General features: G+C 60.2%; 74 protein-coding genes, 2 tRNA genes and 29 pseudogenes (2 of these 105 running past the window's edge). 66 read left to right on the top strand and 39 right to left on the bottom strand.

The window, feature by feature from the left end; translation table 11 throughout:
- From AAFG50_RS37345 to AAFG50_RS37330, 4 genes are all read right to left on the bottom strand, one after another.
- A protein-coding gene (locus tag AAFG50_RS37345) for an AAA family ATPase (RefSeq protein ID WP_202557266.1) crosses the window boundary here: on the bottom strand, positions 1-1,960 show its 5' portion. The gene continues 461 nt to the left of window position 1, outside the view; only the first 1,960 of its 2,421 coding nucleotides appear in the window; its start codon is at positions 1,958-1,960; its stop codon lies beyond the left edge, outside the window.
- A 12-nt stretch (positions 1,961-1,972) separates the two neighbouring features.
- A complete protein-coding gene (locus AAFG50_RS37340) occupies positions 1,973-2,542 on the bottom strand; it encodes a hypothetical protein (protein WP_011084410.1) in 570 nt (189 codons plus the stop codon).
- Positions 2,539-4,251, bottom strand: a complete 1,713-nt coding sequence (locus AAFG50_RS37335) for an SIR2 family protein (RefSeq protein WP_014498099.1) — start codon at positions 4,249-4,251, stop codon at positions 2,539-2,541. Before AAFG50_RS37335 ends, AAFG50_RS37340 begins: the two co-directional genes overlap by 4 nt.
- 873 nt (positions 4,252-5,124) lie before the next feature.
- Positions 5,125-5,200, bottom strand: a tRNA-Ile gene (locus tag AAFG50_RS37330).
- A gap of 647 nt (positions 5,201-5,847) precedes the next feature.
- On the opposite strand from AAFG50_RS37330, the gene AAFG50_RS37325 reads away from it, so the two are divergent.
- The 16 genes and pseudogenes from AAFG50_RS37325 to AAFG50_RS37250 all read left to right on the top strand — a co-directional run bounded on the left by AAFG50_RS37325 (position 5,848) and on the right by AAFG50_RS37250 (position 29,462).
- Positions 5,848-7,215, top strand: a complete 1,368-nt coding sequence (locus AAFG50_RS37325; RefSeq protein WP_011084416.1) for an NtaA/DmoA family FMN-dependent monooxygenase — start codon at positions 5,848-5,850, stop codon at positions 7,213-7,215.
- Between the two features lie 32 nt (positions 7,216-7,247).
- Positions 7,248-8,936, top strand: coding sequence for an ABC transporter substrate-binding protein (locus AAFG50_RS37320; protein WP_011084417.1), 1,689 nt, complete (start codon positions 7,248-7,250; stop codon positions 8,934-8,936).
- Entirely contained in the window at positions 8,933-9,895 is a 963-nt protein-coding gene (locus tag AAFG50_RS37315; RefSeq protein ID WP_011084418.1) for an ABC transporter permease, read from the top strand. The genes AAFG50_RS37320 and AAFG50_RS37315 overlap by 4 nt, the downstream gene beginning before the upstream one ends.
- Positions 9,892-10,773 carry an ABC transporter permease gene (locus AAFG50_RS37310; RefSeq protein ID WP_011084419.1) on the top strand — a complete coding sequence of 294 codons (882 nt, stop codon included), beginning with the start codon at positions 9,892-9,894 and terminating at the stop codon, positions 10,771-10,773. The genes AAFG50_RS37315 and AAFG50_RS37310 overlap by 4 nt, the downstream gene beginning before the upstream one ends.
- Positions 10,770-12,497, top strand: coding sequence for an ABC transporter ATP-binding protein (locus tag AAFG50_RS37305; RefSeq protein ID WP_014498066.1), 1,728 nt, complete (start codon positions 10,770-10,772; stop codon positions 12,495-12,497). The genes AAFG50_RS37310 and AAFG50_RS37305 overlap by 4 nt, the downstream gene beginning before the upstream one ends.
- 288 nt (positions 12,498-12,785) lie before the next feature.
- Positions 12,786-12,968 carry a hypothetical protein gene (locus AAFG50_RS37300; RefSeq protein WP_014498065.1) on the top strand — a complete coding sequence of 61 codons (183 nt, stop codon included), beginning with the start codon at positions 12,786-12,788 and terminating at the stop codon, positions 12,966-12,968.
- Positions 12,969-13,592: 624 nt separating this feature from the next.
- Positions 13,593-13,723, top strand: a pseudogene (locus AAFG50_RS37295) (ArdC-like ssDNA-binding domain-containing protein); the annotation flags it as partial.
- Positions 13,720-13,869 (top strand): annotated as a pseudogene (locus AAFG50_RS37290) (TrbI/VirB10 family protein); the annotation flags it as partial. The pseudogenes AAFG50_RS37295 and AAFG50_RS37290, both read left to right, overlap by 4 nt.
- An 821-nt stretch (positions 13,870-14,690) precedes the next feature.
- Positions 14,691-15,527, top strand: coding sequence for a HAMP domain-containing protein (locus AAFG50_RS37285; protein WP_014498064.1), 837 nt, complete (start codon positions 14,691-14,693; stop codon positions 15,525-15,527).
- On the top strand, positions 15,511-16,377 hold the full coding sequence (locus tag AAFG50_RS37280) for a PAS-domain containing protein (RefSeq protein ID WP_028175396.1): 867 nt from the start codon (positions 15,511-15,513) through the stop codon (positions 16,375-16,377). Before AAFG50_RS37285 ends, AAFG50_RS37280 begins: the two co-directional genes overlap by 17 nt.
- Positions 16,378-17,447: 1,070 nt before the next feature.
- Positions 17,448-18,410 carry a zincin-like metallopeptidase domain-containing protein gene (locus tag AAFG50_RS37275; RefSeq protein ID WP_014498063.1) on the top strand — a complete coding sequence of 321 codons (963 nt, stop codon included), beginning with the start codon at positions 17,448-17,450 and terminating at the stop codon, positions 18,408-18,410.
- A gap of 105 nt (positions 18,411-18,515) precedes the next feature.
- Positions 18,516-20,630, top strand: a pseudogene (locus AAFG50_RS37270) (ParB/RepB/Spo0J family partition protein).
- Positions 20,631-20,814: 184 nt separating this feature from the next.
- A pseudogene (locus tag AAFG50_RS37265) lies at positions 20,815-22,086 on the top strand (SAM-dependent methyltransferase); the annotation flags it as partial.
- A 2,043-nt stretch (positions 22,087-24,129) separates the two neighbouring features.
- Positions 24,130-25,016, top strand: a pseudogene (panB, locus tag AAFG50_RS37260) (3-methyl-2-oxobutanoate hydroxymethyltransferase).
- A pseudogene (gene panC / locus AAFG50_RS37255) lies at positions 24,970-25,835 on the top strand (pantoate--beta-alanine ligase). The pseudogenes panB and panC overlap by 47 nt, the downstream one beginning before the upstream one ends.
- A gap of 510 nt (positions 25,836-26,345) precedes the next feature.
- The gene (locus AAFG50_RS37250; protein ID WP_011084444.1) at positions 26,346-29,462 is read left to right on the top strand and encodes an efflux RND transporter permease subunit; all 3,117 of its coding nucleotides are present in this window, start codon (positions 26,346-26,348) and stop codon (positions 29,460-29,462) included.
- A 274-nt stretch (positions 29,463-29,736) separates the two neighbouring features.
- On the opposite strand, the gene AAFG50_RS37245 is transcribed toward AAFG50_RS37250, so the two are convergent.
- Positions 29,737-30,744, bottom strand: a complete 1,008-nt coding sequence (locus tag AAFG50_RS37245) for a GDP-L-fucose synthase (RefSeq protein ID WP_011084445.1) — start codon at positions 30,742-30,744, stop codon at positions 29,737-29,739.
- Positions 30,716-31,801 carry a GDP-mannose 4,6-dehydratase gene (gene gmd, locus AAFG50_RS37240; protein WP_342714088.1) on the bottom strand — a complete coding sequence of 362 codons (1,086 nt, stop codon included), beginning with the start codon at positions 31,799-31,801 and terminating at the stop codon, positions 30,716-30,718. The genes AAFG50_RS37245 and gmd overlap by 29 nt, the downstream gene beginning before the upstream one ends.
- 1,332 nt (positions 31,802-33,133) lie before the next feature.
- On the opposite strand from gmd, the gene glmS reads away from it, so the two are divergent.
- Positions 33,134-34,960: a glutamine--fructose-6-phosphate transaminase (isomerizing) gene (glmS, locus tag AAFG50_RS37235; RefSeq protein ID WP_011084447.1), complete on the top strand. Its 1,827-nt coding sequence runs from the start codon at positions 33,134-33,136 to the stop codon at positions 34,958-34,960.
- Positions 34,961-35,280: 320 nt separating this feature from the next.
- Here the strand turns inward: glmS and AAFG50_RS37230 are convergent, their stop codons facing one another.
- Positions 35,281-35,514 (bottom strand): cold shock domain-containing protein, encoded by a 234-nt coding sequence (locus AAFG50_RS37230; RefSeq protein ID WP_018647867.1) that lies wholly within the window; start codon positions 35,512-35,514, stop codon positions 35,281-35,283.
- A gap of 839 nt (positions 35,515-36,353) precedes the next feature.
- Positions 36,354-36,710, bottom strand: coding sequence for a hypothetical protein (locus tag AAFG50_RS37225; RefSeq protein ID WP_014498051.1), 357 nt, complete (start codon positions 36,708-36,710; stop codon positions 36,354-36,356).
- A gap of 376 nt (positions 36,711-37,086) precedes the next feature.
- Between AAFG50_RS37225 and AAFG50_RS37220 the strand changes: the two genes are divergently transcribed.
- On the top strand, positions 37,087-37,497 hold the full coding sequence (locus tag AAFG50_RS37220) for a tyrosine-type recombinase/integrase (RefSeq protein WP_011084450.1): 411 nt from the start codon (positions 37,087-37,089) through the stop codon (positions 37,495-37,497).
- Between the two features lie 17 nt (positions 37,498-37,514).
- Here AAFG50_RS37220 and AAFG50_RS37215 read toward each other — a convergent pair whose 3' ends face one another.
- Positions 37,515-37,832, bottom strand: coding sequence for a hypothetical protein (locus AAFG50_RS37215; protein WP_011084451.1), 318 nt, complete (start codon positions 37,830-37,832; stop codon positions 37,515-37,517).
- A gap of 453 nt (positions 37,833-38,285) precedes the next feature.
- Here AAFG50_RS37215 and AAFG50_RS37210 point away from each other — a divergent pair, with 453 nt between their 5' ends.
- From AAFG50_RS37210 to AAFG50_RS37200, 3 genes and pseudogenes are all read left to right on the top strand, one after another.
- Positions 38,286-38,585, top strand: a complete 300-nt coding sequence (locus AAFG50_RS37210) for a type II toxin-antitoxin system RelE/ParE family toxin (protein WP_231166595.1) — start codon at positions 38,286-38,288, stop codon at positions 38,583-38,585.
- Between the two features lie 51 nt (positions 38,586-38,636).
- Positions 38,637-38,942: pseudogene (locus AAFG50_RS37205) on the top strand (HigA family addiction module antitoxin).
- Positions 38,943-39,531: 589 nt separating this feature from the next.
- Positions 39,532-39,747 carry a hypothetical protein gene (locus AAFG50_RS37200; RefSeq protein ID WP_018647863.1) on the top strand — a complete coding sequence of 72 codons (216 nt, stop codon included), beginning with the start codon at positions 39,532-39,534 and terminating at the stop codon, positions 39,745-39,747.
- Positions 39,748-40,701: 954 nt separating this feature from the next.
- Here AAFG50_RS37200 and AAFG50_RS37195 read toward each other — a convergent pair.
- Positions 40,702-40,896, bottom strand: a pseudogene (locus AAFG50_RS37195) (transposase); the annotation flags it as partial.
- Positions 40,897-41,404: 508 nt separating this feature from the next.
- Between AAFG50_RS37195 and AAFG50_RS37190 the strand changes: the two are divergent.
- Entirely contained in the window at positions 41,405-41,893 is a 489-nt protein-coding gene (locus tag AAFG50_RS37190; protein WP_026312792.1) for a hypothetical protein, read from the top strand.
- 88 nt (positions 41,894-41,981) lie between these two features.
- Positions 41,982-42,603: pseudogene (locus AAFG50_RS37185) on the top strand (IS66 family transposase); the annotation flags it as partial.
- 30 nt (positions 42,604-42,633) lie between these two features.
- Here the strand turns inward: AAFG50_RS37185 and istB (AAFG50_RS37180) are convergent.
- The 3 genes and pseudogenes from istB (AAFG50_RS37180) to AAFG50_RS37170 form a co-directional block, all read right to left on the bottom strand.
- Positions 42,634-43,338: an IS21-like element ISFK1 family helper ATPase IstB gene (gene istB / locus AAFG50_RS37180; protein ID WP_038952402.1), complete on the bottom strand. Its 705-nt coding sequence runs from the start codon at positions 43,336-43,338 to the stop codon at positions 42,634-42,636.
- 8 nt (positions 43,339-43,346) lie between these two features.
- Positions 43,347-44,723 (bottom strand): annotated as a pseudogene (gene istA, locus AAFG50_RS37175) (IS21-like element ISFK1 family transposase); the annotation flags it as partial.
- 128 nt (positions 44,724-44,851) lie between these two features.
- On the bottom strand, positions 44,852-45,640 hold the full coding sequence (locus AAFG50_RS37170) for a hypothetical protein (RefSeq protein WP_231166594.1): 789 nt from the start codon (positions 45,638-45,640) through the stop codon (positions 44,852-44,854).
- A gap of 322 nt (positions 45,641-45,962) precedes the next feature.
- Here AAFG50_RS37170 and AAFG50_RS37165 point away from each other — a divergent pair, with 322 nt between their 5' ends.
- The gene (locus tag AAFG50_RS37165) at positions 45,963-46,685 is read left to right on the top strand and encodes an EAL domain-containing protein (protein WP_231166593.1); all 723 of its coding nucleotides are present in this window, start codon (positions 45,963-45,965) and stop codon (positions 46,683-46,685) included.
- A gap of 336 nt (positions 46,686-47,021) precedes the next feature.
- Here the strand turns inward: AAFG50_RS37165 and AAFG50_RS37160 are convergent, their stop codons facing one another.
- Positions 47,022-47,213 (bottom strand): hypothetical protein, encoded by a 192-nt coding sequence (locus tag AAFG50_RS37160; RefSeq protein ID WP_014498042.1) that lies wholly within the window; start codon positions 47,211-47,213, stop codon positions 47,022-47,024.
- A gap of 411 nt (positions 47,214-47,624) precedes the next feature.
- Between AAFG50_RS37160 and AAFG50_RS37155 the strand changes: the two are divergent.
- Both AAFG50_RS37155 and ltrA read left to right on the top strand, forming a co-directional pair.
- Positions 47,625-48,403, top strand: a pseudogene (locus AAFG50_RS37155) (IS5-like element ISBj2 family transposase).
- 540 nt (positions 48,404-48,943) lie between these two features.
- A complete protein-coding gene (gene ltrA, locus AAFG50_RS37150) occupies positions 48,944-50,266 on the top strand; it encodes a group II intron reverse transcriptase/maturase (RefSeq protein ID WP_342714084.1) in 1,323 nt (440 codons plus the stop codon).
- Between the two features lie 98 nt (positions 50,267-50,364).
- Here the strand turns inward: ltrA and AAFG50_RS37145 are convergent, their stop codons facing one another.
- On the bottom strand, positions 50,365-51,714 hold the full coding sequence (locus AAFG50_RS37145) for an IS701-like element ISBj6 family transposase (protein WP_038951335.1): 1,350 nt from the start codon (positions 51,712-51,714) through the stop codon (positions 50,365-50,367).
- Between the two features lie 899 nt (positions 51,715-52,613).
- Between AAFG50_RS37145 and AAFG50_RS37140 the strand changes: the two genes are divergently transcribed.
- Entirely contained in the window at positions 52,614-54,152 is a 1,539-nt protein-coding gene (locus AAFG50_RS37140) for a DUF1521 domain-containing protein (protein WP_014498039.1), read from the top strand.
- Between the two features lie 714 nt (positions 54,153-54,866).
- Here AAFG50_RS37140 and AAFG50_RS37135 read toward each other — a convergent pair.
- Positions 54,867-55,070, bottom strand: coding sequence for a hypothetical protein (locus AAFG50_RS37135; RefSeq protein ID WP_011084467.1), 204 nt, complete (start codon positions 55,068-55,070; stop codon positions 54,867-54,869).
- A gap of 628 nt (positions 55,071-55,698) precedes the next feature.
- A pseudogene (locus AAFG50_RS37130) lies at positions 55,699-55,920 on the bottom strand (hypothetical protein); the annotation flags it as partial.
- A 419-nt stretch (positions 55,921-56,339) separates the two neighbouring features.
- Here AAFG50_RS37130 and AAFG50_RS37125 point away from each other — a divergent pair.
- From AAFG50_RS37125 to AAFG50_RS37105, 5 genes and pseudogenes are all read left to right on the top strand, one after another.
- Positions 56,340-57,146 (top strand): annotated as a pseudogene (locus AAFG50_RS37125) (IS6 family transposase).
- 288 nt (positions 57,147-57,434) lie between these two features.
- Positions 57,435-58,241, top strand: a complete 807-nt coding sequence (locus AAFG50_RS37120) for a hypothetical protein (protein ID WP_011084471.1) — start codon at positions 57,435-57,437, stop codon at positions 58,239-58,241.
- Positions 58,242-58,319: 78 nt separating this feature from the next.
- A pseudogene (locus tag AAFG50_RS37115) lies at positions 58,320-58,498 on the top strand (IS21 family transposase); the annotation flags it as partial.
- A 66-nt stretch (positions 58,499-58,564) separates the two neighbouring features.
- A complete protein-coding gene (locus tag AAFG50_RS37110; protein ID WP_011084472.1) occupies positions 58,565-59,560 on the top strand; it encodes an IS110 family transposase in 996 nt (331 codons plus the stop codon).
- Between the two features lie 385 nt (positions 59,561-59,945).
- Positions 59,946-60,146 (top strand): hypothetical protein, encoded by a 201-nt coding sequence (locus AAFG50_RS37105; RefSeq protein WP_035668701.1) that lies wholly within the window; start codon positions 59,946-59,948, stop codon positions 60,144-60,146.
- Positions 60,147-60,205: 59 nt separating this feature from the next.
- On the opposite strand, the gene AAFG50_RS37100 is transcribed toward AAFG50_RS37105, so the two are convergent.
- On the bottom strand, positions 60,206-60,403 hold the full coding sequence (locus AAFG50_RS37100) for a hypothetical protein (protein ID WP_018648883.1): 198 nt from the start codon (positions 60,401-60,403) through the stop codon (positions 60,206-60,208).
- A gap of 262 nt (positions 60,404-60,665) precedes the next feature.
- Here AAFG50_RS37100 and AAFG50_RS37095 point away from each other — a divergent pair, with 262 nt between their 5' ends.
- Together AAFG50_RS37095 and AAFG50_RS37090 are read left to right on the top strand one after the other, a co-directional pair.
- Entirely contained in the window at positions 60,666-61,331 is a 666-nt protein-coding gene (locus AAFG50_RS37095; protein WP_028176059.1) for a hypothetical protein, read from the top strand.
- Entirely contained in the window at positions 61,331-62,083 is a 753-nt protein-coding gene (locus AAFG50_RS37090) for a hypothetical protein (RefSeq protein ID WP_020608182.1), read from the top strand. The genes AAFG50_RS37095 and AAFG50_RS37090 overlap by 1 nt, the downstream gene beginning before the upstream one ends.
- Before the next feature lie 401 nt (positions 62,084-62,484).
- On the opposite strand, the gene AAFG50_RS37085 is transcribed toward AAFG50_RS37090, so the two are convergent.
- On the bottom strand, positions 62,485-62,931 hold the full coding sequence (locus tag AAFG50_RS37085) for a hypothetical protein (RefSeq protein ID WP_018648886.1): 447 nt from the start codon (positions 62,929-62,931) through the stop codon (positions 62,485-62,487).
- 103 nt (positions 62,932-63,034) lie between these two features.
- On the opposite strand from AAFG50_RS37085, the pseudogene AAFG50_RS37080 reads away from it, so the two are divergent.
- The 6 genes and pseudogenes from AAFG50_RS37080 to AAFG50_RS37055 all read left to right on the top strand — a co-directional run.
- Positions 63,035-63,642 (top strand): annotated as a pseudogene (locus AAFG50_RS37080) (IS5-like element ISBj2 family transposase); the annotation flags it as partial.
- 426 nt (positions 63,643-64,068) lie between these two features.
- A complete protein-coding gene (locus tag AAFG50_RS37075) occupies positions 64,069-64,896 on the top strand; it encodes a Wadjet anti-phage system protein JetA family protein (protein ID WP_011084477.1) in 828 nt (275 codons plus the stop codon).
- Positions 64,820-65,485, top strand: a complete 666-nt coding sequence (locus AAFG50_RS37070; RefSeq protein WP_026312801.1) for a Wadjet anti-phage system protein JetA family protein — start codon at positions 64,820-64,822, stop codon at positions 65,483-65,485. The genes AAFG50_RS37075 and AAFG50_RS37070 overlap by 77 nt, the downstream gene beginning before the upstream one ends.
- On the top strand, positions 65,475-66,116 hold the full coding sequence (locus AAFG50_RS37065; protein ID WP_011084479.1) for a DUF4194 domain-containing protein: 642 nt from the start codon (positions 65,475-65,477) through the stop codon (positions 66,114-66,116). The genes AAFG50_RS37070 and AAFG50_RS37065 overlap by 11 nt, the downstream gene beginning before the upstream one ends.
- A complete protein-coding gene (locus AAFG50_RS37060; protein ID WP_018647893.1) occupies positions 66,113-69,613 on the top strand; it encodes an SbcC/MukB-like Walker B domain-containing protein in 3,501 nt (1,166 codons plus the stop codon). Before AAFG50_RS37065 ends, AAFG50_RS37060 begins: the two co-directional genes overlap by 4 nt.
- On the top strand, positions 69,610-70,815 hold the full coding sequence (locus AAFG50_RS37055) for a Wadjet anti-phage system protein JetD domain-containing protein (RefSeq protein ID WP_018647894.1): 1,206 nt from the start codon (positions 69,610-69,612) through the stop codon (positions 70,813-70,815). The genes AAFG50_RS37060 and AAFG50_RS37055 overlap by 4 nt, the downstream gene beginning before the upstream one ends.
- Here AAFG50_RS37055 and AAFG50_RS37050 read toward each other — a convergent pair.
- On the bottom strand, positions 70,802-71,677 hold the full coding sequence (locus AAFG50_RS37050) for an ImmA/IrrE family metallo-endopeptidase (protein ID WP_011084482.1): 876 nt from the start codon (positions 71,675-71,677) through the stop codon (positions 70,802-70,804). The two genes, AAFG50_RS37055 and AAFG50_RS37050, sit on opposite strands and share 14 nt — an antisense overlap.
- A gap of 2 nt (positions 71,678-71,679) precedes the next feature.
- A complete protein-coding gene (locus AAFG50_RS37045) occupies positions 71,680-71,997 on the bottom strand; it encodes a helix-turn-helix transcriptional regulator (protein ID WP_035668232.1) in 318 nt (105 codons plus the stop codon).
- Positions 71,998-72,150: 153 nt separating this feature from the next.
- Between AAFG50_RS37045 and AAFG50_RS37040 the strand changes: the two genes are divergently transcribed.
- From AAFG50_RS37040 to AAFG50_RS37025, 4 genes are read left to right on the top strand one after another with little or no spacing between them, the layout of a single operon-like run.
- Positions 72,151-73,287 carry an adenylate/guanylate cyclase domain-containing protein gene (locus AAFG50_RS37040; RefSeq protein WP_011084484.1) on the top strand — a complete coding sequence of 379 codons (1,137 nt, stop codon included), beginning with the start codon at positions 72,151-72,153 and terminating at the stop codon, positions 73,285-73,287.
- A complete protein-coding gene (locus AAFG50_RS37035) occupies positions 73,274-74,755 on the top strand; it encodes an adenylate/guanylate cyclase domain-containing protein (RefSeq protein WP_011084485.1) in 1,482 nt (493 codons plus the stop codon). Before AAFG50_RS37040 ends, AAFG50_RS37035 begins: the two co-directional genes overlap by 14 nt.
- A gap of 12 nt (positions 74,756-74,767) precedes the next feature.
- A complete protein-coding gene (locus AAFG50_RS37030) occupies positions 74,768-75,529 on the top strand; it encodes an E2 domain-containing protein (RefSeq protein ID WP_011084486.1) in 762 nt (253 codons plus the stop codon).
- On the top strand, positions 75,526-76,704 hold the full coding sequence (locus tag AAFG50_RS37025) for a DUF1488 domain-containing protein (protein WP_018647899.1): 1,179 nt from the start codon (positions 75,526-75,528) through the stop codon (positions 76,702-76,704). Before AAFG50_RS37030 ends, AAFG50_RS37025 begins: the two co-directional genes overlap by 4 nt.
- Positions 76,705-76,987: 283 nt before the next feature.
- On the opposite strand, the gene AAFG50_RS37020 is transcribed toward AAFG50_RS37025, so the two are convergent.
- Positions 76,988-77,063, bottom strand: a tRNA-Ile gene (locus AAFG50_RS37020).
- A gap of 524 nt (positions 77,064-77,587) precedes the next feature.
- Between AAFG50_RS37020 and AAFG50_RS37015 the strand changes: the two genes are divergently transcribed.
- Positions 77,588-77,749, top strand: a complete 162-nt coding sequence (locus tag AAFG50_RS37015) for a hypothetical protein (RefSeq protein WP_162131541.1) — start codon at positions 77,588-77,590, stop codon at positions 77,747-77,749.
- A 115-nt stretch (positions 77,750-77,864) separates the two neighbouring features.
- Here the strand turns inward: AAFG50_RS37015 and AAFG50_RS37010 are convergent.
- Positions 77,865-78,624, bottom strand: a pseudogene (locus AAFG50_RS37010) (IS6 family transposase).
- Positions 78,625-78,867: 243 nt separating this feature from the next.
- On the opposite strand from AAFG50_RS37010, the gene AAFG50_RS37005 reads away from it, so the two are divergent.
- Together AAFG50_RS37005 and AAFG50_RS37000 are read left to right on the top strand one after the other, a co-directional pair.
- On the top strand, positions 78,868-80,730 hold the full coding sequence (locus tag AAFG50_RS37005; RefSeq protein WP_011084490.1) for an NEL-type E3 ubiquitin ligase domain-containing protein: 1,863 nt from the start codon (positions 78,868-78,870) through the stop codon (positions 80,728-80,730).
- A gap of 149 nt (positions 80,731-80,879) precedes the next feature.
- Positions 80,880-81,092: pseudogene (locus AAFG50_RS37000) on the top strand (IS110 family transposase); the annotation flags it as partial.
- Positions 81,093-81,094: 2 nt separating this feature from the next.
- On the opposite strand, the pseudogene AAFG50_RS36995 reads toward AAFG50_RS37000, so the two are convergent.
- Positions 81,095-81,362: pseudogene (locus AAFG50_RS36995) on the bottom strand (IS3 family transposase); the annotation flags it as partial.
- A gap of 26 nt (positions 81,363-81,388) precedes the next feature.
- Here AAFG50_RS36995 and AAFG50_RS36990 point away from each other — a divergent pair.
- From AAFG50_RS36990 to AAFG50_RS36970, 5 genes and pseudogenes are all read left to right on the top strand, one after another.
- Positions 81,389-81,904 carry an ABC transporter permease subunit gene (locus AAFG50_RS36990; RefSeq protein WP_028176066.1) on the top strand — a complete coding sequence of 172 codons (516 nt, stop codon included), beginning with the start codon at positions 81,389-81,391 and terminating at the stop codon, positions 81,902-81,904.
- Positions 81,901-82,563 carry an amino acid ABC transporter permease gene (locus AAFG50_RS36985; protein WP_011084494.1) on the top strand — a complete coding sequence of 221 codons (663 nt, stop codon included), beginning with the start codon at positions 81,901-81,903 and terminating at the stop codon, positions 82,561-82,563. The genes AAFG50_RS36990 and AAFG50_RS36985 overlap by 4 nt, the downstream gene beginning before the upstream one ends.
- Before the next feature lie 143 nt (positions 82,564-82,706).
- A pseudogene (locus AAFG50_RS36980) lies at positions 82,707-83,485 on the top strand (IS5-like element ISBj2 family transposase).
- Positions 83,486-83,574: 89 nt separating this feature from the next.
- Positions 83,575-83,961, top strand: a pseudogene (locus tag AAFG50_RS36975) (TrbI/VirB10 family protein); the annotation flags it as partial.
- The gene (locus AAFG50_RS36970) at positions 83,958-84,248 is read left to right on the top strand and encodes a DUF2274 domain-containing protein (protein WP_011084496.1); all 291 of its coding nucleotides are present in this window, start codon (positions 83,958-83,960) and stop codon (positions 84,246-84,248) included. The pseudogene AAFG50_RS36975 and the gene AAFG50_RS36970, both read left to right, overlap by 4 nt.
- Here the strand turns inward: AAFG50_RS36970 and AAFG50_RS36965 are convergent.
- Entirely contained in the window at positions 84,245-84,559 is a 315-nt protein-coding gene (locus AAFG50_RS36965) for a hypothetical protein (protein ID WP_011084497.1), read from the bottom strand. The two genes, AAFG50_RS36970 and AAFG50_RS36965, sit on opposite strands and share 4 nt — an antisense overlap.
- Before the next feature lie 7 nt (positions 84,560-84,566).
- A pseudogene (locus AAFG50_RS36960) lies at positions 84,567-85,320 on the bottom strand (IS6 family transposase).
- A 174-nt stretch (positions 85,321-85,494) separates the two neighbouring features.
- On the opposite strand from AAFG50_RS36960, the gene AAFG50_RS36955 reads away from it, so the two are divergent.
- The 3 genes and pseudogenes from AAFG50_RS36955 to rfbC form a co-directional block, all read left to right on the top strand.
- A complete protein-coding gene (locus AAFG50_RS36955; protein ID WP_014498007.1) occupies positions 85,495-85,683 on the top strand; it encodes a hypothetical protein in 189 nt (62 codons plus the stop codon).
- Positions 85,684-86,008: 325 nt separating this feature from the next.
- Positions 86,009-87,388 (top strand): aspartate aminotransferase family protein, encoded by a 1,380-nt coding sequence (locus tag AAFG50_RS36950; protein ID WP_035668747.1) that lies wholly within the window; start codon positions 86,009-86,011, stop codon positions 87,386-87,388.
- Positions 87,389-87,443: 55 nt separating this feature from the next.
- Positions 87,444-87,781 (top strand): annotated as a pseudogene (gene rfbC / locus AAFG50_RS36945) (dTDP-4-dehydrorhamnose 3,5-epimerase); the annotation flags it as partial.
- A gap of 331 nt (positions 87,782-88,112) precedes the next feature.
- Here the strand turns inward: rfbC and AAFG50_RS36940 are convergent.
- Complete coding sequence (locus tag AAFG50_RS36940; RefSeq protein ID WP_011084500.1) at positions 88,113-88,616, bottom strand: type II toxin-antitoxin system YhaV family toxin; 504 nt, start codon at positions 88,614-88,616, stop codon at positions 88,113-88,115.
- On the bottom strand, positions 88,613-88,954 hold the full coding sequence (locus AAFG50_RS36935; RefSeq protein WP_026312989.1) for a type II toxin-antitoxin system PrlF family antitoxin: 342 nt from the start codon (positions 88,952-88,954) through the stop codon (positions 88,613-88,615). Before AAFG50_RS36935 ends, AAFG50_RS36940 begins: the two co-directional genes overlap by 4 nt.
- Positions 88,955-89,254: 300 nt before the next feature.
- Between AAFG50_RS36935 and AAFG50_RS36930 the strand changes: the two are divergent.
- The 7 genes and pseudogenes from AAFG50_RS36930 to istB (AAFG50_RS36900) form a co-directional block, all read left to right on the top strand.
- Positions 89,255-89,661 (top strand): annotated as a pseudogene (locus AAFG50_RS36930) (transposase); the annotation flags it as partial.
- 104 nt (positions 89,662-89,765) lie between these two features.
- Positions 89,766-90,878, top strand: a pseudogene (gene istA / locus AAFG50_RS36925) (IS21-like element ISFK1 family transposase); the annotation flags it as partial.
- A 159-nt stretch (positions 90,879-91,037) separates the two neighbouring features.
- Positions 91,038-92,587 (top strand): annotated as a pseudogene (gene istA, locus AAFG50_RS36920) (IS21-like element ISBj11 family transposase).
- Entirely contained in the window at positions 92,584-93,393 is an 810-nt protein-coding gene (istB, locus tag AAFG50_RS36915) for an IS21-like element ISBj11 family helper ATPase IstB (protein WP_014497900.1), read from the top strand. The pseudogene istA (AAFG50_RS36920) and the gene istB (AAFG50_RS36915) overlap by 4 nt, the downstream one beginning before the upstream one ends.
- Before the next feature lie 150 nt (positions 93,394-93,543).
- Positions 93,544-95,055 carry an ISNCY-like element ISBj12 family transposase gene (locus AAFG50_RS36910; protein WP_011084703.1) on the top strand — a complete coding sequence of 504 codons (1,512 nt, stop codon included), beginning with the start codon at positions 93,544-93,546 and terminating at the stop codon, positions 95,053-95,055.
- A 170-nt stretch (positions 95,056-95,225) separates the two neighbouring features.
- Positions 95,226-95,495: pseudogene (locus tag AAFG50_RS36905) on the top strand (IS21 family transposase); the annotation flags it as partial.
- A gap of 8 nt (positions 95,496-95,503) precedes the next feature.
- Positions 95,504-96,208, top strand: a complete 705-nt coding sequence (istB, locus tag AAFG50_RS36900) for an IS21-like element ISFK1 family helper ATPase IstB (RefSeq protein ID WP_038952402.1) — start codon at positions 95,504-95,506, stop codon at positions 96,206-96,208.
- Between the two features lie 30 nt (positions 96,209-96,238).
- Here the strand turns inward: istB (AAFG50_RS36900) and AAFG50_RS36895 are convergent, their stop codons facing one another.
- The 4 genes and pseudogenes from AAFG50_RS36895 to AAFG50_RS36880 all read right to left on the bottom strand — a co-directional run.
- On the bottom strand, positions 96,239-96,817 hold the full coding sequence (locus AAFG50_RS36895) for a hypothetical protein (RefSeq protein WP_011084521.1): 579 nt from the start codon (positions 96,815-96,817) through the stop codon (positions 96,239-96,241).
- Positions 96,818-97,274: 457 nt separating this feature from the next.
- Positions 97,275-101,492: a Ulp1 family isopeptidase gene (locus AAFG50_RS36890; protein WP_342714087.1), complete on the bottom strand. Its 4,218-nt coding sequence runs from the start codon at positions 101,490-101,492 to the stop codon at positions 97,275-97,277.
- A 272-nt stretch (positions 101,493-101,764) separates the two neighbouring features.
- Entirely contained in the window at positions 101,765-104,017 is a 2,253-nt protein-coding gene (locus AAFG50_RS36885; RefSeq protein ID WP_011084516.1) for a hypothetical protein, read from the bottom strand.
- A gap of 170 nt (positions 104,018-104,187) precedes the next feature.
- Positions 104,188-104,541: pseudogene (locus AAFG50_RS36880) on the bottom strand (DDE-type integrase/transposase/recombinase); the annotation flags it as partial.
- 60 nt (positions 104,542-104,601) lie between these two features.
- Between AAFG50_RS36880 and AAFG50_RS36875 the strand changes: the two are divergent.
- Positions 104,602-106,233: a recombinase family protein gene (locus AAFG50_RS36875; RefSeq protein ID WP_014497996.1), complete on the top strand. Its 1,632-nt coding sequence runs from the start codon at positions 104,602-104,604 to the stop codon at positions 106,231-106,233.
- 47 nt (positions 106,234-106,280) lie between these two features.
- On the opposite strand, the gene AAFG50_RS36870 is transcribed toward AAFG50_RS36875, so the two are convergent.
- Complete coding sequence (locus AAFG50_RS36870) at positions 106,281-107,345, bottom strand: IS630-like element ISRj1 family transposase (protein ID WP_011084514.1); 1,065 nt, start codon at positions 107,343-107,345, stop codon at positions 106,281-106,283.
- Between the two features lie 270 nt (positions 107,346-107,615).
- Between AAFG50_RS36870 and AAFG50_RS36865 the strand changes: the two are divergent.
- Positions 107,616-108,617, top strand: a pseudogene (locus AAFG50_RS36865) (type IV secretory system conjugative DNA transfer family protein); the annotation flags it as partial.
- 213 nt (positions 108,618-108,830) lie between these two features.
- Here AAFG50_RS36865 and AAFG50_RS36860 read toward each other — a convergent pair.
- From AAFG50_RS36860 to AAFG50_RS36850, 3 genes are read right to left on the bottom strand one after another with little or no spacing between them, the layout of a single operon-like run.
- Positions 108,831-110,378 (bottom strand): IS66 family transposase, encoded by a 1,548-nt coding sequence (locus AAFG50_RS36860; RefSeq protein WP_039156384.1) that lies wholly within the window; start codon positions 110,376-110,378, stop codon positions 108,831-108,833.
- Positions 110,379-110,431: 53 nt separating this feature from the next.
- Positions 110,432-110,788, bottom strand: a complete 357-nt coding sequence (tnpB, locus tag AAFG50_RS36855; RefSeq protein WP_011090953.1) for an IS66 family insertion sequence element accessory protein TnpB — start codon at positions 110,786-110,788, stop codon at positions 110,432-110,434.
- Positions 110,785-111,183 (bottom strand): transposase, encoded by a 399-nt coding sequence (locus AAFG50_RS36850; protein ID WP_231166592.1) that lies wholly within the window; start codon positions 111,181-111,183, stop codon positions 110,785-110,787. Before AAFG50_RS36850 ends, tnpB begins: the two co-directional genes overlap by 4 nt.
- Positions 111,184-111,339: 156 nt before the next feature.
- On the opposite strand from AAFG50_RS36850, the gene AAFG50_RS36845 reads away from it, so the two are divergent.
- Positions 111,340-111,684: a hypothetical protein gene (locus AAFG50_RS36845; protein WP_011084509.1), complete on the top strand. Its 345-nt coding sequence runs from the start codon at positions 111,340-111,342 to the stop codon at positions 111,682-111,684.
- Between the two features lie 524 nt (positions 111,685-112,208).
- On the opposite strand, the gene AAFG50_RS36840 is transcribed toward AAFG50_RS36845, so the two are convergent.
- Positions 112,209-112,430: a hypothetical protein gene (locus tag AAFG50_RS36840; RefSeq protein WP_014497999.1), complete on the bottom strand. Its 222-nt coding sequence runs from the start codon at positions 112,428-112,430 to the stop codon at positions 112,209-112,211.
- A gap of 569 nt (positions 112,431-112,999) precedes the next feature.
- Between AAFG50_RS36840 and AAFG50_RS36835 the strand changes: the two genes are divergently transcribed.
- Positions 113,000-113,257, top strand: a complete 258-nt coding sequence (locus AAFG50_RS36835) for a WGR domain-containing protein (RefSeq protein WP_011084508.1) — start codon at positions 113,000-113,002, stop codon at positions 113,255-113,257.
- A gap of 50 nt (positions 113,258-113,307) precedes the next feature.
- Here AAFG50_RS36835 and AAFG50_RS36830 read toward each other — a convergent pair.
- Positions 113,308-113,629 (bottom strand): annotated as a pseudogene (locus AAFG50_RS36830) (DDE-type integrase/transposase/recombinase); the annotation flags it as partial.
- A 362-nt stretch (positions 113,630-113,991) separates the two neighbouring features.
- A protein-coding gene (locus tag AAFG50_RS36825) for a Ulp1 family isopeptidase (protein WP_166466028.1) crosses the window boundary here: on the bottom strand, positions 113,992-115,343 show its end. The gene runs 3,784 nt beyond the window's last position; only the last 1,352 of its 5,136 coding nucleotides appear in the window; its start codon lies off the right edge, out of view; it ends in the stop codon at positions 113,992-113,994.

The raw sequence follows: 115,343 nt of genomic DNA, 5'->3' as shown, positions 1-115,343 counted from the left end.
CCGGCGCAAGCCGAATAAAGAGGTCGCGCCACACAGCATTGAGCTCCTTGTTAAATACGCGCCGCGCCTCGTCTGCTCGTACCGCTTGCGCTTGGGCCAAGAGCCCCTTTGCTACGGCAATTCGGCGCTCCGACTCCTGCCGTAGCGCTGTCGTGCGCCGTTCGTCCTCGAACGCTGTCGCCAGGTCGATTGTGGCGTTATCGAGCTCGCGCTGATTTACTTCCAACTTGTCAAGCAGCCGCAGAGCTCGGTCACCCTGATCGCCCGACTTCGCTTCTTGTGCTGAACGATATTGAACCTGCGTGAGTATCTCATCGACAATCTCTTCTAATGGAACATCTGCAGGAAACGGCTGAAGTGACAACCGTTGCCCATAGGAGACGAGCTCCGCCCTCAACCCCGAGATCGAGGAGATCCGGCTTCTTAAAACGGAAAGTCGCTCCGCCGCCTGCTTTGCTTCCTCCCAGAGGCGCCCGCCGTTGCTTGCAGCATCTGCAAGACTATCGAGCGCATTCATCCACTCCGTCAGATCCGCCAATTCAAGTAAGATCGCATCGCGCCTATCATTGGGCAGGCGGCGAGCGAACAGATCCGCTTCTTGCCGCTGTGTCGCTACGACAGCCGCTGCGGTCGTTGCGCGGTCCCTCACCAACGCCTCGACGCGCCCTGCCACCGCCACCAACCGAGCAACTTCCTCGGATACATGAGAAGCTAGTTGTTCTTCGGAGATTTCAGCAAAATTACGAGAGCAGACGGGACATATCTCGTTCTCAATATGAGAGGAAATCGTCGCGAGCGCTTCCGCGAGCGCACGATTTGCACCTCCAGCATCTGCAAGCTGCTCATCGATGAGCTTCAGGCGCCCTTGCCCCTGTTGCACCGACACCTGCGCGCCCGACAACGAGCGAATGATCTCATCGTCGTTAGTCAAAGCCGTTTGAGCGCGACTTAGAGCAGAGCTGACAATTGCCAACGCTTTGGCGTGCGCCGTTGCTGGGCTGACGTCCACAGACACAACATCGGTGAACTTCTTCTGTATGCTTCGCAGCAGCACCTCGAGTTGTTGACCAGCGACGCTGCGCCAACGCGCAAATGCGTCTCGCGTAGCACTGCTCACCTGCTCTGCCGCAATCCGCTCTCCCTCCTCTTCCGACGTGCTGGCCTCAAGTAGCTGAGCCTTCGCCGCCGCAAGGTCTCGTCGAATTCGCGCCAAATCGGCGAGCTTCGTCTCACGCTCCTCGATATCGCTCTTGACGACGGCTCGTAACGCTTCGATGTCAATTGGACCGTCAGCAACAAACTGAGGCCCAAGCAATTCACGGAGATCATTCTCGGTCTTGATCATCTCGTCGCGGCAAGCTTGTTCGATCTCTGTCGCCTCGTCGACGCCCCGCTCCAGCATTGGAGCATCGGCTCGAGCCGCCCAAAAATGCGGCGCGCTTTCCCTGAAACGCCGCACGTCACCAGCGGCATGCAACCCGTCAATGAGGGAATCCAACGCGTCCAATCCGAGCATTTCCTTGACAAACCGAGTGAGAGGCGATGCCGTGTCTCGGTTGTCTTGGTGTTCGTAGATCTCCAACAGGCGCCCTAGAGTGACCTGCGCGAGATAGCATCTTTCAAGGTAGAATCGCGATTGGTCTCCATCCAAAAGCGCGGATCCGACGATCGCTTGTCCGTTGATCTCCAGAGACGCCTCTGTCTTTGATCCAACGCCTTCAGCCTGGATCGATACGCGTCCCAATCCATTCTTGGCCAGCTTGTGCGGCAAGTATGCCATGTAGTCGCGATCGAGGCGTGCGAGCGATGGCACACTGCCGGTTAATGCCAGTTCGATTGACGAAAGCAGGCTCGTCTTGCCGGTACCGTTCGGCCCATGAATAAGCACTGCCGGCGCATCAAGCGAGACCCCGGCTGGCCCGCGGATGCTGCGAAAATCCTCGACCTTTAGAAATTTCAAGCGCGGCGCCACCTATGGCTCCTTTTCAGACAAGAGATCTTCGAGGAAGGGAGCGTCGATCGCGTCTGCCAAATGCGACGCCACCCTCAGCACGCCCGCAGACGCAATTTCGACGAGCTCGAGCGCAAGCGGATCGTCAAAGCCTTCTAGAAGTTTCGCGCGGATCGCGATTGCCCTATCTTCGCTCGCCTTTGGCAAGGTCAACGGCAGCAGTACAGCCAGCCAATTGAACAAGTCCTGTTCGCCGGCTGTCTCTCCCACCGCTAGCACGCGCGCATGGCGAGCCAGTGCGGACAGCGTCGACGATTCCGGCCGCGGCCCAACGACAATAAGCGTCAACGGCCGACGCGAGCCCATCATATCGAGGGCGCGGCCAGCTCCCTCGACGACCTGCTGCAATCGCGCGGGTGTTTGGGCGAGTGAATCTCCGACCACGATAAGATCCGGGATCGGCGGTTCACCCACGAAGGCCGCAGCCGCGTCTATCTCAATTCCACCAATTTTCAAGGGCGTAGGGACGCGCTTGAAGTGCGCCGCTTCAAGCACGCTTGCGACGCGCTCGACGGGAATCGTCGTAGTCATACAGCGATCTCCGCTCGAAGATTCTTCAAAATCTCGTCAAGACTGTTGGAAGCGCCAGACAATCTGGACAAGCTGATCTCCCGCCGCCTCCTTCGCAAAGTCCGACCAGGTGGTGAGGTCGGGTGTCGGGCAGCACGCGCAGGCGCCTCATGGCTATGCAAGATAATAGTATCACTATCCTCTGCCGCGTATCCACCGGCAATCAGTCGGCTCGCCGATTGATTGTTTGCTGCGAAGAAGACTTCTGCAGAGCGCACCGCGCCGGCGAGCCGCAGCGCCCCACCCCCGGGATCGCTCAGGCCGCTCACCCTGCATTCCCAGAATCCCTCCGTCGCTGCGAGTGCCACGAGGGCAATCCCCAGTGCAAGCTCTTGAATCCCCGAACTGGAAAATCCGGGCTCGTGTAGCGATTTCGGGACGCTCGACATCGAGAGCGGACTATACAGCCCAGCGGCCGCATTGATTCGCCGGCCATCCCGAAAAAAGTTCATAGCGCGTCCCGCGAGCGAGAGCGCAGTCACCATGAACTGCTCGTACTGGTCCGGCAAGGCAGTTGCCGCAACCCCATTACGCAAGGTTCTCAACGCCGATCGCAACCGAGACTTCTCCGCGGCCGTCAACCCGGATGCTGATCCTTCAAGGAATGTTTCGAGCTTCGAGCAGACGACATGTAGCCAGAGGGCTGGCAGCAATGATCGACTGTAGGCCCGGAGCAAGGCCGACTTTTCGATTTCCTCGGACTTCGCAACATAGTCTGTCTTATAGAAATTCTGCAGAAGACTGAGCTGATCAGCCCCGACGGAATTTTCTGAAAGAACAACCGCGGGAGGATGAGTTGGGAACGATGCCGGCAGACTCTGCTGCGCGACGACAAAGATGTTTTGAATATTCGTGTCCTGCGCGGACAGCCCCAGCATCAATGTTGATTTTGAAATCGCAAGATCCAGGAGTTTGCCGGCTATGACCTTGTTTTCTGCCTTGTCAGCCCAGCCGTGGATCTGCGAGGCGCGACCAACGATGCGCTCTCGGTATCGCGCCTCGTCCTCGCCTCCGAGGACGGCGCAGCCATGAAATTTGTAGAACCTGGCCCTTGCGCTACTGTCCCTGACGTCCTCGGGTAAAATCCGGACCTGAAGCAACCCCACCGGAGAGCCTGCGATTGCGACAATTGCTTTTTCGATGAGCGCGTCCCAATTGGCGCTAGCAACATCAGATGCGACGCCCTCTGCAATTAAGGCTGCCAAACCGAAATGTTCCGGGCCAGGCGTAATTGAAGGGTCGCCGTAGCGTTCAACGACCTTTACCGCGTCCCAGACAAGATAGTCTGGCAATTCTCCCTGCGGATGCTGGTCTAGCATTCGTGAATAAGCGCCGGTCAAATTCTTCTTGATCCGGCCGAAGATCTTCCAGTCTGTTGCCGACTTGGCGTAGTCAATCTCCTTCCAATCCTCGGGCGAAAGGATCAAGTTAAGAATGCGGTCTAGGCTCCGGCGAAACTTGCAGGCGGCGTTCGTAGAATCAATCCGAATGCGCAAATGCTCGAGCACTTCACCAGCGACGCCCTCAAGACCGGGAAGCTTTCCAAGCGAGACGCCCGCACCGAGCCAAATCGCGTATTGATCATGCGCGATCCCGGCCGCAAACTCAGCGAAATCACCATCCAACAGAGCAAGGGTTTCGACGATCGTTATATCCAGGGCCGTCGGCACGGTCAGATATCCATGTCTCGTGGTCGAGCAAACGCGCATTCCATCATCACCGCTAGATCTCTCCCTCCCGTGCCTGCTTCGTTCATTCGACTACCGCATCAGCTTGGCAACTTACCTCCTTGTTAGCAAACCTTTTTGTCCTTTGAAACTGATCCGGAATTGGCTCCTTGTAACGGCCGACGATTCATCGAGACCTTCGAACCAAACCAGCCAGTGCCCGAGCAGCGCGGACGATAAAAGCGGATCGATCTGAGAACATTTACTCCGCCGAACAATCGTCAATATCTTCCAAAATTGTGCTGCTATTCAGAGAAGCGTCAGACGTCGACGCATTCGTTAATGTTCGGAAGCGACGATTGCCTGGTTCGAGACTCTGAACGCGAGCTTCCATGTTGAAAAGTGATTCGGTCAGGTCGGTATCTAGATTGTCATCAGCACTGCAGAGGCAGGGCCTGAACCGCCTTCGTATTTCACGCAGTCGTAATGAAAACTTGGTCAAATTTGGTCGGGGGACGATCGTAGGTGACTCGCCCGCCGCCCGGCACTGCGTCTCTTTGGCCGTCGCAGCGGTCCTGACTGATGAGGTTCAAGCACAAATTCGATGCGGGTCTATAGGTATGTCTTTCGGTACGGGAAAATGGGCGTTGAATTTCTGAGGTTCATACGTTTCTTGATCAGCTTCTCCGTCGGAGCACCATCCAACCGATGAGTGAACGACGAATACATCCAAGATCAACCAAGTCGGTCCGGCGCCATCAGGTGGATTGCAGTGTGCGAACCCGCGTGCGAACGAAAAGTGCACGTATCTGGTGCGGTTTCTGGTGCGGTCGTCGCGCTGAGGGCAGCGGAGAGCAAGCAAATTATTGATATTCTTGGTGGGCCCGGCAGGACTCGAACCTGCAACCAGACCGTTATGAGCGGCCGGCTCTAACCATTGAGCTACAGGCCCCGCCGCTGAAAGGCGACCGCGCGGCGGCGCCGGGATCGTCTACAGGTTGGCCGGCATTCCGGCAATCCCATATCGCTTCAAGCGAAATAGGGACTAGCTCGCAGTCGGCATTCAGCTTTGCAGGTCAAAGCTCGCGAGCCGCCGACCGGTCGAGGATCCTGATCCCGCGTTGCGTATTGTCGCCGTCGGACGCAGAATTCCTGAATCGAAAGCCCGAAAACAAAGAACTTCGACTTTGGCTCTACCGCGGCGAGCCGAAACAGTAGCGCGCGCTCAATCGGTCAGGGAACAGGCGCTCGTAGGCGGCAACACACGAGGTGCAACCCTGCGATGGCGCTTGAATTCGGCGTCCGGGAGCTCGTTTTTGTAGCGCATTCGTGTCCACGCGACTCTGAGTTGGTCGCTGCGTCGGTCCGTCGATGTGATGCAAACCAGATAGATGGGGCTTCTCAGTCACGGAGTTTATCGTTCCGCGCCATGAGGCATTCCCAACAGAAATTAATTATCTGGCGGCACGAATTGAAACAGGCATTCTTATTTTTCCTCCGCGGTTGACGCTGGTCGGCTACTCTACAATGTTGGAGTGCCATGACGCGTTCATGGCTACCGAAAATTGAGAAGAGTGCGATGCCGTTTTTGACCTTTCGGTGCACCTCTACACGAACCGCATGTGCCGCGTGATGACGTCAGTGCTTGAACGTGAGCTTCACCTTGGCTTGAACCTGCATGGCGCTGGGGGACATACCGCAGCGTGGCGGTGGCCCGGAAATTCTCCCGGCGCATTTTACGATATTGAGCATTACGTACGAGCCGCGAAGCACGCCGAGCGTGGAAAGCTCGACGCGGTTTTCCTCGCCGACACGCCAGCGCTCGATCCAGCAATCGACAAACACCCGCCGCTCAACGGCATCGAGCCGACGATTACACTTGCCAGCATTGCCCGAGAAACAAAATTTGTCGGCCTGATCGGCTCGGCATCCACCACCTACAACGAGCCATATAACCTCGCGCGCCGATTCCAGTCGCTTGACGTTGTCAGTGGCGGCCGTGCGGCCTGGAACGCAGTTACGACGTCCAATGTCTATACGGCCAGGAGCTTTGGCGGCGACGAGCTGTCACGTGATGACCGCTATCGCCGCGCCGAAGAATTTGTGGAGGCGGTGCGAACCCTTTGGCATGGCTGGGGAGAAGGCGCTATTATCCTGGATCAGGCCGCGGGGCGGTTTGGTGATCCGAGCAGGCTGCGGACGACGAGGCATGCCGGCGAGTTCTTCGACATCAGCGGGCCACTGACACATCCCGGCTCAAGACAGGGGCAGCCGGTTATTTTCCAGGCCGGCGGATCGGATCAAGGGCTTCAGTTCGCGGCCCGAAGCGCCGATGCCGTGTTCTCATCGACAGGCGATTTGGAAATCGCCCTGCGCGAGGCCGATCGCCTCAGGTCGTTTGCTTCTCAACATGGACGACGGGCGCCCCTTGTGCTGCCGGGTATCGTCACGTTCGTCGGCGGAACCGAAGAGGAAGCAATCAAGCGCAAGGCGGAGCTTGACGATCTAATCAACTTTGACGTTGCCCTTGATGCGCTGGCCAGTCGTTTCGGCTTTCCTGCCGAAAGGCTGAAGATCAACGAGCCAATCGACCTCAGCTTACTGCCGGGACATGCGGACGCTGCTTTTTCCATTGGCCAGCATCGCACTGTGGAAGCTCTCGTGCGCTCCGGCAAAACAGTCCGCCAGATCATCGTAGAGGCGCCTGCTTACGGGCACCGAGTGCTGGTCGGATCGCCGGAACAGATTGCCGCATGCTTCGAAGAGTGGTTCCGGGCTGGCGCAATCGACGGGTTCAACGTCATACCTGATGTTCTGTCCGACGGTACGCCTGCGTTCGTCGATCACGTTGTTCCCGTTCTTCAGCGGCGCGGCTTGTTCCGCTCGGATTATCGCGGCGAAACGCTGCGCGAGCACCTCGGCATCCCACTGCAGGGCGAGCGCACCGACCAGGTCTCCGCCGCCTGAGTGCTTCTCCTTTATCACATTCGGAGCTTATCATGTCCAAGCCGGCTGCCGCTCATGCGGCGTTTCTTCTCAAAAGTCTGAATCGTCGTGTGAAGTCTCGCGCCGCAGTCATCGCCATCGCGATGTCTGGCCTTTCGATTGCGGATCCGGTGCACGCGGAGGGCGCTTCGGCTGGCAAGCCGCAATCGGGTGGGACTATCCGGTACGGACACTTCCAGGAGCCGCCGTGCCTCTATGGTGGTTGGGTGCAGCAGTGGTACCTTCAGCGTCAATTCAGCGACAATCTGGTCGCCAGGGCTGAAGACGGAAGGATCCTGCCTTGGCTTGCGACCGCCTGGACCATCTCGGATGACCGCAAAACTTACACCTTCCAGATCAAGCCCGATGTCAAATTCACGGACGGGACGTCTCTGGACGCCCAGGCGGTCGTCGATAATATCAATGGATGGCTGAGCGACAGTCCGGAGCTCGAGAACCCCACAGCCGGTCCTTATCTCAGGGGCATCTTCGAGTCCGCGGCGGTTGCCGACCCGCTGACGTTCAAAATCACGTTGAAGACGCCGTTCGAGCCGCTGCTGAATGTCTTTGCGCAGTCCTCGCAAGGCATCTTGTCGCCGACGGCGCTTAAGCGTGGCAAGGCCGTGAACTGCGAAAGCCCAGTTGGTTCGGGTCCGTTCATCGTAGAGAAATGGAACCGCGGCAGGAACGTCATATTCCGTCGAAACCCAAACTATAATTCGGCGCCGGCCACTGCCAAGCATCAAGGCCCAGCCTATGTCGAAGGAATTGAGTGGCGTTTTCTCGCTGACCCCACGATACGCTACGGCTCACTTCTGACCGGCGAATCCGACGTTGTCTATCATATCCCTGCCGTCAACTGGCAGGATGCCAATTCCCGGTTCAAGATCGTGCGCCACCTCACGGGTGGAACGCCGCTTCGGCTTGCGTTGTTCTCCGAGAGACCGCCGTTCGACGACGTGCGTGTCCGGCAGGCTTTTGCTTACGCCTCGGACCGACGTGCTGCCGTGCAAGCGGCGTTTCTTGGCTCACTGCCCTATGAGGGCAATTTCGCTTTGAGCCAAAGCTCGCCGGAATATGTCAGCGAGCTCTCAAAATCCTATTCCTATGACATCGAGAAGGCGAACAAGCTGCTCGATGAGGCTGGCTGGGCGGAGCGCGATGCAAACGGCATTCGCAGCAAGAACGGCAAAGCGCTGATCATACGCATCACCTACACCAATGCCTTTTCGCCTCCCGACGGCGATCAGGTCCTGCAGATCATCCAGCAGCAAGCGAAGGCCGCAGGGTTCGACGTGCGGCTCCAGCCGACCAACCAGGCTGATTTCTGGGCAGGAAAGAATCTTGGTCCAAATGACTATGAGGTCGTTCCACTGTATTGGGTTGCGCCTGGCGCCGAGATCTATCGTATTTCGTACAAGCCTGACCTGAATGGTGTCCGCAATCCCTTCAATCCATCCCGCTATCAGGATCTGCCCCTGTGGGACATCATTCAGAAGGCTGAACAGGCTGGTGACAAGGCGCAACGCACCGCGCTTTATCAGCAGGCGGAACGGCGGATTATCGAGAACGCGCCGTCCCTGAGCTACACGGTTTTGGACGTCACCCTCGCTTTAGCCGATAATGTGAAAGACATCTGGCTCGACAGCGGGTCGGTGGGCGAGCCCGTTTTCTCGGACGCATATTTCACCGACAAGAAATGAATGCGGTGAAGACGATAGGCCATCAAAGCCTTTGGCTAGCGCGCCGGCTCTTGTCCGGCCTGATCGTGGTTTGGGCCGCGGCGACATTCACCTTCTTTGTGCAGTTTCTGATGCCCGGGGAACGCGCCCAGATCATCTTCAATGCAAATAGCGGAAACGTGGGAGAGATTCCTCGGGACCAGCTACTCGCCATCAATGCCAAATATGGCTTCGATCAACCCGTCTTCGTGCAATACGGAAAGTATGTAAGGGATGTGATGCACGGAGACCTTGGGCAGTCCTACGTCCAATATCAACCTGTCACAGACCTGATTGCGCGCCAGATCGGACCAACGATTGCGCTCGCTTTTGCCGCCATGTTGACCGCCTGGATCATCACCATCACGACCACGGTTCTTTTCGCCGGGCGTAACAACATATGGTCCAAGGCGCTAGGCGGGTTTCAGGTCTTCCTGGCAACCCTGCCGCCCTATTGGCTGGCGACAATCCTGCTGGTCGTTTTCGCGATCCAGCTTCGCTTGTTTCCTGTCGTGGGCGGCAACACCCTCATGGGCCTCGTTCTGCCTACGATGGCCCTGGCCTTGGAAATCTACGGCTTCCTTGGTCAAGCGGTCTTGAGCGGATTCACGCGGGTTCTTGATCAGCCTTTCATCACCTCATCGAGAATGCGCGGCACAGGTGATCTCAGCCTCCGTCTACGTCACGCTTTGCGCCATGCGGCCTTGCCGGGGATCACCCTTTCCGGCTGGATCATAGGCAAGCTGCTGTCGGGCGCCGTATTGATTGAAGCGGTCTTCGGCCGTCAGGGGCTCGGCGGCGTCCTTGTCGCAGCATCGTCCACACGCGATGTCCCGGTCGTGTCAGGGGTGATCCTGGTTTCAGCTGCGCTGTTTGTCGCCGCCAGCTTGATCGTGGATCTCACGATACAACTCGTCGACCCGAGGATGAAAGAGGCATGAGTTTCGCCAATGGCTCCCCGGGACATACAAAAGCGTTCATCACTGCAAGAGTGCTGACGGGCGCCCGTATGTTTCCGGTTCCGGTCTATATCGCGACTGTCTTCACGGCCTTCTTCCTCATCGCGGCGATTGCGCCGAAACTGCTTCAGACGCATGATCCGTTGGCGCTGAGCTTGATGTCACCTCTCAGGGCCCCTTCATTGACGCATTGGCTGGGGACGGACCAGTCCGGACGGGATCTCTATTCCCGCATCGTGGCGGGGACAGGTCAGTCTCTCTCCATTGGGCTGGGTGCGACTGCGCTCAGCCTTGCCATCGCGCTCATACTCGGCGTGACGGCGGGCCTGTCTGGCGGCTGGATCGACAACGTGCTCAGCCGGCTCTTCGACGCCCTGTTCGCTCTCCCCACTCTGTTCCTTGCGCTTCTCTTCGTTTCGTTGTTGGGCACCTCGGTCTCGACACTGATTATCGCGGTCGGCCTTGGAACATCGCCAGGATATGCACGCATGGTGAGGGTGCAGGTTCTGAGGGTCAAAGCTACTGGTTATGTTGAGGCGGCAAAGGCGTTAGGCCACTCGCCCAGGGGCATCCTGTTCAAGCATATCCTCCCCAACGCAATCAGCCCGCTTGCGACAATGTTCACGCTCGGTATCGGGCAAGCCATCATTTGGGCATCCGGCCTTTCGTTTCTCGGCTTGGGAGTTGCGCCCCCGTCATCGGAATGGGGCGCACTGCTCAATGCCGGGCGCAACTACGTAATCTATGCATGGTGGCTCGAGGTCATGCCCGGGATCGCCATCGCTACCTTCGCGCTCTCAGTGACTGTCATCGGCCAGTACGTGCAGCAACGCCTGGAAGGAAGGATCGAGCTTCCATGAACGTGACCTATCCCGCAGCTTCCTTCCGGCAAAATGCCACAAAGCCCCCGGCTAGCGACCCGTTGCTCACCGTACAAAACCTCAACGTTTCCTTCGGGCCGGCGCATTCGCGGCGAGCTGTGGTCAAGGGGGTCTCTTTCAGGGTTGAGGAAGGCCGGTGCGTCGCGATCGTCGGTGAATCGGGATCAGGCAAAAGCGTTACGGCCCGGACGCTGGTTGGTCTGACCGGGGCGCGATCTCATGTCCAAGCTGACCGCCTGACTTTTCAGGGGAAGAATATCGATCGACTCGGTGACAGGGAATGGAGAGCCTTGCGCGGCAAGCGCATTGGCTTTGTGTTACAGGACGCGCTGGTGTCGCTCGATCCGCTGAGACCGGTTGGCAAGGAGATCGGTGAAGCACTAAGTGTTCACCGTGCAATCAGGACACGCGCAGACTTGACGGAACGGGTAGTTGAGCTTCTGAATCTCGTGGGCGTGCCCGAGCCGGCGGTCAAGGCGCGGCAGCTTCCACATGAGCTTTCAGGCGGGCAACGGCAAAGAGCCTTGATTGCGACGGCAATCGCACTCGATCCAGCTCTTTTGATCGCAGATGAGCCCACGACGGCGCTGGACGTTACGATCCAGGCGCAAATCCTGGATCTGCTCAGCGAAACCCGCCAACGCGGCAAGGCCATGATTCTCATCAGCCACAATCTTGCCGTGGTATCGCAGATGGCCGACGAGGTTATTGTGATGCGACACGGCGAAATCGTCGAGCATGGCTCATCAGAACAGATTTTTGGTGACCCGAGACATGATTACACGCGGGGCCTCCTCAAGGCGATCCCATCCGTCCGGTCACGCGGGAGCCGTCTTTCGTCCTCGACGGCGCCGCGCTTCATCTCGGCTGAAGGAGAGACCAGAGCGCTGACCCAGTCGAATATGGCACAGCGTTGTAGTCCCCTGCTTGAGGCGGAACGGCTCGTCAAGCGCTTTCGCGGACCGGATGGCAAGCTGCGTACCGTCGTCAATGACGTCTCGTTTCGCCTCGGCCATGGAGAGACGCTAGGCATCGTCGGCGAGTCAGGGTCTGGGAAGACGACCGTGGCACGCATGGCGCTCGCGCTCGAAAGGCCGGACCAAGGAGAGGTGACACTCGAGGGTTCGCCGTGGACTGCAGCGACTGAGAAAGAGCGCCGCCAGCGGCGATCGGATATCTCGGTCATCTACCAGGACCCACTAAGTTCATTCGATCCGCGTTGGACCATCGAGCGTGTCATTGATGATGCCTTGGCCAGACGTAGCGGAAATCCCCTCGACAGAGCCAGTCGACAATCGGAGGTCAGCGAGCTGCTTGATCTCGTGGGTCTGTCACCAAACTTCAGGACCGGGCGTCCACTGGAACTGTCGGGCGGTCAACGCCAACGGGTTGCGATCGCGCGCGCAATTGCTCCGCGCCCCAAGATCATCGTGTGTGACGAGCCGGTCGCGGCACTTGACGTATCCATTCAGGCGCAAATTCTCGATCTGCTTGGAGATCTCAAGTCGCATTTGCGTGTCAGCTATCTATTCATCTCGCATGATCTCGGCGTCGTGCACCACCTCAGCGACCGCGTTCTTGTCATGCACCATGGCGTGGCCGTCGAAGCCGGTGGAGCGGACGACGTATTTTTACGGCCTTGGCAACCCTATACGAGGAAGCTGGTCGCGGCCGTTCCACAATTGCACTTCCAGGCGGCATAAATTTCAGAGGCCAGCCGCACATGTCGGCTCAGCGGGAGGGTGACTGCGCGGGCCAGTGCTGTGGAAGGCAGGAATGTCGGGCCGTGTCCATGCAGCATCCGCGCTGGCTGAAACCCCGTCCCCCTGTTCGGACCATGCAAATGCCCGTCCTCGAAGGGCTCCACTGCGAGACGTCAATCCACAAGATGCGACGACCGATCAGCGCACCGGGTCAGGTGGGTCTGGCGTCGTTTGGGCGACTCACGTTACCCATCATTCCCGACCACATCACTGCACAATGGGAATGAAATGTTTGCAGCAACCCGTGAACTGCCGGCCTCTGGTTACGCACTTGAAGTGGATGGCCGACTCAAGGCCGAATTTGCAACCAGAGACGGCGCCAGGGCAGGCGGAGAAGAACTCAAGAAGCGCTTTCCCATGCTTCAGATCAGGATCTATGACGCGCAGACGCAAGCGCGCGAGGACATCTAGATCCGCGGACTGGCGGATTTTTCCGATTCGCGTGTGCGGCTTCCGCCGCACCGGGCTCTCGTGGACCGAGCTGCCTTGCGTCTCGGCCGCCGTGCGGCGTCGATCCCTCGCGCTAGGAGATGCGGAGCTCCCCGCCGGGGGCACTCGGGAAAGGGGCTCGCCTCTCGGCGATCGCTATCACTGCCCCGTTCCCGGGTGCCGCTATTGAACCGGTCTCGTCGCTGCACTCGGACCCGCGTGCCCCTTCGGGTCGCTATGCTCACGCTCTCCGGGTGCCATTTTGCCTTGAGGCGATGCGCCCTTGGCGCACGCCTGGTAGGTTTGGGCCCCAAGGCACCTAAAGGCCAAGTCCCGAAGAATGAAATAGAAGGCCGAGCGCGTCGCAGATTTTGCATTCTGTCATCTGTGTGCGTGCAGCGCGCTCGCTAACCGAACCACGCGGCCGCTTGGTCAAGTGGCGTCGCTTCCGTCCGAAGAGGCTGAGAATAAGAGTTTTGGCCGGGTTTGCCGTGACGGGTCACAGGCCGCGAGAGAGGCTCGCGGCGCCCGCCGCGGAGATCCGCGATGCCCAGACACTATCTTCGGGCGTGCACTGGCGAGGACCAGACAAGCCTTTAAGGCAAAATCACCACAAAATTATCGGCGAGCTTGAAGCCGGCCACGTGCCGTGGGTGCAGTCTTGGGGGAGCCCAGAGGCGACGGCGTGCTTGGCCATGCCGAGAAGCGCCACGACTGGCCGTCAACATAGCGGCCTCAGGGAGCAAGGCTCATCGGCGGGTACCACAGCCAGGTCGCTTTTGGCCAGTCGCGCGTTCTGCTGGACTGGACGAGGCTGATCATGCCGAACGGACGTTCAATCGTCTTGGAGCGGCAGCCCGGCAAGGATGCAGCAGGCTATTCTGAACACAGCAGACTGTTCGAACCCATCGGAACCGCGGCATTGATACCGCACATGCTGGCTGGCGCAGTCGAAAACGGTCGGTGCGAGTACGAAGTGGTCAACGCAGAGCCGGTCGGGCCCGGGAAACCCCTGGCGTTGATTCGGAAAGCTCAAGCTGAGCAAGCGTCAAGATGAGCGGTGGCCAACGGGCCCGCGCGGAGCGCAGACCTGTTGACAGGGGCTATGGAGCCCCAGTTTGCCTTCGCCTTCACATTCGAAGGAACGAGCACACCGTCGACGCGAGGTGAAATTGCCTCCTGGTCGGAACTACCCGAGAGAGACAAGGTCGCGATTGGCGCCCTCAGTGCCGCGCAAAGAGCTCGCCGAGCGTTGCCTTGCGTCGACCAGGGAATCCTACGCGCTATTCATGCAAATCCTCGGAAAGAACGCGTTTTTCCAGCGTGATTGTCTGATAGTTCACCACCTTATCTCTCAGTCGTTGCCTGTCCCGCGCCATCGCGGCTGCTCTTTCAGGTGACGTCGCCCACTTGCGCGCCTCAGCAGGCCGGCCACTTGCAAGCGGACCAGCAGCCGTTATCGCGCGCCGTTGGAGTGCCTTGTGCGTTCAGGCCATCATCCCTGCCTACGCCGGCTGCCCTTAGACTTTGATCGCGGGGGCGACATATCAACCGGTGCAGCCGCAGCGCAGCCTCCTCAGACCGTTTCGCGAAGAGATGCTCTGGCGCGTGGGACCTTCGAAAGATAAACCGAGGCGAGGCCGTGAAGTCTCCGCTAGCCCTGCGGGACCAATTCTCTGCCATTCTAGACCGGATAGGTGCATCATGAACGCAGTGACGGTGGGCTTTGGGGCGCAGACCGCGACCACGACGCTGCAAAGGTTTGTCCGCTTTGTGCGCGGCTCCGGTAGCCTGAGCGTGGCCGACAAAGTCTATTCCATCGCCGGATTTTTGACGATCGTCACAATGTTTCTGTTGGTGATGTCGGTCCAATGCGTGCGCCTGCAGACGAACTATCGGCACATGCAGATCGATTCGGCGTCGGCTGCCGTCAATATCGGGCGCGTCAACGCCCTGATCTACGCGATCGTGATGGAGTCGCGCGGGATCTACATGTCCACCGAACCGGCGAAAGTAAAGCAATTCGCGGACGAGTTGGTCAAGTGCAGCGGCGAGCTCACGGCGGTGATGATGCGCTGGGGGCAGACTGTCCATCCCGACGATCTCGAGCAATTCGAGGCGTTCAAACAGCGAGTGATGCAGTTCATCGACTTTCGGCTGGAACTGGTGCGGCGGGGGCTCGAGATCAGTCCGGCCGCGGCTCGTGAATGGGACGATAACCAGGCCAATCGCACCGTGCGCAGCAAGCTCAATGCTGACCTCGAGGCACTGCAGCGATCCTACGATAAGCGAGCCCGCGAAGCCGACCAGCTTGCTGACGAGAACCGCTATGCGGCCTGGTACCTGTTCATGCTTGGACTCGCGGCGCTGGTCCTTGCCGCGATCAACGTCCTCGTCATGCGCGACTCCGTGGTCGGGCGGCTCTCCGATATCGCGCAAGCAACCGACCGGATCGCCGCAGGAGACATCAAGAGCGAGGTGCCGCATCTGATGCGGCACGACGAGATCGGGCATCTGGCCCAACATGCAGCACTTCCGTGATGCCATGCAAAAGATTCCAGAGCTGGAGCAGCTCGAGTTCAACACGGCGCAGCAACGCGACGCCGCTATAACCCAGCGCGACCAGTTCAACGACAAGTACCAGGCCAAGAAGTGGCAGTTATCGGCGGCGATCAACAGCATGCCGCAAGGCCTCATCATGCTTGACGGCAGGGCCAATGTCGTCGCGATGAACAATAACTATCGGCGGATCTACAATCTGCCAGAGACGATCAGGGCTGGCTCTACGCTGGAGAAAATCCTGCAGCATCGTATCAAGAGCGGGCTCTTCAGCGACGACATCGCGAAACATCTCGCGGCGATTGTCGATCGAATCGCCCGGCGCGAGCCGACCGCCTATGAGATCGCGCTAAATGACGGCCGCACCATCAATATCTACGAGCGTCCGATGGATGGCGGCGGGTGGGTGTCCGTGCATGAGGACGTCACCGACCTGCGACATGGCCAGCGGATGTTGGAGAGGACTGAGCGTCTGCTGGCCACCATTGTCGAGAACGTTCACGAAGGCATCATCGCCAAGGACGCGCGCACCTTGCGTTACCTCTTCGTCAACAAGGCGGCGGAGAAGATGATCGGCATGTCGCGGGCCGAAATCGTCGGCAGGACCGCGCGCGAATTGTTCTCCCCGGAGGCGGCCGACTTGATCGAACGGCGCGACCGGCAGTTGCTTGCCCAGAAGCAACAGTTCGAACCCATTGTCGATACTATCGACAGCCCCGTTCGCGGACGGCGTGTGATCTGTGCGCGACGGCTGCAGATTGGCGGCGCCGGAGAGCAGCCGCACACCTTCGTGACTATGGTCGAGATGGGAGCGGATCGCGAACGTCAATAGGGCGATCACACGTCGCCCCTCCTGAGTCGACCGCGCCGGAACTGGACTCGCGGGTACAGTGGGATGCTGCTACCCCGAGGAGGTATCCGGCGAAAAACGCCGGCATTGTATGCATCTGCGCAGGATTTTGTCTCTCCAGCGCTGCTCATTGCATCATTCGAGATCAAAACCTGGCTACAGTCGCCGATTAATCGGGCGACGCAACGCGATCGAGCGTATCGCTTCGCCACGAGGGCGCACAAAGAGCCGAGCTCGTGCGCCCGGTGCCCGAAAATGCAGCCACATTTAGCAGAAACGGTGCCGCTCTTTACGTGCGGGCACGATGTTGCCGCACGAGCGTCCGCCAAAGGAGGCGAAAATGCAGAATAGCTCTCATAGCTCCGAAAACCGAGGGTGCTGTGCGGTGTGTGGTGGAAGGTTCGGGCTGATCCGCCATTACTGGTGGCGAACGGCCCTTTGCTCCAGGAAATGCGTCGATCGCTTCAACGCCCGGCGGGAGGCAGACCAGAAGTGGCTGCGCCGGCTGTTGGCGGCTCCTGCAGAATGCGAGACAAGCCCGAACGGAGCGCATTGCGTGCCATGCACACAGCAACCAGTTGCTTAACTGCAGGAAGCTGCGGTGGACTTCCGAAATGAACGACCAAAGTCCATCAGCGATGCGAGAGTTGCAGGGGCTCCGGCTCATGCCTGCGTTTCTTCGGATAAACGATGCAGCCCTGCATTGTGTGGTTGAGCTGACCGAGCATCTCGCGCTAGGCTTTGGAGCTCCTCGCCGGGGGCACTCGGGAAAGGGGCTCGCCTGCGGCGATCGCTATCACTGCCCCGTTCCCGGGTGCCGCTATTGAACCGGTCTCGTCGCCGCACTCGGTCTCGCGTGCCGCCTTCGGCGTCGCTATGCTCACGCTCCTGCGGGTGCCATCTCTCGAAGGCGATGCGCCCCTGGCGCACGCCTGATCAGGCCTGCAGCCTGGCAGATTGCGAAGAGTCTGAGAGTAAGAGTGCAGGCTGGGTTTTCGTGACGGGTTAGAAGCTGCGAGAGAGGCTCGCGGCGCCCGTCGCGGAGAACCGCGATGTCAAATCCTACTGTTCGCGCGCGCGCCGGCCAGGACCGGGCGAACCTCTATAACGAAATTACCGACAAGATCATTGTCGAGCTTGAGGCCGGACGCGTCCCCTGGGTTCAGCCGTGGGGTACGGCCGCGGCGAAAGCGCCGTTGGCCATCCCGAAAAATGCTTCGACCGATCGGTCCTACAGCGGGATCAACGTCCTTCTGCTCTGGGGAAGCACGATCGAGCATGGTTACAGCGGTCAAAGCTGGCTCACGTTTCGGCAGGCGCTGTCGCTTGGAGGCTATGTGCGCAAGGGGGAGCGTGGCACCGCGGTGGTCTACGCCGACCGTTTCGTGCCGCGCGATGAGAAACAGCGCGCCGCCGAGACCGGCGACGAAGCGCAGGCCATTCCATTTCTCAAGCGATTTACCGTTTTCAACACGGACCAATGCGACGGACTCCCCGGCGAGATCGCGACCGCGGCTCCGCCACCGCCGCCAGGTCTGATCGAGCCTACCGTGGAAACTTTGATCAGGGCCACCGGGATCACATTTCGGATTGGTGGCGATCGCGCATTCTACGCGCCGGCCGAAGACTTCGTGCAGGTCCCGCCGCCGCAGGCCTATTTCGAGCCGATCAATTGGCACCGCACCGCGCTGCATGAACTCGGCCACGCGACCGGACATCGCTCGCGCCTCAACCGCGATCTTAGCGGATCCTATGGCACCAAGAAATATGCCTTCGAAGAACTGGTCGCCGAGTTGAGCTCCGCGTTCAGCTGCGCGTCGCTCGGGATCGTCCCGACCGTGCGCCATGCCGACTATATTGGCTCCTGGCTCGAAGTCCTGCGCGAAGACAATCGGGCTATCGTGCGTGCCGCCTCACAGGCGAGCAAGGCCGCGGACTATTTGCTCGGCTTCATTCCCGAGCCCATTGAGCACGCGTCGCTGGATTCGGCTGTTGCCGATCACGAGACGGCTTGATGCTTGGCCTCCTGTCGCCGCGCAAGAGTGAGAGGAGGGGGCGCTATTCGCGACGGGTTGGAAGCCGAGAGAGAGTCTCACGGCCGCCCGTCGTGGAGAGCCAAAATGACGAAAGCCGTACAAAAGATCACGCTGTCGCCTTCAAGGGACATCCCCTTCAACAAGCTCGTGCTCAGCCAATCGAACGTTCGCCGCGTCAAGGCCGGCGTTTCGATCGAGCAGCTAGCCGAGAGCATCGCGCAGCGTACGCTTCTGCAAAGTCTAAGTGTCCGGGCCGTCGTTGATCCTGATGGCAACGAGACCGGCATGTTCGAGGTACCAGCGGGAGGCAGGCGCTATCGCGCTCTCGAGCTCCTGGTGAAACAAAAGCGGATGTCGAGGACGCAGGCGGTGCCGTGCGTCGTTCGCGAAGGGGGCCTTGCCGAGGACGATTCGATGGCGGAGAACGATGAGCGGGTCGGCCTGCATCCGCTTGATCAGTTTCGGGCCTTCCAGACGCTCCGCGATCTCGGCATGAGCGAGGAAGACATTGCCGCGCGCCATTTCGTGAACCCTGCGATCGTCAAGCAGCGCCTGCGCCTGGCGTCGGTCTCGCCGAAGTTGCATGACGTCTATGCCGAAGACGGCATGACGCTCGAGCAGCTCATGGCGTTCTCAGTTACTGCGGATCACGCCCGCCAGGAGCAAGTCTGGGAGAACCTCAGCCGTTCCGGTTATGACGAGCCATACCAGATCCGCCGCATGCTCACCGAGAACACAGTGCGCGGGTCCGATCGCCGGGCGCAATTCGTGGGCCTCGACGCCTATCAGCAGGCGGGTGGCGGCGTTCTGCGGGATCTGTTCGAGCACGACGACGGCGGTTGGCTTCAGGATATCGTGTTGCTCGACCGCCTCGTGATCGAAAACTCAAAGCCGAAGCTGAGACGATTGCTGCCGAGGGCTGGAAGTGGATCTCAGTCGCCGTAGAGTTCTCCTACGGTCACACACAAGGCCTCCGGAAAATCGAAGGAAAATCTGTCGATCTCTCGCCTGGGGAGCGGGCCACCATCGATGCCCTGAACACCGAGCAAGCCAAGCTTGAAACCGAATACCAGGATGCCGACGAATTGCCCGAAGAAGTCGATCAGCGCCTCGGCGAAATCGAGTCGGCGCTGGCGGCGTTCGAGAACCGGCCGATGCTTTACGATCCGGCGGAGATCGCCCGGGCTGGTGTCTTCATCAGCATCGATTCCGAAGGACGGCTCTGCGTGTATCGTGGTTACGTCCGGCCTGAGGACGAAGTGCCGGCAACCGATCCTGATATCGCGCAGGCCGCCGATCCGTCGTCGAACGAAGGGAAGGAGCCCAGCACTTCAGTCCAGCGCACGGTCATCGCAGTCGCGGGTAGTGCGCCTGATGCCGAAGAAGAAGATGACGACGCGGCCAGGCCTCTGCCGGATCGGTTGATCACCGAGCTGACGGCGCATCGCACGTTGGCATTGCGCGACGCGCTGGCAGAAAATCCTGCGATCGCGTTCCAGCGGTGCTGCACAACTTCGTGCTGACGGCCTTTTACCGGTTCGCGTCATCCGGAAGCTGTCTAGAGATCGGCCTTCGCACGCCGAACTTTCCTGCCCAAGCTCCGGGGCTGAGGGAAAGCGCCTCCGCCAAGGCTGTCGAGGCGCGGCACGAGGCCTGGAAGGCGCGGTTGCCGAAGAGGGAGAACGATCTTTGGGATGCGCTAACGGCTCTCGATGGTGGTGCACAAGCATCGCTGTTCGCCCACTGTGCATCTTTTGCGGTCAATGCCGTCTATGAGCCGGCCAATCGCTACAATCAGGCTCGCGTCTCAGCACACGGCGTCCGCACGCGTCTCGACCGCGCTGATGTGCTGGCGCGGGCGGTCGGGCTAGACATGGTGCAGGCAGGGTGGAAGCCCTCCGTCGACAACTATCTCGGCCGGGTCACCAAGCCGCGCATTCTGGAGGCCGTACGGGAGGCTAAGGGCGAGTCGTCGGCTCAACTGATCGACCATCTTAAGAAGGCCGACATGGCCAAGGAGGCCGAGCGCCTTCTGGATGGCTCAGGCTGGTTGCCGGAGCCGCTGCGTCTCGTCGATCCCGATGCAGCGCCAGTGGGGCAGGAGGGCGAAGCGGGCCGGCTGCCCGAATTCCTCGCCGACGATGAGGATCAGGAAAACGCCAGCGACGATGATCCGCACAGCTCGACGCGGCTGAATGAAATTAAGGAGCGGGATGGCACGGCCGTCCCGCAGTAGCGCGGGGGACCGGCGTGCGGCGCCGGTCCCTATTTTTATGCCCGAGGTCTGAGAGGGAGAGCGGGCCGGGAAGGGTTTGAGCCGTCCAGGTCAGAGGAGAGCGCCTGGCGGTTCGACCCCTTCCTGCTCTCCGAAAGAATTCCTGCCATGACCGAATCTCTCGTCGGCGGCGCTGCCGCCGCGCCGCTTTCGTTGCGCGCCGCTGCAACTTTCACCTCCGCCGCCGTCAGGGCAGCGCGACAGCTCCTGACCGAGTTCGAACGCGGTAGGGGCATCGATGCCGCTGTTCTGCGTAGCGCCATGGAGGCTGCGTTCGGCGCCTCCGACGCGGCCGGCGCCTGGAACTGGAAGACCGCCTATGACGTCTGCGAGGCGGCAACCGTTCTGTTCCTTCGTAAGTTCGGACCGGCCATACGGGCCAGGGCTGGCTCGACGGCCGCCATGCTGCCGATGCTGGCGAAAGTCGCGAACCGTCTGCCGACCCACACGCGGCGTTCCGAGGACAGTCAGGCGCTTCAGCAATTCTCGACGCCGATCCCGCTTGGGCTGATTGCATGCACCGCAGCCGCCATTACATCCGCCGATCGCGTTCTGGAGCCTTCTGCCGGGACCGGTTTGCTCGCCATCTTTGCCGAGCTCGCCGGCGGCGACTTGGTGTTGAACGAGTTGGCCGAGAGCCGGGCGGGATTGCTCGAGCATCTATTCGCGGATGTTAACGTCACGCGGTTCGATGCTGCTCAGATCGATGACCACCTCGACGCGAGCGTTGTGCCGAGCGTCGTTCTGATGAACCCGCCGTTCTCCGCGGTGGCGAATGTCGATCGACGAATGGCGGACGCCGCCTTCCGGCACATCGCTTCGGCGCTCGCGCGTCTTCGCGATGGCGGACGCCTCGTCGCCATCGCTGGCGCGGGCCTTGCGCCGGATAACCCGGCGTGGCTAGAGGCCTTTGTTCGCCTCCAGGAGCGCGGACGGGTCGTGTTTTCTGCCGCGATCGACGGCGCCGTCTACGCCAAGCACGGCACTCAGACGGAGACGAGGCTGCTCGTCATCGACAAGTTACCCGCTGCCGATCCGAAGGCATTTCCCACCTCGCAAGGCATGGCCGGCGATGTCCCCGCCTTGCTCGAGTGGGTCACCCAGCATGCGCCCCCGAGGTTGCCCGTCACTGCGCCGGTCGTAGCCGACGTCATTAGGCGCCCTGCAATCTCCCGATCGGCCGGCGCCATTGCACCCAGCCCCTCATCCACTTCGGGGAGCGCGCCAGAAGGTGTGGAGCTTGCGTACAAGATCGTCGAATGGTCGCCGCCGGAAAGCGCCCGCCTCACCGATGCGCTCTATGAGGAGTTCGGATTGCAGTCGATCCGTATTCCCGGATCGTGTGCACATCCGACCAAGCTCGTGCAGTCGGCGGCGATGGTTTCCTCATCGCGGTCTACGAGGGTCTCGGATAACTTTCCAGCGGCTTTCTATCGTGCTCCGCCTCGATTGACTCTGCCCACATACTTGCGTCGCTCATGTGCGATTGGCATGTTTTCTTGTTCATGCAACGTGCATGTGTCTGGTCGTGCTGGTGTCTCCAATTCAAGGCAAAAACTAGCTTAGAGAGTCGCCGACGAGGAGGGGAGCCACCGATTTTGGTAGGTGCCCCTTGGTACTTCTCGAAGATACAACTTTGTAGCCCTTTAGAATTGGAGCCTCTTGGGAGCAAAGGTGGCCAGCCCCAGTCTTTGCGACCGGGTTGGCCACCAGCGCTCGCGACATCATGCCCACAGGGCAGCTACAGGCCAACGAATGCATATATTCGAGCGGCATATTACGTCCTTGCGGCCGCAAGCGCTTGCGGTGCTTGCAGCCAATCGGGTCCGCGCCCCCCATCGGTCTCTGGGACTATCAGATCGCAGGGCGGCCACATTTAACGTCGACGAAGTTCTGGCGATGCTGGCCATACTCGATTGCGTGGAACCCAACCTGCGGCCGAAAAGCGCGACAGATCGCTGCGCGCATACGCGCGCCTCTAGAGGGGCCGCATGGGGGGGCAACCAGTTCGGGTAGGATGTCTGTGAGACCATGAGGTGTGAGCTTTCAGTAGGTTGTCCATCCGGTCCTGAACGAGGAAGCAACCTGCCGAAGCTTTAGCCTACCCCTTAAGGATCGGATGAACGCCCCCAAGAATGCGCCATTGACGCCGAAAGGCCATGGCGCCAATCTTGATCGAGGCTGGCCTAACGAAGGCTGCAGTGCGCTGCAACTCGCCGTTTTCGGCGAGGACGGTCGCCAAGTTTAAGCGTTCGGCGAGGAAGGAGTGGATGGACCGTGATCGCTCCACAAGACCTCTTTTATCCAAGCCAAATCCTGCCTTCCCATGCGCAGAAGCCGGAACGTTGGGACGACAGCGCCACAGGTCAAACAGATCTCAATCGAGGCCGGTAGTGTCGCCGGCGACCTTCAGCCCTATCCGGCGCCGGCTGGGATTAAACCGATTGCGCAACCTGGGCCCGGCTGAGCCGGAGCGACGCTATGAACGTGAGCATTCCGGCGGACCCGATCCGGGTCGGTATCAAAAAGCTCGGCAAGGTGACCATATAGGCCAGCGGTTAATGGACCGGACAGGACAGAGCAGCCTGCGGGGGAGGACTGCCGAGACGGACGCCTCGGTCTCAAGCACATCGGTACAAAACTCTATAGGAGCTCTTTACCGATCAATCGGCTCAGAAATACAATCTGTTGCATGCCGCCTTATGCTCACCTCGGTGGATTTAACACTGGAAAAAATCGATGCATCAAAAGTGCGCTGTAGAAGTAAACCCGATCGGTCCGACGCGACAGCCGGCCCGCGAATCGGCCGAAGCCGAACACGCCCGCAAGACCTACAGCAAGCGAAGGAAGCCTTCTGGCGTTGATGACGCAACCAAAAGGAATTTTCACCATCTGCGGGTGATTTCCGAGAGGGTCTTTCCTTTCTTCTTGGCGGGTCGACAGATTTCTTCCGCTCTCACAGGGAAGTCGCGGGTGCGCAAAACACTTGGCGAGAAAAGTAGTCGCTGCGAAGGATGTGCTGGAGGCCAATCTTCATTGTCGCGGTTCCGCCACCCTCGATCCACATCCTTATTTCGAAGTGGCCATTCCACCGATGGGCTTGTGGAGATATGGAACAAGAACTCCTATGGGCGACTTCGACCTATGTCATTCTCGCGCACGTGCCTCGCGATGGTGTGTTCTCAACGGCGCTGGTGCGCGGATCCACCAAGCCCATACGCAACTCACTTTTTGCCCTTTGTCCTTCTTGGACAGCGACGAAGAGCGGATTGACGCTGAAGAATTGTAGCAACCAGACTGCTGATCGCGTGGGATACTCGATCAACTCGAGCGCTGGGGATCGCTATAACTTTGCAATAGGCGGCGAGTTGGTTGAAGTTCAAAGCTTTGTCAGTTCGCAGCTAAAAATCGAACTGAGTTCAAATGAGTCGCGTTTCGGAGCAACCGGTCGACCGCATCACAATTCCCCTCCTGCAGCGGTGGAAGCAGGACGGCCGGCGTCTAGTCATGACGACTGCCTACGACGCGGTTGCGGCGCCTATCCCGGATCCTTCCATCGATATCAGTCTCGTCGGTGACAGCGGGGGTAACGTCTGCCTTGGATTCGAAAACACGCCTCCAGTAAGTGTTGCGATGATGAACCATCACCTCGAAGCCGCCGTACGCAGCAAACCGCGTGCCTTGCTCGTCGCCGATATGTCCTTTCTTAGCTTCCACGTCAGCGTTGAGGAGACCATACGAAATGCTGGCGGATTTCTGCAGCGAGGAGCAGCTGCGGCGAGACTCGAGGGCGGTGGCAAAAGAATCGAGATGGTGCGTGCCATTGTCGATTGCGAGATTCCCGTGATGGGTCATCTCGGTCTTGTTCCGCAGAGCGTTAATGTCATGGGCGGCTTCAAAGTGCAGGGCCGCAAAGTGGATGAAGCGCTGCGTTTGCTCGATGATGCTCATCGTCTGCAGGAGGCCAGCTGTTTCGCTTTGGTATTGGAGGGCACTCCGGCTGAGCTTACTGCTCGAGTAAGCGATTCCTTGACAATACCGACGATCGGAATCGGCTCGGGCCCAGACTGTTCAGAGCAGGTGCTCTGTTTCATGACGTGCTGGGCCAAACCGAAGGTCATCGCCCCAAATTCGTTCCCGCCTATACGGAAGGCTTTCAGCAGTTCCATGATGCGCTTTCGCGCGGGGCAGCGGATGTCCGCCGTGGCGCGTTCCCCGGCCCGCAAGAGTCCTATCGGCTTCCCGAAGGCGTTGGGGAGGCAATTGCCAACTGGGCGCCATCCACCTCAAATTATCACGAGCGTCGCTGAACTTCGCCGCACTCTCGCAAAATCCCGCAGTGCCAATCAAAGGGCCGGATTGTGCCGACGGTGGGCTATCTCCACGATGGCCACCTGGCGCTGATCGCAGCGAGCCAAGCAAAATGCGATGTGACCGTCGTCAGCATCTTCGTTAACCCCACTCAGTTCGGAGCAAATGAAGATCTCAGCACCTATCTGCGCGACTTCTTGCGCGATGAAGAACTGTGCCGGGATCTGGTGTTGCGATCCTCTTCGCGCCCGATGCACAGGAAGTCTATCCGAGCAATTTCGAAACCTTTGTTGGACCTGGCGACCTCGCGAAACCTCTATGCGGCGCTTTCAGGCCCGGACATTTTCGCGGTGTGGCGACTGTCGTCTGCAAGTTGTTCAACATGGTGCAGCCCCACGTCGCTTTTTTGGCCAGAAGGATGTTCAGCAATGCGTAGTCGTGCGTCGCATGGTGGTTGATCTCAATGTCCCGATCGAGATCGTCACCGTACCGACGGTTCGTGAAAAGGATGGGCCCGCCATGAGTAGTCGCAATCGCTATCTCAGCTAGGAAGCGCGCAGCAGGCCCTTGCAATCAACCAGGGGCTGCCCGCGGCGCTCGATGATTTTCGGTCTGGAGAGTGCAACGTACAAAAGCTGATTGCGGCTGCCAAGGCATTTGGAGGCGGTTGACACATTGCAGTATCTTGACTTATCGACGGTGACACGCCCAAAACCGCCGATAGTCCACTGCGACTCCCCGCGGCGCTATGTACGGCCGCCTACGTTGGCTCAACGCGTCGGATCGACAAAGTGGTATTGGCGTTGCCAACTCGGTAGCGCAAGGCGTGGACAAGCCAGAGCGCAGCTTATTGAGCTGACAGAAACGCTCAAAGCACTGTTCCGAGAGGCATATCGAACTGGCAGCAGAGGGCAAGCCCCGAGACGGCTTTGTTCGGCGAGTTAGCGAAGCGATAGCGGGCGCGCACTGAATATGCGGGGCTAAAAATTTGTGTTTAGCAACTCCGCAAGTCTTGCGACGGTGATCAGCGGCGAACTCGATAAACCTTGGTATAGTGCTTTGCAGCCGATGCTATATCACTCACTTACCTTTGTAGAGTTGAGTACCGGTCAGGTCGTTTGTAATTCCGATGTCGAAGTGCGAAGCCTGAACTAATGCCCGGCTAGAAGTCGTTGCGTTCTAATCAACTATTCTTGTCGGGCCTTTCGCCGATAAACGCAAAAAGGGCACGAGCTCTACAGCGGGGGCTCTAGCACAGTCGCCGCATTGCTGACCATTGCCTTAAAGTTGGTGGCAGATTTACATCCCAATCCCGAATACGAGTTGACATGACATTTACCGCGCTTTTCATCAAACGTCCGGTATTGTCAATCGTCGTGAGTTTCCTGATCTTGCTGATCGGCTTGCGCGCCGCGGTCCTACTGCCGATCCGGCAATATCCGAAGCTAACCAATACGGTCATCAATATCACGACTGCCTATCCTGGCGCCTCGGCCGACATGATCCAGGGGTTCATCACCACTCCCCTGGAGCAAGCAGTCGCGTCCGCCGAAGGCGTCGACTACATCAGTTCCTCGTCTATGCTTGGTGTCTCGACTATTCTAGTTTACATCAAGCTGAACTTCAATCCAAACGAAGCGCTCACGGAGGTGCTCTCCAAGGTCAACTCAGTCAAATACCTGATCCCGAAGGAATCAAACGATCCAGTCGTCACGAAGTCGAGCGGTCAGACGAATGCTGTCATGTATATCGCTTTCTCCAGCGATGAGCTAGCGGCCAGTGCGATCACCGACTACCTCGCGCGCGTCGTGCAACCGGTTATCTCAACCGTCGACGGCGTTTCAGCGGCTGACATCCTAGGCGGCCAGAGTTTTGCGATGCGGCTATGGCTAGACCCTGCGAAAATGGCTGGGCATGGCATATCGCCGGCTGAAGTTTCGGCTGCAATCGCAGCTAACAACTTCCAGGCTGCGGCAGGCCAGACCAAGGGCTATTTCACTATCTCCGATGTCACAGCAAATACGGATTTGCGGAGTGTTGACGATTTCAAGCGTATGATTGTCAAGGCGAATGACGGTGGCTTTGTGCGCATGGAAGACATTGCGGTAGTCGAACTTGCCGCGCAGATGACGGACACTACCGTCACGATGAACGGCGACCACGCGGTCTTTGTCGGCGTGCAAGCGAGCCCGGAAGGCAATCCGCTAAACATAGTGCGAGGCGTTCGGGCGCTGTTTCCTGAAATGGAGCGTAACCTGCCGCCGCCGCTGAAGATGAAAGTGGCCTACGACTCATCCAAGTTTATTCAATCATCGATCGACGAAGTGAAGAAGACGCTCATTGAGGCCGTCGTGGTTGTGGTCGTCGTGATCTTTCTTTTCCTGGCCTCGCTGCGGTCCGTCATCATTCCTGTGGTTACTATTCCGTTGTCTCTCGTTGGTGTCTGCAGCATGATGCTGGCGCTGGGGTTCTCATTCAACCTCCTGACGCTCCTTGCGATGGTTCTCGCGATCGGCCTCGTGGTCGACGACGCAATCGTGGTGGTGGAGAATATTCATCGCCATTTAGAAGAAGGAGCGGCTCCGCTACAGGCTGCTACAAGGGGCGCGCGCGAGATCGTCGGTCCGGTTATCTCCATGACGATTACCTTGGCTGCGGTATATGCCCCGATCGGATTCCTTGGCGGCCTCACCGGTGGCCTGTTCCGCGAATTCGCGTTCACGCTGGCAGGAGCGGTGATCGTGTCCGGTGTGGTCGCTTTGACGCTGTCGCCCATGATGTGCTCTCTCTTCCTGAGGCGCGCCAAGGGGGGACGATTTGCAAGGCTTGTGAACCGCGGGTTCAGTGCCGTAACACGATGGTACGGCCGCAAGCTCGACCGTTCGCTCGACTATCGCCCAATTACCGGCCTATTTGCGCTGACCATGTTGGGACTTGTCGGCTTTCTCTATATGCATATTTCCAAGGAACTAGCGCCGGAGGAGGATCAAGGTATCATATTCGCGCTAACTAAGGCGCCGAAATACGCCAATATCGACTACCTCGACTATTATGGCACCAAGCTTGAAAGCGCGTTGAAAAAAGTTCCAGAGACTGACTTGAGCTTCGTGTTCAATGGCATTGGCGGCCAGCAGAGTGGCATGGCCGGCATGTTGCTCAAGCCTTGGGACGAACGCAAGCGATCATCGATTGTACTAAAGTCGCTTGTTCAGGCCGAGCTATCCAAAATCGAAGGCATCAACGCGTTTGCCTTTAGCTTGCCTCCGCTGCCGGGCGGTTCTGGTGGCCTACCAGTCCAGATGGTGATCAATTCGACTCTTGGCTTTCAATCCATCCACGAGCAGATGTCAAAGTTGAAGGATGCCGCGCAGAAGAGCGGCCTCTTCATGGTGAGCGACTCCGACCTCGAGTTCAACCAGCCGGTGGTACGAATCAAGGTTGATCGATCGAAGGCTAACGAGCTTGGCATCACCATGCAGATCGTCGGTAACGCGCTCGCCACCTTACTTGGGGGAAATTACGTCAACCGCTTCAATCTGCAGGGCCGCTCCTACGAGGTGATCCCGCAGGTGCCGCGAGAGGAACGGCTAGTGCCGCAATCAATCGGAAGCTATTATGTGAAGACTGCGACGGGATCGATGCTTCCGCTGTCTACCGTAGTCTCCACCGAGACTGCGACCGATCCGAATGCGCTCACCCACTACAACCAGCTCAACTGCGCGACCTTTCAGGCCGTGCCGATGCCCGGCGTCACGATCGAACAGGCCGTGGATTTCCTAGAAGCCGAGGCGAAGAAACTGCCCCCGGGCTTCAGTTACGACTTCCTGGCCGACGCCCGCCAGTACGTGCACGAGGGTAATCAATTGGCGATTACCTTCGCATTTGCCCTCATCATCATATTCTTAGTGCTTTCGGCGCAGTTCGAAAGTCTGCGCGATCCGCTCATCATCATGATCAGCGTGCCGATGGCAATGGTCGGCGCCTTGATTCCGCCGTTCCTCGGCTGGGCGACCATGAACATCTACACCCAGGTTGGACTGTTGACACTGGTCGGGTTGATTTCAAAGCACGGCATCCTAATGGTTGAGTTCGCCAATGAGCTGCAGTTCAAGGAGAGATTTGACCGTCGCTCGGCTATAGAGATGGCGGCGCGTGTCCGACTGCGCCCAATCTTGATGACCACGGCGGCAATGGTCACGGGCTTCATACCCTTGTTGACGGCAACCGGAGCTGGCGCCGCGAGCCGGTTCTCGATCGGACTCGTTCTCGCCGCTGGCATGTCTGCGGGCACGCTGATCACGCTATTCGTGCTCCCGGCGGTCTATGTCGCGATCGCGTCCGATCACCGTGGTAATGGGGGTGTCGTCCGCGCGAACCTCGCCGAGCGCGACTTCACCAGCGCTGCTGATGCCGAGGTAACAAAGCATGACCATCAAATCATCTAGGTTTGCTAGTGTGACGCGCGAAGGAGCTTAGGACCACTTCACGGTTCTTTACACATCGAGAACTTCGCGTGCTTGGTGCCAAACTGGGCGCATCTTTTCGGCGGTTAACAGTCGGAGATCCGCTGCTGCCGCCCCAGGTTTAAGCGGCGCCGGGTATTCACGGAGACCTGACGCCCAAGCTCGACCAAAGGAGAATCGGTGCTCTCTTGATCAAAAAGGAGGGCTGACAGATCATCGCAAGGCTCAGCCCCTTCGGAACATTGCTCGATATGATCTAGCCGGTGATGCAGGCTGCCTTGTCGAGAACGAGCAGATCACTCTGGAGCCGTCCGTCTCTCTCAGCGCAAAACACCCGGTATGCCAGCTGAATGCCTTCCGTGAGCGAGGTGGTGGCTCGCCAGCCGAGTCTGGACAGCCGACTAACATCCAGCAGCTTGCGCGGCGTTCCGTCCGGGCGCGACGTATCCAAGCTGATTTCACCGCGAAAGCCGACGGCGGCCGCGACCATCAGTGCTAAATCGGCGATGGTGATGTCCTCGCCGGTGCCGATATTGACCGGTTCCGGCGACGAATAGGTCTTCATCAGGTGCACGCAGGCATCCGCCATGTCGTCGACATAGAGGAACTCGCGCCGGGGCGTGCCGGTGCCCCACACGATGACGCGCTTCGCTCCCGAAACCTTCGCCTCGTGGAAGCGGCGGATCAGCGCGGCGACGACGTGGCTCAGCTCGGGGTGATAATTGTCGCCGGGGCCGTACAGATTGGTCGGCATCACGCTGATGAAGTCGCTGCCATACTGGCTGCGATAGGCCTCCGCCATCTTGATGCCGGCGATCTTGGCGATCGCATAGGGCTCGTTGGTCGGCTCCAGCGGACCGGTGAGCACGGAATCCTCGCGCAGCGGCTGCGGCGCCAGCTTCGGATAGATGCAGGACGAGCCCAGAAACATTAGCTTCTCGGCGCCGTTCTGATGCGCGGCCTGGATCACGTTCGCCGCAATCGCGATGTTGTCGTAGATGAACTCGGCGCGCAGCGTGTTGTTGGCGACGATGCCGCCGACCTTGGCCGCGGCGAGGAAGATCACTTGCGGCCGCGTCCTGGCGAACCAGTCGAACACGGCGGCCTGGTTGCAGAGATCGACCTCGCGCCGGTCGACCGTGACGAGCCGCACCTCCTCCCGTGCCAGCCGGCGCACCAGCGCGGCTCCGACCATGCCGCGATGGCCGGCGACGTAGACGCTCTTGCCCCTCAGCTCAAACGGTGCGTTTGCCACTGGCCGCATCCCGTTTTGTCTCCGCCAGATCGCTCGTCATCATCTCCTCGACGAGCTGGGCAAAGCTGCGCTTCGGCGTCCAGCCGAGCACCTCGCGCGCCTTGCTGGCGTCGCCGACGAGAAGATCGACCTCGGTCGGACGGAAATAGGTCGGATCGATCTTCACCACAATCTTGCCGCTCGTCTCGTCGACGCCGGTCTCCTCGACGCCCTTGCCGCGCCAGGCGATGCGACGGCCGACATGGGCAAAGGACAGCTCGACCATCTCGCGCACCGAGCGCATCTCGCCGGTGGCGAGCACGAAGTCGTCGGGTTTGTCGGCCTGCAGGATCTTGTGCATGCCCTCGACATAGTCCCTGGCATGGCCCCAGTCGCGCTTGGCTTCGAGATTGCCGAGATAGAGCGTCTGTTCCAGCCCGACCTCGATACGCGCGACGCCGCGGGTGATCTTGCGGGTCACGAAGGTCTCGCCGCGGATCGGGCTCTCATGGTTGAACAGGATGCCGTTCGACGCGAACATGCCGTAGGCTTCGCGGTAGTTCACCGTGATCCAGTAGCCGTAGAGCTTGGCAACGCCGTAGGGCGAGCGCGGATAGAACGGCGTCGTCTCCTTCTGCGGGATCTGCTGCACCAGGCCGTAGAGCTCGGAGGTCGAGGCCTGGTAGAACCGCGTCTCCTTCTCCATGCCGAGGATGCGGATCGCTTCCAACAGGCGCAGCACGCCGATGGCGTCGGCATTGGCGGTGTATTCCGGGCTCTCGAAGCTGACGGCGACGTGGCTTTGAGCTGCGAGATTGTAGATCTCGGTCGGCCGGATCTGCTGCACCAGGCGGATCAGATTGGTCGAATCCGTCATGTCGCCATAGTGCATCAGGAACGGAACGTTGCCGACATGCGGGTCCTGATAGAGGTGATCGACGCGCGCGGTGTTGAACGAGGACGAGCGCCGCTTGATGCCGTGCACGACATAGCCGAGCGACAGCAAATATTCGGCGAGATAGGCGCCGTCCTGACCGGTCACGCCGGTGATGAGAGCGACACGCCCCTTTGAGTTGCGAACCGTCATGGTCTTCCTTAGTTGCACCGGAAAGAGCTGCACTCTGAGAAATCATTGCGAAGCCGCTTCTCGAAAAGATCGATATGCGGATGCGCGCTCCATCGCAATTAAAGGATACGCTCGGCAAGCCAAGTCATACACCGGACTCAGGAAAACACACCATATACATTGATTTAGGTGGACTGAATGATGCCGGCGCATGAGCTTCAAAGATGAAAGTCGAGCGAACCCTCGCAACGGCGACGATCCCAAGCAGGCGGGATGGATGGTAGGCCCTGTTAGACGCGCTCGGGGGCGCTTTGCCTCCTCGCGATATTTCTGGGGTCCTTATCTTTCCACGCGCGCAGGTATGTTTTCCGTTTGGTCCCTCATGGCGCGGAAGAGTGACGTGGTGAGACTTCCGACTAGAAGACGTAGCCTTCGCGGCTCATAATCAGCGCCGCTTTGCTAATTGCGGGTAGGCAATGGACGGCCTGATGCAAAACAGAATGAGAAAGAAAGGCAAACGTTGGTATAGACTTTGTAACGTTTCGATATCGAAATCTTACGTTCGTACAATGGAGCTTTGATGCCAGTCCTCTAACTTGACCGGGCATAAGTTGCCTCTGTCCAATCATGAAAAGTCTCTTAAACCCTCATCGCAAGTGTGTTTCCAGCAAGTCGGGAGCAGCTGCGCAAAGAGATGAGCAGGGACTATGCGGAACGTGGGCAGATCTCATCTTTCTGTCTGAAATGGAGCGAAGCCCAGACGAAGCGTCACTCGCCCGGGAGAATGATTAGTGAGACGCGAGGACTCAGTTGTTGCCATATTGACCGTGCCCGGCAAGCTGGCATCGCTTCTCGCTTCTTCTGAGAACACAAACTGCGTCCTGAAATGGCTCCTCGGTGAGAGTGAGCCAAGCAAGATAACCTGCTTCACCGTAGGATAATTGGCTTTCCGTTCTGTTCGAATGCCCTCAATCTATGGAGCGAGACTATTTGATACATCTTGGCAGCGGCTTGTTGCGCCGGCGACAGTTAGTGAGGCCGTCGAGCGAGCCTGTTTGGGCGGACTTGGATGCGCCGTGCAGGCGCACTAGCGCATCTGATTCTGCTTCAGGCAGTCACGCCAATGGCGATGGCATCGCAGTGTTTCTTCGATCGGCCAGCCAAAAGCGGAATCTAGCTGGGCGAAGCGATGATGGCCGGGAGATCTAAATGAGGCCAGAGAATGCGGCGGTGATAAAGGCGCCCGCTGAAAATCCCGAACCTAAACCTGTTACCTTTGGGCAAACGAAGTTTGCGACGGTGCTCCTGTTGGAGGAACGTCAGACTTCTTGAAGCTGGGCTGCATGGATTGATATGTGTGGAATTGTTGGCATTTTGGGCCGTGGTCCGGTCGTTGATAAGTTGGTCGCGTCGCTCAGGCGATTGGAATATCGTGGCTACGATTCCGCGGGCCTCGCAACTCTCGAAGGAGTCCGGATCGAGCGCCGCCGCGCCGAAGGTAAGCTGAGGAACCTTGAGGAGCAGCTGCGCTATTGTCCGCCGTCGGGGCATGCTGGCATCGGTCACACCCGCTGGGCGACTCATGGAAAGCCGACCGAAAGCAATGCTCATCCGCATGCGACGGAGAATGTCGCGGTCGTTCATAACGGGATCATTGAGAATTTCCGCGAGCTGCGAGCCGAGTTGGAGCGGAATGGAGCCGGCTTTAACTCGGAGACGGACACCGAGGTAGTGGCGCATCTCGTCGATTCCTATCTCAAGAATGGCTACTCGCCGCAGGATGCGGTACAGGCGTCACTGCCGCGACTGCGTGGTGCCTTCGCGTTGGCATTCCTTTTCAAAGCGAACGACGATCTTTTGATCGGTGCTTGCAAGGGCTCGCCGCTCGCGATCGGACATGGTCGCGGCGAAGTGTATCTAGGCTCGGACGCAATTGCGCTCGCACCTTTGACCGACACCGTCACCTACCTTGAAGACGGCGACTGGGCCGTGCTTACGCGCGCAACGTGCGTGATTTATGGTGCAGACGGCTCTATCGTCCAGCGGGAAACATCAAAATCTGGCGTATCAGCGCTCCTTGTGGACAAAGCGAATTACCGCCACTTCATGGCCAAAGAAATTCACGAGCAGCCGACAGTGGCCGGCAAGACATTGGCGCATTATCTCGATGTTGCGGCCAAACGCGTCGCCCTGCCGCTCGCGTTGCCCTTCGACTTTAATTGCATTCAGCGCATTTCAATTACTGCGTGCGGCACGGCTAGCTACGCTGGGCACATCGCCAAATACTGGTTCGAGAGGCTCGCGCGTTTGCCTTGCGACGTCGATGTAGCCTCTGAATTCCGCTACAGGGAGGCGCCTTTGCGCCGAGGCGATCTCGCAATAGTCATCTCGCAATCGGGCGAAACCGCTGACACATTAGCTGCCTTGCGATACGCCAAGGGCAAGGGCTTGCATACGATATCTGTGGTTAATGTACCGACGTCGACGATTGCGCGCGAGAGCGAATCCGTTTTGCCTACCCTGGCAGGGCCAGAAATCGGCGTCGCTTCCACCAAGGCATTTATCTGCCAGCTGATGGTATTGGGGGTGCTTGCCGTCAGAGCAGCTAAGGAGCGGGGTAAGCTGTCTGAAATCGATGAATCGCAGCTCGTGCGCGAGCTCATTGAGGTGCCGCGATTGATTGCTGCGGCCCTGTTGGTCGAGCCCCAGATTGAGAAGCTCGCGCGTTATATCGCCGGCGCGAGGACAGTACTCTATCTCGGTCGTGGCACATCGGCCCCCTTGGCCTTGGAGGGCGCGCTCAAGTTGAAGGAAATTTCCTATATCCACTCAGAGGGCTACGCCGCCGGCGAGCTCAAGCACGGCCCGATCGCACTGATCGATGAGGCTGTGCCTGTGGTGGTGATCGCGCCTTACGACGAGGTCTTCGAGAAGACCGTCTCTAACATGCAAGAGGTGGCCGCTCGGGGCGGCAAGATCATCCTGATCACCGATGCGAAGGGTGCGTCTGAAGCGATGGTAGACACGCTCCTGACCATCGTGCTGCCGGCAATGGTCGCAAGCTTTACGCCGCTGGTCTATGCCATTCCGGTCCAGCTCTTGGCTTACCATACCGCGGTCGCAAGGGGGGCGGACGTGGATCAGCCGCGTAATCTTGCAAAATCGGTCACGGTGGAATGAGGCTGGAGAAGTTAGTATCAAAGCATTGAGGTCTCGGCCTCGAGCCATTCGGCGCGGGTTTGGTGGCCTAGGTTCTGCGGGGACGGAATCCGACAAGTTCCCAATCCGGGTCGCTCGTAGCTGTCGTGCGGTTTTGGTGAACTTAGCTGATGCTGCCATCAGCCTCGTATAGCAGAATCGACTAGCCTAGGGGCGATCCGGGATGTTGCACGACTGGGACGGCGTTCATCACGCCCGTCCACAGCCCTGTTGCCCTGGTCGCCATCGACCGGAACAGGTGGTCGTCATCGATCGGAAATGGTGGTCGCCATCAATCGGATTCACTGGTCGCCGTGCCCCGGAGCGCGCAGCCTGACTTCGACGGCTCTGTACTTCGAGCGCTGTTTATTGAAACGAATACCGAAAGTCACGCGCGTGCCGGACACCAGATCAGCCCCTGCGCAGCCGCGAAGGTCCGATATGTGCACGAACAAATCCTTGCCGTCGCCATAGTCAGGCCGAATGAACCCCCAGCCCTTTTCAACGCTGTACGACACTACTGTTCCGGTGCGCATGTTTGTTCCACGGTCTTGCGGCTCGATATCGCCGCCTACTACTCCGGAGCTGCGGGTGCACTTTCCGTTCCTAACTCGGCGGCGACGAGCGCGAGCGAAGATGAGCGCCACCACTTGAACATCCTGACTCACCTCGCCTCACAGCAAACCGGCGGGGCGGACCAGGCGCTAGAAGCGACGAGCCCGCCCCTAACATTACCGCATCTGGAGACTCGGTGATGCTGCCCAGGACCGAGCAAGGGTCGTGCCGAATCGAGAATCGGAGATTCTGCAGGCGCTTCGTGGCGGGCTACAGGGTCAAGGTGTTCGCTTTGGTCTGAAAACTGATGGCCGACGGGGGCACTGTCCGTCCCAGTTGGTCCCGCCGAACTTCGGACTGCAGGCTCACGCTCGCGCCGCCAAATTGCCCCGACAACGTGCTGCCCATCACGGCCCAGCGCATTCTCTTGCACGCCCGGCCTGTACGCGATGGCGGCATTCATCCGACCTGCTAAGCACACAGAAATTTCGCTGGCGTATTGAACAGCAGGCAAGCGGGCCTTTTAATCGATCGTCTCCCTTCGGACGCGCACCCGTTCTCCAACACGCTGTGCGCGATTGAGGCTCGAAAACTACGCAATCACGAGCTCGACCATCTCCATCTCAGAATCACTGAGCCTCACGAGGAGGAGCATTCGCATGGGTAGTCGAGCAAGTAGCGAAGCTGGACTGGGGTGATTGTCAGGCTTGCCAAAGGTGCGTTCACCTCGGAGGTAATAGAGCGCCATCGACCCTATTTCACGCTTGGCGAATTGCTCAGCTAGCCGCAGATGACGGCCCGCTCTAAATGATCTTATCTCTCAGCCTTTGCTGAACGATTTCGACCAGAACTGCTCCGCGAAATCCAGATGGCACTTCATCACGTCCGAGGGAGTTTTGGAATTGGCAAGATTCTTCAGAAGATTGACCTGAGCGTGCAGAGAGGAAGCAGCCAGCTTTGACCCGTCCTTCAACGCCGCAGCGAACAGGTCTGTTGTCTCTTCGAGGGATTTTTTCCATTCCGGAGACGCAAATGAATGGCTTGATGCAGCCCTCGCTGATTCTCCAACATCGTGCGTGGTGCCTCCCGCTTCAGAGGCTGAAGCCTGGGCGGCCCGTTCGGGCTCTGGATGGGTCTTCCGTTCGCGTTTCTCGTATTCGGGACCTCTCGCGGTCATTCAACGTCTCTCCGTCTAAACAGGATCGCAGCTCGCTGCGTGGTCTAGATCCGACCAAGAGCTTCGGAAAGTACCACAACCGGCAACATGTCGAACCTATCTCATTTGGTAGCACTTGCTCATCGGGATTGCTTAAGCGGATATCCGCACCATTTGCGGGGTATGCGAACGACCGCGAGATTTGACTGAGAATTTCCTGCACGGCATGAAGAAAGTTGGTGGCAAGGAAGTCGAGAAGGACCGCGTTCTAACACTCGACGAACTGAAGCCTTCTTTGCGATCCTCAACGATGAGGAAGCGGGCATCACGGATGGAACGCGCTTGGCGCTGAAAGTCCGTATTGCTGACAGCCCAGCGCCGGGGCGAAGTCGCGAGCATGATGCGTTCCGAGCTTCACGGCCTACACGGGGAAAAGCCCCACTGGATCATTCCCGCTGTACGGACGAAGAACAAGAAGGCGGAGCACACAGTCCCGCTCTTCCCGACTGCCGTCAAGTTGATCGAGGCGGCCTTGGAGATCGGCAAGCCAGAGAAGGGAGAGGACCAAGGCAACAGACCCGTCGTTGCCAGTCGCTTCGAAAGCGTTGGGGTGCTTGCGAGCCACTGTATGAGCCAGGCTGTGCGGCGCTTGTTGGAAGACAATGAGCTGGTAGCCTTTACGCCCCATGACCTCAGGCGTACAGCCGCGACCATCGTTCATGCGTCTATGCGCGATGGCATATGTTCGAAGAGAAGCGAGAAGCGATTCCAGCGGATTGAAAAGCATTTAATCACAATCACCGGTTAGCAAACTTCTGCGACACTTCAGCTCCCCTCTCGTCTGTATCGAGCCAGTGCTGTCCGCTCCTCTGCGCTAATGCCCATGAATGTTACGCCGTTGTACCCGCCGTTTGAAAGGGCAGATCGCACGTCATCCGTCGAAGCGCCGATATCGTAAGCGATGTTAGCGAACATATATTGCTGGGTGTCGCTCTCATTGTTCGCGATCTGGGTATTAAGGTGATTGGCGGCGCGATGCGCAACCGCGTTATAAACCCGCTTTTTTTGCGCTGCAACTTTCGGTTCACGCCACTGTAGTATCTGAGTTTTGGTTTGACGGGGAACCGAATCATGATCAGGCACCAAACACGCCAGCGCCCACGAGACGCCCTCTAGAAGAGCGCGTATGCGTGCAGCGATCTTGCCTGCCTCCTTCGGCCCAGGTTGAGTTTCACGCTATCGAGTATGCCCAACACTGCCTGAGCCTCCTCGGCATCAAACGTCGCGACTTGGCGATCTGCCGGGCTCAAAGACTGATCGGCGGCCCGGGCCTGATTGGCTGCAAGCACCTCAAGCGCTTGCGACCGCAGGGCTGTGATCTGCCGAAGATTTCGAGTGTTGATTGTCACCGCCCATTCGGACCCACAGTAGATAGCTGCACGTGACTCGGCGCTTTGACGTGAACCGAGGAAGCGCTGTCCCTACCACTCACCGCTAACTTCACCATGGTCAGCCCAAGCAGCGGAAGAAGCTAACCGGGATGCATATTCGGCGAACGCCCCTATCACAACTACCAGGATTGGTCGTAGCCAGCGCTTGGCGATCAGTTGTGATCTTAGGCAGTATGGCCGCGCCACTAGCGGCGAACCGGCTGCGTCGACAAGAGAATGCACAAGCGCATCGCGCTCTCATCCTGATTGTCGCGCTATAGGAGTTCGTCTCGATACGCTCAACGAAGCCGTCAACAGTTCCGAACTGAAGCTGACAGGCAACGATTTCCACAAGCTGGCCGGAAAGTCCGTGCGCTACACGATTCACATCAATGGCCGGTGGTGCATCACATTCGAGTTTGAAGGAGGCGATGCATTCAAGGTTGACTTTGAACAGTACCACTGAACGCAGAATACCGAATAAGCCATGAGGGCTCCGACATGCTGGAGAGCATCAATGGCAGAGCAGAAGGCTAAGCGCGATCCTAACCGCTGCCCGTCTCATCCGGGCGCCGTCCTTGATGAAATTCTACAGTACATCAGGAAGTCTAAGACCGAGATTGCAGAAGCGCTGGGATTCCAGGCAGCATCTGCACGACATCCTCGCGGAGAAGAAGCCGGTCAGTCCGAACGTGGCCGCCCGGATTGGAAAGCCGGTCGGCAACGGCCCGGCCATCTAGCTTCGTTTGCAGGCAGCCCCCGATGCGTGGCACGCCGACGCGAAGTTGATGTCAGCGAGATCAAGATGCTGGAACCGGCTTAGGGCGACGAGTCCGGGTGCGGGGTCGCCCAAACGGTGTCGCAAGCGATGGTAGCCAGCCCGTCCTCGAAGACAGGGGCTGGCCACCTTTACGCCCGAGAGGTTCAAATTCCCCAAGGTGCTACCATTGTATGGTGGAGAAGAACTGGAGAGCACCTACCAGTACCGGTGGGGTGCCGCGCCCCGCGTGCATGTCATATTGAAGCGCTCGGCCCGCAACTGTTCGAGCTGGCTCCGCTCATAGGAGTAACCGCCGTGCCTAGGACCGATGTGGGGGCGGCAATCCAAGCATTCACGGACTACGCCCGTAGGCCAAGCCATACCCCGGCAGAAGACACCTACGGGCCACAGCGAACTGAAGAGCAGCTGGCCGCTCGGCGATTCCGGGTTGAAGTTATCTGCTCAAAAATGGACGCGGTGGCGGAGTGCCCTCTTTCGACCTTAGCCGAATTCGAGGCGCTCAGACGCGAGATGGGAAAAGATTTTCCCCCAACGCCACCCGCTTTACTCAACCATGTAGTGGACGCATTTTTACGTTGTGGGTCCTACCCGCGCGGCCGGATGACCGACCCTTAATCGTGGACGGAGCCAAATGATGCTTGGCACGTTCTCGCTGCACAAGATCGACCACGCTATACGCGACCTAGAACAAAAAGTCGCCCACGGCGCGGAAATCAGCCGCGAGGAGCTTGCGAGCGGACTGCGGATTACGAAGCATCTTCGAGATGAACTCGAAGTGGCGCTCAAGGTGATCGATGGCTTAAAGGATCATACCGGTCCCGGGTCGACAGGCCGCACAAGGTGGTAGCCGCGATCTAAACAGCGGGAACGTTAGCGGCCACGTGGCTCGGCGCCCGCTTGGAGAAAAAGCGCTCTCCCTACCACGCGCCAGCCTCAAACAGCGGAAGAAGCTGACGGTGGGATACATTCATCGCAAAAAGCCGTGGCACAACTACCAGAACCGGGGTTGCAGCCTCGCGGGGCTCGGGGATCAGCCTCAGATCGCAGGCAGTGCGGGTGAGACTCGGCGCCGTTCGGTTGCGCCGGAGCGGACGCTGTCCCTGCCCCGCCCGCACTGCCGATAGTTAGCGGTCACGTGACTCGGCGCTCAAGTAACCCCCACGCATACACAGGGGAAGCGCTGTCCCTGCCACGCGCCGCTAACCCCCACACGGCCAGCCTCAAAGCAGCGGAAGAAGCTGACCGGGAGGTCATCGCTCGCAGAACGAGCGTAACTTACAGAACCGGGAATGGCCCGTGATTTAGAAGCAGTGGGCGCGACACGGTGCCGACCGACCAGGGGGGCTGAGTTGAAGCACCTGCCGCATCCGCACTGCTGGTGAGTTTAGCGGAAGGTGACACTCCACCCCACTGCTCTGGAAACCCCAGCAATGTCCGTGCCACCCCCGCTAAACCCAACAACCAATTATTGGGACTAGCTTACTGAAAGCTGACGAGACTGCGCGCCCATTCACAAAACGAAAAGCGGCCCACGGGGCCGCTTGCCGTGGAGACAATAAAGACGTTCAGGCCGCAGACGAAAGGCGTTCGGCTCGCTTACGATCAGCGGCAGCCGCACCACGACGACGGCCCGGATCGGCAGTTCTGTGCGTCAAGTTCAGCAAAATCGATTATGGGATCCGGCCGAGCCATCCCCTCGGAGCCGCCGTCGCTCGCTTGCGCAAAAGCGTAGCCCTGGCGAGCGACGGCGGCGGAGAGGGGGGCGTGCACCCCCTTGGTGGGCCTGAGCATCGTCAGGCCGCCGGCGTAGCGCCTCCTTGTGCTCCTTCGGCAGATCCATGTTTAGATGGCGATGGTCCTCGAGCCAGGCCTCATGGCGCTCGACGGTCAGCGCCCGTACCAGCCTTAAACAGCTCTCGGCATTGGGGAGGATTCGCACGACATAGGTTCGCCGCCTGATCTCCTCGTTGAGGCGATCGAGCAAATTGGTGAGATGTCTCGGTGCCAACGTTCCCGCTGCGGTGTTCTACATCGTGGAGTATGGTGCGACCATCGGGACAGCGGCACCGGGAGCACGAAGTGCGGGCAGGCCGATGTTATTCCAGAGCCGAGAGCTCGAGTTAGTAGCTGGCGGCCGCCTCCGTGATGGGCTCGAGTATCCCGAGGTCACGCGGGTCGAACTCGATCGAGCGGCGCCCCCTCCACCGGCGTATCGGCGCGGCCCGCGCCCATCTGCGCCATGTGCATCGCGATTCTCCGCGCGCGCTCACCTGCTGCGGACCTCACCATCGAGATCGAGCTCGGAGGGGGATGGCATCCGCTGCGAGACTCATGCCCAGGGCACGGCCGTCGAGAGGTGTCCGGGGCTGGAGAACATCTGCATTCTGCAGCGCGTCGTCGGTCATAAGGTCACCTGCAGGCGGTACGATCGCGCGAACGATGTTCTTGTCGATATCGCCCCTCCAGCCTGGAGGTCGGGAGTAATGAGATGGGGAAGTAATGACATGGATTGGCGCCGCGACCTCATGCTGTGGCACCCGCGTCTGTTCCTCACGACGGCCGAGGAGCCTAGTCGCTCGTTCGGCTACCCGCACTGCGAGCGAGGGTGGCAGGATATCCTGGTCCGGCTCTGTCGCAGGATCGAAGTCGCGCTCCGCGACGGCGAGACCTTCGAATTCGTCCGCATCAAGCAGAAGATGGGCATCCTGCTCGTCGACTGGGACACCGAAGCCTCGAAGTCCACCGAGTCCGCGATCGGCCATGCAGTTGACCTGGCCGTCGCCCGCTCCGCCTGCACCTGCGAGATTTGCGGCGCGGAAGGCCGGCTGCATGCCAACAAAGGGTGGCTCGAAACCCGCTGCGCAGAGCACGCGGCCGGCGATCCAGTGCCGCCCCACTTGGGGCAGGGCTTCGACAACGTCCGCCGGCTGCGCCGCCGGCGAGGCCAGGCCAGCGTTTACTACGCGCTTACGACCGCGACGCCGACACTTTGACCGAGGTGCCGCCGCCCTCGCCGCAGCAGGAGCGCTAAGATGGCCAGATTTCGCTGTAGCGCCTAGGACCAGCAAGGCGAGTTCACCTAGCCGCGCCGGCGAATGCGCCGTCCGGCATCTCAATGGCTATCGCGGCATCCTCCAAGTGGATGGCTACGCCGCCTATAACAAGCTCGCGCGATCCGATCGCGGCGATGATGGCATCACGTTGGCCGGCTGCTGGTCACACAGCCGGCGCAAGTTCTATGAGCTGCATGTTGCAGGGAGCTCGGAAGTGGCAACGGCGACGCTCGAGCGGATGGCGAAGCTCTGGCAGGTCGAGAAGACCGTGCGCGGTCAAAGCCCCGACGCCCGCGTTGCCGCGCGCCAGCAAGCCTCCGCGGCTGTCGTCGCAGATCTCTTCGATCTCTGGCAGCAGACCTTGCGGCGGATCTCCGGCAAATCAAACTGCCGAGGCGATCCGCTATGCTGTCTCGCGCCGTGCCATCTTCGAACGCTTCCTGCTCGACGGCCGCATCGAGCTCGACTCCAACATCGTCGAGCGCGCCATCAGACCGCAGACAATTACAAGAAAGAATAGCCTGTTCGCGGGCAGCGACGGCGGCGGACGAACCTGGGCGACCATCGCAACACTGCTGCAGACTGCGGATTTCACGGATCGTGAGCATCGATTTCGCGCGATCGTGAGCACTGAATTCAGACGATCGTGAGCAGCCCGCTACGGCCGATGGGAGATAGAGTCAGTGTTCTGGTTGGCCGTCAAGGGTGATGGTTTTGGCGCTGCGTTTTCGCATGCTTTCTCCGGTGAGCTGGAGGCGGTGGGCGTTGTGGACGAGGCGATCGAGAATGGCGTCGGCGACCGTGGGGTCCCCAATGGCTCCATGCCAGGTGTCCACGGGGAGCTGACTTGTGACGATGGTGGATGCGCGGCCATGTCGGTCCTCGAGGATTTCGAGCAGATCGCGGCGTTCCGCGGCGGTGAGCACCGATAGTCCCCAATCATCCAAAATCAGAAGCTGAGCGCGGCCGAGGCTTTTGAGGAGCCGGGCGTAGCGTCCGTCTCCGCGCGCGAGCGCCTCGAACAGCCTTGGAACGCGATGATAGAGGACTGATCGGTTGTCGCGGCAGGCCTTGTGGCCGAGCGCGCAGGCTAACCAACTTTTGCCCAGGCCGGTTGCCCCGGTGACGAGCAAATTCTCGTGGCGATCGATCCAGCGACCTTCGACGAGTTTGGCGAAAACGGCGCGGTCGATGCCCCGCGGGGTGCGCAGATCGACGTCCTCGACGCAAGCAGTCTGGCGCAGTGCGGCGATCTTGAGGCGCGTGGTGAGCCGCCTGGTGTCGCGTTCGGCGGCTTCGCGGTCGACCAACAGGCCGATGCGATCTTCGAACGGCAGGGCTTCGAGATCGGGCGATCGGCGCTGCTCCTCGAAGGCCTTGGCCATTCCGGTCAGTCGGCGCCGTAGCTTTTGACGAGCGCCAGAATGCCAAGGCAGGTTCGAAAGCCTTGTTCTGGATGGGGCCGGGCGTCGATCACGGCCTGGAAAAACGCTGCTGTCGAAGGACCGATCCGCTCGCCGGCGGCGATCACCGCGGCGGGGGTCTATTCGCCGTAGCGGCGATGGGCGCTGGGCATGTGGTCGGCGATGGTGGTGTGTCCGCGTCGGTTGGGCGCGCGGGCATGGCTGGCGATCCGCTGGCCCTTGTGGAAGATCTCGACCGTCCGATCGTCGATACGGGCATCGACCAGCTCGCCAATCAGACGATACGGCGCGGAGTACCAATGGCCGTCGACCTCGACATGATAATCGGGAGCGAGGCGGCAGCGCTTCCAGCGTGCGAAGGCATAAGGCTGATCTGGCAGCGGGGTTAGCTTGGGTTTGTCGAGTTCGGCAAACAGTTCGGCGCGGCTTGAGCCGAAGCCACGCATTTGACGAGCATTGAGTTCGTCGACGAGTGTCTTGATGGCGGCGTTGAGCTCGGCCCGGGAAAAGAAGCGCTGATTGCGCAGCCGGGCCAGAATCCAGCGCTGGGCGATTTGCACCGCGACCTCGACCTTCGCCTTGTCTTTTGGGCGCCGCGGCCGTGCGGCGAGAATGGCCGTGCCGTAATGGCTCGCCATCTCGGCATAAGTGCGATTGAGGCCGGGATCGTAGCGGTCGGGGTTGCTGACGGCGGCTTTGAGGTTGTCGCAGACCACGAACGTCGCCGTTCCGCTCAAAAACGTGAACAAGTTGACGTGGGCCCGGATCCAGTCGGCCAAGCTCTCGCTGGGGCAGGCCTCGGCGTAGGTGTAGTTCGAAGCGCCCATCGCCGCGACGAACAGCTTCATCGGCTGCACTTCCCCGGTCAGGGGATCGACGATGTCGATGGTGTCGCCGGCGAAATCCACGAACACCTTCTCGCCGCCCAGATGAATCTGCCGCATCGAAGGTCGGACCCGCCCCTTCCAGGCCTCGTAGGTAGTGCAGAACCACGTGTACCCGAAACCGTCGGGATTAACGGCGCGATACTCCTCCCAGAGCAGGCGACGGGTTACGTTGCGCCGGCGGAGCTCTTTATCGATGTAGCTCCAGTCGGGCACCGGCCGCTGCGGGCTCTGAGACGCTGGTCGTGGGGCCGGGAAAAGCAAAAGCTCCAGGTCTTCATCGGTCATTCCCTCCGGAAGCGGCCAGCTCAACCCAGCAGAGCGGGCGCGGCTCAGGTAGCTGTGCACAACGCCGTTGCTGACGCCCACGCTCCGCGCGATGGCCCGCTCTGGCAGGCCTTGAAAATGTTTTAACCGAAGGACTTCCTTGATCCGGCGCATCGACAATCTCTGGGTAGGCATTGGACTTCCTCGTTAACCACGAGGTCATCCCTAAGCCGGTTGAGTTGTCGGCCGAAGCGCTGCAAGGCTCCGAAAGCCTTGCTCACGATCCTGCGAAATCGTTGCTCACGATCCCCTGAAATCCGCGCTCACGATCCCGCGAAACGCGCATGAAACTGACGAGAACCGCTTTGCTGGGCGATTTCCCGCCTGTTGCGTTGCGTAGCTTCGGCATTCACAACGAATTCGCCATTGGAAAGCATTGCGGGAATGCTGTCCGAGACGCTTGTCCCAGCGCCGGAGACGAAGCCGCCGGTGCTAAAGCTAGGTATCGACATAGAGCTGATCGCGGCGACCTTGGCCATACCGGCAGCGAGCACGCCCGCAGCCAACGCATCATTGAATGGCGGCACGGCCGATGCCAACGCCTTCGTGAAGGCGGTGTAAGTGTTGATCCTTGCCTCGACAATGCCGAACGCTTTAGCCGCCGTCGCCATAGCCATGCTGTGCTTGCCGAATTCCTGCGAGAGTTGTGCAAATTCGCCCGCCATGGAGGCGCCGGCGGTGTTCCACGTCGATTGGGCGTTCTCCGCTAGCCTTTGTTGCGCATCCAGGAATTGCTGCGCACTGATCGTATTGGCGTTGAATTGCGCTTGGATCTTAGGCTCCTGTAGGTAACTCTCAGAGGGAGTCAAGTTCGCTTGGATCGTCTGGAGCCCGGCCAGCGTCATGGCGTATTCCGAAGTCTTCTGCTTCAGCAGGTCGAGCTGCACCTGCTGCGCGGCGGTGATCGCGGTGTTGTTCGCCCGCGCGATCGACTCCGTTTGCAATTGCAGCTTCATCGCCTCCATTGCGCCGGGAAGCAGTCCATAGGTTGCCACCTCGGCCTTCATTCCCTCCGGCGACTTGCTTTGCGATGCAATGAACTGATCGACCACGTTTTTTCCGCCCATCACCGAAAAGTTGAAATCCTTCTGAGTCTTCGATGCCTTGTCCGTCGATGCAGCCGCGGCTTCCTGGGGACCGCGCTCACCGCAGTATCGACCGCGATGAAGGCGCTCGTCACCAGTGGGGTGATTGTTTCACGGCCGCCTTCGAGAAGGTGAAGGGCGGCATCGCTGGGATTGAGGAGACGGCAAGGCGCCGTGTTCAAAGTCGCTCGCCAAATACATCTCAACCGTCTCCGGTTGCGAGCCCTTCCACAAATTGTCGACGATTCTTGCGTCATTGATGCCGCTCGAGCCCGCACCGAGCCCGGCAGTGGATGTGCCCGAAGCGCTGAAAGCCAGCTCGCTCGAGCTGTGGTATCAGCAGAAACTTCATCTCCGGACATTGGTTCCGAGCGGCGCCGAGGCGCTGATCCGGATGCGCCATCCCGCATGGGGCGTCGTGCCGCCTGCCTACTTCATCCCCGACGAAAGCGATCCGCATTTTCATGCGCTGTCCGAGTTCGTGATCGCGCGCGCGATCGAGGACTGGCGCTATCTGCTCGGGCAGATCGGACCGGTCGATCTCTCGATCAACCTGCCGATCTCGTTTCTGGCCGACGATGCTGCGGTGCGCGAGCTTTGCTACCGGATTCCGGATCATGCGGCGTTCGCCGGCCTGCTGATCGAGATCGACAGCGCCGAGGTGATCGACAATCTCGACCTGGCGATCGATGTCGCCCGGCGCGTTCGCCTGCACAATATCCGCATCTCGATCGACAATGTCGGCGCGAAGTGGCCATCCTTGCTGGGATTGCCGGATCAGCGCCTCAAGCAGACGGTGTGCCGGCGTATCGTCGAGCTCGCACACGACTCCGGCGCGCAGGTTATTGCGCAGGGGGGCGAGACGCGCGCGGACTTTCTTGCCGCACATGAGATGGATTTCGATCAGGTCCAGGGTTACCTGTTCGGCAAGCCGATGGGCGTCAAGAAGTTCGCCCGCTCGCGCACGCACTTCTCGGAGAAAGAGCCGATCGTCCTGACGCATGGCGCCTAGTCAGGCGCGAGTGTCGCCATCGATCGCGCGCAGCGCTTCGCCGCGGGCGATCAGGCGCTTTGTGTGAATCGGCGGATGGAATGACCCTGCCCAGATTAATGATGTCAACGGCTTAACGTGCCGATCGGCGCCGGGCCCCGCGCCAACTCACATGCTGACGGCGGTCGTCTTCCCCTCGGCTTTGCTATGCACTTCAAACTCGAGAGATCGATTCGTTCAGGATAATGTCCTGAATAACGAGATAAGCCGTACGGCAGTTGCCGCACGGCTCTTCCGGAGTTCGTCATTCACTGCGCGGATCCGGTAGCGACGCGCTGAGCCGCCGTCTTGGCAGACTTATTGGACGCGCTCGTCGGCGACCTTCTTCTCAGAAGAGAGCTCGGTCGTAATTCTGCGCATTGCCACGGCCTGGGCCTGAACTTTTTGGCTAACACGCTCGAACTCAGCCATCTGGTTCTGGAAACCGGCATCCTGGGTCTGCTGGGTAGCAGGAGCGGCGCCGTTACCGCCAACACTATTAACCGCCATGTCTATTCACCTTTCTTTATGATAGTCGTTAGTTGTGGCCTGCTACGTCGGGCGGGCCGACGATACGAGGGGCAGGAATAGAAAGAAAGACGGTGCTCGCCCCCCAGACTTCTCAGGCTCAGTTCGGCGCTCTTGCCGAGACCAACGGTCTTGGGCTGTACGTTGTCCGTTTTGCCGGCGTTCTTGTTTTCGGCGGCCATCGCTTTCTCCTATGCTCGTCTTGTTACGTCTCAATAGACGTGCTCGCCTAGAGTTCAGCAGCCTCACGCTAGGCGCGCTACCTTTCGAGAAGCTGACGAGTCTCGGTCGGGGTGATTAGGTCGATCCTTTGCAGCAGCCCATCACCTGCCGGCAGCTGCAACCTCACCTAGGGTCTGTACCTAAATAGCGCCACGTGATTCTCTTGCCTACGTGTTGATTCGGGGGCGAGAGAATGCGCGCTGGTTTGTTTTGGCTGAACGACAGGCAATGGGCGCGTATCGAACCGCATCTGCCGAGGGGACTGACGGGGCCGGATCGGGACGACGACCGACGCATCGTCAGCGGCATCATTCACATGCTGCAATCGGGTGCACGATGGCGTGATTGTCCACGTGAATACGGCCCTTACACGACGATCTACAATCGCTTCAATCGCTGGGCCAAGCGAGGACGATGGTGCGCAATCTTCGAAGCGCTGGCCAAGCCTGGCGAAGACGGCGTCGTACTGTCGCTCGACTCGACCTCGATTAAAGCTCACCGGTGTGCCTCCGGCGGAAAAGGGGGGAGCACAATCAAGCAATCGGCCGCTCGCGCGGAGGCCGCACGACAAAAATCCATGCGCTGAGCGATCCGCTCTGCCGGCCGGTCGTCCTGCATCTGACTCCAGGCCAGGATGCCGATATCGCTGCGGCTCCCGATGTCCTGGCGCTCGCGCCACCCATGAGCGTGCTCCTCGCCAAGGGTATGATGGCGACAAGCTTCGCGGCGCAATCATTCGTCGTGGCGCCAAGCCCGTAATCCCCAATAAATCTAACCGTGTCGTCATCCATCGCTTCAACAAACGCGCCTACAAAGGACGAAATGTCATCGAACGCTGCTTTTGCAGGCTCAAGGACTTCCGGCGCATCGCCACGCGATATGACAAGCTCGCCCGTAATTTTTTGGCCGCTGTTCATCTCGCCGCTCTCGTCGCATATTGGCTCAATTGAGTCTGGACCCTAGCACTACTTTGGGTGCGCCGGGAGACCGGCAAGGAGGAGATGGTGAAAGTCCATTGCGATGAAGGTGTAGCGAACCACATCGGCCCCGAGCCGTGCGCAGGCGTCCGCGAGGGTGTCGGCGAAGCGTCGGTAGGGGAGCATGCAGGCCAGCCATTGAGCCGCGAAACAGTGTTATCTCGGGAGCCGACGCTGTCCAAAGAGCGGAAGGCAACATGGATGAGTGCGCAATTGCGAGCACCCGTCCAACCCGGCGTGGTCGTAGACCCTGGCATGCATGGAAGCTCCTTGTACGGGAACCGGGATATCTCCGGGTCGGCCATCTTCCTCCTCGGAGGAGGTGGTCCGCAGCGGGAAGGCGAGGAGCCGTAGCCGCTGATGCATGACACGGAGAAGTCTGACTCTGGCATAGTAGCTGAGAAGCCGACGAACAAAGCTGGATTACTGGCGGCGGAGTGGGCGGAGCCAAGGCCGGGGACCAAGGGAAACGCGGAACAGCAGCGCATGCACCGGACACAGGGCCGGGCTCGCATGACCCAGTCGCTGGACCGCGTACGGACAGCCGCAAGGCTGAGGAAGAAGGACCGGTTCACCGCGCTCTTTCACCACATCAATGTCGATACACTGCGGGCGGCGTTCTTTGCGCTCAGGCGTAGGGCTGCTCCCGGAGTGGATGGCATGACGTGGCAGGACTACGAGGAAGATCTCGAGCCCCGGCTCGCCGATCTGCACAAACGGGTCCAACGAGGAACGTACCGCCCGCAACCGTCTCGCCGGACGTACATACCAAAAGCAGACGGCAAGCAGCGTCCGTTAGCGATCGCGGCTCTCGAAGACAAAATCGTCCAGGGGGCCACCGTCATCGTGCTCAACGCCATCTACGAAGGAGACTTCTGTGGCTTTTCCTACGGGTTTCGGCCCGGCAGAGGACCACATGATGCGTTGGACGCGCTCTGCACAGCGATCGAGACGCGGCAGGTGAACTGGATCATTGACGCCGACATCCAAAATTTCTTTGGCGCAGTCAGTCAACCTTGGCTGGTTCGCTTCTTGGAACATAGGATCGGCGACAAGCGCATCATCCGCCTCATTCAGAAATGGCTGAAGGCGGGTATTCTCGAAGACGGCGTCGTAACCGCTGATGACAGGGGAACGGGTCAAGGTTCGGTGATTTCACCGCTCCTTGGCAACATCTACCTGCACTACGCTCTCGACCTGTGGGCCAAACGCTGGCGACAGCGCGAGGTCTCCGGCGGCATGATCATCGTGCGTTACGCGGACGATGTAGTAGTCGGCTTTGAGCGCGAGGATGACGCACGTCGTTTCCTTGACGCGATGCGCGCGAGACTGGAGGAGTTCGAGCTGACGCTCCATCCGGCCAAGACCCGCCTGATTGAGTTTGGTCGCCATGCGGCGGCTCAACGCAAGCAGCGCGGACTCGGAAAGCCGGAAACCTTTGCGTTCATGGGGTTCACGTTTATCTGCGGCAAATCACGCCGAGGGCGCTTCCAGCTTCAACGGAAGACCCGTGGCGACCGCATGCGAACCAAACTCCGCGAAATCAAGGAGGAGCTGAGGCGCCGAATGCACTGGCCGATCCCTGCACAGGGGAGATGGCTGAGGCAGGTCTTGACCGGCCACTTTGCGTACTTTGCTGTTCCGACGAATGGCCGAGCGCTCAATGCGTTTCGGTTCTACCTGACCGATCTCTGGAGGCGTACGCTTCGGCGGCGCAGTCAGCGGACCTGTCTGACCTGGGATCGCATAACGCAGATCACCGACGACTGGCTTCCCAAGGCTCGCATCCTTCATCCATGGCCGAAGCTGCGCTTCGCCGTCAAACACCCGAGGTAGGAGCCCGGTGCCTTAATTGGGCTCGCCGGGATCTGCGCGGGGGGCGCCCAGTGATGGGTGTCCCTACCGCGAACAGATTGTGTTTTGGCCGCTGTTTTTCAAGGATTTGCTTTCGGCAATATGGGCATTGCTGAGGCGGCGGCCGAAGGATGAGATCGACGATGGCATGGCGTACGGCGGGCATGGTTGGTTGAGGCGGAGGCCCGTTGATTCTTTTTTTTCCGCCCCGCGTATGCGAGGCGACGATGTTGCAGGAAGGCGTAGGCAATCATTGTCATAAGGGCGTGGCGATGAAGACCTTGCCATGATCGCCCTTCGAAGTGATCAAGTCCAAGCTCCTCCTTCAACTGTTGATGCGCCTGCTCACAAATCCACCGTGCCTTGATGGTGGCGGCCAGCGTGCGCAGATCCGTCGTCGCCGGAAGATTGGCGAGATAGTATTTGCTCTCCCCGGAGGCACGTTGCTCGCCAATGAGCCAGACTTCGTCGCCTGGGAGATGCTGCTGACCTTTATCCCATATCCGCTGCGGAGGGCCGTCGGCGGTGCGGACACGGAGGGCAGCAAATCGGGCTTTGAGCCGACCTTTCGTCCCGCTACGCCAACTCACGGTTTTCCATTTGGCGCTGGCCAGCATTTGTTCTGCCGCAATCGATAAGATATCGGGCACGTGGTGCTTTCGTGGTTTGCCACGGACTTTGGTGATCGGCCAAATGAGCTTCACATCGACGGGATACACTTTCTGGTGCCGAGGGATACCGACCGCCCAGGCCAGCCCGCGCTCTGTTAGCCCTTGTCGAAACGGTGCGCTGAGGCCGTATCCTGCATCCGCCAGCACACATCCAAAGCGCATGTTGGCTGCCATCGCGCGGTCAATCTCGGCCAAAGCGATCTCCGGCTTGGACCGTGGCGTTCGGTGTTCGATTGGCACGCGAGCGCGCTTCAAACGGGGCATGTCGCTTGTCCAGCTGTCAGGCAGAAAGAGACGTAACGCGACCATCACTGGCACTTCGCCGCGCGCAAGCGTTAAAGACACCAGCGTTTGGCAATTTGCAGTTTTACCGAGAGCCGATGCGTATTGCGCCGCAACACCGACCGATCGCTCACCCTTCTTCGGCAGTGAGGTGTCATCAATAACCAGCACCGCATCCCTGCCGCCGACGAGTCGGTCCGCCTGGTTGAGCAGCTCTGTCTCCAGCGGCGTCGCGTCCCAGACACCGTCGGCAATGAAATGGTGCAACTGGTCGTAGTTGCTCGTGACAAGGCGTTCCGCCATCGGCTGAACGCTCTTGCGATCGCCAGGACCGATCAATCCCGCAACATACAGAGGACACATCCGCTGCCGGGTCTTATGACCCAGCCGGTCCAAGAACGGCATCAGCCAGCGTTCGAGTTCGTCTTCCCATCCCGGCATGGTCAGCCCTCCAAGAGCCGACCACCCATGAATCATTGAAAAATTGATTCGGGAATCCTATAAAACGCGGCAAAATCAACAATCTGCCAAAGTAGTGCTAGTGAGGCTAGCAGCGAAATTCTGACCTACGTGCGCGGTCAGGCGCGCACTTGGATCGATCGGCCAACAGGTTGGCTGTGGCGTTTGTCGATCAGCGCTGAGTCATCCAATCTGAAGTCTTTGGAGACTCATGGCGTGGGGCGGTAGCCTGGTTAGGGCCGCGCGCTGATGCTGTAGAGGCTGTTGGTGTGATCGCCCGTATCCCCACAGATCGCGTCCGGAATCTTCGGATCGCCGCTGGCGGCAATAGCGGCGTGGCCGGAGCGGTTGGAATGCTGCTTCCCAGATCCGCTGGAGTGACTGGCGGAATTGCGGCGACCGCGTCACTTATCGACAGAATGATATGCCTCTCGGTCCCGATGATTGTTGCATCAAGAGCAAGCGGCGTGAATCTCGCATGCAACAGGACCGATCGGCGCAGCCGACATCGGACAGTCGATCGATGTTAACGAAGCGACGTATCACATGTGATCGGCGGGCGTCGATAGTTGCCTGAGATGGTCCGTCGTGACGGCCGGCCGCCGCGAGCAACCATGCGATCCGCACCCCTCGGATGCTACGAGGGTTGCGATGCTCAGTCGGTGGTTCATTGTCGTCAGCTTTTCGACAGGTGCTGCAGGTAGAGTCCCTGCGAGTTCGATGGGCGCGATATGCTCGCGCCGAGCCGCTGCGAAGGTGATGAGAGAGGGGGCTCATCGAGGCTGCCGGGGCTGGTGGCGAGAGGCATTCATTCGCTCACCATCGGGCCAAGGGTGCGGCCTGAAATGCTTCCTGTTGATGCGCGCATAACGCTCGCAGTTTTACCGCTTTCTTCGATGCAATCAGGAGTGAACTAAATGGCGTATCTTCCCGTGGCCGGTCTCCCCGTGGTCGGCGCACTCGATTCGACGGTGAATGGGGTGGGGTCAGAGGGGGTGGTTGCCAGCCCAGCTTTCAGCACACTGTTGGGACAGTATGTCACGCCGGGTGCCTACCAGTACCTGCCGGCAGGCGCTGCCGTCGTTGTCGCTCCGGTGGTCGTTCCTGCAGGTGGCGTCACAACCGCTGTCGTGGCTCCGGCGGTCGTCACTCCAGTCGTGGCTGCTCCCGTGTACATGATGGCTCCGCCTCCTCCTTTCATGCTGTTGAGCCAGCAAAGTTCGGGTTCGGAGCCTTCCGTCGATCCGGTATGGACGCATGAGGTCAAGGATGGCAAGGCCACGATCAACCTCGGCGACAAATATACGATCACAGCCAATGAGAAGGATGGCACCTGGACCGTCCGCAACAACCAGACCGGCCATGTCACGAAGATCCATGGCGATCCCCATGTTGACGCTAACGGGGACGGCAAGGATGACTTCGACTTCAAGAAAGATATGACCTTCCAGCTCGACGATGGGACCAAGATTACCGTCAATAATGTCGACTACGGTAATGGTGAGACCATCTCCTCAAGGCTGACCATTACGAACGGCCACAACGCGATGGTTGTGGAGGGGCTCGGCGACGACAAGGATGGCAAAAACAATCTGAGGGTGACTCAGTCCAACGCTGGCATGACTCTTGATGAGCTGACACCCGATGGTGCCCAGACGATCCATGAGAGCGGCCAAGGCTGGGTCGATGGCGCCGGCGGCGTGGTGAATCAGGCGAGTATCGATGCCGGCGAACAGGGTCGCGCGCCGGGCAACTACCAGTCTGCAAGCGCAACGCCTGCCAGTGCAACACCCGTGTTCTTCGTTCCTCCTCCACCGCCGCCTCTTGCGATGGTTCCGTTTGCCGTCGCTCAGACGCCAGCGCCGTCATCTCAGCCAGCGCCAGTGTGGTCGCACGAGGTCAAGGACGGCAAGGCGACGATCAACCTTGGTGATAAGTATACGATCACGGCCGATGAGAAGGACGGCACCTGGACCGTTAGGAACAACCAGACCGGCCATGTCTCGAGGATCCACGGCGATCCTCACGTCGATGCTAATGGCGACGGCAAGGACGATTTCGACTTCAAGAAAGGTATGACCTTCCAGCTCGACGACGGCACGAAGATTACGGTGGACACGGTCGATTATGGCAAGGGAAAAACCATCTCCTCGAAGCTCACCATCACCAACGGCGACAATGCCATGGTTGTGGAGGGACTCGGCGACGACAAGGATGGGAAAAACAATCTGAAGGTCACGCAGTCTAATGCTGGGCGAACGCTTGATCAGCTGACGTCCGATGGAGCTCAGACAATCCATGAGACAAATCAGGGGTGGGTTGACAACTCCGGACGCAAGGTGACGCAGTCGGTGATCAACCACAATGAGAACCCGGATGCGCCGCCGGATTTCAAGACGATGATGCGCGAGGCCATGTTCCGGCGCATTTTCGGTCGCGATGCACAGCCGGCATGAGGCCTGATCCCGGGGATGTCGGAAACTCGTGGAAGCGGGCGCTAGCGCCCGCCTTTCATTTTCGCCAAACGGCCGCGAGAAGGGCAGCTTGGCGATCTATCGATTTAGGATCGACGGTAACAGCCAGATTGTCTTGGCAATCGCAGCCTTGGCGCCGACAAACGGGCGGAGGGCCTCCAGGCCCGGCTACCCGGCTAGAATTGCTGCGGCGCGTTGCCGGCGATGGAGGCGCTGCACGGGAACGGTGCTCTCAGGTCTGTCTGCACGTCAACGTCCTGCAGATGCAGGCGTCGCAGCGAAAATCCCGGCCAAGATCGTAGATTGGATTGGGGACGGCCTCGGCGGCGCGATCTACCCTCGGCTCAAAAGCATAAGCCACTGTTTCGCGTTGAGCCCTGCCTGTCTTTAGCCTACGAAGCCGGGCGTGAACCCTTGCGCTCCCAGAACATCCATCATCCTCTCACGAAGCCGGAGGCGCCATGGCTTTGAGCATCACCATTTCCGTCAAAGTCTGCTGTTGGGGACGCCAAAGGGACGTCGCAGCAGCCCGCTGCCAAAAAGATCCAGGTGCATTCGGATTCGCGGAGCAGTTCGCAGCGGACCTGAAAGATCATAGAATGCGCATCTAACTGCTGGCGTGTGCCAAGTCTCACTTGGCACGTCTTCGATTCAATCACCAGGCGGCCGTATCGCTATCTGGCGCCGACCATCGGCTCATCCATCATCAAGCTCGCTCATGGCCTCATCCATATCCGACTGCGAATCGCTTATGACTTGCGTCGCGACGGAAACGAGAGCCTTTTCGAATGCTCGGCGCAGTAGCGCTGCACGCGTGTCATCGCCGCCGTTCTCGGCGGTGTCGGAGGGGGCGCCAACCTGCGACGCTGTTGCATTGATATCGGCTGCGTCTGCGTTCATGTCGTAACACCCGGATAGCGGCGTCGCCTAGATGACCTATCCTCTTCATGCTAGCAGGAGCAGCTTGCGAAAAGCTGACTAAGATCGAGCTTCCTTGGCGGCTTCATCCATGATCGAGAAGGATCATGAGCACGCGCCAGCGGAAGTGATGACATTCAAAGCGGCGCGCGATGCTGCTGTCGAGCTGGCTGCACGCAAGCGGGCCAATCTCGTCAAGGTGCTGCCTTAAAGCATTGCGGACTCAGGGCTTTACCTCCGACGGTTCAATCACGAAGTAGCATGTACCGGGGCGAAGGCCGCATACGTTATCGCAGGTGCACGGGCCGCCATCACATTCGTCTCCTTTTCCGCCAGTTAGCAATTCGTGGAACAGAAACGCGCCCTCTGCAAATTCCTTTGCGTTGCCTTGGCGAACTCCTCGGATACCGTTTTTCGATTGAGCGATTGCTTTCGTATACAGATGAAGTTTCGGGCAGTTCGCAGCAATGCCGAACGCCGCGCCCTGCAGAAATGCAACGCTTCGGCCATCGGCGTGCGCTGATGATGAGCACGGCCGTTGTTGGCGATTTGAACAACATCAGACCTCTTGTCCCCATAACACCATACCGATTGCGGCGCTAAAGCATCGCTACCCTGCTGTTGGCTGATCTTCCTTATCCGCGCCGCGCATCACGATCTTCAGCGCATCATCCGGCAACGGCCGCTGCAGTGCCTTTGCTTCATCCCGCGGCGCGCGCATCCATACGTCGCGCTCCTCATCGGTCGTCAGGAAGCCATAAACGAGGTGAGGGCCGGGGGCCGGCTTGGACTTGGTGCCCCGGTCGCCCTTGAACCCGGTCCAGATGCCCGCGATCAGATGGGCATGGCGGCTACCGGCCGGTTGTACACGCCGCTCGCGGGAGAGATCGACAGGCGCGCAGCCAGCCAAGGAGCAAGGTTGTGTTCCAGCCAGCCATGGCAATCGCTGATGAGCGATCCTCATCAGTGGTCGCGTTGTCGACCGTGGTGAGGCATCCGGGCGAAACTTTGCGCCGCAATGCTGCTCGAAGAACAGGGAGTCGTCCAGAAACCTGACGGCGTTTGCCAATGAGGTTGGTGAGCGTGATTTTGGTTTGATGAGCGCTCATCCATGCGAATAAGTTGCTGAGAAACACGATGCCAGCAGGTCGGACAAAGCCGAGATTGCCGAAATCGTTGATGACCTCCGGCGGCCAGCCGTTGACGGCGTGCGCCGCAAGATCGGCCGCAACCTTCGACAGGGACAGTCCATTGAACGGTACCGTCAAATTAACGAATTGGAGCGGCGGAGGGGTAGACGACCGGCAGACCGCCCGGGACCCTCTTTATCGCCGCCATCGCACCGGAAGTGATCAGTTATCCCGTTTGGTTATATTTCCGGCTTCCCTTAAGCTTGCGGATGGTCGAGGAAATGCTGGCGGCGCGTGGCATTGGCGTGACCTATGAAACCGTGCGCCAGTGGGGACGGAAATTCGGCAAGCCGTTCTCCGATCGGATCCGCCAGCGCACTCCCCCTCGCGGTGACAAATGGCATCTGGACGAAGTCGTTATCTCGATCGCGGGCGAACAACATTGGCTCTGGCGCGCTGTCGACCAGAGTGGCTTCGTTCCTGACGTCTTGATCCAGCGCCGAAGAAACTCGCGCGTTGCGCAGCGGCTCATGAAGAAGCTCTTGAAATCCGCCGGCACGCCGCCGCGCGTTATGATCACGGATAAGCGCGTTCGTACGGCGCTGCGAGGGCGAAGATGGGCTTACACGTCGAACATCGCCAGCACAAAGCTCTCAACAATCGGGCCGAGAATTCTCATCAGCCGACGCGGCGACGCGAGCGGATCATGACGCGCTTCAAATCGTCCCGTCAGGCTCAACGGTTTCTGTCCGTTCACGATCAGGTCGCGAACCTTTTCCACATCCCCTATCCCGGAGCCGCCACCGCCGACTTCCGTCGTGCTTCGCGCGAGCGAGCCTTTGCGACTTGGCGCGAGATCTCCATGACAAGCGCTATCGCCGACTCTCGACCTCTGAGAATCGCCTCCTTCGGCTCGGCGGTCGATTAAGTTGACGATGCCCCCTGATGAGCCAGAGCCTCCCTTCTCGAAAAGCCTGATCAGTCTCAAATTGTCTGACGACGGACAATCGTTGCCACTGTCTCAGCCAGGCTGCTGTCATCCGAAAGACGGCAAATCCGGGCGCGGGTCCACCCTTCTTCCCGAGCTCGTCAGCTTCTCGAAAGCCAACCTTCCTAGCATTCAAGCCCGGTCTCTAGATGCCGATGCCGCCCATGCTGAACTAGGGGGCCCGCTAGTGGATCTGCAGGAGATTTTGTTATCAGGAAGGAGAGCTTTATGGATTCCAATCGGATAAGCGGTGCCGGCGCGCAAGGGTCTCCAACGGGTTACGTCCGGACACAGGAGGATCATGATCTATTTAGGCAGGCCGCGAATGAAGCCCGGTCATTATCATCTGCCGGGCCTGTGTCGGCACAGACGCCGATTTGGCGTTCGAGCGCTCCATACGGAAGCTTTTCACGCGATGGCTACTCTTGGAACAACGACGTATGGGGCCCGCACCCTGGGCCTCAGACGATTTCGGTGAGTGCAGCCAACCGGTGGAGCGTGTGGTCGAACCAGCCCAATACTCCTGGCATCAAGAGCTATCCGCACGTGGCTTTCAATATCGGGAAACCGCTCAGCTCAATCAACACTCTGAGCTCGAGCTTCAATCAGGAAGTTCCCACTGGCGGCGCCTGGGATGTCGCCTACGATATCTGGGACAGCTCAGACCGACATGAGATAATGCTCTGGACAAACTACACCGGAAACTCGGACGGGAGCGGCAACGTTAAGCCCATTTCATATCATTATGCCCCTTCCGGTGCGGCGATTCCGGTCTACAGCAATGTCAATGTAGGCGGGGCGACTTGGAACGTGTTTGAAGGCGAAGGCTCCGATGGTCACAAGGTCATCTCATTGCTGCGCACTTCGAAGACCAACAGCGGGACAGTGGACATCAAGAGTATCCTGCAGTGGATCAAGTCGAAGGGGTACTTTGGCGACATAAACGTCGGTAGCGTCCAATACGGCGTCGAGATTACCTCGTCCCCGGGGGGAAAGAACTTCAATTTCAACAACTGGTCCGTGACTTCGAAGTGAAGTCCGCGCGGGCGGTAAGGTGAGCTGCACTATGCCAATGAGCCACGCTGACTGACGGCCTTGGCTTGCCGCTCACATCCCGACCGCCACGATCCCGGCCTCAACCGAACCTATGCCGAGATGGCAAGCCATTACGGCACGGCCATCTCGCAGCCCGGCCGCGGCGCCCAAAAGATAAGGCAAAGGTCGAAGTTGCGGTGCAAGTCGCGCAGCGATGGATTTTGGCGCGGCTGCGCAACCAACGCTTCTTTTCGTTGGCGTGACCTGCCACTGAGCATTTCCTCCAGAAGGATTCAGAGTCCGCCCCGAAGAAGGACGGACAGATGAAGCGAGCAAGGTTCACGGAAGAGCAGATTATCGCAGTGTCGAAGGCGCATGAGGCCGGGGCGAAGACGGCCGACCTAGCTCGCAAGCACGGGGTCTCCGAAGCGACGATCTACAATTGGAAGGCCAGCTCGCAATGGTTGGCACGCAAGATCGCCGCGATGGGGCATACCGTCCGCATTATTCCGGCTCAATTCGTCAAGCCTTATGTAAAGTCCAACAAAAGTGACATCATCGATGCCGCAGCGATCGCGGAAGCAGTGACGCGACCAACAATGCGCTTCGTCGAAATACGGTCGCCCGAACACATTGACCTGCAAGCGCTGCATCGTGTTCGCGATAGGATGATTTCGCAACGGACGTGCCTCATAAATCAGATGCGCGCTTTTTGCCTTGAATATGGGATCGCTATTCACCAGGGCGCCGGCAAGTTCAAGGCAGATCTGCCGAGGGTTTTGGCAGATGAATCGAATGATCTAACGTCGGCCATGCGTCGCATTCTTGCATCTACATTCGACGAGCTGCGGCAGCTGGAGCTGCGGATTGCTGAAGTCAACCGCGAGATTGAGGCGATTGCCTCTCAAAGCGATACTGCACGTCGATTAATGACTATCCCGGGCATTGGGCCACTCGCGGCGACAGCGCTTTTGGCAGCAGCTGGATCTGCCCCACAGTTCAAAAAGGCCCGCGATATGGCAGCTTGGCTGGGTCTTGTTCCTAGAGAATACTCTACGGGAGGCAAAACGAAGCTCCTGGGGATAAGCAAGCGCGGCAACCGATATCTGCGCCGGATGATCATCCACGGCGCCCGCTCCTGCGTGACACATCTTGATCGCTCGCGATATCACCTTGGCGCCTGGCTTGATGGACTTCAGGCACGCATGCACACTAACAAGGTCACCGTCGCCTTGGCGGCAAAGATTGCGCGGATCGCATGGGTAGTGATGACTAAGCCCGGCGCAAGCTACGAACGGCGGGATCCGGCCTTTAGCTGATCCCGTTTGTTCCAGACTGCGACCCTACCGTACGGTCTGGGAGTAAAAGGGGTGCAAAAAAGGATTTCAATATCAACTAGATGTACAATCGAATCGGTCTTGAAGCGGAAGTCGGGTCATCGAGTCGTTCTTAAAGTCGCAATCGAGTCGTTCTCAAAACGCGAGCTCCAGGAATATCAACGGGATAGCCGAGTCGTTTTCAAAGTGGCCTCACACAAATATGTGCGAACACTTTGAAAACGACTCGATTTCGTTTTCGAATCGACTCGATCTCAGAACTCCCTGATCAGCCTGCCGAATGGGGTCCGAAAAAGTGAGGGGGTCTAATCAGCTTCGTCGCGTCTGCAACGCCTGCACCTCCCATCCAATCGCCATCGAGGACGACATGAAGCAGCCAGCATCGACGTTCGTGTTCCATGAACAGGAAGTCGCCGGCGTCGCGTTTCGCGCCATGGTCGAGACCGGACGCGTGGTGCTGCAGATGCAGAACTCGAGCGGTCGCGAGTCCAGTGTTGACCTCATCGCGAGGCATTCGCCCTGCCGTGTCTCTGCTACGCCGAAGATGGCTGGCAGCGTCGCGGCATGATTTCAGGCCCGCGGGGCTGGGCCGTTTGTCACGACACCGCGCGCGAGCCACGTATGTTTCTAGGATACCTTCACTCCGACGACGTGCGCCTTCTGAACCACGAATTCGGCCTCCATCGAAGGAACTTCCTTGGTCATCAACTTCAGTTCAAGGATTCGATAGCTGGCCGGGCGCTGAAGCAGATCATGCTGCATGATCCGGTTCGCGCGGCCCTTTTCCGCAAGGCCGACGCGTCGCTGGATAACTGGGCCGAGCAAGTCGCTTCCGAAAAGCCGGCGTGCCCCACACGACTGGCGATCCAAAGACGCGAGCTTACTCGACTCGGGAAGCGTCCGAGGGAGGGTGTTTCCTCCCTTCGGCCATCACCTTATCCGTTGACCGTCGGCTACTTTTCTGACTCAATCAAGCCGTTTATGGACCGGTCTTAACAACCTGGGGGGCGGCATGGATTCGATCCTTCGCGTTCTGATGCCCTTCTTCGGGCCGAAGAACTATTCTGAGATGCTCTAGAAGAACGCTTTGGCGGATTTCTGGCTGACCTTAGCCTGCTCGTTCCTGGTGAGGTACGATCCTTGGATTAACGGTCTTTTCTTGCGAGTTGAGCATCTGCCCGGCGTCAAGGAATTCGCCACGGCTATTAAAGCTCCTGAGGTGAACGTGGGCGGCTTCGCGCTTGCTTTGCTGGTGCTCATCTTCAGCAGGGTCACCCGATTCCATGATCGGATTTCGGACATATTTAAGATCAGGGCGAGGTTCGACCGCGCTAACATCCTTCTCCCTCTGGCTGTCATGTCGGGTGCGCAGATGTCGGCCCGTCAGGTGGCAAATCTCAAACGCGACCGCCATCCCCTCGTGAGAGCGACGTTCTACAAATACGCGTCCAGCCGAAGCGAACATCCGCTCGTCGACAAGCACGACATCGAAAGCGCATTGGAGGCTTGGCACATATTGGGTTGCCTTGGAGTGGCTCTTCATACTCACAGGCTTCGCGGTCTTATCCGCCTTCGCCAGGGCAGCTTGGTTTCTGATCATTTTTTGGACCGCCTCGATGGCCGCGCGCTTCTATTTATACATCTTCGGTATGGATTGCTGGAACGAAGGGCGGATCCCCAGATCCAACAGATAGCCGGGAATGCCGAGGCAAGTGCAGGCAACCGCCAAGCATTCACAGAGGCGGCCATCTGATGTGGTACAAGATCGGGAAGGATATCATCGTCCGGAGCGAAAACGCAGCCAAGCCGGAAACACAGAGTTCGGCCTATCTTAAGAAGCTGATCTCGCGTCTCGAGCCAATTCATTCCAGCTTCGACTTTGGCTGCGGCAAACTGCGTTACGAACGGGCAATAGCCAAAACCACCGGCGAACTTGCGTTGGTGGATTCGGAAGTGCAGCTTTCAAGGGGTCAAATGATCCGCGGTCGTTCGACCACCATCCGCGATTACGTCGGCAAATCAAATCACGTCCACGCCCTCACCGTGGGTCAGTTTGCCTCCCATGACCGGAGATACGACCGCGGCTTCTGCATAAACGTTCTTTCTGTGATCCCATCGGCAAGCGTGAGACTTGGCATCGTTCAACTGATGAGAGCTAAGCTAAAGCCAAACGGCACTTGCTTGTTTGTGACGCTCTATCGCAATTCTGATTTTACAAGGATGCAGAATCTCCCGAATTGTCAACCATACGGCAACGGCTTCCTCATGGACTCGCTTAGGGGCCATTCCTTCTACGGCCTCATCCCGCCGGACGATCTCGCCGGATTGGTTAAGCGTGCAGGCTTCTCGGTCGAGTCGATCGTGCTGGATGAAGGCTCCGCATACCTGTGGGCCCGAACTCCGGACGGGCGACCTGGACCGATCAATTTCGAAATCCGTGAAACTGCGGAGAACTTTCAGATTCGATCTCAGCCAAGCGTGAGCAACCGCAGCTCGGCAAGGTAGACCAGGCCGGCAGAGACGGCGCTTGGATCCTGAGCAGCAGCCGCGGGGGCTCAAGTCACATCGACGACCTGTCCCGCTTAGGTTCGTCTGCTTCCGATAGTCGGCGATCTGCTGTCTGTAGTGGCCGATGCTCGGCGCATCCGGAGCCACGTCGCTCTTCCAATCGACGACCGCGTCGATGGCGCCGGCCTCGTCGAACGCGATCGCGTCAACCTGTCCGGAGAGCAGGACCTTGCCGCCTTCGTGAGTCTGGCTTCCGAACAACGGGAGCTCGGGGGCGAGACGCGGTCGCGGCGTCACGACGTCCGGAAGAGCGAGCGTCCGCAGCACCGTGGCGGTCAGTTCGACGGCGCTGATGCCCATCTTCGGATCCTCCGCCGGTTCGTGCCCCATCTGCCGGATCAGTTCCGCAGCCCGCGTTTCAAGCCCGCCCTGGCGTCGCAGGCTTCTCCGGTCAGCACCTCCTCGATTAGCTTGTGAAGGATGGTGCCACGCGTCGAACTTCTGAGAACGGCAGCAGGCTCCGCAGCGCCGGTTTCCGGAATTTCCCCGCTTTCGATCTTCGCTTCTGGCTCGTCCACCTGATCAAGTTCGCTCCGGCTCGGGCGACGCCAGATCACGGTCTTGCGCACATCGAAGATAGCGGTCGCCTCGGCGGCGAAGGTCTCGCGGGTCTGCCCGTTCTCTAGCGGCGTGACGTTCCTTTCCTTCGCGGTGCCGACGTCGTTCGGGTTGATCGCCGGGAGACCAGCCAGGCCCAAATCGACGAGCTTCGCCCAGCACTTGTCCGACAGGTCGGCGGAGTGCCTAGGCAGGATCAGCAGGTCGCGCGCCCGGGTCGCGGCCACGTACCAGAGGCGTACGCGCTCGCGCCGCTGCTGCTGCCGCGGTGACGGTGTTGCCCCACGGATTGGCCGAGGAGACAATCACGGATTGAGCAGTTGCGGAGGCTGTCCACGTGAATACGGCCCTTACACGACGATCTACAATCGCTTCAATCGCTGGGCCAAGCGAGGACGATGGTGCGCAATCTTCGAAGCGCTGGCCAAGCCTGGCGAAGACGGCGTCGTACTGTCGCTCGACTCGACCTCGATTAAAGCTCACCGGTGTGCCTCCGGCGGAAAAGGGGGGAGCACAATCAAGCAATCGGCCGCTCGCGCGGAGGCCGCACGACAAAAATCCATGCGCTGAGCGATCCGCTCTGCCGGCCGGTCGTCCTGCATCTGACTCCAGGCCAGGATGCCGATATCGCTGCGGCTCCCGATGTCCTGGCGCTCGCGCCACCCATGAGCGTGCTCCTCGCCGACAAAGGGTATGATGGCGACAAGCTTCGCGGCGCAATCATTCGTCGTGGCGCCAAGCCCGTAATCCCCAATAAATCTAACCGTGTCGTCATCCATCGCTTCAACAAACGCGCCTACAAAGGACGAAATGTCATCGAACGCTGCTTTTGCAGGCTCAAGGACTTCCGGCGCATCGCCACGCGATATGACAAGCTCGCCCGTAATTTTTTGGCCGCTGTTCATCTCGCCGCTCTCGTCGCATATTGGCTCAATTGAGTCTGAACCCTAGTTCTCCCGCTGCCTACGATGTGAGAAGGTCGAACGGAGAGTATGGCGCAACGGTCAGAGACGGGATCGGGAAAACCAGATTATGGACACGCGCCTCGAGCGCGCATCACTGAATTGGACCCGCTCCGCGAACTCCCATACAGGCCGGCGGCATGTAACGGCCGCTTCAGAGGCCGGACACATGTCAGCACCCGATCGCGCGCTCCAGACTCATTCGAAAAGATTCTTCTTGCATCAACGGGGGAGGTTAAACCGGTCGTGGTCGAGGAGCATGCGGCCGGCTAGGATGTCATGGACCGGGCGGCCCGGAGTCTCCTCGTGGAGGAAAACGAACAGAACGCTCTGAAAATCCTCAGTTTTTCCTTGCGGTTGCGCAGTCGCCGCGGTTCAATCCGCGAGCCGAGGGCTGCTTAGATGAAGCTGTTTGGTTATCTTCCGGAGACCCTTTTCAAGCCCTTGTCCGGGCCGAAGAAGCACGTCTATTCGCGCCTGCTAATGCGCCTTTATGAGCGGGTCTATTCCGCGCGCATTCTCGAGACGCCGCTTAGGGAAGAGATCGTTAAGCAGATCGAGATCGGGCTCTCCGAGTTCGGCATCGGATCGATGGGCGACCTCTCGGAAGGCGATCCTGAAGAGGATCAGACCACAAGCCAAGCCCATTACCTAGCCTATTATCGATTGCGCGATACCGGTTGGCTCACGGAGGAAACCGAAAAATGGCGAACCTACGTGGACATGAACCCGGACGCGTTCATGGTCCTCGGGGCGATCTCCGACTTCGGCAACAGCCGCGTCCGCGTCGCAGGCGCGGTGGTCGACGTCAAGAACAACCTGGAGGCCGCGCACCGTGAACCGGAAACGATGGCCCAAGGCTTGGCCAATGCACACGACACGGCATTGCGGTTTGCCCGCAGCATGCGTCGCATCTTGGCCGGAATGCGCGAGATCGAGGACCGCATTTTGGGGAATCCGAACGCGGCGGCCATCCTCCGTACGTTCTTCCAGGACTTCGTCGACGGCCTCCTGATAGCCGACTACAAGCAGCTCAAGACGTCCAACAATCCGTACCGTCATCGCCGCACGATCGCGACGCTCGCCGGCGACATGCTCGCGGATGCCAATCAGCTTGGCAAAATCGCGCGCGCCTTACATCGAGCAGGGTGTCATGGGCGCAGGCTCCACGGTTGCCACGGCAGAGGAACGCGTCGTCGCCGAGCTCGAGAAGATCAAGAGCGTCTTTGAGGACGTCGGCCCCTTCATGGACAAGATCGAAGATTTCCGCGACCGTCTCGAACGCCGCATCCGCACCACCGTCCACTACATGGACGTCATGGGAGAGGGATCCGCTGAGCGGATCGTCCGGCTGATCGAGCAACTCTCGAAGATCGGGCGCGATGAAGTGGAGATCCGTCTTGGGTCGCCGGATGTGGGCCTGCCGATCACATCGCTTGCGCTGTACACGCCACCGCCTCCGAAGGCACCACCGGAGCGGACGCGCTTCAAGGTGCCGAAGCAGGATCCATATCTGCGCGCCTATGTCGAGGCCACGACCGAATTCGACCGGATGGTGCGCGTGTCCGACCAGAGGCTGCTCGAGTTCGCCCGGCGGCAGATGCAGGGCCGCGATGCCGTGTCGTCCGCGGAGATCGAGATCGAGAGCATTCCGGACCTCTTCGCCTACCGGGCGCTCCCGAACCTGGCTGCGGTCGGCCGCTCTGTGCGACTTGGCGAATTCACGATCAGGCTCGACGAGGGGCGCTCCGCCAACGACTGGATCGACGTGACCGCCTTCCGGATCGAAAGAACGAGGACCACGGCCGATGCTGCGTGATCTTTCTAAACTCATCGACGACGCGGACTCCGAGGGACACGACGGCGACCAGTTGCAGAAGGAACTGCGGCAGGCGGCACAGTCGCTTTGGCGCGCGCAGTTCATCTATGAGAACGACTGGGGCATGAAGACCTCCTACGAAGTGCTCCGTCGCCACATGGGGTATTTCGAGAATCTGTTCGATGCGCTCGGGTACCGGGTCGTGGGCAGGCCGAACGACGGCTACGTCGGCCTGGTGGCGAACGAGCTGCCCCCTCGTCAGAGCATGAAGCTCGATGAGAGCCTTCTGCTTCTGGTGCTGCGGCTCCACTACGAAGAGGCGTTCACGCGGTTCGAGGCCAAGGAATTCGGCGAGGTTGAGGTCGAGAGCGAGCAGATCCTGCAGATCTACGAAGATCGCACGCATCGCGAGCGTCCGAATTTCGGAAGGGTGAAGGAAATCCTGGCCGGCTTCCGCCAGCGCGGCCTTGTCCGAATCGAGGATCGGGACGACAGGAACTTCACTCTGTTCCTGCGGCCCGCCCTGCCGATCGTGGTCTCCAAGGATACGCTAGGATCCCTCGAAGAGTTCGTGTCGCGCTCCATCCCGGCGACGGCAAAGACCGACGCCGCGAGCGAGGTGCAGGCGTGATCGAACTTCGTCGCATCATCCTGATCGATTGGTACTTGTTCCGGGCGCAGCAGGTCGATTTGCGCGGCATGACCGCCATCATCGGTCCGAACGGTGCGGGTAAATCGGCGATCATCGACGCCGTCCAGACAGTGCTCTCGGGCGCAAGTATGGCCAGCATCCGCTTCAATCCGAGCGCCCAGAGCAATGTCAGGAGCAAGCGGACTCTCCGCGACTACTGCCTCGGCGTTGTCTCGCTCGACGAGAAGGGCGAGCGTTCGGAGCCGACGCGACAGCATGCCTACACCTACATCATCCTGGTCTTCGAGGATCTGGCCGATGGCTCGGCGGTGAGCCTGGGCGTGGCTTTTTCGGCTTCGGCTTCGAGAAGCGACGAGTCCTGCGAGGCGCGCTTCATCGCCAAGGGCGCCATGGCAAAGGACGACATACTCGCGGCGGTCGGCGACGACGAGGTCGAGACACTGCAGTGGCACGCCGTACGCACCGCGTTGCGAGCGCGACATATCGAGGTCGACGATGCGTTCTCAAGCGCTACCGACTTCGTGGCGGAATCGCTCAGAGCTCTATCGCCGGCAGGGTTTCCGCTCGATCCACGGCGCTTCCAGAAGGCATTCCGGAACGCGCTGCTGCTGAAGCCGGTGGACAATCCTACGGATTTCGTCCGGAACTACGTCCTCGACGTTCAGCCTCTCCAGGTCGACAGACTTCGGCTCGGAATCGAACACTGGCGGTCATTGACCCGTCGCATCGAGGAGTTGAGGGCCCAGAGCGCCAGCCTAGCCGGAATCCTTCGCATCGTCGGCCGTGCCGTGGAAAACGAGAAGGTTATCGCAACCAATAGCTGGCAGATCGCGCGCCTGGAATGGGAGAAGTTCTGCCGGGAAGCCAGGCGGCAGGAAGAGGTCATCGCGCAGTTTCGGAGCGTGGCAGGTAAGGCAGAGGTCGAGGCGGCCGCGGCCGCGGCCCGACATGCCGCGCTCGAGGCCGAGCATAAGACCGTCGAGCTGTCGATCAGGACCAGCGACGCCGAACAGCTTGCCCAGATGTACGAGTCGGACAAGGCCGCAGCGCTGAGCCAGCGTGCCAACGCCATGGCGCCGCTCAAGGACATCGAAGGCCTTATCGCGTCGATCAAGAAGGCCGTCGAACTCAATCTGCTGGTTCGTCGTGACGATCTCCTGCATGCGCTGCTGAGCGCGGTCGTAGTCGCTCGGGGAAGGGCGCCACTTTCCGAATGGGACAAGACACTGCCGGGCGACTGGAAAGATAGCGCTTCGCATCTCGACGCGGCGCTGGGCGCCGTGGACCAGGAGAGACTTGCGGCGGTCCGGAAGTCGTTCTCGGACGCTCATTTCACGGCCCGCGTCGCGACCAAGGACCTTCAGGATCGCATCGACCAGATCGACAGCAATCTGAAACGGATGGACCAAGGGCTCAGCCCTATCGAGCGTGGCACCCGGAATCTGATAGATCAGCTTCGTTCGCATGGCATCGAGGCCGAGCCGCTGTGCGATCTGGTGGAAATCCGCGACGACAAATGGCGGATGGCGGCCGAGGCCGTCCTGGGGCGCTCCCGTGAGGCGCTGATCGTCGAGCCCAGTCGGGCCGTCCGAGCCCTGGAGATCTACCGGCAAGGCGGCGAATATTCGTTCCAACACGCCGAAGTCATCAACACGACGAAGACCGACGGTACGCGCCCCGCCGAGAAGGGGTCGTTGGCGCAGATCATCAGCACGGAAAACCGGCATGCCCGGGCTTTCCTCAATTATAGGCTGGGCCGGCTGATGATGGTAGAGACCATGGACAGGATGGTCGCCGCCGAGAACGCCATCACGCCTGACCGGATGATGCAAGGTGGCCGTACGGTTCGAAGGCTTCCCAAACCTGAACACCTCAAGCTCGGGCGTGCCACACAGGGGCAAATGCGTCAGCAGCTCGAGACCGAGCGAAAAGACCTCACGATGCAGCTCGCTGAGCGGGCGCGCGAGGTTGGCCTACTGGAAGAAGAAGCACGGCTGTTCGAGGACATGTTTGCCCGCTTCCAGAAGACGATCGAAGCTGGCCTGACCTGCTCCGAATGCGGAGCCGACTTGGCTGCTTTCGACCGCAAGCTCGCCGAGATCGGCAAAAACATCGAGGATGCCAAGCGGAATCGCGACCCCAAGCTCGTTGCCGATCTGGAGCGTCTCGCGGGTGAAGTGGTGACGGCGGGCCGTAGGAAATTGGAGACGCAGAAGGCCTTTGACGCCGCGAAGAGCGCGCGAGATAAGGCCGAGGGCGCGTACGATGACTACATGCAAAAGAATAGCACCACCGCGCGTGGAGCTCGACGGGACCGTGCACGTCAGATGCGTCAAGATTTCCCGCAATCGACGGCGATGCGTGACTACCGTCCGGAAGTCGCCAGAATGGCGACGGAAGCGATACCGAACCTCATCGACGGGCTGACCGCGGACAGAGAGACTCGCTCTACGACAAGGCGATCCAGCCTGATGCGCGAAATGACCAACGCGATGAACAAGCACGGTCAGGATTTCCATGTCGTGCCGTCGTTCACCGCTGAAGAGGCAACGCCGACGGCAGTAGAGCAGTGGGCGGCGACCGAAAAGGAGCGGCTCGATGGGCACGAGCTAGTCCAGTATGAGGAGCAGTGCCGGAACGCCGCGACCGAGATGACCTCGGCCTTCCGAGACGATCTCCTTCATCGGCTGGATGACGCCTTCATGGGCATTCGAAACACCCTGAAGGAGCTCAATCGCCATCTGGAAGATCGCCAGTTCCACGGGCGGGACTACTACTCGTTCAAAGCGCTCGATGCGCCAACTCATGTCGACATGATCGAGCTCGTCGAAGAATCCCGAAAGCCTGAATTCAACCTGCCGCTCTTCGGCGACCGGAGCGGGGACGCGAATTCCCCGATGATGCGCGCGGTCCGCCAGATCGAGGAGATACTGTCGAATCCAGAGGCGCGGACGGAGGATATCGAGGACCCGCGCAAGTATTTCAATTTCGAGCTCTACATCAAGGATGCCCAGGGTACGATCCGGTCGTCTCTGACGAGCCGCGCGGGCACTGGATCCGGAGGCGAAGGCCAGTTGCCGTTCTACATCGCCATCGGTGCCTCGTTGGCCGCCACATACCAGAACCGGCGAACCGGGGAGAGCGGACTGTCTCTCGCGATCTTCGACGAAGCATTTAATCGGCTGGATACGAAGGCGATCGGCCAGTGCTCGGACTTCATGCGGGCCCTGGGACTCCAAGTCGTGTTGGCCACACCCGACGAAAAGCGTCACGTGTTCATGGAAGTGGTCGACACCGTCGTAAACGTGAATCGGCTGGGCAACCAGGTGATGATCGACACCGAATTCTTGACCGAGAAGGCTCGCGACGCGATCGTTGCTATCGACCCCTACCGCAAGGGCTTCGACGTGTTCAAGTCCGAGCGGATCGCGGCCGAGAAGGCCGAGGCTATCCCGCGGGACCAGGCCGCTGAATGACCGACGTTCGGATGACAGATGCCGGCGTCGAACTGCTCGAACGGCTGCTGGAGCGGAGCGAGCGCAACCCTTATCGCTCGTGGTCAGCTTCTGCAGCTCCAGACTATGACCGGCTTTCGACCGCGCAGCAAATGAGCCGCTTCCATGATCAGATCACCGCGGCCGAAAGGTTCGGTTCTGTCGAGGTGAAATGGGGCAAGAGGGACCAGGGCCATCTGATCGAGCGCGTCGTCGTCCGCGACGCTGAGCTGCTCGCCAGGCATCTCGGCCGCCCGACTGCTCCGGCGACCGCGCAGCGCGTCAGGGACGAATTGCTTCCGGTCGCGGCGACCGGAGAACCGTGGGTCATCACCTTGTTGGACGACATGACGGCTAGGTGGGCCCGCAGCGAGGCGGCTTATCGCCTGACGGCCGGCCAAGTCGATGCAGCCAAGGAGTTCTTCAGCTTGCTGGCGTCCATCTCGCGAGAGGAGGCCAGAGGGCTGGACGCGCGCACCTTCTCTAAAAAGGCGACGAACGACACCAAGGCCTTCGATAGGCACGCTTCGCGGCTTGCCGCGGTTCTCGGTGTCCGGATCGGGCAGCCGGGCGCGGCTGCCGATGTTGTCTGGACGCACATCGGACTCGAGCGGTTCAGCCATCCCATTCATTTGAGGGGGCCTGTCGCCGTTGGGGAGGCTGACGGTCGCCTGGTCGATGGCCGGGCAAGGCCGTTCGCGTCCATTCATCCGGAGATGCTGCAGCAACTCTCGGTCTTGGAGCGTCCGACGACGATCCTAACGATCGAGAACTATGCGAGCTTCAATCGGCAAGTCCGGGAGATCGAGGACGGCAGCCTGATCGTGTATACCGGCGGCTTCCCGGCGGCTGGAGTCGTCGAATTTCTGGCAAAGGTTCTTACGGCAGTGGCGGCCGAGGTGCCGTTCCTTCATTGGGGCGACGTAGACGCCGGCGGCGTGCGAATTTTCAGGTACCTTGAGGAAAACCTGCCGCGTGGGCCGCGACCGCACCTGATGACTAAGGATCTGGCCGTGAAATCGGGCCAGCCGGCGGATGCGGATCCGAGCTTGGCCTCGATCGCAAGGTCCGACAGCGCGCTGCGCGAGTTGGCGGATTGGCTTGCGTTCGGATCGGATGTGCGCCACTTGGAGCAGGAGGCGCTGGATCCGGAGCGCCCATGGGCCGACGTCACCGCCTCATGAATCGTTCGTACGTGTCCTCAAGGGGCGTTCCTTCAGACCACGATTTTGGCTCCGCATCTGCCAGATGGAGCAACGTGTAGGCGGTGTCGTACTTCTCGCTCCGGAACGAATGCTCTTTGACGCGTTGATTGAACCACACTCCGGCAGCGTGATCGACGCCGCTCCGGACTTCCGGCGTGAACTGCTGCTGCGCGACGGCGGATCCGGCTGGAAGCTCCACAGGGCCCCGGCTTGTGCGGATGAAGTTGCCGCTCTTGAAGGCCGCGTCGCTAGACCACGCCCAATTGACGTACCCGTCGATGGAGTTGACAAATACCGCTCGCCTCTCCGTGTACCTGAGCCATCGCAGGACCGCGGCGACCAATGAAACTTCGTAGCGCGTCGCGCAGTTGCCGATCGCGTCGAAGTCTGGCTTGTCTCTCGGCGCGATCTGCTTGCGGAAATCGTCCAACGGCATCAACAGCCATGAGGCGAACTCGTTCGCCTCGCGCTCGACTTCGATCTTCGTTCGGCCATCCACATCGGCTTCGCTTGAATGGATGCCGTTCGGATATTTCTTCCTGTGGAGCAGGAAATGGCCGAATTCATGGGCGATAGTGAACCTTCGCCTTCCCGGCGACTGTCCCTTGCCGTAAGCGATGCCCCAGCGAGTTCTGGATTCGGCTGGGACGAGAGCGCCAGCGAATCCCTCGAGGTCTTCTTCTTCTACCTTCACGATAGGATCGCCGGGAAACATCTGGGCGGTCGTTTCCATGGCGAGCCGGCCGACGTCGAAGCGGTAACGGTTGGGCGGGTTGGCCAGGTTCAACATCTGGTTGAAGTGGTTCGCCCACCTCTGCAGTCCCCAGCCCTCGGAGTTCATGGCTATTTATCCAATGCCTTTGCCAATCGGCGGAGCTGAGCGCGGGCCTCTGGCGACATGGCTTCGTATTCCCGAAAGAATGCCTTGTCCTCGGCCGTTTCCAAATTCTCGGTGGGATCCCCGCCAAGAAGATAGTCGACGGTGACGTTCAAAGCTTTCGCCAAGCCTGCAAGTTTCTCCCCGGAGGGGCGGGGGAGGTCGCGGTTCTCCAGTTCCCAAAGGTAAGATTTGCTCAGACCTGCCTGAGGCGCGAGCTGATCTAACGTCAGTTTTGCCTTCTTCCTCAATGTCTTAATGCGATCTCTGAGCGTCTCAGCCACGCGGTGCACCTTCGCTTTCGCATGTTCGGAGTAGCACCATATCCTGTCCTTGACTGGCAGCAAAGAGTTTTGTATGTTCGGAGTAGACGTACTTAATGTGGCGCGAAAGCAAATCAGATTTTTAGCCTTCCCGCCCAACCTGGAACCTGGACGATGGGCTTCGCCGCCAATGTCACGCGAGAGATCGACCGGTTTCTCCAGCAGTCCTGCCCGCAGCCGGATTTGATCCTGAGCGCGCTGGAGCGCACGGGCCTTTGCTCGGTCCGAGATTACGTGCCGGAGGAGCGTGTATGCGGACGCGGCGATCGGGTCGGCGGGTGCTGGCTGGTGCTCTCCGGGCGTGTCGAGGTCCGTTCTGACGAGCAGAACGTCGCTTTCAGGGATGCCGGAGAACTCATCGGCGAGCAGGGGCTCCTTCATTTCCTCTCCGGGAGGGCTGCCAGCCGCACCGCCGACATCAAGGCCGTCGGGCCCGTGCGGCTGCTGTGCATCGACGCGTCATTTCAGGAAAAGCTGCGGGACGACGAGAAGGTCGCGTGGATGCAGACGTTGGCGGTGGTCATCAACGACAAGCTCGAGCAGGCCACGCGTGCTCGCTCCGAGCTTCGCGGCTTGGCGACGGAACGAGAGCTGCTGCTTCGCCGGTTCGCCGACGGTGACGCGCTCGGTCTCGTCAAGATGGCCGCTGGCGGGGAGGCGCCGCCGGTGCAGAGCCGTCGGGCCATCGTCTATTTCAGCGATCTCGCCAACTTCAGCACCTGGGCCGCAGATAAGCAGCCGATCCAGGTGGCGCGACATCTGCGCGAGCTCGCCAAGATTCAGATCGATGCAATCCGCGATGCCGGTGGCCAGATCGACAAGTTGATGGGTGACGGATTGATGGGCTTCTGGTTCATCGACACGACCGATCGCGAGCGCGCCGAACCGTTGGCTGTGATGCGGTGCTCGACCCTCATCGCCGAGAAGTGCAGCAGCTACTTCGCCGAACATGAACTCGACCTTGCGATCCGCATCGGGCTGCACTGCGGAGACGTGGCGTTCGGCGATTTCGGCGCCGACAACAGGATCGCGGTTACGCTGTTGGGAGCCGCCGTGAACATCGCCGCGCGCTATGAGCAGGCCAAGTCCGCTGAGCTCGGTGGCATCCGCGTGAGCCCTGAATTGCGCGAGCTCATGATCGGATCAGGCGCGAAGCCCGACGGTTTCCGCAAGCCGGTACAGGTGGAAGTGAAGCACGGCGTCTCGCTCGACGTCTATTCGATCAAGGAGTCAGCAGATGTCATGGAATGAAGATCGCGCGAAATCCCGCATTCGCGAGCACGTCAAAACGGTGCCAGCAGTCGACCGCCATGTGGTCCTCGACAGCGCTATCGTGGAGAAGCGCGGGATGCTGAGCCGCATGCCGCTGAGCCAAGCGTTCCTTGTCGAAGGCGCGCATGTGTACGGCGAGCTTTTGGATTTCGAGACTCTGGTCGCCGATCGGGGCCAGGAAACCGAAGCGGCACACCGCCGGCTCCTGGCCTTCTTGCACATGCACTACCGCGTGTGGGATTCGCTTGTCGATGGGGACGATGGCGATCGGGTGGATTACCACGGCGCTCGACTGCACGCCGTCATCACGTCGCCGGCTGGCGACCCGGCCGCTCAGATAGAGCGTGCTGTAGCGCTCGCTCGGAAGCTCACCGAGGCGGCGCAACGGGTTGGTCAAGCCCATGGTTTCCCGTCGCGCATTCGTTTAGGCATCGACCATGGAAAGTGCCTGGCGATGACCACCGGCCGTGGGGCCCATGAGAAGGACACGCTGTTTCTCGGGCGTCCCGCAAATCATGCAGCTAAGCTCGTGGCGGCGGGAACCGAGCAGGGCATCTTTCTGACCGAGACGGCTCAGAAGCGGGTCGCGGCGGGAGCCGTGCGAAAGTCTGCTGGCGTGATGACGCTGGACGAGGCCTACGTTCAGGGGGCGGTGAGGAAGTACGGCTTCGACAGCCTCGACCGGACTGCGTCTGCGGTCGCTCTCGATTCCGCGGAGCCGATGTTTCGGTTCAAGCGTCCGGCGTTGCCGCTGTCCACAGTCAAGTTCAGCGAACTCGCGCCGGCGAATTCGGTCCGCATGGGCATGGCGTCGATCTTTGCGGACATCGATGGGTTCACCAATTTCGTCGACCAGGCAATCCACGGCGGATCCGACAAGATCCGTGAAGCTGTAAAGGTGGTGCACGTGATCAGGGAAGAGCTCAACGCCGTGCTCAAGGAGGACTTCGGCGGCAAGCGCGTGCGCTTCATCGGCGACTGCATTCACGGCTGCGTGGCGGAAGGCGAGCGCGCTGATGACCCGGCAAAGACAGTGCGGCGGGCCGCGTTGTGTGCCGCTGCGATGAGATCGTCCTTCGACCTCTGCTTGGGGATCGTCGGATCGGGAGCTGCAATCGATCTCGCGGTCGGCATCGAGTACGGGCAGACGCCAATGACGCGCCTAGGATCTCGAGGTGACGAGAGCGTGCGCTGCGCAGCGAGCAAGGCGACGATCGAGGCGGAGCGGACGCAGCAGGCCATTGAACACGGCGGAGTTCGCCTCGGCACGGTCGCGTCGAGCGTGGCGGATCAGGCAGTCCGCAAGCACTTCTCGTCCGGCCGGTTGATGTCGTTCGATTCGGCGTCCGATCTGCTTTGGACCGCGCAGGCGCCGGCCGTGCAGATCTTGCGGAATGAACCTGCAGCACGCCCGCATGCGGCACCGAAGAAGCCTTTTCGGGGCTGATTGGCGCAGAGCATGTCCCTGGTCGCGCTCGCTCGCTGCTGTCCGACGTGGGCGGATTTCCGCCCCGTCCATGCGTTTGAGGCGCAGGTGGACGTCGTCGCAACGCGTAGCAGTGGTGCGTTTACCAGGGTCTTCGAGCTAAGGGTCGTGCAGGTTGCAGACCAGATCGCGGTATTTGAGCGGCCAGTGGGCGGCACTTTGCCGGCCTGCTGCCCGGAGCGTCATATCAATCCCGACGGCTCCTTTTGCATCGGACTACGTGCGGGAGACGGCATAACGGGGGCCAGCGCCACTGCTTGGTGGGAAAAGCTGCACGTGTTCATTCTGTGCCAGGAGACCGCAGCAGAAGCCGGATTCTGGCCTGGCGAAGCGCAGCTATCTCACGGTGAAGCCGCCGAGATAGAACTCGCCGCCGAGCGTGCCGCCGACCAGCTCGGGCTACAGTCAGTCTACCGCGAAGCTGTCGCGTTCGGATCGGGACCAATCGCGTCCGGGCTCGCCAAGATCAACCAGAAGACCGGAATGCTGCGGAACGGACGAAGCGCATGTATCTGCGGTCGTACCGATCGGCACCGGCGACCTCTTCTTCGAAGAGAGTGCCATCGTTGTGGTCAGGGCTGTCCGGTCGTGCTCGAGCACTGGAGGCGCATCAAGGTCGCCGAATATTGGCGCGGGCTTCGCGGCCAAGCGTGCTGTGGTACCATGCGCGAATGTCCGTTGAAAAAGGCCGGACCGACTGATGGTACTGCGATCAGCCGAGGAACGGGAGCGTGACCAAGTTCGCCGAACTGACCACGACGGAAGCGGTGAGCACCGCAGAAGCTATTGAGACCCTTCGGCCGTTGCCTTGGGCGAGATTGCTCCTCAACCGGATCGAAGATGGCGGTGGTTTAACCACGGAAAATATGTCCGCGCTGTTCGAGGCGCGCTTCGGACAGGCGCTGCATGACTGCGGCATCACTCCGGTATACGAATATGCGGCGGGGGTCGGTGAGACTAGCGTTGATTTCGCCTGCGGAGTTTGGAACGTCGAACTTCTCTCGTTCGACGAGACAGACGCGGCGAAGGCCGCCTCCTGGGAGGAAGGATCGACCTTCGGCAAGTCGCTCTCTTCGCCTGCGCCGCCAACGGCTGACGAGGCTCAGCTCGACGAGGCGGAGCGGCAGCGCCGAAGTGATCTGCGGAAGCAAAGTCCCGAAGGAGAGACACTGAAGGGGATCGAGAGGATCGTCGGCAAAGCGCAGAATGACGGGCAGCCGTCCAAGTTCCCCGCGCCAGACGGCGCGAGGCGATCAATGCTGGTCGTTGATGCTCGGACTTTCGGACAGATTGATCGTTGGGATTGCCGGCAGATAGCCTATGGTGCGGACGCCGTGCCTGAATGGGCGAGGTATCGATGGATCGCCGATGACGGGCGAGAATTTCCAATTGCCGGCGCGTTTGATGCGCGCAACCGGATGCGGGGTGCGCGGCTCTTTCGAGAGCGAGTCCACTTCCTTGGTATCGTTTCCGAGGAAACCTACGAACGCGAAGAGCTGCAGTATTTCATTCGCTTCTATCACAACCCCGCGCTGTTCGCATCGAAGGAGGATGCGCTCGCAGCATTGCGAACTTTTCCGCTATTCCAGCCGGAAAAGACACGTGCTCGTCGTCCGGATCTGTTTGTCCACGAAGCCTTCGAGGCGCAGGGAGCGACGGTTCAGTTTGGCGTTGTGACCGACGGGAGGATTGTCATCTGCAGAGTCCACGGCGACACTCTTGAAGATATCGAAGAGCGCGGTCTTCGGCCTGGCTCCGAGGAGATGGTTCAAGCATTTGATCGACACAAGGACCTGCTTCGCCGGCTTGCGCTGGAGAAGGCTAAGCGAGATCTGGTCGAACGCGATGGCACCATTTTTCTGGTACCCAGGGATTTGAGCTTGCTTCCGGTCCGGGCGCCGCGCGCTTAAAATCGAGTCACTCCTAAAGCTTAAAGCTAGGGATCGAGTCACTCTTACCGGGGACTTGAGCTACGCGCACAGCGACCGCCAGGCGCATTTGACGCTGCGCAAAGTCAAAAAGACCCCCCTTGACTCCTTCGCGCTCGCGCCTGGTCGTCAGAAAAAATCAGTCGAAATAACCGTGCAGCATCAGCGGCCTATGAAATCGAGTCACTCTTAAAGGAGGCGATCGAGTCACTCTTATAGAGGAATCGAGTCGCTCTTTCGGTGTCCGCGCACAATTTGAACTCACTGGTGGGCCCGGCAGGACTCGAACCTGCAACCAGACCGTTATGAGCGGCCGGCTCTAACCATTGAGCTACAGGCCCCGCTGCGGGCGACCGCTCAAAGACGGCCGGCAACGGTGCGCGGCCCGTTTACAGGATAGCCGGCATTCCGGCAATGCCAATTGAAAGAGGCGATTGGGTCCCGCTTTGGCGCTCGCGTCGCTTTATCGGAGCAAAGCTGGAGGGGCCCTTAAGACGTACGGGCTGTCAAGCATGGAAGCGCTGAGCTGACCGAGACAGCCCAGCCTTGCGAAACGGAGTTGACACGGCTCAAAGAGATGCAGGCCAAAACTCGCGAGAGCGATCTTCAAATCTAAGGTCGTAAGGTTGTAAGAAAACGGCGCATTGAAAACTACCATACGCGCGTGAATGTAACCGACCATCTCTCGGACCACGGCTCCGTTCTTCTGTTCGACAAACGCCTGGTCGTTCTTGCGGTAAGGCCGGCATTCTAGGCCGGTCATTCCGACAAGATCGATCTCCTCCACGAGGCGTTCGGCCACGGAAGGTCCGATTGTCAGACGTAGACCATCGTCGGTTCGGGCAACGCGGAGTCTGAGGCCTTCGTGCCTATCCATGACATGGGCAAGGCCATGCTCGAGCACTCGGATATTCAGGATTCCGCCGGGCAAGAAGAACAGATCGCCGATGCACGTGGAGGCGAGCAGGCCAAGGGCTACATGGTGGCCTGGGTCATCGATCGCGCCGATGCAGGCGCCACCAGATGACATTGGTGATTCAAACTCATCGGTTCGACGCTGATCGTAAGCGCAGCTCTGCGGCGCTTTAATTGGCGCTTGACGTCTGTTTGATCACGGTGTGTCCTGGCACGGCATCGTCAACTTAATCGACCGCCGAGCCGAAGGAGGCGATTCTCAGAGGTCGAGAGTCGGCGATAGCGCTTGTCATGGAGATCTCGCGCCAAGTCGCAAAGGCTCGCTCGCGCGAAGCACGACGGAAGTCGGCGGTGGCGGCTCCGGGATAGGGGATGTGGAAAAGGTTCGCGACCTGATCGTGAACGGACAGAAACCGTTGAGCCTGACGGGACGATTTGAAGCGCGTCATGATCCGCTCGCGTCGCCGCGTCGGCTGATGAGAATTCTCGGCCCGATTGTTGAGAGCTTTGTGCTGGCGATGTTCGACGTGTAAGCCCATCTTCGCCCTCGCAGCGCCGTACGAACGCAGCTTATCCGTGATCATAACGCGCGGCGGCGTGCCGGCGGATTTCAAGAGCTTCTTCATGAGCCGCTGCGCAGCGCGCGTCTCTTCGACGCTGGATCAAGACGTCGAGAACGAAACCATTCTGGTCGACAGCGCGCCAGAGCCAATGTTGTTCGCCCGCGATCGAGATAACGACCTCGTCCAGATGCCATTTGTCACCGCGGGCGGGAGCGCGCTGGCGGATCCGATCGGAGAACGGCTTGCCGAATTTCCGTCCCCACTGGGGCACGGTTTCATAGGTCACGCCAATGCCACGCGCCGCCAGCATTTCCTCGACCATGCGCAAGCTTAAGGGAAACCGGAAATACAACCAAACGGCATAGCTGATCACTTCCGGTGGGAAGCGATGGCGGCGATAAAGAGGGTCCTTGGCAGTCCGCATGCCGCTCGTCTACCCCCTCCGCCGCTCCAATTCGTTAACTTGACGGTACCCTCTGACCTCATCTGGCTCAAGCCGAGAGGCTGCACCGAATCGAAGCCGAACTCCTTCACAAATTGCGCAGATCGCTTCCTCAACATGGTTCAACGCTCGTCAGCTCGACGTAAGCTAAATGTCTTAGAGGCTGCAACGTTCGATGTGGGCCGAGAGGTCGCATAATTTGCTCAGTCCGACAAGGAGCAGGAAATGGATCCCTTTGATGCAGGGCAGGCTCAGCGCGGTAATGGCAGCACCGAATCTTCCGGCCGCGAGGACCGGGAAGGTGAGGAGGCGCAGTGGGTTGGAGTCTTGACCCACGCGGTGCTCGCCGCTGACGATCCGGCAAATCTCGGGGATTCTGCTCCTGCGGAGGGGGGGCACGACCAGATGCTGGAGGAGTGGGCTGCCGAAGAGGGGCAGAACCCGCTCGAGGATCGACAAGAGGCTGTAAGGCGAGTGAATGCTTGGAATCAGGGCGAGCTGAATCTTGCAATGCTGCGCCTCACCAGCCTGCCTCCACTTCCAGCCGGGCTCCACTCGCTCGACGCGTCCTTCAACCGGCTGACCAGTCTGCCCGAGACTCTCCCTGACGCGCTCAATTCGCTCAATGTTAATGGGAATCAGTTGGTCAGCTTGCCCGCGCTTCCGGCCGGGCTCGCCTTGCTGGACGTGTGGAGCAATCGGCTCACCAGCCTGCCTGAGACCCTCCCGGCCGCGCTCGAGGGCCTCAACGTCGGCAACAACCAATTGACGAGCCTGCCCGAGGCCCTCCCGGCCAGGCTCGAAAGCCTTGACGTTAGTGTAAACCAATTGACGAGCCTGCCCGAGACTCTCCCGGCCAGTCTCGGAAGCCTTGACGTTGGTGTAAACCAATTGACGAGCCTGCCCGAGACTCTCCCGACCAGTCTCGGAAGACTTTACCTTAACGATAACCAGCTAACCAGCCTACCCACGGGCTTGCTAACGCAGTTGGGGGCTGCTGCGGAGGTGGTTGTGTCTGGCAATCCGCTGCCCCAGGAGATGCTGATGAACCTGGACACAATCCAAAGTACCGATGGGTATGCCGGCCCGAGGGTCGTCTTTGATTTGTCTGAGACGCACGAAGATCAGTGGGAGGACGCCGCCGTTGCGCCGTTTCCTCTCGAGACAGTAGCTGCGGAGTCTCTTCCCGAGGCAGTAGCGGACTGGCTCAACGGGGATCCGAAGGAGGGCGATCCCGAGGTGGTGGCCAAGTGGCAGAGCTTTGCAGAAGAACCCGGTGCCCAGCAATACGCAGACTTCCTCAACGGGCTGCGGAATACCGTGAACTCTGGGAACGAAGGATTCCAGCAGGGGGTGGCCAATGATCTGCGGCAGGCAGCGGCCAACCCGCAATTGCGCGCGCAGTACTTCCAGCTTGCTCTTGACGCCAACGAGAGCTGCGCGGATCGCAGAACTTTGACCTGGAACGGCATGCAAACCGCGCGCCTGATCGCCAACGTCGAGAACGGGCTCTATGACAATAACGAGGGGGTAGCGGCCCTCGTTGATCTAGGCCGTGTCATGTTCCGCTTGGAGGCACTGGGGGGGATCGCGCGCGAGAAGGTCCAATCGCTCCGCACAGGCGGCACCATCAACAACGTCGACGAAATCGAGGTCTACCTTGCCTATCAGGCCACGCTGCGCGAGCGGCTGGGGCTGCAGCACATCGCCCCGGACATGAACTACTTCTACGACTCTCACCTCACCGAGGAAGACATTGACAGGGCTGAGACGTCTGTGCGGAGCAAGGAGGCGACGGGGTTCGCCGACTATTTGGCGACGGACTGGAAACCTTGGGACGATGTGGTGCTCCGCATTGAACCGGAACACCATGCCACGATGGAGGAAAAGCTCGCCGATGCCTTGGAGGAGGAGTTCCCGGGCCGACTGAAGCAAAAGCTCGTTGAAGCGGGACTGATCGGCGCTGAGGCCGATGTCGTTGCGGATGCCGAGCGGGAGTTCGGACCCCAGGTCAGCAAGGACATCGCTCGCGAGATCAAGGGTGCTCTGAGGGACACGGTGCTCAACAAACGCGGCCTCAGTCTGTGAAGCGGCGTCTGCTGCTTGACCACGCGGTCCTTCATCCAGATCGAAGGATCAAGCAACTGCCTGAGCGAGGTATTGGTTCAACCGCAGCGGCGGAAACTGAACTGCGACGGCTGATCAGCCATTATGCTGTGAAGCGGCAGTAGTGCTTTGGCAAGACCAAGGCCGTGACCGCCACGGCCCGGAAGATCGCAGTTCTGTTCTACAATGCTGTGCGATACGGAATGGACTATGTCGATCCCGGGGCCTCGTCCTACGAGACGCGCTACCGGACGCGAGTGGTCAACAATTTGCAGCGGCGTGCCAAGGCATTCGGCTTTGTTCACCTGCCCTTGGAGCCGAAAGTAGATGCTGCCGTTTCTTAGGAATCGTTCTCAAGCGTCAGCTCCCCGATCTTGGCGTGCAGCGTTTTCACGTCCCCCGCGGGCTCGCTCGTTCTGTTGCCACCGCGAGGACCAAAGACCTCGGCCGCCGCTTCCTGAAGCTGGGACTTCCACTGCGTGATCCGGTTCGGATGCATGTCGAAATGCTCAGCCAGCTCGGCCAGCGTCATCTCGCCCTTGATCCTTGATCGCCGCTAACGCCACCTTGGCCTTGAATGCGAGTGCGTGCTGCCGGCGGGCTCGTCTGCTCATCGTCTCTCCTGATTCGCGGGACAATCTTGCCCGCCGTCAGGCAGAAACTCCACTCATCGCCCTGTCCAGATTTCCGGAGCCAGCTCTTTCTGTTCTACGCGCTACCCGACATAGGCATCCGTCTGACGCCGTTCGAGACTTCCTGGCTAGCGCTCGCATTGTGGGGCGGTGCTTATCAAACGGAGGTCTTCAGGGCCGCATTCGAAGCTGTGCCGAAAGGCGAAGTGACGGCAGCTCGCGCTCTCGGCTTGCCGGCGTTCCAGACCTTTCTTGACATCACACTCCCGATCGCGTTGCGCATCGCGATCACCGGAACAACAACCACGGCGATCACGCAGTTCAGGTCGTCCTCCTTCATGATCGTCGTCGGCTATCAGGAATTGACCTATGTCGCCAACCGGATCGTGTCAGATACGTTTAAAGTGTTTGAGACCTTCGGAATCGCTTGTCTCATGTACCTGCTGGTGTGCAGCATCCTAAGCGCTTTGTCTCGTACGTTCGAGCGCAGGCTCGCGGTTCCGGGGCTGGGAGTAGTTAAATGACCAACTGGGTTTGGCCTGTCACCCTTTACCTTGGTAAGAGCCTTTTGGTTACTTTGTGGATCTCGCTGCTCACCGTCATTTTGGCGACAATCCTTGGTCTCCTGATCGCGGCGCTGTCGCAAAGCACGCTCACGTTCGCGCGCTTTGTCGGACGGCTTTACGTTGAGTTGTTCCGCGGCGTGCCGTCGCTTATGATACTCCTCTTCGTGTTCTTTGCCCTTCCGCAAATTGGTCTCCGCACGGGCCCACTCACGGCCGCAATAATCGGATTGGGGCTCTGGGGCGGGGCGAACATCGGTGAGGTCTTTCGAGGCGCCTTGGATTCAATTCCACATCGCCAAGAGCAGGGCGCCCGAGCGCTTGGCTTGAGCGCAACGGAAGCGCTTGTGTTCGTCATTTTGCCACAAGCATTTCGGCGTGCGTTGCCGCCCTACGTCGGGCAGCTCACCGTTCTCGTCCAGGCGAGTGCACTGACGTCCGTTGTTGGGGTGTCGGATCTCTTGGGATCGGCGCGTCAAATGATAGAAAGACTAGCGTATGTCGGAACCGGAGACTCACACGCCATCGAGATCTATCTGGGCGTGCTGAGCATATTCTTTGTGATCTGCTACGCGTTGAGCGGGCTGGCCAGTATGATCGAACGCTGTCTTCGAGTCTGAAAACAATTCCTAGTCGATCGAAACCTTCTAGGGAAAGGCAATTGCGCCGTTTGAGCGAACCCGCTCGACTCCATCGAGCGCTTTGCGCGGAGACATGTTCTAGGGTCTGTACCTAAATAGCGCCACGTGATTCTCTTGCCTACGTGTTGATTCGGGGGCGAGAGAATGCGCGCTGGTTTGTTTTGGCTGAACGACAGGCAATGGGCGCGTATCGAACCGCATCTGCCGAGGGGACTGACGGGGCCGGATCGGGACGACGACCGACGCATCGTCAGCGGCATCATTCACATGCTGCAATCGGGTGCACGATGGCGTGATTGTCCACGTGAATACGGCCCTTACACGACGATCTACAATCGCTTCAATCGCTGGGCCAAGCGAGGACGATGGTGCGCAATCTTCGAAGCGCTGGCCAAGCCTGGCGAAGACGGCGTCGTACTGTCGCTCGACTCGACCTCGATTAAAGCTCACCGGTGTGCCTCCGGCGGAAAAGGGGGGAGCACAATCAAGCAATCGGCCGCTCGCGCGGAGGCCGCACGACAAAAATCCATGCGCTGAGCGATCCGCTCTGCCGGCCGGTCGTCCTGCATCTGACTCCAGGCCAGGATGCCGATATCGCTGCGGCTCCCGATGTCCTGGCGCTCGCGCCACCCATGAGCGTGCTCCTCGCCAAGGGTATGATGGCGACAAGCTTCGCGGCGCAATCATTCGTCGTGGCGCCAAGCCCGTAATCCCCAATAAATCTAACCGTGTCGTCATCCATCGCTTCAACAAACGCGCCTACAAAGGACGAAATGTCATCGAACGCTGCTTTGGCAGGCTCAAGGACTTCCGGCGCATCGCCACGCGATATGACAAGCTCGCCCGTAATTTTTTGGCCGCTGTTCATCTCGCCGCTCTCGTCGCATATTGGCTCAATTGAGTCTGGACCCTAGTTCAAGCAAAGCCCAAACTGCACCGAGAGCGCGCCCACGCCAGTCAGATCATCGCCTAAAAAGCGGCCGTGCGGACGGCCAGAGTCGAATCCTCTTGGTCTGGACTCGCATCATCATACCGGACGGCAACTCGATCGTGCTGGAGCGCCAGCCGGGCGCCGACAGTGGTGGTTATGCCGGACTCGAGGACGATGTCGACAACCACTGGGGCATGCTATTCAAGGCCGCCGTTCTCTCGACCATGCTCAGCGTCGGAGCAGAGGCGGCACGAGCCAAATGAGAACAACCTCGTTCAAGCGATCCGTAGCGGTGCGTCCATCAGCATCAGCCAGACCGGCCAATTGGTCGTGCAGCGTCAGCTCAACATCCAGCCGACGCTGACCATCCGGCCAGGTTTCCGGTCCGCGTGATCGGCACGCGCGATTTGGTGCTGGCGCCCTACAGCAATGGAGGAGCGCCATGACGAAGCTCAAGCTTGGGCCGCTTGAAGACGACAAGCCAGTCAAGCTCACGACCGAGCTGCCGGCGGCGGTCTTTAGGGATCTCAGAAGCTACGCCGAGATCCTGACGCATAGCGTAGGTCTGATGACGCGGACCGAGCCTGCTAAACTGATTGCGCCGATGATCGAGCGTCGCATGGCGACCGACCGCGCCTTCGCGAAAGCACGGCGAAATACACTCAGCTCGCACCTCGGTCATAGCGTTCACGACGCAGGTCAAGAAACGGACGCAACGATGGATTGCCGTTAGCTTGCCGCCAGTAAGCGCGAAAGCTGAGCACAGGGTTTGCCGGTTCGGGAAGGCAAGGCGTCCAGCCATAAGATGTATTGGCCGAACAATTCGGTCGTCAAATCGGCCGGCGCCTGAACCCTGCCGCTATCGGCGAGAAAGCGGGCAAAGAACTTCAGTGCTTTCCAGCATTGGTGACGCGTGCTAGGTGACGACGATGCATGATGCCCCCGGAACGCCTCGGCATAGGGAGCAACAAATTCGGCTGGAAGATTGGGTTGCCCGAGGTCGAACCGCTGCGCCGGTTCGCCCCACGCATCCCGGAACGGCATCGTCAACTTAATCGACCGCCGAGCCGAAGGCGGCGATTCTCAGAGGTCGAGATTCGGCGATAGCGCTTGTCATGGAGATCTCGCGCCAAGTCGCAAAGGCTCGCTCGCGCGAAGCACGACGGAAGTCGGCGGTGGCGGCTCCGGCATAGGGGATGTGGAAAAGGTTCGCGACCTGATCGTGAACTGACAGAAAGCGTTGAGCCTGATGGGACGATTTGAAACGCTTCATGATCCGCTCGCGTCGGCTGATGAGAATTTTCGGCCCGATTGTTGAGAGCTTTGTGCTGGCGATGTTCGACGTGAAAGCCCATCTTCGCCCTCGCAGCGCCGTACGAACGCAGCTTATCCGTGATCATCACGCGCGGCGGCGTGCCGGCGGATTTCAAGAGCTTCTTCATGAGAAGCTGCGCAGCGCGCGAGTCTCTTCGGCGCTGGATCAAGACGTCGAGAACGAAGCCATCCTGGTCGACAGCGCGCCAGAGCCAATGTTGTTCGCCCGCGATCGAGATAACGACCTCGTCCAGATGCCATTTGTCACCGCGGGCGGGAGCGCGCTGGCGGATCCGATCGGAGAACGGCTTGCCGAATTTCCGTCCCCACTGGCGCACGGTTTCATAGGTCACGCCAATGCCACGCGCCGCCAGCATTTCCTCGACCATGCGCAAGCTTAAGGGAAACCGGAAATACAACCAAACGGCATAGCTGATCACTTCCGGTGGGAAGCGATGGCGGCGATAAAGAGGGGCCCGGGCGGTCGGCATGCCGGTCGTCTACCCCATCGGCCACCCCTATTCGTTAACTTGACGGTGCCGGTTGGGAGTGAGCCTACAAGCTTTGGCAGGCGACCAACTCAACGAGTTAAGGTATTCTGGGGCAAACTCGGTCGCAGATCACCGCGCAAAGCCGGGACACCGACCAGATCAAGGAGATCACTGATGGCCCACAAGAAACTGGTCAATCAGAGCGGGTTGTTGCTTACAGTGTTACTCATCACGCGTGTTGGCTCGGAGCCCAACCAGTCCGTGACGACGCGCGGCAGCAGCTGGGATAACGTGCTAAACACACATGACACGCTGGCCTTTAGCGGAGCGGACGGCCTGAACGTGGTGGGCTCGAATACGTAACCGCGGTCCACGGCGCTACGACCACCGACTCTCTACGGCCTGAACGCCGCCGGCAGTTTGATGGAAGCTCCCGTCGGCGACTAACGCGTCCCGGAAATCCGACGCTTTGTCGTGCTGAACATCGTCACCTTTCTGTGATCACTTCCAGACAGTGCGTCGCGCCGCCAGTTAAGCCTGTGGTCAGGCATAGGCAAAAGCGAATCCCTTTAAAGCGATCGTCAACGACGACTATCGCAAGGCCCAGAGAAGCCGGAAACGGACCGGCGCTTCCCCACATGATGCTCCGGTCCCTATCCAATTCTGAACCGATGATGTGACGCCGACCATGCTGCCCAGTTCTCAACAGGCCCGAGATGTGGCCTATCAGCTTCACGCCTATACCAACGCGCGGTCGCACCAACGGGCCGGGCCGCTCATAATTGAACGCGGCGAGGGCCCCTACGTCTTCGACACGGCAGGAAAACGCTACCTCGATGCGATGGCCGGTCTCTGGAGTGCGGGTCTTGGCTTCAGCGAAAAGCGGCTTATCGAAGCCGCGCATCGCCAGATGCAAATCCTGCCATTCTATCATACCTTCGCATCACGATCGAATGGGCCTTCCATCGCGCTTGCCGAGAAGCTGGTGAAGATGTCTCCGGTGCCAATGAGTAAGGTGTTCTTCACAAATTCCGGCTCGGAAGCGAACGATACGGTGTTGAAGCTGATCGCCTATCGATCGAATGCAGCGGGCCAGCCTCAGCGCAAGAAGGTCATCAGCCGGTTGCGCGGCTATCACGGCGTCACGATCGGTGCGGCAAGCCTGACCGGATTTCCAGACAACCACCGCTCTTTCGATCTGCCGCTCCCCAACATTATGCACACGGGCTCCCCCCATTTCTACAAGGACAGCCGTGCGGGCGAATCGGAGGAGACCTTTGCTACGCGTCGGGCCGAGGAGCTCGAGTCGCTGATTCAGCGCGAAGGTGCCGATACCATTGCAGCATTCTTCGGTGAGCCTGTCATGGGCGCGGGCGGCGTCATCGTTCCGCCGCCGACTTACTGGGACAAAATTCAAAGTGTGCTAAAAAAGCATAGCATCCTTTTGGTCGCTGATGAGGTGATTTGCGGCTTTGGCCGGACAGGAAAAATGTTCGGTTGCGAAACCTACAACATCGCGCCCGATGTAATCGTGGTGTCGAAGCAGCTCACGTCCAGTTATTTTCCGTTATCTGCGATCATAATGAATGACTACATGTTCGAACCAATCGCGGACGAGAGCAATAAGGTTGGACTGCTGGCTCATGGCTTCACGGGCGGTGGTCACCCGGTCGGAGCCGCCGTAGCGCTCGAAAACCTCAAACTCATCGAGGAGCGGGGTCTGATTGCGAACGTTGGCCGCATCGGGGCCTACATGCAGGAACGGCTGCGCACGCTCGTTGACCATCCACTCGTTGGGGAGGTCCGTGGCGTTGGCCTTATTGCGGCAATCGAGCTGGTGCTGGACAAGAAACGGAAAGTCGCCGCTACTACTCCGGGCGATGTTGGCAGCATTGCGAGCCGGTTGCTGCACGAGCGAGGGATCATCGTGCGGAATGTAGACGATGCATTGTCGATATGCCCACCTCTGATCGTCAACAAGGATCAAATCGACGAGCTCATCGACGGGATCACGGGCATGCTCCACGATCTTAAGGCGACTGTAGTTAATTGTCGCGAGCCTCACTAGCGTTCACTCAACTCCGCTTAGTGCGCCGCGAGTCCGATTGTCTGGACATCCATCAATGAGGGGCAAGGTGCTCGACCTCGCGGTCGACGTCCGCGTCCGGAGCCCGAATTTCGGACGCTACGTTGCCGCCGAATTAAGCGAGCATAACCGGCGGCAACTATGGGTTCCGCGCGGATTCGCGCACGGTTTCGTTGTGTGCTCTCAGAGACCGCGGACTTTTTCTACAAATGCGATGATTTCTATAATCCGGAGAACGAGGTTTCGATCCGCTGGGACGACCCGGTGATCGGTATAAACTGGGGTATCAAAAAGCCGTCGCTCTCGGCCAAGGACGCGGCCGCGCCGCTGCTTGCCGACATCCAAAACTTCCATTGTACGGGCGGATACTGGTGACGGGAACCCGCGGGCAGGTCGGAGGTGCATTGATGCCCGCAGGTAAAGGGGATCGAGGCTGAAGTATTGGAAGGTTGAGGAACACGAACCGGTTCACCCGCATCGGAGGGCTGAAATGTCGCCTCCGTCTACACGGCTTAACAGGTGGAATGCTGATGATGATGTCGCCGGACAGTCGGCGCATTCGCCGCTGCCTTTGGGCGTAGCCGACAGCTGGATGGTGGGCATTTCACGGACTCTTCCTGGCCGAATCGTGTCTCTCGCTGCAGACCGGTGCCGGCGGCGCGGGCCGGATCAGCGGGCGGTCGCGGCCGAACGAGGCCAGCTGGGGTCATCTCCCGCGCGTCGAGCGCGATAGACGCGTCTTGGATTCGCCAGTCGAGGCCGCGGCTACGAGTTCGTTCCACGAGTCCGGCGGGTTCCCGCGGTCCAGCATCTTCCTGAACACGGCGTAGGCGTCGTTCGCGCTCTCGTAGGCGCGCAGCGTCGAGTCGTCGTTCACCCAGGCGAGAACGATGATCTTGGCGTCCGCCGATTGCTGATAGCGGAAGAACAGGCGGAACTGCTGCAGCAATTTCGCGCGGAACCAGTGCTTGTACTCGTCGCCGAGAGTGCCGCCCTGCCGATAGACGTCACGCGTTGGGTCACTCGGAATGTCGTCGAACGCCACCTTCAAGACAGCCGACAGGAGCTTCGCGGCGCGCTTCTTCTTGTATCCCTTCGGATCCTTCTTGCGCGCCTTCTCGACCGCCGCGATCATAGTCTCGAACTGGTCGAGAAATAGCGGATGGGCGTAGACCGTCCAACCGTTAACCCCGAAGGTGTCGTCGCTCACGTATCGTCTTCCGGCAGCGCCGCGTCGAGATCGACCTTAACACCCTTGACCAAGCCCTTGCCGCGCGCGACCAGCGACTTCGGCACCGGCCGGATCCGGGCTGGCTCGCTCCCCATGTCGCGGGCCAGGAACGCGAGGAACGTGCCGATCACCGGATCGCCGTGGTCGGCGCTCAACTGCTTCTTCGCGATCACAACGGTGCCGTCAGCGAGCCCCCGAAACACGACCTGGTCGCGCTTTCCCAGGGCCAGCATTTTGCGGATGGCGGCGGGCACGGTCGTCTGGCCGCGGTCTGTGATGGTCGCGGGGATCGAGAGGATTTCGGCGGTCTTGGCCATAGCGGCTCCTTGCGTCGTCACGACATCCCAATGTAATGCATCTGCATTGTAAGTCAAGTCTGCCTGGGTGCCTCGAGATGGCCGCAAACTGGCGATTCCGCCGTCTGGTGGAGTTGGCGCTGAAGCTCAACGAGAATGATGCACAATTGCCCGCCTCCAATGCCGCTGCTACAGCTGTGGCTCGGGGGTCTGCGCGAATGAATGGAAACTATAGAGCTGGCCCCGCAAATTCGGACAGTAGCTTGAGTGGATTTTCTGCCTGACAGCGGCGAGGATTCTTGCTGCGAATCAGGAGCGAAGATGACGAAGAAGAGCCGCCGGACGCATTCTCCGGCATTCAAGGCGAAGGTTGCTTTGGCTGCGGTCAAAGGAGACAAGACACTGGCGGAGCTGGCGCAACTGTTTGATGTTCATCCGAACCAGATCACGATCTGGAAAAACCAGCTCCTGGAAGGCGCCGCCGGCGTGTTTGGGCATGACAAGACATCGGCCGAGACGCCGGTCGATTTGAAGGCGTTACATGCCAAGATCGGCGAGCTGGCGTTGGAAAACGATTTTTTGTCCGGCGCGCTCACCAAGGCGGGCCTGCTGAGCGCAAAGCGATGATCGACCGCGGTCATGATCTTTCTATCGTGCGCCAGGCGAAGGTCCTGAAGCTGGCTCGCAGCACGGTCTACTATGAACCTCGGCCAGTTTCGGCCGAGGACTGCGCGTTTCGCGGGATCGTGAGCAAGGCTTTCGGAGCCTTGCAGCGCTTCGGCCGACAACTCAACCGGCTTAGGGATGACCTCGTGGTTAACGAGGAAGTCCAATGCCTACCCAGAGATTGTCGATGCGCCGGATCAAGGAAGTCCTTCGGTTAAAACATTTTCAAGGCCTGCCAGAGCGGGCCATCGCGCGGAGCGTGGGCGTCAGCAACGGCGTTGTGCACAGCTACCTGAGCCGCGCCCGCTCTGCTGGGTTGAGCTGGCCGCTTCCGGAGGGAATGACCGATGAAGACCTGGAGCTTTTGCTTTTCCCGGCCCCACGACCAGCGTCTCAGAGCCCGCAGCGGCCGGTGCCCGACTGGAGCTACATCGATAAAGAGCTCCGCCGGCGCAACGTAACCCGTCGCCTGCTCTGGGAGGAGTATCGCGCCGTTAATCCCGACGGTTTCGGGTACACGTGGTTCTGCACTACCTACGAGGCCTGGAAGGGGCGGGTCCGACCTTCGATGCGGCAGATTCATCTGGGCGGCGAGAAGGTGTTCGTGGATTTCGCCGGCGACACCATCGACATCGTCGATCCCCTGACCGGGGAAGTGCAGCCGATGAAGCTGTTCGTCGCGGCGATGGGCGCTTCGAACTACACCTACGCCGAGGCCTGCCCCAGCGAGAGCTTGGCCGACTGGATCCGGGCCCACGTCAACTTGTTCACGTTTTTGAGCGGAACGGCGACGTTCGTGGTCTGCGACAACCTCAAAGCCGCCGTCAGCAACCCCGACCGCTACGATCCCGGCCTCAATCGCACTTATGCCGAGATGGCGAGCCATTACGGCACGGCCATTCTCGCCGCACGGCCGCGGCGCCCAAAAGACAAGGCGAAGGTCGAGGTCGCGGTGCAAATCGCCCAGCGCTGGATTCTGGCCCGGCTGCGCAATCAGCGCTTCTTTTCCCGGGCCGAGCTCAACGCCGCCATCAAGACACTCGTCGACGAACTCAATGCTCGTCAAATGCGTGGCTTCGGCTCAAGCCGCGCCGAACTGTTTGCCGAACTCGACAAACCCAAGCTAACCCCGCTGCCAGATCAGCCTTATGCCTTCGCACGCTGGAAGCGCTGCCGCCTCGCTCCCGATTATCATGTCGAGGTCGACGGCCATTGGTACTCCGCGCCGTATCGTCTGATTGGCGAGCTGGTCGATGCCCGTATCGACGATCGGACGGTTGCCGCGCGGCGAACAGGATGGAAGTGGAGCGTCGACCATGATGAGAGGGCTACGCCGGGCTCGTGACGCAGGGAGGGCGTAGCCCGACCGGAGTTACGAGCCCGGCGTCGGCGCGATCCACAGCGGACCGCGCCGACTGGTGATCGCGGCCGGCTGGTTATGCAAGTGGTTCTTCCGCCAAGAGGAATCACTCGCGTGCCAGGCCGACACATTACCGATCACCAAATGAGGCTCTACATGAAGTACCGTCAGACCGATAGCCCACCCGTGGCCGCCGCCAAGGCTTCGTTCAGCACCTCGACCGCTTACCGGATCGAGAAGGATCGACGCCTTCCGTCGCAGAAGAAGGCTCCCCGCGGCCGTCGCCGGCCAGATCCCTTGGCCCGCGTATTTGAGACAGATATCGCGCCGATGCTGAAGGCCGCCCCCGGTGTGCGGCCGGTCACGATCTTCGAGGAGTTGCTCCGACGCCATCCCGAGCTCGGCGCCGGCATCCGTCGCACGCTGGAGCGCCGGATCCGGGCCTGGCGGGCGATCCACGGCGAGGAGCAGGAGGTCATCTTCCGCCAGACCCACGAACCCGGTCAGCGCGGCCTGTCCGACTTCACCGACATGGGCGAATTGGGTGTCACGATCGCGGGCGTACCGCTCGACCATCGTCTCTATCACTTCCGGCTGGCCTATTCCGGTTTGAGCACGCCCATGTCGTGCTCGGCGGTGAGAGCTTCGTCGCTCTGGCCGAAGGCCTGCAGAATGCCTTGTGGTCACTCGGTGGGGCGCCACGGGAGCATCGCACCGACAGCCTGTCGGCCGCCTTTTGCAATCTCGACCGCGACGCCAAAGACGATCTGACGCGGCGATACGAAGACCTCTGTGCCCATTACGGCATGCGGCCTTCCCGCAACAATCGTGGCATCGCCCACGAGAACGGGGCGATCGAGAGTTCGCATGGTCATCTCAAGCGAGCGATCGGCGACGCGCTGTTGCTGCGTGGCACCGCCGACTTCGACGATCTAGCTGCCTATCGTGGCTTCATCGATGAGATCGCCAGCCGCCGCAATGCCCGCAACGCCAAGCGGATCGACAGTGAACGTAGCGCACTTCAGGATCTGCCGGACCGCCGCACGTCGGACTATGAAGAGGTGATCGTCCACGTGACGTCGTCCGGCGGCTTCACCTTGCGCAAGGTGTTCTACACGGTGCCGTCGCGCTTGATCGGCCATCGGCTGCGGGTGCGCCTGTATGACGATCACCTCGACGTGTTTGTCGGCGGCACGCATCTCCTCACCTTGCCGCGCGGGCGGCCGCATCCCAATGGCAAGCACGATCAGGTCGTCGATTATCGGCACGTGATCCATTCCTTGCGGCGCAAGCCGATGGCGCTCCTCAACCTGGTCTACCGCGACCAGCTGTTCCCCCGGGAAGCTTACCGCCGAGCCTTCGACGTCTTGCGCAAACGCTTACCGGACAAGAAGGCCTGCCGGATCATGGTCGATCTCCTCGCACTCGCCCATGAGCGCGGTTGCGAGGCCGAACTCGCCAATCAGCTCACGGCTGACCTGAACGACGGCCGGCTGCCCGACCTCAACCGGCTACGTACTCACTTCGCCCCGGATCCCGCCCAGGTGCCGAACGTCGTGGTACGCCTCGCACCGCTCGCCACCTATGAATGCCTCATCGGTACCGCCGAGATCGGAGGCGCCGCATGAGCACAACCAACGTAGTCGACACCGCGCGCCTCAATCTGTTGCTCAACGAGCTGCGGCTGCCCGCCATCAAGGCGCTGTGGCCGCAATTTGCCGAGCAATCCGATATAGAAGGCTGGCCGGCGGCGCGCTTCCTCGCCACCATTGCCGAGCACGAGATCGCTGAGCGCGGCCGCCGCCGCATCGAGCGCCATCTCGTCGAGGCGCGGCTGCCTACCGGAAAGACCTTTGACAGCTTCGACTTCGAGGCCGTGCCGATGATCTCCAAGGCGCAAATGACCGCACTCGCCGCCGGCGACGGCTGGCTCGGCAAGGGCGCCAATCTGCTGCTGTTTGGTCCGCCCGGTGGAGGCAAGAGCCACTTGGCGGCAGCAATCGGCTTGGCCCTCATCGAGAACGGATGGCGCGTCCTGTTCACCCGCACCACCGATCTCGTGCAGAAGCTCCAGGTGGCTCGCCGCGAGCTCAACCTCGAGGGCGCCATCAACCGCCTCGATCGCTTCGATCTCGTCATCTTGGACGATCTTGCCTATGTCACCAAGGACCAGGCCGAGACCAGTGTGCTGTTCGAGCTCATCAGCGCACGCTACGAGCGACGCTCTTTGCTGATCACCGCCAATCAGCCCTTTGGAGAATGGAACAAGGTCTTTCCGGACCCAGCTATGACCCTCGCGGCGATCGATCGCCTTGTTCACCACGCCACCATCGTCGAGATGAACGTCGAGAGCTATCGCAGGCGGACTGCCCTCGAGCGAAAGCGTGGTCCAGGGCGGCCACCGGAGCACGCGACACAAAAAACGCTCGCTTGATTGACGCTCCGCGACAATCAAAGCAAACAAAACTCTTGCGCGCGACAATCATCGCGGCGATCGCATTGCCTCGCCTTAATTGTTACCGGATCCTAAGCCGTTGCCTCACGTAAATTGCTCCCCTGGACCGGGAACGAGCGAGGGGCGGAGATGGGGTGGCTAAGCATGGCAACGCGGAAGGAACTGACGGCGGCGGCAGGCGTGCGCTATCGGCGGTCGGATCGCGCGAAGAAGGCGCGGATATTGGACGAGTTCGTCGACATCACCGGATTCCATCGGAAGCATGCGATGCGTCTACTTCGAAACCAGGAAGGCGTACATCCGGGCCGACGGGCGCGACGTCGGATATATAATGAAGCAGAACACACCGCACTCGTGCTGCTTTGGGAGGCGTCAGACCGCATCTGCGGGAAGCGACTGAAAGCATTAATGCCCGCGCTGATTGAGGCGATGGAACGGTACGGGCACCTCGACCTTGCCCCTGAGATTCGCACCAAACTTTTGGCGATGAGCGCTGCGACGATCGACCGCGCCTTGGTGCGGGTTCGAGAAAAATTGGGTCGCAAGCGCCGGCGGCACGCGGGGCATTCCCTGCGTCGCAGTATTCCAATACGGACTTCGGCAGATTGGAATGATCCGGCGCCGGGATTCGTCGAGGCCGACCTTGTAGCGCATAGCGGTCCATCTGCGCGCGGCAGCTTCATCCAGACCCTCGTGCTCACCGACATTGCTACCGGCTGGACAGAGTGCGCACCTCTGATCGTGCGCGAACAGACGCTGGTGAGCACGGTGCTGACGGAATTGCGCAAGCAATTGCCTTTTGCGCTGCTCGGCTTCGACACGGACAATGACACCGTGTTCATGAATGAGACGTTGAAGGCCTACTGCGAGGCGGCCAACATTGTCTTCACGCGTTGCCGTCCCTACCGGAAGAATGACCAGGCGTTCGTCGAGCAAAAGAACGGCGCCGTCGTGCGCAGGATGGTCGGCTATCGTAGGTTCGAAGGCCTGGAGGCGGCCAAGCTACTGGCGGAACTCTATCGGTCAGCGCGGCTGTTCGTAAACTTCTTCCAACCTTCGTTCAAACTGTTAGCCAAGCAGCGCGACGGTGCTCGTGTACGTAAGACATACAGCGCGCCGGCAACACCCCACCAGCGCCTGTCAGCGGACGCCCGCACGCCTGATGCGGTCCGCCACCATCTCCAGGAAATCTATACCGCTCTCGATCCGGTCACGTTGTTGCGCGACATCCGCGACGTGCAGGAGCGCCTCGCGGCGCTCGCGGATATCCAACCATCCGCCCATCCTGCTGCGGCATCACAATCGATTGATCGCTTCCTGGCAAGCCTGCGAACGGCCTGGAAGGACGGCGCCACGCGCCCGACGGATCGGCCAATCGTGAAGGCTAAAAGGGGCCGGCGTCGTCCCGATCCGCTTATCCGGGCAACGTCAGATTTGAGAAAATGGTTTGAAGCCGAGCCTTGGCGGACCGGCAGCGAACTGCTCTCGCGCCTGCAGGTGGAATATCCTGGAGACTATCCGAACAAGCTTCTTCGAACCCTTCAACGTCGGTTGAAATCCTGGCGCAGCGAGCAAGCGAATGCGCTGCTGTTTGCTTCAGAAAAAATGCCGCCAGGGCATGAGGTCACAACACCCCAATGACGTGCGAGGTGCCAGCGGAGGAGGCCGGGCGCTCCGAAACCCCGGCCATCTCCGCACCCGGCCTCCTCCTCAACTCAGGCCAGGAGCAAAATAAATGAGGCAACTGATCGCGCCCGGGAGCATCGATATGTGAGGCAATACGTCTTCCGACCCAGATCGTCGCGCTATAGACGGTCGAGATCTTCCACAAGGGCCAGCGGATCGCCAGCCATGCCCGCGCGCCCAACCGACGCGGACACACCACCATCGCCGACCACATGCCCAGCGCCCATCGCCGCTACGGCGAATAGACCCCCGCCGCGGTGATCGCCGCCGGCGAGCGGATCGGTCCTTCGACAGCAGCGTTTTTCCAGGCCGTGATCGACGCCCGGCCCCATCCAGAACAAGGCTTTCGAACCTGCCTTGGCATTCTGGCGCTCGTCAAAAGCTACGGCGCCGACTGACCGGAATGGCCAAGGCCTTCGAGGAGCAGCGCCGATCGCCCGATCTCGAAGCCCTGCCGTTCGAAGATCGCATCGGCCTGTTGGTCGACCGCGAAGCCGCCGAACGCGACACCAGGCGGCTCACCACGCGCCTCAAGATCGCCGCACTGCGCCAGACTGCTTGCGTCGAGGACGTCGATCTGCGCACCCCGCGGGGCATCGACCGCGCCGTTTTCGCCAAACTCGTCGAAGGTCGCTGGATCGATCGCCACGAGAATTTGCTCGTCACCGGGGCAACCGGCCTGGGCAAAAGTTGGTTAGCCTGCGCGCTCGGCCACAAGGCCTGCCGCGACAACCGATCAGTCCTCTATCATCGCGTTCCAAGGCTGTTCGAGGCGCTCGCGCGCGGAGACGGACGCTACGCCCGGCTCCTCAAAAGCCTCGGCCGCGCTCAGCTTCTGATTTTGGATGATTGGGGACTATCGGTGCTCACCGCCGCGGAACGCCGCGATCTGCTCGAAATCCTCGAGGACCGACATGGCCGCGCATCCACCATCGTCACAAGTCAGCTCCCCGTGGACACCTGGCATGGAGCCATTGGGGACCCCACGGTCGCCGACGCCATTCTCGATCGCCTCGTCCACAACGCCCACCGCCTCCAGCTCACCGGAGAAAGCATGCGAAAACGCAGCGCCAAAACCATCACCCTTGACGGCCAACCAGAACACTGACTCTATCTCCCATCGGCCGTAGCGGGCTGCTCACGATCGTCTGAATTCAGTGCTCACGATCGCGCGAAATCGATGCTCACGATCCGTGAAATCCGCAGTCTGCTGGGCGATCGCCTGCTCGCGCGTCAGGCGGGCCATTTCGACCGTCGAGACGCTGCCCGATTTGATCAGTGACGAGGCCCGCTCGACGGCGGCCACTGCCTTCTCCCGTCGCGCGGCCGCGGCCTCGATCGCCGACTGGATTTCGGCAATGCGCGCCTGGAGCTGGAGGATGCGACCGTCGCGGAACTGGGCCGCCTGGCGGGCGAGGTCCTGTTGCGCCGTCTCGGCGGCCGCAAGCTTGGCGGCGAAACTCGGGCGCTCATTTTCCATCCGGGACATCTGCCGCCGAAGATCGTCGAGCCGCACGCGATCGCCACGCGCGTTGACGACATGAAGGATCGCGTCGCCCTCATGGACCACGCTGAGTTGCGTCGAGCCTTGCGGCGGCTTCGCGCTCACGGTGCCGTCAATCGGCGAGCGCAACGTCACGATCCTGGCATTGACCACGGCCGCAACGCTCGAGGTCTGCAGCACGGCCTTCAGCGGCAACCATCCGAAGACGGCCACAATCGCAAGGCCAATGCCGACCTTGAGCAGGCGGCGAACCGGCGCGAGCCTGCAGGTACTTCGGGATGGGAAGCACTATCGCTGACGGGCTCGCTCACCGGCTCGTCGTGCGCCGGCTGCAACCGATCCTGCAAATCGCGCTGCAACCCTCGTGCGCCCGATTCCTCGTCCTTGCTGACGGACGTATGATCTTCGGGAACGGGCTTCTGCTGTTCCTGATTCTCTCCTTTTGTGAGACGTCAAGCCCAACATATTGCTTCATAGCCCCTCCGATTCGTGTGATTGCGTGCAGGCTTGAAGATAGCGGACCTTTCGTCCCGCGGGCGCCGACCGCAATTATGTCATCGTGTGGGGTCCGGACGCCGATCGGCGTCCCAAGTACTTGATTGACTTCGCGCGTACGGGGGTCAATGTTCAGCGTCGATTCACAGCCAACTCTATCTCGCCCACGGCGACATCAGCCCCTGAGTCGGTTTTGCAGTGCCTGCCGATCGACGACGAGCTGGTCCAGGTGGACTGTCTGCCCTCCTTGCTCCAATTGCCTAACCAGCGCCCGCGTCCCGTCCACGACAAAGACGCCGCAATCATAAGTGTTCTGCTGCTGGGCCATGCCGGCTGGCTCCAGGCGGAGGTGCAGCCTACTTGCGAGATGCTCTGCATGCTTTTTGTTGAGTCCCCTGTAGGAATCGTAGTGGTAGGCGACCGGCTGCCCCCGGTCACTGCGATCAACGAACAGCAGCGACCAATGGTTGCCGAGGTTATTAGGATCTTCAGGGTTGGCATTAATCACGGGCAGGAACAGGAAGTCGGCTGTATCATTAAATTCATCATCATGGACGATGCGCTGGAACTCGGTTTGCACGACGCCATCGTCGTTAGAGCCCAGATAATTTAGGACGATGAGGGGATTCACGAACCGCGTCCGGGCGGCGAGATCCGGATCGTTCCTCTGCAAATCCTGCTCCTGGAGCCGGTAATCCCTGTCGATATGCTCGTCGCCCAGCCATTCCGTGTCCTCGAGCACCAGCCCGTGGCCGTGAGACGAGACTGTCGGATCTAAAGCCCCGATCTGAGCGTTGGCGGAGGTGATCGGAAACGGCCGTACAGAATTAGCATCGTCGCGTGATTCGGACGGCGTGGGCGCAGTCAGATCAACCAATGGAAAACCGCGGTAGGTGTCCGAGCGCGCCCTGGCAGCGGGCGCCGGCGCAAAGTGAGCATCGTCGCGCAATTCCCACGGCGTGGGCGCATCCAGATGCACCAATGACTCAAGGCCGCCGTAGATGTCTGAGGGAGCCCTGCCGGTTGATGGTGAGGCCGGTTCTTGCATCTGCCGTCGCGCCAGCTCCTCGCGCAACCACGCCAAAGCTTCATCATCCGAGAAGGCTGGCGCCGGAGAAAGCCCCTGCGGCGAACCGGGCTGTCGAGCGCCCTGGTGATGCCCCGGTACTGGCCCGGCAAACAGCGGCCGAAAGTCAGGCGCCGGGGCCCAAGCATTGTCACGCAACTCGAATGGTGTGCGCGGATTCGGATTAACCGCTGCCTCAAGACCGGCGTAGGTGTCTGAGCGAGCCCTGGCAGGATGCGCTGGCGCAAAATGAGCATCGTCGCGCAACTCGGACGGCGTCGGCGCATTCAGATCAACAAATGGCTCAAGACCAGCGTAGGTGTCTGAACGGGCCCTGGCAGGATGCGCTGGCGCAAAATGAGCATCGTCGCGCAACTCGGACGGCGTCGGCGCATTCAGATCAACAAATGGCTCAAGACCAGCGTAGGTGTCTGAACGAGCCCTGGCAGGATGCGCTGGCGCAAAATGAGCATCGTCGCGCAACTCGGACGGCGTCGGCGCATTCAGATCAACAAATGGCTCAAGACCAGCGTAGGTGTCTGAACGAGCCCTGGCAGGATGCGCCGGCGCAAAGTGAGCATCGTCGCGCAACTCGGACGGCGTCGGCGCATTCAGATCAACAAATGGCTCAAGACCAGCGTAGGTGTCTGAACGAGCCCTGGCAGGATGCGCCGGCGCAAAGTGAGCATCGTCGCGCAACTCGGACGGCGTCGGCGCATTCAGATCAACAAATGGCTCAAGACCAGCGTAGGTGTCTGAACGAGCCCTGGCAGGATGCGCCGGCGCAAAGTGAGCATCGTCGCGCAACTCGGACGGCGTCGGCGCATTCAGATCAACAAATGGCTCAAGACCAGCGTAGGTGTCTGAACGAGCCCCGGCAGGATGCGCCGGCGCAAAGTGAGCATCGTCGCGCAACTCGGACGGCGTCGGCGCATTCAAATCAACAAATGGCTCAAGACCAGCGTAGGTGTCTGAACGAGCCCTGGCAGGATGCGCCGGCGCAAAGTGAGCATCGTCGCGCAACTCGGACGGCGTCGGCGCATTCAGATCAACAGATGGCTCAAGCCTGCCCTTAGCATGTGACGGGGGCCTGGATGGTGATGCTGGTTCGTGCAGCTGTTCACCCAACCAAACCCAAGCTCCCGCGCTTGGGCTTGCCGGCGTTGAGGGAAGATCCTGCGCCGAGCCGGGATGCCGATCGCCCCACGCGGCCGGCGAGCTCGGCTGCTCAGGGCCTGGCAGCCCCAGCTCTCGGTTCGCCTCGATGAGTTTTAAGTAGCTGCGAAGATGCGACAAATCGGGACGGTATCTTGCGCCTCCGGTCCGTTGGAACGCCAGCACATCGTTGTCCAGCGTTAACTGCTCCTTGCTAGAGCCGTTAAGTCGCCCGATGATGCTCCCTTTGCGATTCCCTTTAAGCCACGCACTCAGCGCGCGAAGACGTGTCGCCCGCTTTTGCGCAGACCCCTTATCCTTCGCAGTTTTAACATGTTTCAGAGCTTGGCTCAGCGCGCCCTCGATGAGGGGCGCATCTTCTGGATGAGGAACCAGGCGACGTGGGGCACCGAGGACGCGGGGTTCGGGAGCTTCGGCTTCTTCACCCCCACGCAAGAGCCGCCGGAGAACATCCAGGGCCGATGTAATGCGGTGCTGGGGGTCACGGCCCAATCTCCGGTACGCCGCAATTTCCTCATCCAGCGGTGTACCTTTTCGTAGCCGAGAAGCTACGGACCCCCCATGCTCTGCGTTGACCCAGCGAACAAATCTCCCAAGCCCGGAAACACTGTTATTGATGGCGCCTGGGGTGAGCTTGCGCCGCTTGGCGTCTACACGAAACCTCGCCAAGAGCTCCGCGTCTTCCCCTGGGAGCGGCTCGCCGATCAGCTCGTTTTGCGACAGCATCGGAGCCTGCATCTGCAATGGGGACGCCGCCAGTTGATGGGATGGCGTCTGCATCAGCTGCCGCTCAACGGCGACGCCCTGCGGATTGCTTAGCGTCTTCTGCCTCTTCGCTGATCTCAACTCCCCTATATCATGCTCATTGATGACGAGAACCTGCTCGCCTGGCCCGAGCGGGTTCCTGTGACGTTTATCCGTCAGTTCGTCGTCATGGTGGCGCCAGTTCAGGGACCCTGCAGCATCCAATGCCAGGCCATGCGGCGGTGAAACCCCATGGTCGGCGCGGGGCAAGTTCAAGTCACGAAAAGACCCTCCTGCATCCGCTGCTTGTTGATGGTGCGCAATTGTCTCGATAGGCGGCGAGGAGCTGGGTCCGTCCATCGTCTCCAAAAGCAGATCCTGCTGGTTCGCAGGCAGAGTCTCCGGCCAGCTGATAGCTCCGCTCGAGCTGTGCTGTGCAGTCGCGGCCCGGGTCCGGCTCGGCTCAGCGCGAACCGCGCCTTCGAAATCAGGAACGGGGCGAATATGAGGCCGGAGCTCGATCGCTCTAGCACCCGCCGGCGACCTCAGGAGATGAGCCAGTGCGGCCCCGGCTTTTCTGCGGCCACGGGGGTCCGCCTCCTTATACTGGCTGACATCATTATCCAGCGAGCCGTCGCCAAGTCGAGCAGCAATGCCGGGCTTATCGTTCTCACGGAGGTAATCACTGAAATCGATAAGAAGAGTTGCATACTTCCTGACGGTGTTGGCGGTGCCTGACGCTGCATCTTCCTTGTACCCTTTGATGAGATCCGCATCTTGGGAATAGGGATTCAGCTCAACCCGGCTTGCAATCGGCGCGATGCCGCCCGGCGATTGGGAGGCTCGAAGATGAACCAGTGGCGTAGCGATGGCCTGCCCCTCCTGCTTGCCGAACTCCAGGGCATCCTCGACCAGCGACTCTTCGGAAAGCCGGGCAGCAATGCCCGGCTTTCCGTTCTTTACGAGCCAATGCCCCAATCCGAGAAGACAACGTACATTGCGCCTGACGGTGCGCTCGGTGGCCCCAGCCTTGAAGAGTGCCGGCCCGAGCCCCTCAATAAGAGACGCATCGTCGGAATAAACAGGATCCATGCCGCTTCCTGCGAAAACCAAATTTGCATGGCCGAGCGGCAGCGCCGACGCATTCAGCGTCGTTCCACCGCCTTCACCGTGCGGAGCCGGCGTATATGGTTGCCCGCTCGCCCGCACGATGGGTCGCGCCTCAGATCGCGATGCATCCGCTTGATAGGCGCGGACCTGCATGAGCACGGGAGCGGACAGGACAGCGACCTCGCTCAGCTGCCGCTGAAAGGCCGCCGCCTCTGCCGACGAGTCGGCTGGAGAGGCATCTTGCGCGTCCACGCTATCCGTTTGTTGCCCCCCCCGATTCATTGAGACGAATTTCATGTGTACTCACTTTCGAAGATGAAGAGCCTGGAGCGCTGATCGCATGCGCCTGGACTTGAGACGACACATCGCCGGCATTTGACGGTTCAGCTGCCAAGCGAAAGGAAGTTGGGGTCACGACGCTCCCGATCGAATTTCAATCGGACCCTGTTGTCGATCTGTTCGAGGAAGCCCGCGCCGGCTTCGAGCTCATCGAGGATTTCCTCTCGGTGAGAAACGGTCCACTTGATCGTGTCACCACAGCGACGCTCTGGCGCGGGACACCCAGGTAACTACATCCCGAGGCGCGCGAACTGCATCGACGCGTGCTCCGCCTCGGGAAGGGGATGCCACGGCTGGCCGCCAGCTGCGGTGCGCAACAAGGACCTACAGAACGCCGGCGTGAGCTTGCCGCGGTGGATCACGACGTTCTCGCGCCCCGTCGCAGCTCGAGCGCTCTGCCAGTCCTGATTGTAGCCGCGCTGGTCATTGGACTTCACGTGGCAAGCGGCGAACCCGGCATCGCTCAGCGTTGCCAACTGCCTGGCATGTACCGGCCGCTTGGTATGGATGTGCACCCACATCGGGCTTGGCGTCGCGCCATTGCGCAGGGCCTTGGGCTGCAGCTTGATCTCGAACAGTGTCCCCGGATCATCCTTCAAGGCGCGCGGTGAATTCACAGCCGCCAACTCCCCGGCCGCTCGCAACTGTTCAAGATACTTCTGGGACGGAAACGCGTAGGTCTTCATGCAATCGATCGTGATCACCGCCTTTTGCGCCGTGAAAGAGTTTGCCTGTCCCTGCACCTCGGACAACATCGCCTTGAGCCGGGCTATTTTGTCGTGCACTTCCGGCACTTGCGCAGGCGTGAGTAGGACACGTCGGCGAGGCTCCTCCAGCGCGGCTACACTGGCCTCAATCTCGGAGGCCTGTGTCTGCAGGCGCTTAACGACGAGATCCACGGCGTGATCGGCGTCCTCGGGCTTCCCGTGGCGCGCTTGCGAGACCGCGCTTTGCTGAGCCGGCAGATCGAACTGCAAAAGTTCGTCCAATCGCTTGAGTAATCCGGTCAGTGCGTTCCTGGAGGGCGGAGCCTGCAATATCTCCAGGTGCCCGGTCGCCGACGATGACGCCCTCGCGAGTGCCGCCTCCTCCGCGCTCGCGAGTTTCTTCGTACCCAGATCCGAGAGTACGATCACCTTGACTGTCGGGGCCGTGGCAGCGTCGGGCGTGGCGAGCTGCGGCTCGCGCGGCCCGGCCGCCGAACTTCGCTCGCCTGCGGCCGGTGCGCGCTTGCCCTTCCCCTCCCTGCGGGCCGCGCCCCCCTCAACCACTACGGCAGTCCGGGCCGTCGGCTCAATCACGGCGGGCGTCTTTGGCTGCACGTCCAAAAGACGCGTGACGTCGTCCGCGGTGACCCATGCACCATCCGCGATCTGGCCCAACAGTTTTAATGGAAGGTCGGCATCCGTTCCGGCGTCCCTTAGCCTGGTAACGATTCCGTGCACCCCTGAGGCAAATTCCGAAAGCCGCTCCATGACTCCTTCCAGAACGGTGCAGTGGTCTGCGTCGAGTGCCGCTCCGTTGCTGCTCAGAACGGCTTCGGACGCCGAGTTAAATGCCGGAAAAACATCCTCGATAAAGGTCCCGAGCAGACGCACCCGCCCATCCTCACCCATGAGGGCGTCGCTTACAGCTGGTTCGAACGTGCTCGCCCGCGACTCAATTAGAAGCTGAGCAAGAGCAACCTGCGATTGCAGATACACGCACTTCGTATAAAGTGCCCAGCCGGTCTGCAGGCGTAGTGCGGCCTCTTCGGCCTGCCGCATCTCGGGCGTGGTGCTCGGCAAGTTGGCGGTGGCCGCGCAGACGGACTGCATCCGTTCCATGCGCAATGCCTTCTTTCCCCACCCCTCCATGCAGGCCTCGTAGTGCTTCGCCACGCTGGATACCGCTCGGCTCAGCTGGTCAGGCTGAGCGTTGGCAACTCGCATATTCTTGAGCAAGGCTGTTGCTTTCTTCCTGCTCTTCTCCAGGTCGCCGATAATCCAGGTGGCCACGATGTCGCATTCGTTTCCCGCAGCGATAGTTTCCTCGCGGAGTCGGCGAGCCCGACCGTCGGAAAGAAGCCCGCGCGCCATGTCCGGGGGGAGGCTCGCGTAATAGCCCAGAACTTCCGAGCCTGCCTTGACGACTTGATCGATCAGCTCTTGCGCCTCCGACGGGTTCGGGTTCTGGGCTCGTGTGGCTGCATTTTTAGAAGCATCAAGCCCCGCAAGCAGGCTGCGCATTTTTTGCTTCGCTGCCTTGATTCCGTCGCCACTTGAGGAAATCTGGACTGCCACCGCCGAAGCTGGTGGCAGGCTCACGAGCGGAGCCGTTCCATCTCGAGGCCCGGAGCGCATCCGCTCCACGACAGAGTCGAAAGATTGCCCGCCCTCCCCGGGGGCGGGACCGAGCTCCGGGCTCGAACTACTCGATCCCCATGCGCTGTCGGCTCCTGCGGGCCCAACGTGCGATTTACCAGCTCGGCCAATGCCTGTCATATTCCACCTCCGATAAAGTCGAGAGTGCGCAGCCAGTCTGCATAGACTGGCTGGCTGACGAGTAGCTGACGTAGGGCGCTTCTCCCCGATTCACAGGAAAACCCGGATCACCGTGGGGTGCAATTCCATCGCGCCTGGCGTGCTGCTGGAGGCAGCGGGGCATCGTCAACTTAATCGACCGCGAGCCGAAGGAGGCGCTTCTCAAAGGTTCGAGATTCGGCGATAGCGCTTGTCGCGGAGATCTCGCGCCAAGTCGCAAAGGCTCGCCCGCGCGAAGCACGACGGAAGTCGGCAGTGACGGCTCCAGAATAGGGGATGTGGAAAAGGTTCGCGACCTGATCGTGAACTGACAGAAACCGTTGAGCCTGACGGGACGATTTGAAACGCTCCATGATCCGCTCGCGCCGCCGCGTCGGCTGATGAGAATTCTCGGCCCAATTGTTGAGAGCTTTGTGCTGGCGATGTTCGACGTGAAAGCCCATCTTCGCCCTCGAAGCGCCGTACGAACGGAGCTTGTCCGTGATTGTCCGTCGTCAGATGGTCGTTCAGCCGCCGGCGGCATACAACGCGCCGGATTCGAGCGAATGGTGGCGGAGGTTTGCCTCGGCAGGGTTGGTGCGGTTTGCGCCCGCGAGGTCTCGCGCTTCGCCCGCAACAGCCGGGATTGGCAGCAACTCATCGAGATGTGCCGCGTGGTCGATACCGTTCTGGTCGATCAAGAGACCATCTATGCGCCAAGGCACGGCAACGACCGCCTGCTGCTCGGGCTCAAGGGCAGCCTCAACGAGTACGAGCTGGATCTGTTGCGCCAGCGCTCGCTCTCGGCCCGCTACGAGAAGGCGCGCCGGGGCGAGTTGGTTGTGACAGCGCCCGTCGGCTTCGTGAAGGCCGGCGACCGTTATGAGAAAGACCCGGATCGGCGTGTCCAGGAGGCGATCAAGCTGGTGTTCGACAAGGTCGAGGAACTGGGCAGCGCGCGACAGGCGCTCTGCTGGCTCCATGAGTACAATCTCGATCTGCCGGTGAAGCAGACCAACGGCGACACGGCCTGGCGGCGACCAAACTACTCTGCCATCCACCGGATCATTGAGAACCCGGTCTACGGCGGCGCCTATGCCTATGGTAAGACAGCTGTGGCGGCGGGATACAGCACCGCTGGCGTGAGCCTGAAGATCCGCCGCAAGGCGCGGAACGAATGGCTGACGCTGAAGCCCAACACTCACGAAGGGTATGTGAGCTGGGAGAAGTTCGAGGCGATTCGCACCATGGTCAGCAGCAATGTTCCCACCAGTCGGCATCACGGCGCGCCCAACCATGGTGACGCGTTGCTGGCCGGTCTGATCCGCTGCAAGCGCTGCGGTCGCAAGCTCACACTCCGGTACTCCGGCATGGAGAACCATATCCCGCGCTACAGCTGCAACCGTGCCTGGATGGATAATGGCTGGGCCCACTGCATCGCCTTCGGCGGACTGCGCGTCGATGACGCCATCGAAGAATCGCTGCTTGGAGTCGTCGGTCCGGGCGCTGTCGCCGCCGCAACCGCTGCCGCCAAGGGAGCCAGGGAACGGCGCGATCAGGTACGCGATGCTCTCAGTCGCGACCTCGAAGCGGCGCGCTATGCCGCCGACAGGGCTTTCCGGCAATACGATGCCGCTGATCCCGCGAACCGGCTGGTGGCCAGTGAGCTGGAAGCGCGCTGGAACAGGGCGCTCGCTCACGCGGCGGAGGTTGAGGCCAAGATCGCCATGCATGATGCGGCCACGCCCGCACCCCTTGCCGATCCAGTCTCGCTCGGCGTTCTGGCCTCGAACCTCAAAACGGTCTGGGATGCGCCGACGACGGATGCTCGCCTCAAGAAGCGCATTGTGCGCACCCTCATCCATGAGGTCGTGGCCGATATCGACGACGCGGCCTCGGAGATCGTTCTCATCGTCCATTGGGTGGGGGGCGCCCACAGCGAGTTGCGCTTGCCGAAGCGCCGGCGCGGACAGCGCAACAGCACCTCTGCCGATATCGTCCAGGCCGTGCGTCAACTGGTGCTGATCGCCAGCGACGATCTGATTGCCGGCCTCCTCAATCGCAACGGCCTCAAGACCGGCAACGGCAATCGCTGGACCCGCGAGCGCGTCACATCAATGCGCTCGAACTACCACATCCCGGTGTTCAAGCCCGCCGAGGACGCGATCGAGCCATGGCTCGGGGCTTGGCAACCTTGACCATCACGCTACTCAACAAAACAGGTTATCGAATCTAGTACCCGGAATCAGAGCTGAGTGATACGGCGGCCTTTGAAACGGCGTTGACGGACCTTTTTCTTGGTCCAGACGAAGGGCTCGGCTCTGTCGTTGTATGCGTTGACGTAGGCATCGATGTGTTCCTGAAGCTGCTTGAGGCTCGTGAAGGAGGTGCCGCTGAGCGACTGCCCCTGCAAGATGGAAAACCATACTTCGACCTGATTGAGCCATGACGCACTTGTCGGCGTGAAATGAAATTGCACGTTGGGGTGGGCCTTGAGCCAGTCCTCGTTCTTTTTATGGGTGTTGAGGTTGTCGAGGATGACGTGAAGCTTGCGGTTCGGAAAAGTCGCGGTGACGCTGTTCATGAAATCGAGAAACTCGACGCGGCGCCGGCGTTTTGAATGGGTCGCGATGATCTTTCCGGTGGCGACTTCGAGCGCCGCAAACAATGTTGTGGTGCCATGCCGCTTGTAATCGTGGCTTTGGCCGGTTAAGGCGCGGCCATTGGGCAACTTCAGATAACCCTGCGCTCGCTCCAAAGCCTGGATCGAGGGCTTCTCGTCCACGCACAGCACAATGGCCTTCGCCGGCGGCGCGACATAGAGGCCGACAACATCGGCGGCTTTGGCCGTAAAGTTCGGGTCGTTGCTCTCGCACCAGGACTTGCGAGCCACCAGGTCAATCTTGTGGCTGCGCAGGAACCGCCAGACATATTGGACATCGACATCGCCCAGCGCCTCGGCCAGCAGGGGGCCGGTCCAGCGCGCAAACCCTTGCGGTGGCGGCTTATCCAGCAGCTTCAGAATCCGCTTGTCGGTCGTCTTCGTATAGATCGGCTGCTTGCCAGGCCGCGGCTTGTCTTGCAGCCCTTCAAGACCATGGTCGGCATAGCGATGCCGCCAAAGGCTGACAATCCGCGGCTGGACCCCAACTTCCTTGGCGATCGACCGGGTGCTGCGCCCATCCGCCGCCAACAGAACTATCCGCGCCCGCTTCAAATCGCGCTGCAACGTCACCGGTGAGCGACAGCACGCCTCAAGCACCTTGCGATCTTTCCTCGAAAGGTGGACTTCTCTTGCTTCGGGTATCATCCCGACCTTGAATCACGACTCACGTTCCAAGAAAAGTGGGTACTAGTCAGGCTCCTGGTCGGCCTGGGGCTTCGGTTCGCGCAGCACGATTTTACCCAAAACGGCCAAGCCGGGCGCGATCACGATATTGAAACCCTTGCCGTCATCGTTCGGCCAAGCGGCGCCGATCCGCGTCCATGTAGAATTTCGGCCGTCACCGGCCACAGCGAAGGCATCGTGCGTGGGCTTTCGACTTTCAGACATGAGGTTTCCTTTTCAAAACGAGGGATGTTCATCATGACCGACAATCCGCGCCAGGGCTCGGCGCGGGATGACTTCTTTCGGGCCTCGGCGCTGCAACTGCTGACGGCGTTGATCGCCGATGTCTGTTTGTCCGGTCATACGGAAAAGAAGGATCAGCACCTCCGCCAGGTCCGCGCCAACCTGTCGGAGCCGGAGCCGAAGTTGCGCCAGCGGCTTCAGACGATTTACGACAACTCCGAGTCCGGATTCGTGAAGGAGAATGTCGCGCCCTTCATCGCCATGACGCCAGAGACCTTCAGCGGCGTCTACGCCAATGCGGTGAAGGAAACCCACTGGCTCTCCTATGGCAACTATGCCGCCCTGGTGTCCGGATCGAGCTTCACGACGGCCGAGCTCGCGGAGGGCCGGACGGACGTCTTCATCAATCTCGACCTGAAGACCCTGGAGAACCATGCCGGCCTCGCCCGCGTCATCATCGGCTCGCTGCTCAACGCCATCTACAATCGCAATGGCGAAGTGACCGGCCGGACCCTGTTCCTACTCGATGAGGTCGCGCGTCTCGGCTACTTACGCATTCTCGAAACCGCGCGTGATGCGGGGCGCAAATACGGCATCACCCTCTTGATGCTCTACCAGTCAATCGGCCAGATGCGCGAGGCCTATGGCGGCCGCGATGCCACCAGCAAGTGGTTCGAAAGCGCATCCTGGATCTCCTTCTCGGCGATCAACGACCCCGAGACGGCGGACTACATCTCCAAGCGCTGCGGCGACACGACGGTCGAGGTCGATCAGCTGAGCCTGTCCTCGCAGACGTCGGGTTCCTCCCGGACGCGGTCCAAGCAGCTCGCGCGCCGGCCGCTGATGCTGCCGCATGATGTCTTGCGCATGCGAACCGACGAGCAGGTCATCTTTATTGCGGGCAATCCACCGCTGCGATGCGGACGCGCCATCTGGTTCCGGCGCACCGACATGCGCGCCTGCGTCGGCGAAAACAGGTTCTATCGGAGAGACGCTGGTCGGCGTCGCTGATTATCGCGAACGCGGCGATGAGAAAGACGTGGGCGGCATACAAACGACCGGCTGGTTCCCAGGCAGAGAAAGAAAGGGCGTACGTGGAAGGGCAGTATTGTCTGGGAACGGAAAGCCGAGACGGAGCGCATCCAGCAACGACGGCATACCGGGCTCGATGCTCGGCTCGTCGTACGAGCCGGCGCATCATCTCGCCCGCCACCTGTAAGCCGCCTAATTTTTGATCCAGACGTAGGGCTCCACGCTGTTGATTTTGCAGGTGGCGATGAGCGAAGCTATGCGCGCCCATGAACGACCACCTTCGTCGTGACCAGCAAATGAACTATTTTTACGCGTCAGAGTCAGCGGCCTGATTTGATTTTCGACGGGATTGGTGTCCATCTCAACGCAACCATCGTCGAGAAACAAGGTGAGGCCATCCCAATGGTTCAGGAGATAGGCGATCGCCTTGCCCATCTCGCTGCCCGGCGACAGGCGAGCGGCTTGCTCGCGCAGAAACCTCTCGAGTTCAGCGACGAGCGGCCGTGATCGCTCGTTACGGGTCGTTTGCCGAGCCGGGGCGTCGGCGCCACGGATCTCCTTCTCGATCGCATAGAGTGCGGCGATGCGCGCGAGAACGGCTTCGGCGATGGGTGAGCCGGCTTTCGGAGTCGCTGCGATGATCTTGCGCCTTGAGTGGGACCAACATGCGGCCAGCCGCAGCGGCACGCCGCCTTTGCGCTTGGGCCGTGCGAGCCGATGATAGCCCTGGTATCCGTCGACCTGAAGGATGCCGTCGAAGCCCTCGAGGATGCGCTCAGCATGGTCACCACCGCGTCCTGGCGCGTAGTGGTAGACCACGATTGGTGGATCAGCGCCGCCGTGGCCGCGATCGTCGCGCAGGACAGCCCACAGATAGCCGGTCTTCGTTCGGCCCCGGCCCGGATCGAGCACAGGCGCCCTGGTCTCGTCTATGAACAAGCGGCCCGATTGCTTCATCACGACGCTCATGCGCTCGACCAGCGGCGCGAGGTGGAAGGCGACCGTTCCCATCCAGTCTGCCAGAACGGCGCGATCGATGAAGATGCCATGCCGAGCCAGAACCTGCGACTGACGATAGAGTGGCATGTGCTCGCTGAACTTGGCGACCGCCACCTGCGCCAGCAGCGCCTCGGTGGGGATGCCACCCTCCACGAGATGGGCGGGCGCCGGCGCCTGAGCAACACCGGTGCAGCCCTTTGCGCAGGCGTAGCGCGGTCGCACCGTCTCGATCACACGATACTGGGCGGCCATGACATCGAGACGGCGGGAGCGATCCTCGCCGATCTGGACCATCCGGCCGCAGCCGCAGGGACACTCGAGGTTCTCGGGTTCGATCACCTGCTCGATGCGCGGCAGGTGCGCGGGAAAGGCACGGGCAGCGCGCCTGGTCCGGCCGCTGGACGGCGCCGTGCCGGCGCGGCGCGCACGATCGTCCTGGCGTTCCTGGACTTCGGCGATGGCAATCTCGATGTCCTCGAGAACCAGTTGCATCTGATCGGGATTGAACTTCTCCGAGCGTTTACCGAAACGTGCGCGCTCGTACTCCTTCACGAGCAGTTCGAGGCGTTCGACGCTCTCTTTGGACGCAGCCAGTTCACTCTCGACATGAAGGCGCGCCGAGCATTCATCGTCTGCGCGACGACGCTCGGCTTCAATCATCGCTTCCTGCGCGCGGAAGAGCGCGCGCAAATCGGCGGGCAGCGCTGCAAGACGGGCGGGATCAATGGGGGACGGCGGCACATCCGCAAGCTATCATCCCAAAGCCCCGCGCGAAACAGGTTGTCGGGTCTGAGTCAGTTCGCCGCAGCTGGCGTCGCGACAATCCGTTCGCCCACTCGCTTCCAGTTCAGCCCTTCAAACAGCGCTTCGAACTGCACGCGCGTCAGATGCATGACGCCGTCGCTGATCTGCGGCCACTCGAAACGACCATCGCGGCCAAGGCGCTTGTAGACCAAAACGAGGCCCGTGCCGTCCCATAGCAAAATCTTCAGCCGGTCGGCGCGCTTCGAACGAAAAACCACGATCAGGCCCGAATGCGGATCGAGCCCAAGTGTGTTTTGCACAAGACCGGCCAGCGCGTCGTGCCCGCACCGGAAGTCAACAGGACGCACAGCAAGCACAATCCGCAGTCCCTGCGCCGGAATGATCATGCGCCGCGCTCGATCGCAGTCACCATCTCCGCGATCCGCACCGCCGACACGTCCGCATCCAGGCGGACCGAAACCTTGCCAATCGTAATCTCGACGGGCCCCTCGCTCTTGCCTGACGCCACTGGATCGCTCAGCTCGATCGACACGAAATCCGCCGCGTCGTCCGTGACCAATGCGAGCCGGCCAGCACGCGCCAATCTGCGCCACGTCGTCAACTGCTGGGCCTTCACACCATAACGCCGTGCGACATCACATACCCGGGCGTCGGGCTTCATGCTCTCGAAAACAGCGCGCCCCTTGATCTCCGCAGACCATAACCGGCATCCAGAACGCGTCCGGCGCGTAAGCTTCCCCACAAAGCCATCAGCTTCGGCTTCCTCCCCCGATTGTTCCATCGCCTTCAGTCTCCTCTCGGCTCTCTGACAAGCCAAGGATCGCAGAGCGAAAGCCGAAGCGAAACCAGTCAATCAAATGGGAGAAAAGCTCCGCTTACAATTTTTGCTCGTTCAGACCGACACAAATTGCTCAAAGATTCGTGGAGAGAAAAGCAGATGAGCGATGAGCCCGACCTCGAGAGCAGAGTCGTTGCAGCGATACGACACTATCGTGCGGCGCTCGACGTGGCGGAAAACCTGGAACGAGAGGACGCGTGCGCGCATCGAGCGCTGACGAGCACCCTGCTCGATTTGGAGCGTGCCCTGCGAGGCGAAGCGGCCCCGCATCTCAACAACAACCTGTTTGAGACCGGCTCCACGGCGGTTGCACGGTCGGATAAAACATGGGCCGACCTGGTCGAGGCGACTGCGAGATTGGATTCGGCCCGTCGAACCTTAGCTGCTCTGGAACGGCAGTTGGGATATCTTCCAAAAGTCTCGAGGGGAGCGGATCACAAGTGAGGTTAGATAAGAGTCTCGCACGATCGGAAGGTTTCCCGACCATTTCAGAGCGGCGGCGGCAACGCTCTGACGGGCTCGTGTCCCAGCCAAAATCCCGCGCCCAAAACAGACCTCTCTGCGTCCTCGTGTTTGGGACCGCCGAGGTACAGCGCGCGAATCGGGACCTTGCTGGATCCCAACCTTCCAACTTTCCCGCCGCCTCGCCGCGTCCTCCTATGCAGGAATAGACCTCGACGCACTGGCTCGATCGTCCTGTCGAGCGTGCACAGTTTCTGATGACGCTGACCAGCGCGAGTCCTGGTTGAGTTTCTTCTGCTTGTGACTCGGCGTGGAAACGGCATTGCAGCCTCTTCGATCTTCGGCGCGGCTGCGATCATGTGATCAAGCTCTAAAAAGTGGTTCGACGACAGGCAGGCGCTTGAGGCCAGCGTCAACGTTGTCGGAAAAGTGGAAGCCGTGCCGGCTCACACCGTAATCAAAACAGACGTCAAGCGCCAATCCAAGGGCCAGAGCTGCGCTTACGATCAACGTCGAACCGATGCGTTCGAACCACCAATCTCATTGGTGGCGCCTGCTCCGGTGCGATCGATGACCCAGGCCACCATGTAGCCCTTGGCCTGCTCGGTCTGCACCTGCCGGAGGGCCTCAGAGTAGGTTAGTAAGGGCTCTTGCGCCGGGTAGACGGCGCGGTCGGTCGGGGTGACAAAGTGATGGCAGCACACGCGATAGTCTTTAGCCTCGAACATCGGAATCCTCCTCTCGCCTCAGGTTGCGCGGCCATACGCGCTTTCAGATACTGCCCTACCACAGAGAATGCGGCCTTTAAGAGGCCGCGCGCTTCTTCAACACCCCATAAGGTTGGTCGGGCTGCCAGACGCAGGTCGGCGATGTCCGACCACATCGCGCGCTTGATTCTCTGCAGCAGCACCGGCAAAGAAGTGCCCGGGTGTCATTCCATAATTCACCCGTGTCCGGACTTCGATTTCCCGTTCGTCCGCAATTGCTCCGTCGATCGCTCAACGGCTGCACCGATGTCACCTAGTCAGCTTTCAAACCTTGCTGAGGCTGCTGGATCGACAATGCTTGGACCGAGCTCCGGCGCGATTCAGTGAGCTTCTCGATCAGTTCAGACTGCGGTCTCGGTTTTGCCGCGAGACGGTGGGGTTCAAATCGGGCCGTGGAGCCTCCACATCATCGCCACAGTCCGAAGACACCCGCCTGGTGCAATTGATGTAGCGAGAGAATGAATCGTTTGGCCCTGATCGATTCATAGAAAGCATTGGACCTCGCTTCCACAGGAAGCGAGAATCCATGCATGCCGAACCTTAAGCTAGGGCCGCTTCACCTTCGCCGCATCGACACCACCCGCAACATGCGGCGGTTTTACTTGCTTTCGATCCAACCGACCTTGTTCGGCGGGGTCTCGCTGATCCGCGACTGGGGCCGGATCGGCACGACCGGCCAGACGATGGTGCAGACTTTCGATGCCAGCGCTGAAGCGGGCGAAGCATTCGGACGGCTGGAGCGCGCCAAGCGCAGGCGCGGATACACCTCTGCTGAGGAGAGAGTCTGAGGTTTCGTCAATTTCCCGGGGATTACGGATCCACTTACGATGCCTGGAACGTGAAGTGACAGAAACCGTTGAGCCTGACGGGACGATTTGAAACGCTTCATGATCCGCCGCGTTGCCGCGTCGGCTGATGAGAATTCTCAGCCCGATTGTTGAGAGCTCTGTGCTGGCGATGTTCGACGAAAAAGCCCATCTTCGCCCTCGCAGCGCCGTGCGAACGCTTGTCCGTGATCATCACGCGCGGCGGCGTGCCGGCGGATTTCAAGAGCTTCTTCATGAGCCGCTGGGAAACCGGAAATACAACCAAACGGCATAGCTGATCACTTCCGATGGGAAGCGATGGCGGCGATAAAGAGGGTCCCGGGCGGTCGGCATGCCGGTCGTCTACCCCTCGGCCGCTCCAATTCGTTAACTTGACGGTACCCGCTGCTCGTCGACAGCGATGGCACGATCATCGCGGGCGAAGGCCGATACCTGGCCGCGCGAAAGCTCGGTCTCCTCGAGGCGCCGGTCAGCTGACCGGTCTTTCCGAAGCGCAGCGTCGCGCGCTCGCCCTTGCCGACAACCGCATCGCGCTGTCGGTGGTCCGGCGGCTCGTCGGATACGGGCGCTTCGACGGGGGCGAGACGGCCCGCGTGATGGCACGTCTCTACGCCGCGGCGCGCCTGCTGGTGAACTTCTTCCAGCCGTCATTCAAGCTCAAAGAGAAGCGCCGCGAGGGTCCGCCCACGGCGACATCAACCCCTGAGTCGCGCTTGCAGTGCCTGCCGATTGGCAACGACGTTGCTGAGGTTCAGCTGGTCTGGCTCCCGTCCTTGCGCCAATTGCCTAACCAGCTCCCGCGTGCCGTCCACGACAAAGACGCCGCAATCACAAGTGTTCTGCTGCTGGGCCATGCCGGCGGGCTGCAGGGCGAGGTTCAGCCTTTCTGCGAGTTGTCTTGCATGCGTCTCGTTGTATCTCCCGTAGGAATCGTAGTGATAGGCGACAGGCCGTTGCCGGTTGCTGCGATCAACGAACAGCAGCGACCAATGCCTGCCGCGGTCCGTAGCACTGGCATCGTTCACTGGCAGCAACAGGAAGTCGGCTGTATCGTTATCACGCCGATCATGGACGATGCGATGGAATACGCGTAGCACGTCGCTCTCCGCGCCCAGGCGCAGCCGCAGCGCTTCGAGGGGATCTACGAACCGCGTCCGGGCGGCGAGATCCGAATCGCTCCTCTGCAAATCCAGCTCCTGAAGCTGGTAATCCCTGAGGATATGCTCGTCGCCCAGCCATTCCGTGTCCTCGAGCACCAGCCCGCGGTTATGGGACAAGGCTATCGGATTCAACGCCCCGATCTGAGCATCGGAGGAGGTGATCGGAAACCGCCGCACGATATCGTCGCGCAATGGGGACGGTGCGGGCGCGGTCAGATCAACCAATGGAAGACCGTCGTAGGTGTCTGAACGAGCCCTGGCAGAAGGCGCTGGCGCAAAGTGAGCACTGTCATCCAACTCGGCCGCATCCGGATCAAGCAGTGCCCCAAACCCACGATAGAGATCCTGAGCCCTGGCAGTTGATGGTGATGCCGGTTCTTGCATCTGCCGCGCAAGCTCCTCGCTCAACCACGCCAAAGCGTCATCGTCCGAGTGGGCGGACACCGGAGAAAGCCCCTGCGGCGAGCCGAGCTGTCGAGCGCCCTGGTGATGCCCCGGTACCGGGCCGGCAAACGGCGGCGGAAAGCCAGGCGCCCGGCTCCAAGCATTGTCGCGCAACTCAAATGATGTGGGCGAATTCGGATTAAACGATACCTCAAGACCGCCGTAGGTGTCTGAGCGAGCCCTGGCAGAAGGCGCTGGCGCAAAGTGAGCACTGTCATCCAACTCGGCCACATCCGGATCAAGCAGTGCCTTAAATCCACGATAGAGATCCTGAGCCCTGGCAGTTGATGGTGATGCCGGTTCTTGCATCTGCCGCGCAAGCTCCTCGCTCAACCACGCCAAAGCGTCATCGTCCGAGTGGGCGGACACCGGAGAAAGCCCCTGCGGCGAGCCGAGCTGTTGAGCGCCCTGGTGATGCCCCGGTACCGGGCCGGCAAACGGCG

The organism is Bradyrhizobium sp. B039, assembly GCF_038965675.1.
GTDB lineage: Bacteria > Pseudomonadota > Alphaproteobacteria > Rhizobiales > Xanthobacteraceae > Bradyrhizobium > Bradyrhizobium diazoefficiens.
This window is presented reverse-complemented; position numbering and strand designations above follow the sequence as displayed.

Coding starts and splice junctions, on each gene's coding strand:
- AAFG50_RS37105 (WP_035668701.1), top strand. CDS start 59,946: ATGAAGCAGCCAGCATCGACGTTCGTGTTCCATGAACAGGAAGTCGCC.
- istB (WP_014497900.1), top strand. CDS start 92,584: ATGAGCACAACCAACGTAGTCGACACCGCGCGCCTCAATCTGTTGCTC.
- AAFG50_RS37280 (WP_028175396.1), top strand. CDS start 15,511: ATGCAGCACTTCCGTGATGCCATGCAAAAGATTCCAGAGCTGGAGCAG.
- AAFG50_RS37005 (WP_011084490.1), top strand. CDS start 78,868: ATGGATCCCTTTGATGCAGGGCAGGCTCAGCGCGGTAATGGCAGCACC.
- AAFG50_RS36835 (WP_011084508.1), top strand. CDS start 113,000: ATGCCGAACCTTAAGCTAGGGCCGCTTCACCTTCGCCGCATCGACACC.
- AAFG50_RS36910 (WP_011084703.1), top strand. CDS start 93,544: ATGGGGTGGCTAAGCATGGCAACGCGGAAGGAACTGACGGCGGCGGCA.
- AAFG50_RS37030 (WP_011084486.1), top strand. CDS start 74,768: ATGTCCCTGGTCGCGCTCGCTCGCTGCTGTCCGACGTGGGCGGATTTC.
- AAFG50_RS36840 (WP_014497999.1), bottom strand. CDS start 112,430: ATGTTCGAGGCTAAAGACTATCGCGTGTGCTGCCATCACTTTGTCACC.
- AAFG50_RS37120 (WP_011084471.1), top strand. CDS start 57,435: ATGGATTCCAATCGGATAAGCGGTGCCGGCGCGCAAGGGTCTCCAACG.
- AAFG50_RS36890 (WP_342714087.1), bottom strand. CDS start 101,492: ATGAAATTCGTCTCAATGAATCGGGGGGGGCAACAAACGGATAGCGTG.
- gmd (WP_342714088.1), bottom strand. CDS start 31,801: ATGACGGTTCGCAACTCAAAGGGGCGTGTCGCTCTCATCACCGGCGTG.
- AAFG50_RS37190 (WP_026312792.1), top strand. CDS start 41,405: ATGGATTGGCGCCGCGACCTCATGCTGTGGCACCCGCGTCTGTTCCTC.
- AAFG50_RS37340 (WP_011084410.1), bottom strand. CDS start 2,542: ATGACTACGACGATTCCCGTCGAGCGCGTCGCAAGCGTGCTTGAAGCG.
- glmS (WP_011084447.1), top strand. CDS start 33,134: ATGTGTGGAATTGTTGGCATTTTGGGCCGTGGTCCGGTCGTTGATAAG.
- AAFG50_RS37220 (WP_011084450.1), top strand. CDS start 37,087: ATGATGCGTTCCGAGCTTCACGGCCTACACGGGGAAAAGCCCCACTGG.
- AAFG50_RS36985 (WP_011084494.1), top strand. CDS start 81,901: ATGACCAACTGGGTTTGGCCTGTCACCCTTTACCTTGGTAAGAGCCTT.
- AAFG50_RS37245 (WP_011084445.1), bottom strand. CDS start 30,744: ATGCGGCCAGTGGCAAACGCACCGTTTGAGCTGAGGGGCAAGAGCGTC.
- AAFG50_RS37140 (WP_014498039.1), top strand. CDS start 52,614: ATGGCGTATCTTCCCGTGGCCGGTCTCCCCGTGGTCGGCGCACTCGAT.
- AAFG50_RS37035 (WP_011084485.1), top strand. CDS start 73,274: ATGTCATGGAATGAAGATCGCGCGAAATCCCGCATTCGCGAGCACGTC.
- AAFG50_RS37055 (WP_018647894.1), top strand. CDS start 69,610: ATGACCGACGTTCGGATGACAGATGCCGGCGTCGAACTGCTCGAACGG.
- AAFG50_RS37075 (WP_011084477.1), top strand. CDS start 64,069: ATGAAGCTGTTTGGTTATCTTCCGGAGACCCTTTTCAAGCCCTTGTCC.
- AAFG50_RS37225 (WP_014498051.1), bottom strand. CDS start 36,710: ATGACCGCGAGAGGTCCCGAATACGAGAAACGCGAACGGAAGACCCAT.
- AAFG50_RS37110 (WP_011084472.1), top strand. CDS start 58,565: ATGAAGCGAGCAAGGTTCACGGAAGAGCAGATTATCGCAGTGTCGAAG.
- AAFG50_RS37320 (WP_011084417.1), top strand. CDS start 7,248: ATGTCCAAGCCGGCTGCCGCTCATGCGGCGTTTCTTCTCAAAAGTCTG.
- AAFG50_RS37275 (WP_014498063.1), top strand. CDS start 17,448: ATGTCAAATCCTACTGTTCGCGCGCGCGCCGGCCAGGACCGGGCGAAC.
- AAFG50_RS37070 (WP_026312801.1), top strand. CDS start 64,820: ATGGGCGCAGGCTCCACGGTTGCCACGGCAGAGGAACGCGTCGTCGCC.
- AAFG50_RS37160 (WP_014498042.1), bottom strand. CDS start 47,213: ATGGCGGTTAATAGTGTTGGCGGTAACGGCGCCGCTCCTGCTACCCAG.
- AAFG50_RS37135 (WP_011084467.1), bottom strand. CDS start 55,070: ATGAACGCAGACGCAGCCGATATCAATGCAACAGCGTCGCAGGTTGGC.
- AAFG50_RS37090 (WP_020608182.1), top strand. CDS start 61,331: ATGTGGTACAAGATCGGGAAGGATATCATCGTCCGGAGCGAAAACGCA.
- AAFG50_RS36965 (WP_011084497.1), bottom strand. CDS start 84,559: ATGCCGTTCCGGGATGCGTGGGGCGAACCGGCGCAGCGGTTCGACCTC.
- AAFG50_RS36850 (WP_231166592.1), bottom strand. CDS start 111,183: ATGGAACAATCGGGGGAGGAAGCCGAAGCTGATGGCTTTGTGGGGAAG.
- AAFG50_RS37285 (WP_014498064.1), top strand. CDS start 14,691: ATGAACGCAGTGACGGTGGGCTTTGGGGCGCAGACCGCGACCACGACG.
- AAFG50_RS37230 (WP_018647867.1), bottom strand. CDS start 35,514: ATGCGCACCGGAACAGTAGTGTCGTACAGCGTTGAAAAGGGCTGGGGG.
- ltrA (WP_342714084.1), top strand. CDS start 48,944: ATGACCCAGTCGCTGGACCGCGTACGGACAGCCGCAAGGCTGAGGAAG.
- AAFG50_RS36875 (WP_014497996.1), top strand. CDS start 104,602: ATGGTGGCGGAGGTTTGCCTCGGCAGGGTTGGTGCGGTTTGCGCCCGC.
- AAFG50_RS37310 (WP_011084419.1), top strand. CDS start 9,892: ATGAGTTTCGCCAATGGCTCCCCGGGACATACAAAAGCGTTCATCACT.
- tnpB (WP_011090953.1), bottom strand. CDS start 110,788: ATGATCATTCCGGCGCAGGGACTGCGGATTGTGCTTGCTGTGCGTCCT.
- AAFG50_RS36955 (WP_014498007.1), top strand. CDS start 85,495: ATGGCCCACAAGAAACTGGTCAATCAGAGCGGGTTGTTGCTTACAGTG.
- AAFG50_RS36970 (WP_011084496.1), top strand. CDS start 83,958: ATGACGAAGCTCAAGCTTGGGCCGCTTGAAGACGACAAGCCAGTCAAG.
- AAFG50_RS37040 (WP_011084484.1), top strand. CDS start 72,151: ATGGGCTTCGCCGCCAATGTCACGCGAGAGATCGACCGGTTTCTCCAG.
- AAFG50_RS37050 (WP_011084482.1), bottom strand. CDS start 71,677: ATGAACTCCGAGGGCTGGGGACTGCAGAGGTGGGCGAACCACTTCAAC.
- AAFG50_RS36935 (WP_026312989.1), bottom strand. CDS start 88,954: ATGGCCAAGACCGCCGAAATCCTCTCGATCCCCGCGACCATCACAGAC.
- AAFG50_RS37250 (WP_011084444.1), top strand. CDS start 26,346: ATGACATTTACCGCGCTTTTCATCAAACGTCCGGTATTGTCAATCGTC.
- AAFG50_RS37315 (WP_011084418.1), top strand. CDS start 8,933: ATGAATGCGGTGAAGACGATAGGCCATCAAAGCCTTTGGCTAGCGCGC.
- AAFG50_RS37145 (WP_038951335.1), bottom strand. CDS start 51,714: ATGATTCATGGGTGGTCGGCTCTTGGAGGGCTGACCATGCCGGGATGG.
- istB (WP_038952402.1), bottom strand. CDS start 43,338: ATGGCCAAGGCCTTCGAGGAGCAGCGCCGATCGCCCGATCTCGAAGCC.
- AAFG50_RS36845 (WP_011084509.1), top strand. CDS start 111,340: ATGAGCGATGAGCCCGACCTCGAGAGCAGAGTCGTTGCAGCGATACGA.
- AAFG50_RS37065 (WP_011084479.1), top strand. CDS start 65,475: ATGCTGCGTGATCTTTCTAAACTCATCGACGACGCGGACTCCGAGGGA.
- AAFG50_RS37300 (WP_014498065.1), top strand. CDS start 12,786: ATGTTTGCAGCAACCCGTGAACTGCCGGCCTCTGGTTACGCACTTGAA.
- AAFG50_RS36885 (WP_011084516.1), bottom strand. CDS start 104,017: ATGACAGGCATTGGCCGAGCTGGTAAATCGCACGTTGGGCCCGCAGGA.
- istB (WP_038952402.1), top strand. CDS start 95,504: ATGGCCAAGGCCTTCGAGGAGCAGCGCCGATCGCCCGATCTCGAAGCC.
- AAFG50_RS37200 (WP_018647863.1), top strand. CDS start 39,532: ATGATGCTTGGCACGTTCTCGCTGCACAAGATCGACCACGCTATACGC.
- AAFG50_RS37305 (WP_014498066.1), top strand. CDS start 10,770: ATGAACGTGACCTATCCCGCAGCTTCCTTCCGGCAAAATGCCACAAAG.
- AAFG50_RS36870 (WP_011084514.1), bottom strand. CDS start 107,345: ATGATACCCGAAGCAAGAGAAGTCCACCTTTCGAGGAAAGATCGCAAG.
- AAFG50_RS36950 (WP_035668747.1), top strand. CDS start 86,009: ATGCTGCCCAGTTCTCAACAGGCCCGAGATGTGGCCTATCAGCTTCAC.